The organism is Aquabacterium sp. (genome assembly GCF_030652515.1).
GTDB lineage: Bacteria > Pseudomonadota > Gammaproteobacteria > Burkholderiales > Burkholderiaceae_C > Aquabacterium.
On sequence record NZ_JAUSAR010000169.1, the window covers coordinates 1 to 114,071 of the forward strand.

General features: G+C 64.9%; 101 protein-coding genes (1 of these 101 running past the window's edge). 55 read left to right on the forward strand and 46 right to left on the reverse strand.

The window, feature by feature from the left end:
- The first annotated feature begins 345 nt into the window (after positions 1-345).
- Positions 346-3,192: a peptidoglycan-binding protein gene (locus Q7V20_RS19005; RefSeq protein WP_304794896.1), complete on the forward strand. Its 2,847-nt coding sequence runs from the start codon at positions 346-348 to the stop codon at positions 3,190-3,192.
- Positions 3,193-3,194: 2 nt separating this feature from the next.
- Here the strand turns inward: Q7V20_RS19005 and Q7V20_RS19010 are convergent, their stop codons facing one another.
- From Q7V20_RS19010 to Q7V20_RS19050, 9 genes are all read right to left on the reverse strand, one after another.
- Positions 3,195-3,662 (reverse strand): hypothetical protein, encoded by a 468-nt coding sequence (locus tag Q7V20_RS19010; RefSeq protein WP_304794898.1) that lies wholly within the window; start codon positions 3,660-3,662, stop codon positions 3,195-3,197.
- A gap of 47 nt (positions 3,663-3,709) precedes the next feature.
- A complete protein-coding gene (locus Q7V20_RS19015) occupies positions 3,710-4,795 on the reverse strand; it encodes a phospholipase A (protein ID WP_304794900.1) in 1,086 nt (361 codons plus the stop codon).
- 11 nt (positions 4,796-4,806) lie between these two features.
- Complete coding sequence (locus Q7V20_RS19020; protein ID WP_304794902.1) at positions 4,807-5,331, reverse strand: hemerythrin domain-containing protein; 525 nt, start codon at positions 5,329-5,331, stop codon at positions 4,807-4,809.
- A gap of 42 nt (positions 5,332-5,373) precedes the next feature.
- Positions 5,374-5,532 carry a DUF3309 domain-containing protein gene (locus Q7V20_RS19025; RefSeq protein ID WP_300548471.1) on the reverse strand — a complete coding sequence of 53 codons (159 nt, stop codon included), beginning with the start codon at positions 5,530-5,532 and terminating at the stop codon, positions 5,374-5,376.
- Between the two features lie 11 nt (positions 5,533-5,543).
- Positions 5,544-5,771: a glycine zipper 2TM domain-containing protein gene (locus Q7V20_RS19030; RefSeq protein ID WP_304794905.1), complete on the reverse strand. Its 228-nt coding sequence runs from the start codon at positions 5,769-5,771 to the stop codon at positions 5,544-5,546.
- 78 nt (positions 5,772-5,849) lie between these two features.
- On the reverse strand, positions 5,850-6,473 hold the full coding sequence (locus Q7V20_RS19035; protein ID WP_304794907.1) for a membrane integrity-associated transporter subunit PqiC: 624 nt from the start codon (positions 6,471-6,473) through the stop codon (positions 5,850-5,852).
- Complete coding sequence (locus tag Q7V20_RS19040) at positions 6,470-7,441, reverse strand: MlaD family protein (RefSeq protein ID WP_304794909.1); 972 nt, start codon at positions 7,439-7,441, stop codon at positions 6,470-6,472. Before Q7V20_RS19040 ends, Q7V20_RS19035 begins: the two co-directional genes overlap by 4 nt.
- Positions 7,438-8,181, reverse strand: coding sequence for an ABC transporter ATP-binding protein (locus tag Q7V20_RS19045; RefSeq protein ID WP_304794910.1), 744 nt, complete (start codon positions 8,179-8,181; stop codon positions 7,438-7,440). The genes Q7V20_RS19040 and Q7V20_RS19045 overlap by 4 nt, the downstream gene beginning before the upstream one ends.
- Positions 8,182-8,183: 2 nt before the next feature.
- Entirely contained in the window at positions 8,184-8,966 is a 783-nt protein-coding gene (locus tag Q7V20_RS19050) for an ABC transporter permease (protein WP_304794912.1), read from the reverse strand.
- Positions 8,967-9,152: 186 nt separating this feature from the next.
- Here Q7V20_RS19050 and Q7V20_RS19055 point away from each other — a divergent pair, with 186 nt between their 5' ends.
- The 7 genes from Q7V20_RS19055 (at position 9,153) to Q7V20_RS19085 (ending at position 16,602) form a co-directional block, all read left to right on the forward strand.
- Positions 9,153-9,989, forward strand: a complete 837-nt coding sequence (locus Q7V20_RS19055) for a hypothetical protein (RefSeq protein ID WP_304794914.1) — start codon at positions 9,153-9,155, stop codon at positions 9,987-9,989.
- Between the two features lie 19 nt (positions 9,990-10,008).
- Positions 10,009-10,458, forward strand: coding sequence for a CHRD domain-containing protein (locus Q7V20_RS19060; protein ID WP_304794916.1), 450 nt, complete (start codon positions 10,009-10,011; stop codon positions 10,456-10,458).
- A complete protein-coding gene (locus Q7V20_RS19065) occupies positions 10,455-12,611 on the forward strand; it encodes an acyl-CoA dehydrogenase (protein WP_304794917.1) in 2,157 nt (718 codons plus the stop codon). The genes Q7V20_RS19060 and Q7V20_RS19065 overlap by 4 nt, the downstream gene beginning before the upstream one ends.
- A 95-nt stretch (positions 12,612-12,706) precedes the next feature.
- Entirely contained in the window at positions 12,707-13,930 is a 1,224-nt protein-coding gene (locus Q7V20_RS19070) for an oxygenase MpaB family protein (protein WP_304794919.1), read from the forward strand.
- A gap of 53 nt (positions 13,931-13,983) precedes the next feature.
- Complete coding sequence (locus Q7V20_RS19075; RefSeq protein ID WP_304794921.1) at positions 13,984-14,538, forward strand: ProQ/FinO family protein; 555 nt, start codon at positions 13,984-13,986, stop codon at positions 14,536-14,538.
- 85 nt (positions 14,539-14,623) lie between these two features.
- On the forward strand, positions 14,624-15,337 hold the full coding sequence (locus Q7V20_RS19080; RefSeq protein ID WP_304794922.1) for a c-type cytochrome: 714 nt from the start codon (positions 14,624-14,626) through the stop codon (positions 15,335-15,337).
- Positions 15,334-16,602: a cytochrome c gene (locus tag Q7V20_RS19085; protein ID WP_304794924.1), complete on the forward strand. Its 1,269-nt coding sequence runs from the start codon at positions 15,334-15,336 to the stop codon at positions 16,600-16,602. The genes Q7V20_RS19080 and Q7V20_RS19085 overlap by 4 nt, the downstream gene beginning before the upstream one ends.
- A gap of 20 nt (positions 16,603-16,622) precedes the next feature.
- Here Q7V20_RS19085 and rocD read toward each other — a convergent pair whose 3' ends face one another.
- Positions 16,623-17,846, reverse strand: a complete 1,224-nt coding sequence (gene rocD, locus Q7V20_RS19090) for an ornithine--oxo-acid transaminase (RefSeq protein ID WP_304794926.1) — start codon at positions 17,844-17,846, stop codon at positions 16,623-16,625.
- Positions 17,847-17,964: 118 nt separating this feature from the next.
- Between rocD and Q7V20_RS19095 the strand changes: the two genes are divergently transcribed.
- Positions 17,965-19,959, forward strand: a complete 1,995-nt coding sequence (locus Q7V20_RS19095; protein WP_304794927.1) for a S8 family serine peptidase — start codon at positions 17,965-17,967, stop codon at positions 19,957-19,959.
- Positions 19,960-19,964: 5 nt separating this feature from the next.
- On the opposite strand, the gene Q7V20_RS19100 is transcribed toward Q7V20_RS19095, so the two are convergent.
- Positions 19,965-21,803: a thiamine pyrophosphate-binding protein gene (locus tag Q7V20_RS19100; RefSeq protein WP_304794929.1), complete on the reverse strand. Its 1,839-nt coding sequence runs from the start codon at positions 21,801-21,803 to the stop codon at positions 19,965-19,967.
- A 263-nt stretch (positions 21,804-22,066) separates the two neighbouring features.
- Between Q7V20_RS19100 and Q7V20_RS19105 the strand changes: the two genes are divergently transcribed.
- Entirely contained in the window at positions 22,067-22,990 is a 924-nt protein-coding gene (locus Q7V20_RS19105) for an ABC transporter substrate-binding protein (RefSeq protein ID WP_304794931.1), read from the forward strand.
- A 1-nt stretch (position 22,991) separates the two neighbouring features.
- The gene (locus Q7V20_RS19110; RefSeq protein ID WP_304794933.1) at positions 22,992-25,043 is read left to right on the forward strand and encodes an ATP-binding protein; all 2,052 of its coding nucleotides are present in this window, start codon (positions 22,992-22,994) and stop codon (positions 25,041-25,043) included.
- Here Q7V20_RS19110 and Q7V20_RS19115 read toward each other — a convergent pair.
- Entirely contained in the window at positions 25,034-27,196 is a 2,163-nt protein-coding gene (locus Q7V20_RS19115) for a TonB-dependent siderophore receptor (RefSeq protein ID WP_304794935.1), read from the reverse strand. The genes Q7V20_RS19110 and Q7V20_RS19115 overlap by 10 nt on opposite strands.
- A gap of 112 nt (positions 27,197-27,308) precedes the next feature.
- Here Q7V20_RS19115 and Q7V20_RS19120 point away from each other — a divergent pair, with 112 nt between their 5' ends.
- Entirely contained in the window at positions 27,309-28,919 is a 1,611-nt protein-coding gene (locus Q7V20_RS19120; protein WP_304794937.1) for a serine/threonine protein kinase, read from the forward strand.
- A complete protein-coding gene (locus tag Q7V20_RS19125; RefSeq protein WP_304794939.1) occupies positions 28,916-30,127 on the forward strand; it encodes an OmpA family protein in 1,212 nt (403 codons plus the stop codon). Before Q7V20_RS19120 ends, Q7V20_RS19125 begins: the two co-directional genes overlap by 4 nt.
- Positions 30,128-30,145: 18 nt before the next feature.
- On the opposite strand, the gene Q7V20_RS19130 is transcribed toward Q7V20_RS19125, so the two are convergent.
- The 5 genes from Q7V20_RS19130 to Q7V20_RS19150 form a co-directional block, all read right to left on the reverse strand.
- Positions 30,146-30,733, reverse strand: coding sequence for a DUF3617 domain-containing protein (locus Q7V20_RS19130; RefSeq protein WP_304794940.1), 588 nt, complete (start codon positions 30,731-30,733; stop codon positions 30,146-30,148).
- Positions 30,734-30,825: 92 nt separating this feature from the next.
- A complete protein-coding gene (locus tag Q7V20_RS19135) occupies positions 30,826-31,860 on the reverse strand; it encodes a nitronate monooxygenase family protein (RefSeq protein WP_304794942.1) in 1,035 nt (344 codons plus the stop codon).
- Position 31,861: 1 nt separating this feature from the next.
- Complete coding sequence (locus Q7V20_RS19140; RefSeq protein WP_304794944.1) at positions 31,862-32,080, reverse strand: hypothetical protein; 219 nt, start codon at positions 32,078-32,080, stop codon at positions 31,862-31,864.
- Between the two features lie 10 nt (positions 32,081-32,090).
- Positions 32,091-32,273 carry a hypothetical protein gene (locus Q7V20_RS19145; protein WP_230178604.1) on the reverse strand — a complete coding sequence of 61 codons (183 nt, stop codon included), beginning with the start codon at positions 32,271-32,273 and terminating at the stop codon, positions 32,091-32,093.
- Positions 32,274-32,385: 112 nt separating this feature from the next.
- Positions 32,386-32,814 (reverse strand): FKBP-type peptidyl-prolyl cis-trans isomerase, encoded by a 429-nt coding sequence (locus Q7V20_RS19150; protein WP_370652505.1) that lies wholly within the window; start codon positions 32,812-32,814, stop codon positions 32,386-32,388.
- Between the two features lie 130 nt (positions 32,815-32,944).
- Here Q7V20_RS19150 and Q7V20_RS19155 point away from each other — a divergent pair, with 130 nt between their 5' ends.
- Positions 32,945-33,937 (forward strand): MDR family oxidoreductase, encoded by a 993-nt coding sequence (locus tag Q7V20_RS19155; protein WP_304794947.1) that lies wholly within the window; start codon positions 32,945-32,947, stop codon positions 33,935-33,937.
- 12 nt (positions 33,938-33,949) lie between these two features.
- On the opposite strand, the gene Q7V20_RS19160 is transcribed toward Q7V20_RS19155, so the two are convergent.
- Complete coding sequence (locus tag Q7V20_RS19160; protein WP_304794949.1) at positions 33,950-35,344, reverse strand: GntP family permease; 1,395 nt, start codon at positions 35,342-35,344, stop codon at positions 33,950-33,952.
- A gap of 147 nt (positions 35,345-35,491) precedes the next feature.
- On the opposite strand from Q7V20_RS19160, the gene Q7V20_RS19165 reads away from it, so the two are divergent.
- Positions 35,492-36,712 carry a patatin-like phospholipase family protein gene (locus tag Q7V20_RS19165; protein ID WP_304794950.1) on the forward strand — a complete coding sequence of 407 codons (1,221 nt, stop codon included), beginning with the start codon at positions 35,492-35,494 and terminating at the stop codon, positions 36,710-36,712.
- On the opposite strand, the gene Q7V20_RS19170 is transcribed toward Q7V20_RS19165, so the two are convergent.
- The gene (locus Q7V20_RS19170) at positions 36,675-38,552 is read right to left on the reverse strand and encodes an AAA family ATPase (RefSeq protein WP_304794952.1); all 1,878 of its coding nucleotides are present in this window, start codon (positions 38,550-38,552) and stop codon (positions 36,675-36,677) included. The genes Q7V20_RS19165 and Q7V20_RS19170 overlap by 38 nt on opposite strands.
- 180 nt (positions 38,553-38,732) lie before the next feature.
- On the opposite strand from Q7V20_RS19170, the gene Q7V20_RS19175 reads away from it, so the two are divergent.
- From Q7V20_RS19175 to Q7V20_RS19200, 6 genes are all read left to right on the forward strand, one after another.
- Positions 38,733-39,770: a ligase-associated DNA damage response exonuclease gene (locus tag Q7V20_RS19175; RefSeq protein ID WP_304794954.1), complete on the forward strand. Its 1,038-nt coding sequence runs from the start codon at positions 38,733-38,735 to the stop codon at positions 39,768-39,770.
- Positions 39,767-41,452, forward strand: coding sequence for an ATP-dependent DNA ligase (locus tag Q7V20_RS19180; RefSeq protein ID WP_304794956.1), 1,686 nt, complete (start codon positions 39,767-39,769; stop codon positions 41,450-41,452). Before Q7V20_RS19175 ends, Q7V20_RS19180 begins: the two co-directional genes overlap by 4 nt.
- Positions 41,449-43,914, forward strand: a complete 2,466-nt coding sequence (locus Q7V20_RS19185; RefSeq protein WP_304794958.1) for a ligase-associated DNA damage response DEXH box helicase — start codon at positions 41,449-41,451, stop codon at positions 43,912-43,914. The genes Q7V20_RS19180 and Q7V20_RS19185 overlap by 4 nt, the downstream gene beginning before the upstream one ends.
- 9 nt (positions 43,915-43,923) lie before the next feature.
- Entirely contained in the window at positions 43,924-44,619 is a 696-nt protein-coding gene (gene pdeM, locus Q7V20_RS19190) for a ligase-associated DNA damage response endonuclease PdeM (protein ID WP_304794960.1), read from the forward strand.
- 185 nt (positions 44,620-44,804) lie between these two features.
- On the forward strand, positions 44,805-47,636 hold the full coding sequence (locus Q7V20_RS19195; RefSeq protein ID WP_304794962.1) for a YncE family protein: 2,832 nt from the start codon (positions 44,805-44,807) through the stop codon (positions 47,634-47,636).
- 71 nt (positions 47,637-47,707) lie between these two features.
- Entirely contained in the window at positions 47,708-48,553 is an 846-nt protein-coding gene (locus Q7V20_RS19200) for an SDR family oxidoreductase (RefSeq protein WP_304794964.1), read from the forward strand.
- On the opposite strand, the gene Q7V20_RS19205 is transcribed toward Q7V20_RS19200, so the two are convergent.
- From Q7V20_RS19205 to Q7V20_RS19215, 3 genes are all read right to left on the reverse strand, one after another.
- Positions 48,550-50,790 (reverse strand): ATP-dependent DNA helicase, encoded by a 2,241-nt coding sequence (locus Q7V20_RS19205; RefSeq protein WP_304794965.1) that lies wholly within the window; start codon positions 50,788-50,790, stop codon positions 48,550-48,552. The genes Q7V20_RS19200 and Q7V20_RS19205 overlap by 4 nt on opposite strands.
- The gene (locus tag Q7V20_RS19210; protein WP_304794967.1) at positions 50,787-51,596 is read right to left on the reverse strand and encodes a hypothetical protein; all 810 of its coding nucleotides are present in this window, start codon (positions 51,594-51,596) and stop codon (positions 50,787-50,789) included. The genes Q7V20_RS19205 and Q7V20_RS19210 overlap by 4 nt, the downstream gene beginning before the upstream one ends.
- 89 nt (positions 51,597-51,685) lie before the next feature.
- Positions 51,686-52,600 carry an SDR family oxidoreductase gene (locus Q7V20_RS19215; RefSeq protein ID WP_304794969.1) on the reverse strand — a complete coding sequence of 305 codons (915 nt, stop codon included), beginning with the start codon at positions 52,598-52,600 and terminating at the stop codon, positions 51,686-51,688.
- Positions 52,601-52,714: 114 nt separating this feature from the next.
- Between Q7V20_RS19215 and Q7V20_RS19220 the strand changes: the two genes are divergently transcribed.
- The 6 genes from Q7V20_RS19220 to Q7V20_RS19245 all read left to right on the forward strand — a co-directional run bounded on the left by Q7V20_RS19220 (position 52,715) and on the right by Q7V20_RS19245 (position 58,521).
- The gene (locus Q7V20_RS19220; protein WP_304794971.1) at positions 52,715-53,197 is read left to right on the forward strand and encodes a hypothetical protein; all 483 of its coding nucleotides are present in this window, start codon (positions 52,715-52,717) and stop codon (positions 53,195-53,197) included.
- 5 nt (positions 53,198-53,202) lie between these two features.
- On the forward strand, positions 53,203-54,939 hold the full coding sequence (gene kaiC / locus Q7V20_RS19225) for a circadian clock protein KaiC (protein WP_304794973.1): 1,737 nt from the start codon (positions 53,203-53,205) through the stop codon (positions 54,937-54,939).
- Positions 54,936-55,241, forward strand: coding sequence for a circadian clock KaiB family protein (locus Q7V20_RS19230; RefSeq protein ID WP_304794975.1), 306 nt, complete (start codon positions 54,936-54,938; stop codon positions 55,239-55,241). Before kaiC ends, Q7V20_RS19230 begins: the two co-directional genes overlap by 4 nt.
- Before the next feature lie 5 nt (positions 55,242-55,246).
- Complete coding sequence (locus Q7V20_RS19235; protein WP_304794977.1) at positions 55,247-55,564, forward strand: circadian clock KaiB family protein; 318 nt, start codon at positions 55,247-55,249, stop codon at positions 55,562-55,564.
- A gap of 16 nt (positions 55,565-55,580) precedes the next feature.
- Positions 55,581-58,019 carry a PAS domain S-box protein gene (locus Q7V20_RS19240; RefSeq protein ID WP_304794979.1) on the forward strand — a complete coding sequence of 813 codons (2,439 nt, stop codon included), beginning with the start codon at positions 55,581-55,583 and terminating at the stop codon, positions 58,017-58,019.
- Between the two features lie 100 nt (positions 58,020-58,119).
- The gene (locus tag Q7V20_RS19245; protein ID WP_304794981.1) at positions 58,120-58,521 is read left to right on the forward strand and encodes a hypothetical protein; all 402 of its coding nucleotides are present in this window, start codon (positions 58,120-58,122) and stop codon (positions 58,519-58,521) included.
- 12 nt (positions 58,522-58,533) lie between these two features.
- On the opposite strand, the gene Q7V20_RS19250 is transcribed toward Q7V20_RS19245, so the two are convergent.
- Positions 58,534-61,587: a diguanylate cyclase domain-containing protein gene (locus Q7V20_RS19250; RefSeq protein ID WP_304794983.1), complete on the reverse strand. Its 3,054-nt coding sequence runs from the start codon at positions 61,585-61,587 to the stop codon at positions 58,534-58,536.
- A gap of 123 nt (positions 61,588-61,710) precedes the next feature.
- Positions 61,711-61,929, reverse strand: a complete 219-nt coding sequence (locus Q7V20_RS19255; protein WP_304794985.1) for a SlyX family protein — start codon at positions 61,927-61,929, stop codon at positions 61,711-61,713.
- Between the two features lie 61 nt (positions 61,930-61,990).
- Here Q7V20_RS19255 and Q7V20_RS19260 point away from each other — a divergent pair, with 61 nt between their 5' ends.
- From Q7V20_RS19260 to Q7V20_RS19270, 3 genes are all read left to right on the forward strand, one after another.
- Positions 61,991-62,803, forward strand: a complete 813-nt coding sequence (locus Q7V20_RS19260; protein WP_304794987.1) for a BPSS1780 family membrane protein — start codon at positions 61,991-61,993, stop codon at positions 62,801-62,803.
- Positions 62,804-63,187: 384 nt separating this feature from the next.
- On the forward strand, positions 63,188-65,206 hold the full coding sequence (gene fusA, locus Q7V20_RS19265; protein WP_304794989.1) for an elongation factor G: 2,019 nt from the start codon (positions 63,188-63,190) through the stop codon (positions 65,204-65,206).
- Positions 65,207-65,341: 135 nt separating this feature from the next.
- Complete coding sequence (locus tag Q7V20_RS19270) at positions 65,342-65,695, forward strand: response regulator (RefSeq protein ID WP_304794990.1); 354 nt, start codon at positions 65,342-65,344, stop codon at positions 65,693-65,695.
- A gap of 22 nt (positions 65,696-65,717) precedes the next feature.
- Here the strand turns inward: Q7V20_RS19270 and Q7V20_RS19275 are convergent, their stop codons facing one another.
- Positions 65,718-66,080, reverse strand: coding sequence for an HPF/RaiA family ribosome-associated protein (locus Q7V20_RS19275; RefSeq protein ID WP_304794992.1), 363 nt, complete (start codon positions 66,078-66,080; stop codon positions 65,718-65,720).
- Positions 66,081-66,360: 280 nt separating this feature from the next.
- Between Q7V20_RS19275 and Q7V20_RS19280 the strand changes: the two genes are divergently transcribed.
- Positions 66,361-67,473: a DUF3466 family protein gene (locus tag Q7V20_RS19280; protein WP_304794994.1), complete on the forward strand. Its 1,113-nt coding sequence runs from the start codon at positions 66,361-66,363 to the stop codon at positions 67,471-67,473.
- Between the two features lie 6 nt (positions 67,474-67,479).
- Here the strand turns inward: Q7V20_RS19280 and Q7V20_RS19285 are convergent, their stop codons facing one another.
- Both Q7V20_RS19285 and Q7V20_RS19290 read right to left on the reverse strand, forming a co-directional pair.
- A complete protein-coding gene (locus tag Q7V20_RS19285) occupies positions 67,480-68,598 on the reverse strand; it encodes a flavin reductase family protein (RefSeq protein WP_304794996.1) in 1,119 nt (372 codons plus the stop codon).
- On the reverse strand, positions 68,591-69,736 hold the full coding sequence (locus Q7V20_RS19290) for an acyl-CoA desaturase (RefSeq protein ID WP_304794998.1): 1,146 nt from the start codon (positions 69,734-69,736) through the stop codon (positions 68,591-68,593). Before Q7V20_RS19290 ends, Q7V20_RS19285 begins: the two co-directional genes overlap by 8 nt.
- A gap of 167 nt (positions 69,737-69,903) precedes the next feature.
- On the opposite strand from Q7V20_RS19290, the gene Q7V20_RS19295 reads away from it, so the two are divergent.
- The 4 genes from Q7V20_RS19295 to Q7V20_RS19310 all read left to right on the forward strand — a co-directional run bounded on the left by Q7V20_RS19295 (position 69,904) and on the right by Q7V20_RS19310 (position 73,997).
- Entirely contained in the window at positions 69,904-70,818 is a 915-nt protein-coding gene (locus Q7V20_RS19295) for a response regulator (RefSeq protein WP_304795000.1), read from the forward strand.
- Between the two features lie 4 nt (positions 70,819-70,822).
- Entirely contained in the window at positions 70,823-71,269 is a 447-nt protein-coding gene (locus Q7V20_RS19300; protein WP_304795002.1) for a VOC family protein, read from the forward strand.
- 96 nt (positions 71,270-71,365) lie between these two features.
- A complete protein-coding gene (locus Q7V20_RS19305) occupies positions 71,366-71,755 on the forward strand; it encodes a response regulator (protein ID WP_304795003.1) in 390 nt (129 codons plus the stop codon).
- A gap of 37 nt (positions 71,756-71,792) precedes the next feature.
- Entirely contained in the window at positions 71,793-73,997 is a 2,205-nt protein-coding gene (locus Q7V20_RS19310) for a response regulator (protein ID WP_304795005.1), read from the forward strand.
- Between the two features lie 16 nt (positions 73,998-74,013).
- Here the strand turns inward: Q7V20_RS19310 and Q7V20_RS19315 are convergent, their stop codons facing one another.
- Genes Q7V20_RS19315 through Q7V20_RS19330 form a run of 4 tightly spaced genes read right to left on the reverse strand, consistent with a single transcriptional unit; the run spans position 74,014 to position 77,395 of the window.
- Positions 74,014-75,204, reverse strand: coding sequence for an MFS transporter (locus tag Q7V20_RS19315; protein ID WP_370652502.1), 1,191 nt, complete (start codon positions 75,202-75,204; stop codon positions 74,014-74,016).
- Entirely contained in the window at positions 75,201-76,496 is a 1,296-nt protein-coding gene (locus tag Q7V20_RS19320) for an ATP-binding protein (protein WP_304795009.1), read from the reverse strand. Before Q7V20_RS19320 ends, Q7V20_RS19315 begins: the two co-directional genes overlap by 4 nt.
- Positions 76,493-77,236, reverse strand: a complete 744-nt coding sequence (locus Q7V20_RS19325; protein ID WP_304795011.1) for a response regulator — start codon at positions 77,234-77,236, stop codon at positions 76,493-76,495. Before Q7V20_RS19325 ends, Q7V20_RS19320 begins: the two co-directional genes overlap by 4 nt.
- A 30-nt stretch (positions 77,237-77,266) precedes the next feature.
- On the reverse strand, positions 77,267-77,395 hold the full coding sequence (locus tag Q7V20_RS19330) for a hypothetical protein (protein WP_304795013.1): 129 nt from the start codon (positions 77,393-77,395) through the stop codon (positions 77,267-77,269).
- A 21-nt stretch (positions 77,396-77,416) separates the two neighbouring features.
- Here Q7V20_RS19330 and Q7V20_RS19335 point away from each other — a divergent pair, with 21 nt between their 5' ends.
- A complete protein-coding gene (locus Q7V20_RS19335; protein WP_304795015.1) occupies positions 77,417-77,851 on the forward strand; it encodes a DUF2147 domain-containing protein in 435 nt (144 codons plus the stop codon).
- The gene (locus Q7V20_RS19340; protein ID WP_304795017.1) at positions 77,848-79,035 is read left to right on the forward strand and encodes a cytochrome c biogenesis protein DipZ; all 1,188 of its coding nucleotides are present in this window, start codon (positions 77,848-77,850) and stop codon (positions 79,033-79,035) included. The genes Q7V20_RS19335 and Q7V20_RS19340 overlap by 4 nt, the downstream gene beginning before the upstream one ends.
- Positions 79,036-79,042: 7 nt before the next feature.
- Here the strand turns inward: Q7V20_RS19340 and Q7V20_RS19345 are convergent, their stop codons facing one another.
- Entirely contained in the window at positions 79,043-80,239 is a 1,197-nt protein-coding gene (locus tag Q7V20_RS19345) for an acetate/propionate family kinase (RefSeq protein ID WP_304795018.1), read from the reverse strand.
- Between the two features lie 2 nt (positions 80,240-80,241).
- Entirely contained in the window at positions 80,242-81,642 is a 1,401-nt protein-coding gene (locus Q7V20_RS19350; RefSeq protein WP_304795020.1) for a bifunctional enoyl-CoA hydratase/phosphate acetyltransferase, read from the reverse strand.
- Between the two features lie 120 nt (positions 81,643-81,762).
- On the opposite strand from Q7V20_RS19350, the gene Q7V20_RS19355 reads away from it, so the two are divergent.
- The 5 genes from Q7V20_RS19355 (at position 81,763) to Q7V20_RS19375 (ending at position 87,043) form a co-directional block, all read left to right on the forward strand.
- Positions 81,763-82,179 (forward strand): heme-binding protein, encoded by a 417-nt coding sequence (locus tag Q7V20_RS19355; protein ID WP_304795022.1) that lies wholly within the window; start codon positions 81,763-81,765, stop codon positions 82,177-82,179.
- Positions 82,180-82,249: 70 nt separating this feature from the next.
- On the forward strand, positions 82,250-82,693 hold the full coding sequence (locus Q7V20_RS19360) for a carboxypeptidase regulatory-like domain-containing protein (RefSeq protein WP_304795024.1): 444 nt from the start codon (positions 82,250-82,252) through the stop codon (positions 82,691-82,693).
- Between the two features lie 25 nt (positions 82,694-82,718).
- The gene (locus Q7V20_RS19365; protein WP_304795026.1) at positions 82,719-83,309 is read left to right on the forward strand and encodes a lipocalin family protein; all 591 of its coding nucleotides are present in this window, start codon (positions 82,719-82,721) and stop codon (positions 83,307-83,309) included.
- Positions 83,310-83,420: 111 nt separating this feature from the next.
- The gene (locus tag Q7V20_RS19370; protein WP_304795028.1) at positions 83,421-86,270 is read left to right on the forward strand and encodes an ExeM/NucH family extracellular endonuclease; all 2,850 of its coding nucleotides are present in this window, start codon (positions 83,421-83,423) and stop codon (positions 86,268-86,270) included.
- Between the two features lie 26 nt (positions 86,271-86,296).
- Complete coding sequence (locus Q7V20_RS19375) at positions 86,297-87,043, forward strand: PEP-CTERM sorting domain-containing protein (protein ID WP_304795030.1); 747 nt, start codon at positions 86,297-86,299, stop codon at positions 87,041-87,043.
- An 8-nt stretch (positions 87,044-87,051) separates the two neighbouring features.
- Here Q7V20_RS19375 and Q7V20_RS19380 read toward each other — a convergent pair whose 3' ends face one another.
- The 3 genes from Q7V20_RS19380 to Q7V20_RS19390 form a co-directional block, all read right to left on the reverse strand.
- Positions 87,052-87,384 (reverse strand): multidrug efflux SMR transporter, encoded by a 333-nt coding sequence (locus Q7V20_RS19380; RefSeq protein ID WP_304795032.1) that lies wholly within the window; start codon positions 87,382-87,384, stop codon positions 87,052-87,054.
- Between the two features lie 80 nt (positions 87,385-87,464).
- Positions 87,465-88,253, reverse strand: a complete 789-nt coding sequence (locus tag Q7V20_RS19385; protein ID WP_304795099.1) for a UDP-2,3-diacylglucosamine diphosphatase — start codon at positions 88,251-88,253, stop codon at positions 87,465-87,467.
- Positions 88,254-88,375: 122 nt separating this feature from the next.
- Positions 88,376-89,185 carry a helix-turn-helix transcriptional regulator gene (locus Q7V20_RS19390; RefSeq protein ID WP_304795034.1) on the reverse strand — a complete coding sequence of 270 codons (810 nt, stop codon included), beginning with the start codon at positions 89,183-89,185 and terminating at the stop codon, positions 88,376-88,378.
- Positions 89,186-89,295: 110 nt separating this feature from the next.
- Here Q7V20_RS19390 and Q7V20_RS19395 point away from each other — a divergent pair, with 110 nt between their 5' ends.
- Both Q7V20_RS19395 and Q7V20_RS19400 read left to right on the forward strand, forming a co-directional pair.
- Positions 89,296-90,066, forward strand: coding sequence for a class I SAM-dependent methyltransferase (locus Q7V20_RS19395; RefSeq protein WP_304795036.1), 771 nt, complete (start codon positions 89,296-89,298; stop codon positions 90,064-90,066).
- 79 nt (positions 90,067-90,145) lie between these two features.
- Positions 90,146-90,520: a ribosomal subunit interface protein gene (locus tag Q7V20_RS19400; RefSeq protein ID WP_304795038.1), complete on the forward strand. Its 375-nt coding sequence runs from the start codon at positions 90,146-90,148 to the stop codon at positions 90,518-90,520.
- Positions 90,521-90,536: 16 nt separating this feature from the next.
- On the opposite strand, the gene Q7V20_RS19405 is transcribed toward Q7V20_RS19400, so the two are convergent.
- Complete coding sequence (locus tag Q7V20_RS19405) at positions 90,537-91,415, reverse strand: pirin family protein (RefSeq protein WP_304795040.1); 879 nt, start codon at positions 91,413-91,415, stop codon at positions 90,537-90,539.
- 43 nt (positions 91,416-91,458) lie between these two features.
- Positions 91,459-92,061, reverse strand: a complete 603-nt coding sequence (locus tag Q7V20_RS19410) for an FMN-dependent NADH-azoreductase (protein ID WP_304795042.1) — start codon at positions 92,059-92,061, stop codon at positions 91,459-91,461.
- A gap of 117 nt (positions 92,062-92,178) precedes the next feature.
- Here Q7V20_RS19410 and Q7V20_RS19415 point away from each other — a divergent pair, with 117 nt between their 5' ends.
- Positions 92,179-93,162 (forward strand): LysR family transcriptional regulator, encoded by a 984-nt coding sequence (locus tag Q7V20_RS19415; RefSeq protein ID WP_304795044.1) that lies wholly within the window; start codon positions 92,179-92,181, stop codon positions 93,160-93,162.
- Here the strand turns inward: Q7V20_RS19415 and Q7V20_RS19420 are convergent.
- The 5 genes from Q7V20_RS19420 to Q7V20_RS19440 form a co-directional block, all read right to left on the reverse strand.
- Positions 93,125-94,354 carry an SGNH/GDSL hydrolase family protein gene (locus Q7V20_RS19420; RefSeq protein ID WP_304795046.1) on the reverse strand — a complete coding sequence of 410 codons (1,230 nt, stop codon included), beginning with the start codon at positions 94,352-94,354 and terminating at the stop codon, positions 93,125-93,127. The genes Q7V20_RS19415 and Q7V20_RS19420 overlap by 38 nt on opposite strands.
- 99 nt (positions 94,355-94,453) lie before the next feature.
- Positions 94,454-96,274 (reverse strand): hybrid sensor histidine kinase/response regulator, encoded by a 1,821-nt coding sequence (locus tag Q7V20_RS19425; RefSeq protein WP_304795048.1) that lies wholly within the window; start codon positions 96,272-96,274, stop codon positions 94,454-94,456.
- Positions 96,264-96,947 (reverse strand): response regulator transcription factor, encoded by a 684-nt coding sequence (locus Q7V20_RS19430; RefSeq protein ID WP_304795050.1) that lies wholly within the window; start codon positions 96,945-96,947, stop codon positions 96,264-96,266. Before Q7V20_RS19430 ends, Q7V20_RS19425 begins: the two co-directional genes overlap by 11 nt.
- Positions 96,948-97,057: 110 nt before the next feature.
- Entirely contained in the window at positions 97,058-98,317 is a 1,260-nt protein-coding gene (locus Q7V20_RS19435) for a pectin acetylesterase-family hydrolase (RefSeq protein WP_304795052.1), read from the reverse strand.
- Between the two features lie 92 nt (positions 98,318-98,409).
- Positions 98,410-98,871, reverse strand: a complete 462-nt coding sequence (locus Q7V20_RS19440) for a ribonuclease HI family protein (RefSeq protein ID WP_304795054.1) — start codon at positions 98,869-98,871, stop codon at positions 98,410-98,412.
- Positions 98,872-98,918: 47 nt separating this feature from the next.
- Between Q7V20_RS19440 and Q7V20_RS19445 the strand changes: the two genes are divergently transcribed.
- The 7 genes from Q7V20_RS19445 (at position 98,919) to Q7V20_RS19475 (ending at position 106,100) form a co-directional block, all read left to right on the forward strand.
- Positions 98,919-99,479: a pseudouridine synthase gene (locus tag Q7V20_RS19445; RefSeq protein WP_304795056.1), complete on the forward strand. Its 561-nt coding sequence runs from the start codon at positions 98,919-98,921 to the stop codon at positions 99,477-99,479.
- Between the two features lie 55 nt (positions 99,480-99,534).
- Positions 99,535-100,326 (forward strand): GNAT family N-acetyltransferase, encoded by a 792-nt coding sequence (locus tag Q7V20_RS19450; RefSeq protein ID WP_304795058.1) that lies wholly within the window; start codon positions 99,535-99,537, stop codon positions 100,324-100,326.
- On the forward strand, positions 100,326-101,630 hold the full coding sequence (locus Q7V20_RS19455; protein ID WP_304795060.1) for a DUF445 domain-containing protein: 1,305 nt from the start codon (positions 100,326-100,328) through the stop codon (positions 101,628-101,630). The genes Q7V20_RS19450 and Q7V20_RS19455 overlap by 1 nt, the downstream gene beginning before the upstream one ends.
- An 8-nt stretch (positions 101,631-101,638) precedes the next feature.
- The gene (locus Q7V20_RS19460; RefSeq protein WP_304795062.1) at positions 101,639-103,096 is read left to right on the forward strand and encodes a TldD/PmbA family protein; all 1,458 of its coding nucleotides are present in this window, start codon (positions 101,639-101,641) and stop codon (positions 103,094-103,096) included.
- Positions 103,097-103,104: 8 nt separating this feature from the next.
- Positions 103,105-104,439 carry a metallopeptidase TldD-related protein gene (locus tag Q7V20_RS19465; RefSeq protein WP_304795064.1) on the forward strand — a complete coding sequence of 445 codons (1,335 nt, stop codon included), beginning with the start codon at positions 103,105-103,107 and terminating at the stop codon, positions 104,437-104,439.
- Positions 104,440-104,465: 26 nt separating this feature from the next.
- Positions 104,466-105,362 (forward strand): dienelactone hydrolase family protein, encoded by an 897-nt coding sequence (locus Q7V20_RS19470; RefSeq protein WP_370652504.1) that lies wholly within the window; start codon positions 104,466-104,468, stop codon positions 105,360-105,362.
- A gap of 84 nt (positions 105,363-105,446) precedes the next feature.
- Positions 105,447-106,100, forward strand: a complete 654-nt coding sequence (locus Q7V20_RS19475; protein WP_304795066.1) for a peroxiredoxin — start codon at positions 105,447-105,449, stop codon at positions 106,098-106,100.
- 30 nt (positions 106,101-106,130) lie between these two features.
- Here the strand turns inward: Q7V20_RS19475 and Q7V20_RS19480 are convergent, their stop codons facing one another.
- A complete protein-coding gene (locus tag Q7V20_RS19480; protein WP_304795067.1) occupies positions 106,131-106,997 on the reverse strand; it encodes a bile acid:sodium symporter family protein in 867 nt (288 codons plus the stop codon).
- Positions 106,998-107,062: 65 nt separating this feature from the next.
- Complete coding sequence (gene tesB / locus Q7V20_RS19485; RefSeq protein WP_304795069.1) at positions 107,063-107,935, reverse strand: acyl-CoA thioesterase II; 873 nt, start codon at positions 107,933-107,935, stop codon at positions 107,063-107,065.
- Between the two features lie 152 nt (positions 107,936-108,087).
- Between tesB and Q7V20_RS19490 the strand changes: the two genes are divergently transcribed.
- The 3 genes from Q7V20_RS19490 (at position 108,088) to Q7V20_RS19500 (ending at position 111,840) form a co-directional block, all read left to right on the forward strand.
- Positions 108,088-109,725 carry a GMC oxidoreductase gene (locus tag Q7V20_RS19490; protein ID WP_304795071.1) on the forward strand — a complete coding sequence of 546 codons (1,638 nt, stop codon included), beginning with the start codon at positions 108,088-108,090 and terminating at the stop codon, positions 109,723-109,725.
- A 110-nt stretch (positions 109,726-109,835) separates the two neighbouring features.
- On the forward strand, positions 109,836-111,176 hold the full coding sequence (locus Q7V20_RS19495) for a TrkH family potassium uptake protein (RefSeq protein WP_304795073.1): 1,341 nt from the start codon (positions 109,836-109,838) through the stop codon (positions 111,174-111,176).
- Between the two features lie 10 nt (positions 111,177-111,186).
- On the forward strand, positions 111,187-111,840 hold the full coding sequence (locus Q7V20_RS19500; protein WP_304795075.1) for a TrkA family potassium uptake protein: 654 nt from the start codon (positions 111,187-111,189) through the stop codon (positions 111,838-111,840).
- A gap of 50 nt (positions 111,841-111,890) precedes the next feature.
- On the opposite strand, the gene Q7V20_RS19505 is transcribed toward Q7V20_RS19500, so the two are convergent.
- Positions 111,891-114,071, reverse strand: partial view of a type I restriction endonuclease subunit R gene (locus Q7V20_RS19505; protein WP_304795077.1) — the 3' portion only. It continues 1,254 nt past the right edge of the window; only the last 2,181 of its 3,435 coding nucleotides appear in the window; its start codon lies off the right edge, out of view; the stop codon is at positions 111,891-111,893.

The window sequence follows — 114,071 nt, forward strand, 5'->3', positions numbered from 1 at the left end:
GGGGCGATCAGGGATGAGGCGGAGGCGGGCGGGGCGACTTCGGGGGCGGCGAGGCGCACAGGCCACGGCGGGTTGCCCCTCGCGCAGCGAGGGGTCGGCGAGGACTGTTTGAGCTGGCCGTAGGCCAGCGAGTTCCGCAGCCGCCCGCCGTGGCCGAGCACCGAGCGCAGTCCGCCGCTACGCGGTGGACCGCCACCATAGGAGCCCCACCCGCCTCCGACTCATCCCCGCCCCGCGCCGCCTTGACAAAGCACACACGCCCCCCTAGCTTGAACCCCTCCCTAGGGATGCCAACCCGCACTTCCCGGCTAAAAATAGCGAACTCCATTTCACAAGGGCGGGATCATGGGCAGTTTATTGATCAGGGGCAGTCAGGGCGCAGACGTCAAGCGCTTACGCCAACAGTTGGCCAAAGAGCTGGGCCCCGACGGCGCCGACTACAGCAAGCTGGCCTCCGGCCAGGACTTCGACGCCGATCTGGAAGCCGCCGTGCGCCGCTGGCAATCCGGCACCGGCCTGATCGCCGATGGCGTGGTCGGCCCACGCTGCCAATCCCTGCTGGGCCTGGTCACGCTGCCCCCCTTGGCCATCATGCTGGACAACGACGCCGTGCGGCGCCTGTTCCCCGCCACCAAACCCTCCAACATCGCGCGCTACCTGCCCTACGTGGCCGCCGCCCTGCAGGCCATGCGCCTGAACGACCGCAGCATGATCTGCGCAGCCCTGGGCACCATCCGCGCTGAAAGCGAAGGCTTCCTGCCCATCTCCGAGTTCCCCTCGCAGTTCAACACCAAGCCCGGCATGGCGCCCTTCAGCGCCTACGACGGGCGCAAGGCCCTGGGCAACACCCAACCCGGCGATGGCGCCAAGTTCAAGGGACGCGGCTTCATCCAGCTGACCGGCCGCGCCAACTACACCCAGTACGGCACCGAGCTTGGCATCGACCTGACCAGCAACCCTGACCTGGCCAATGCCCCCGAAGTGGCCGCCATGCTGCTGGCCACCTTCCTGGCCCACCGCGCCGACGCCATGCGCGCCGCCCTGGCCGAAGGCAAGTACCTGGCCGCCCGCAAGATGGTCAACGGCGGCTCCCACGGCCTGGACCGCTTCAAGAACGTGTTCGACCTGGCCAAGCAGGTGTGGCCCATCCCCGAGCCCAAGGTGGGCGTCAGCGCCGCCGCCCGCAAACGCGCCGCTGCCCCCCTCAAGAAAAGCCGCCCCCTCACCGTCGCCAAAGACCCGGCCGACCTGCGCGACCGCTTCTACATGCCACCCCCCGTGAGCCTGCCCGGCGAGTTCCCCGATTCCAGCGACATCAAGCGCTTCCTGTCCACCTACACCAAGGCCGGACTGATCCTCGACCAGGGGCAAGAAGGCGCCTGCACCGGCTTCGGCCTGGCCTGCACCGTCAACTACCTGCGCTGGCGCAAGCAGCAGATGCCCACCAAGCTGGAATCCGTCAGCGCGGCCATGCTCTACAGCTTCGCGCGCCGCTACGACGAATACGAGGGCGAGAACTACGAAGGCTCCAGCTGCCGGGGGGCCATCAAGGGCTGGTTTCACAACGGCGTCTGCCTGGACACCGACTGGCCCCACCGCGACCACGATCCCGTTCAGCCCAAGTACGGCTACGCCAAGCGCGCCGCGCAGAACACCCTGGGCGTCTACTACCGCATCGAGGTCAAGTGCATCACCGACCTGCAGGCCGCGATCCGTGAGGTGGGCGCCATCTTCGTGTCCAGCACCACGCACGAGGGCTGGAACCAGATCACCAACCAGGCCCAGGCCCCGACGGGCCACGCCGGCCTGCCCGTGATCCCGTATGACGGCCACCCGTCTGAAGTCGATGGCCACGCCTACGCGCTGGTCGGCTTCAACGAACAGGGCTTCGTGTTGCAGAACTCCTGGGGACCGGGCTGGGGCGCCGGCGGCTTTGCCGTGCTCACCTATGCCGACTGGCTGGCCAATGGCATGGACGCCTGGGTGGTGGCCCTTGGCGTGTCGGGCGTGATGGTGGGCGGCATGACCACGGCCGCCGCCAGCCAATCACGCGCCAACGCCAGTGACCCCAGCACCTGGTGGGACGAACGCCGCGCCTACCAGCACAGCATCGTGTTAGGCAACGATGGCCGCGTGCGCCGCTACCTGACCGAAGACGAAGTCAGCCGCACCTTGCTGCACCAGGCCTCGGTGCTGCCCGACACCTGGTTCCGCAGCCAACCCGACAAGGTCAAGCGCCTGGTCATCTACGCCCACGGCGGCCTCAACAGTGAAGCCGACGCCATCAAACGAGCGCGCGCCATGGGCCGCTTTTTCACCGGCAATGGCTGCTACCCGCTGTTCCTGGCCTGGAAGACCGGCCTGATGGAAAGCATCGGGAACATCATCCAGGAAGCCTTTCGCAAGCAGCCGCCAATGGCCGCTGGCGTGGGCGAGTGGATCACCGACCGCACCGACCTGCTGATCGAAAAATCCATCGGTCGGCCCCTGGTCAAACCAGTGTGGAGCGAGATGAAGGAGAACGCGGAAGTGGCCTTCAACACCACGCGCGGCGGCGATCTGCTGATCACTGCCTTGCAAAAGCTGGTGAGCACCTGGGGTGACGACCTGGAGATCCACCTGGTGGGCCACTCGGCCGGTTCGATCATCCTGGGCCACATGCTGGACCTGGTGGCCAAGCGCGGCCTGGTCACCAAGATTTCATCCATCCAGCTGTGGGCGCCCGCCTGCACCGTGCAGTTCGCCAACCAGCACTACGCACCGCATGCCGACCTGATGAAGAAGCTGCACCTGCAAGTGCTGTCCGACCGCAATGAGCGCGACGACAATGTGGTGGCCATCTACCGCAAGTCGCTGCTGTACCTTGTCTCGAACGCGCTGGAGACCGACCTGCGCACACCCATCCTGGGCATGGAGAACGTGTTCAACGCGGGTTACCGGGGCTGGGATGGCTCGTCCAGCACGGGCGAATCCTTGAGCAACTGGCGCCAGGCGGCGGCCAATGCGGGCCTGGTGCCGGGTGAGCGCCTGGTGGTGGTGGACCAGGACAAGATCACCGTGGCCAAGCCAGACCGCCGGGCCAAGGCCGCCCATGGCACGTTCGACAACGACCTGGACGTGGTCAGCCGGGCGGTGCAGCGCATCAGCGGCGGTGCGCTGAAGACGCCGGTGGATGATTTGAGGGGGTTTTAAACCTAGGTGGAGTAAGACGCGTCATCCACCTGAACGTCATGCTCCAGGATGACCGCGCCCAGATGCCCCTCGGGCGGGCGGCCAAAGAATGGCCCGCCTGGCTCCGAGAACAAATACACGTCGGACTGCAAAGCCCCGCAATGCGGGCAATGGTTGGTCAAACGGCTGACGCCATCATCACCCGGCAAATCCACGCGCAGGTTGGGCGCCAGCAGCAAGAGCGCATCGGTCAGCTCGGTGGGGGGGTTGGAGATGCCGTACACATAGGTGCGGCTCTCGCCCGATTCACCCAGGTCGACCACATCGGCCGCGACCACGGCGTGCACCTGGGTCAGGGCATGGCACTTCCAGCACGTGGCGGTGGAAGTGCGCATGTGGATGGGGGCGACCAGGCGCAAGGCGGCGGCATCCGCAGGCTTGGGGGCCGCGCCTTGACCGGAGTTTTTCTTCAGGCTGTGGGGAGTGCTCATCCAATCGATCCCTTGAAGAGGTTAAGGCTCCACGCTAACACGTCTTCTCAGAATTTGAAGATGGTCAACCCCAGACTCAGGCTGGTCTGTTTGAAGTTGTAGTCCAGCAAGGTTTCGCCATAGCCCTGGAAGAATTGCGCATACCAGCGCAGGCCGTCGGGCCGGTCACGGAACACAGGGTAGGAGTAATCCAACTGCACCGAGCCCTTGCCCGAGAACGAAGGCCGCCAGGCCACGGCCGCCGTGGAGCGCCCTGGCGTCCACATCATCTGCAGTTCGGCCCGCTTCATGTAATCCTGGATGTCGGGGTTGTCGTCGCCCACGGCGTTGTCGGTCTCAAGCCGGTGCTCCAGCCGCAGATTGAACATCAGGTCGCGCCGCTCCAGCCCCGCCTGGGCATAGACCCGGTTCCAGCTGCGCGACAGCGGGTCGGGCTGGCCGTTGGATTGGTGGACGATGCCGGCCTGCGTCATGCGCCATTTCCAGCCCAGCGGCAAGGCTTGCCAGGAGGCGGGCGTGGGCACCACATAGATGACTTCGGGCTGGTAATCGGTGCTGCGGAAAGGCGCGGACTGGTCGCGGTTCCACAGTTGCCACATCGACTGCTGGGTGTAGGCCACCCACAGGTCGGCCCCCGGCAACAGGGCGTTTTCCAAGACCTTGCTGCGCAGCGAGACCTGAATCTTGGCCTCGCCGTTCTGGTAACGGGGCAGGTTGTTGGCCTGGGCACGGGTCGGGCTGCTGGGATTGCGGTTCACGCTCGCCATGCTGTGCAGGGGCATGAAAAAATTGGGTCGGTAGCTGGTGTAGTTGAAGGTGCCGCGCTTGTCGGCCTGGTCCAACTCCCAGTAGCGAGACATGAAGCTGTTTTCGGACTGTTGCGTGGTGGCAGGCGTTGCGGCCTGACTGACTGGCACGGCCTCGGGGGTGCCGGGCACCGCGGCGGGTGAGGCCGGCAGGGTGACCATGGCCTCGCGCCCGGCCAGCCTGTCGTAGCAGGCCAGTCGGGCACTGGCGTCGGGCAAACCCAGACACTCCTTCAGGTCAAGGGGCGCCTGGGCGAAAGCGGGGGCAGCAAGCCCCACACTCAGGGCCAGCAGGGAAGAACGAAGGGGGCGGTGTGGTGTAGGCATGCGCGATTGGATCACGCGGCCACTTCGGCACCAAGTTCCGACATCAGTTCTTCCTTGCGGCTGGCCATGGCATCGCCCAGTTGGTGCAAATCCAGGTGGGCCCGCTTGACCTTGGGGAACAACTCTTCCTCTTCTTCGGTGGCGTGGTGGTCGATGTACTCGCCTAGCACCGTCACCTTGGCGTCGTACAGGTCCTCGGAAGGCTCCATGTCCTGGATCTGGGCAATCAGGTCCTTGGCGCTGGCATGCTCCACCACCGCTTCTTTCAGCAAATCCTCGGCCTTGGCGGCCTGGCCTGCAGCGGGATAGAAGATTTCTTCTTCGATCTTGGTGTGCACGGTCAACAGCAGGCAGATGTGCTCGGCCAGGGCTTGCTTTTCCGCTTCGCCGCCATCGGCCTTGACCAACTTCTCGTAGTCCTTGAACAACTTCTTGACTTCCTTGTGATCGGCGGTCAGCAGTTGCACGGCATCGGGGGTGGTTTTGGCTTTGGCGGCCGGGGTCTTGGCGGCTGGTTTCTTGGTGGTGGTTGGCATATTTTGGTTCCTTGAATTGATGACAAAGTCAGACCGCGAAGGTCAAAGTCGGCCCATCAGCATCAGCACGATCAGCACGACCAGGATCAAACCCAGGCCGCCACTGGGGCCGTAACCCCAGCTTCGGCTGTGACCCCAGGTGGGCACGGCGCCAATGAGCATCAACAAAACAACGATCAGAAGAATGGTTCCCAAGCTCATGGTGGCTCTCCTTATTTCTTGATTTGATTGCCGATGACGCCACCGACGGCGGCACCACCGATGGTTCCACCAGCGCTGCCGCCGGTCAGCACGGCGCCTGCCGCTGCGCCCACACCCGCGCCCACGGCGGTGTTGCGGTCACGGGCCGACATGTCGCTGCAAGCGCCCAGGCCGACCAATGCCAAAGCGGTGGTGGCGGTGAAGGCCAGGCGGCCGAAATTCTGTCGAAGGTGGTTCATGGCACTTCTCCTTGTGTGGGGTAACACCTTGTTGTTGGCAAACAGGGTGCCCACCAGGGCGGTGCCGTGAAATAAATGTCAGCGCACGGCGCGGGCGACGTCTTGCGCCACCTGGTTCAGCAAGGTGCTCATGGCGGCGGCCTGGCCCACCGGGGTGTCTGGCGACACGGGCGTGCTGGCGGCGCGGTTGCCCGAGAAAACCGGGGTGGGCGTGCTGCCCGGGCCGGTGATGCGCCAGCTCACGTCCGCCCGCAATTGCCCGGCGCTGCGCACATAGTCCAGCGGTGCAATGTTGACGATCAGCACCTGCCCCGTGGGCATGGATGGGCAATGCGAGTCACACACGGTCCAACTCGGCAAAGCTTGCCGCAAAAGCAGGGCCAGGTGGTTGGTCAGCCCCACTTCCAGACGCTCGGCCCAGGCCGTGTTGGGCCATTCGACCAAGGTGCTGTCGGCCTGCCGGTAGCGCACGGCGTCGGTTTGCAGGTACTCGGGGATGTTGACGCGGCGCAGGGTGAGGAACCGGGGCGCGGAGGCCACCGAAGAAGCAGGCGGGGCGGCCTCGGTGGCCACTACCGGCTGAGACGGTGACGGCAGGGGCAGCGACAACAAGGTCGGTGGGGGGGCGGTGCTGCACGCCCCCAGGCCCAGGGCCAACAAGACCAAACCATGGGAGACGACAAGGCGGCGCAAAGTGATCATGGTGCTTTCTTCCCGAACAGGATGGAGTTGGGCTGGCGTTCCAGCTGGTCGGCGAACGAGCGCAGGCTGCGTGCGGCCAGCGACAGGTCACGCACGGCCAGCTCGGCGTCGGAGCGCAAAGGCGAGCCCACGGCGCTGAGCTCTGCGAAGTTGCCCATGGCCTGCTGCGCGGCCTGCGCCGCATCGCGGGCAGCCTGCAAGGTTTGCTGAATCTCGGGCTGGGTTTGCAGCACCACATTGCGCGATGACTCCGACAACTGCTCCACCGACGCCAAGGTGGCTTGCGCCTGGGCTTGCACGTCTTGCAAGGCCTTGGCCCCCACCACCAAGGTCTGCTTGGCTTGTGCCGCCGCCGCACCGATCTCCTTGCCGGACAAAGCCACCGCCTGTTGAGTGACCTTCAAGGTCTGGTCCAGCTGGTTGATGGTCCTGCGCACGTCTTGCACCAGGTCGGCCAAGGGCAACTCGGCAACCTGGTCCAGCAAGGCATCCAGCTTGTCACGCATGGCCGGAATCTCGGGCACGGCGCTGGAGCCACCACCCAGCAACACCACTGGGGTGTTGGGCTTGAAGTCCAGGTCGATGCTGGTCTGGCCGGTCACCACACTCTGGATGATGAGCTTGGCCCGCAGGCCACGTTGCACCAGATCAGGCAACTTGCGGAAGCTGCCACCCTGTTCACCCCCCATCTTCACCATGTCACCAGCCAGGGTCAGCCCCACAGGAATGCGCGTGACCAGGGACTTGGGGTCCACCTCGATGCCGATGCTCAGCACCTCGCCAATCTTCACGCCCCGAAAACTCACTGGCGCCCCCACGTACAGGCCCCGCACACTGCCTTGAAAGTAGACGACCGCCTTCTGCCGCTTGGAGAAGAGGTCGGCACCACCCAGCGTGACGAGCCCGGCCACGATCAGGATCAGGGCCGTGACGACGAAACCGCCGACCAGCAAGGCATTGCGTTTCATAACTTCTCCCGGTGCAGGAACGCGTGCACGGTTGGGTGGGTGGCGGTGTCCAGCAACTCGCTGGGCTTGCCATGGGCGATGGGTTTCTTGCTGTCGGCGTCCAGGAAGATGCTGTCGTCGGCGATGGCGAAGAGGCTGGGCAACTCGTGCGAGACCACCAGCACGGCCGCCCCGGTGCGATCACGGATCTCCAGGATGAGGTCGTCCAGGCGCTTGGAGCTGATCGGATCCAGGCCGGCGGAAGGCTCGTCCAGGAACAGCAAGCGAGGTTGCGCCGCGATGGCCCGGGCCAGGCCCGCGCGCTTCTTCATGCCGCCACTGAGGTCGGCCGGGCTGTAGTCGGCGAAGTCGGCCATCTCGACCCAGGACAAGGCTTCGCGCGCCCGTTCGATGCGCTCGTCCTCGGCCAGATCGGTGTGCTGCTCAAGAGGCATCAGCACGTTCTCCAGCACGGTCATGGAGGACCACAAGGCCGCACTTTGAAAGAGCACGCCAAAGCCTGACCGCAGCTTGGTGCGCTCTTCGTCCTTGCTTTGCCAGTAATCCTTGCCGTCGTACAGCACTTGCCCGTGGGCGGGCTCCAGCAGGCCGATGAGGTGTTTGAGCAATGTACTTTTGCCACAGCCACTGCCCCCCATGATCGCGAAGATGGTGCCGGGCTCGACCTCGAAAGACACGTCCTCTTGAATCAGCTTGTCGCCAAAGCGCATGGTCAGGTCTTGAACGCTGAGCAGGGCCATGGTCAGATCCCCAGCGCGTTGGCGCAGACCGAGAACACGGCATCGAGCGCGATCACGCCCACGATGCCCGCGACCACGGCACGCGTGGTGGCCTGGCCCACGCCTGCCGCGTTGCGCTCGGCATGCAGGCCGTGATAGCAGCCCGCAATGGCCACCAGGATGCCAAAGGCGATGGCCTTGGAGAAGCCCAGGCCCAGGTGCTGAAAGCTCAAGGCGTCCAGGCTGCGGTCAAAGTAAGCGGCGGGAGCCAGGCTCAGCATGCTGGCCCCCACCGTGAAGCCCCCCACCAAACCGGCCAGGCAACCAAAGACATACAGCAAGGGCATCACCAGCAGCAAGGCCAGCACACGCGGCACCACCAGGTGATCCATGGCATTCAGGCCCAGCACCTCCAGCGCGTCAACCTCTTCATTGGCCTGCATGGTGGCCAGCTCGGCCGCGAAGGCGGCACCGGTGCGCCCGGCCATCACCACGGCCGTGATCACGGCGGCCATCTCGCGCGACACGGCAATCGCCACCAGGTCGGCCACGAAGATGCCCGCGCCAAACTTCACCAGTTGCACGGCACCCACAAAGGCCAGGATGGCGCCCACCAGCACATTGACCACCAGCACGATCAGCAAGGCCCGGGCGCTGCAATCGGCCAGCACGCGGGCCATGTCCTGCGACCGGAAACGCCAATGGTTGGGCATCCCATGTGCGATCGCCAGGATCACCGATCCCAAGAAAGTGATGCCGCGAAAGGTGCCTTGCAGCGGTGCGGTCCGAGGCCAACGAATCGTCATGTTTGCCGTTCTAACACGAGGCTGAGGCCCTGCGGTGGCAAGAACAGTGCCTGTCGGCTTTGGCCGACGCCATGTCGCGCAAATGTCCTACAGGTCAACGAGACAGTGCCTACGGCCAGGGCATCGCCTGCGCTTCTAAAGTTTGAGCCATCCAAGCCATCTTTCAAAACTTTCAGGAGAACCTCCATGCCCCACCGTTTGCTGAACGCCCGCCACCTTCGCACCGCTTCCTCGTGGGCTGCGCTCACCCTGGCCACCGCCGCCGCGCCTGCCATGGCGGTCGAGAAAAGCCTGCCGGTGATCGACCGCGTCGGCGTGTGGGTCGGTGGCTACAACGTGGACGCGGAGGGCGACCTCAGCCTGTCCACGGCAGATGGCAGCCAGTCCACCGGCAAGCAACGCGTGATCGATGGCTCCGACGTGGTCAAGCGCGCCCGCGTGGACTGGCTGCTGTTTGACCGACAGGGCTTCTCGGTGGACCTGTACCACTACAGCCAGAACAAAACCCTGGGCGTGAGCGAACCCTTCACCTACAACGGCCAGAGCTACTCGGCCACGGCCCAGCTCAACACCAAAACCTCGTTCGACATCGGCAACTTCTCTTACCGCTGGTGGTTTGGTGGCGAGGACACCGTGGCTGGCGTGGGCGTGGGTGCCGCCTACTACAAGGTCAAGTTGAACTACACCGCCTCGGCCAGCCTGGGCGGCCTGTCGCAGACCATCTCCGACGGCGAGAAGAAAGACGCTTGGGCGCCTTTGGTGACCTTGGGCTTTCGCCACCGCATCAGTGACCAGGTCAGGCTTTACGCCGACCTGTCGGGATCCAAGAAGAACGGCGGCGAAACGTATGGCGACATCGTCAACGCCGGTGCTGGGGTCGAGTGGTTTCCCTGGCGCAACATCGGTGTGGGCGCCGAGTACAACCACACCCGCATCCGCGTGAACTACAGGACTGACGATACCGTGGCCAAGCTTGATCTCAAGCTGAACGGCCCAGCCTTGTACCTGCGGATGCGTTTCTAACCATCCACAGGAGCTGAGCATGAACTTCCATTCCCTGACCCTCAAGCATTCGTTGCTGGCCGGCTTGTTCGCGGCTGCCAGCCTGGCCCTGGCCCCGTCCATGTCCACGGCCGCCACCTTCGCCTCGACCCTGTCGGGTGAAGCTGAGATCCCGCCCGTGACCACCATGGGCACCGGCACCGTGGAGGCCACCTACACGCCCGCCACCAAGATCTTGAAATGGAAGGTGGTGTACTCTGGCCTGAGCGGCGCGGTGACGGCCGCGCACTTCCACGGTCCGGCCATCCCTGGCCAGAACGCGGGCGTGGCCCTGCCTTTCAATGGCAAGCTGGACAGCCCCATTGAAGGCGAAGCCACCCTCACCGAAGCGCAAGCTGCGCAAGTGACGGCGGGCCAGTGGTACGTGAACCTGCACACCGCCGCCAACCCCAAAGGCGAGGTTCGAGGCCAACTGGTCGTCAGCCCATGATGGCGTGGCTGGCATCAGCGATCGGCCGGGCCGCGATGGGCCCGTTCGCCAAAGCCCTGCCACCTTTGGGTGACACCGAACGCGCCGCTTTGGAGGCGGGCACCGTGGGCTTTGAAGGTCAGCTGTTCGCCGGCCAGCCTGACTTCAGCGCCTTGCTGAAGGTCAAGCCATTGCCTTTCACCAACGCCGAGCAAAGCTTCCTCGACAACGAAGTGCGTGAGTTGTGCAGCATGCTGGACGACCACGCCATCGATGAGGCCGGTGACATGCCGCCCGAGGTGTGGCGCTTCCTCAGAGAGAAGCGCTTCTTCGGCATGATCATCCCGCCCGAATATGGGGGCTTGGGCTTTGGCCACCTGGCCCATGCCACCGTGGTGGCACGCATCGCCACCGCCAACGTGGCTGCGGCAGTGACGGTGATGGTGCCCAACTCATTGGGCCCGGCCGAACTGCTGTTGCGCTACGGCACGCTGGCTCAGAAACAACATTACCTGCCCCGCCTGGCCGACGGCCGCGAGTTGCCCTGCTTTGGTTTGACCGCGCCTTCCGCAGGATCGGACGCTGCGTCCATCCCCGATCGGGGCACGCTGGTCGAACGCGAGATCAATGGCCAGAAGGTGCGCGGCTTTGTCGTCAACTTCGACAAGCGCTACATCACCCTGGCGCCCGTGGCCACCGTGGTCGGCCTGGCCTTCCACGCCTACGACGACAGCCTGCCCGAAGGCCAGCGCGATCTTGGCATCACCTGCGCGCTGCTGCCCGTGCCCACCGAAGGCATGGAGATCGGCCGACGCCACCTGCCCATGGGCAGCGCCTTCATGAATGGCCCCATCCATGGCCACCAGGTGTTTGTGCCGATGGACCAGATCATCGGCGGCGAAAAACAAGTGGGCCAAGGCTGGCGCATGCTGATGGAATGCCTGGCCGCAGGCCGCGCCATTTCACTGCCCGCCTTGGGCAGCGCGATGCAGCAAGGCGCACTGTTCGTGGCCAATGGCTATGGCCAGATTCGCGAACAGTTCGGACTGCCCATCGCCCGCTTCCACGCCATCGCCGGGATCATCGCCGAGATGTCGGCCGAGCTGTACGCCACCGACGCCGCGCGCCACTACACCGCCGCCGCGCTCGACGAAGGCCAACAGCCCAGCGTGGCCAGCGCCATCCTCAAGGTGCATTTGACCGAAGCCGGCCGGCGCGCCGTCAACCATGGCATGGACATCCTCGGCGGCAAGGGCATCATCGCCGGGCCGTCCAACCTGCTGGGCATCGGCTACCGCCACGCGCCTATCGCCATCACGGTGGAAGGCGCCAACCTGCTGACCCGGGCCCTGATCATCTTTGGCCAGGGCGCGGTGCGTTGCCACCCGCATGTGCTGGACGAGATGAACGCCATCGAAGCCAAGGACGCACAAGCCCTGGGGCAGGCCTTGTGGTCGCACGTGCGGCACGTGCTGCGCAACCTGCGGCGCAGCATCTTCGGTGCATCGCTCCTCGGCCTGCCGCCCGCCGACCTGAGGCCCGAAGCACAGCTCATCGCCCGGCTCAGCACCCAATACAGCTTCACCGCCGATTTGGCCATGGGATTGTTGGGCGGCCAACTCAAGCGCATGGAGTTGCTGTCAGCGCGGCTGGGCGATGTGCTGGCCCACCTGTACATCGCCAGCGCCTGCCTGTGGCGCTACCAGGTGGACGGCAACCCCGACTTGCTGCCCTTCGCCCAGGCGGGCATCCGCCAGCAGCTGAACCGGGCCCACACCATCTTGCAAGACCTGCACGCCAACCTGCCCTCCGCCCCGGCCCGCTGGCTGGGGGGATTGAGCCTGAGGGCCACCGGCGCGCTGCATCCCCTGCGCGACGAGCAACTGCTTCACCTGGCCGAGTTGCTGCGCACCCGCCGGGATCTGGTTGGCATGCTGTGTCCCGACCTGAGCCTGCCCAAACAAGGCGGCCAGTTCGACCTGGTCAAAGCCCTGACACTGAGCGCCCAGCTGGGCGAGGACACCAACGCCTTGAACAAGGTGTTGCGGCGCACCCAGTCCTTGGAAACCGCCTCGCAAAGCGCGAAAAACCCCGCCCTGGCCTTGCGCTACCTGCAAGCCGCCGACCGCGTGATCCAGGTTGACGACGTGGCCCACGACCACGAAACAGCCTGAACCCAGGGCATACCCCAAGCCCCCAAATGGGTGGACCTGGCTGAAGTCATGTGCAAGCCATCAAATGGCGGGTGGCCATGGTGCAATATCGGAGCATGACCGCCCATGCCTCCGCCCTGCCATTGCCGCCCCACCGCCATGGTGCTGATCTGGCCACCACCCGCCGAATCGCCAGCCGCCTGCGTCTGATGATCCGAGGCAATCCGGAGCCCACGCCCGATGAATGGTCGCGCCTGGGGGCGGCGCTGTGGCGCGGTGACCCGCTGGCAGACGACGTGGCCCATTGGCTTCAACAAGTGGGCATGGGGGTGGGCCGCCCCATGCTGGAGCGCGCCATCGAGCATGGCCTGGACGCTGTGCCCGATGCCCCCGAGTCACTGTGCCGCTTCATGCGGGCCGTGGTGCAAACGCCCGATTGGGTCGATGAAGCCCAACTGGCCCAAGGCGCCCGATTCATCCAGAGCACCGGCCAGCACGGCATGCTGGTCTTGCGCGATGCGGGCCTGATGGCTGGCTACCAGGCCTCGTCCATCAACAAGACCCTCGTGATGACCGGCTCGCTGCAGCGCGGTGCACAACGCCGCCTGGCCGAAACCTCATCGTGGTGGATGGACTGCACCACCGATGGCGGCATGGGCCGCCACAGCGCCGGCTTCAAGACCACCTTGCGGGTGCGGGCCATGCACGCCCTGGTGCGTCAAAACCTGCTGCGCCGCCCCGACTGGGATTCGGCCGCGCACGGTCTGCCCATCAACCAGGTCGACATGCAGGCCACCTACCTGGGCTTCAGCGCGGTGCATTTGATCGCGTTGCGCATCACCGGTGTCGTGGTCAGCAAAGCCGATGGCGCCGCCATGATGCACCTGTGGCGCTACATCGGCTGGCTCATGGGCGTCGAAGAAGCACTGCTGTCCGAAACCGAGATGCAAGGCCGCACCTCGCTTTACCAGAATGTGATCAGCCAGGCCCCGCCCGATGACAGCAGCGCCGCCCTGGGCCGAGCCTTGATGGACGAACCCCTGAACCGGCACTACCCCTGGGGCGGCGCTTTGCGGGGCCGTTTCAACCGGGCCCGCCACCTGAGCATGCTGCGGCTGTTTGTGGGCCGCGAGGGCATGCAGCACCTGGGCCTGCCGCCCGCCCTGCCCTGGCATCCGGTGCTGACCACCTTGCCGCGCCTGCTCTGGACCGGGGCTCACCACCTGCTGCCCGGTGGCCAGGCCCGTCTGGTGCGCGAAGGGCGCGCCAACCAGCTGCGCTACATGCCCATCGTGTTCGGCAAACACCCCCCCGTGGTGGCCCAACACGTGGCACCGTAGAAGCGGGCACAATTGCGCCCTCTGCCCCTTTGATCTCGATCGCCCCTGTTTCCATGTCCTCGACGCCCACCTCTCCTTCGCCGACCCCAGATGCCATGACGCCGGCCGCCTGCGCCACGCAACTTCGGCAGCTGTTCCCGGCCCTGTTTGACGGCGCGCCCAAGCCATTGAAACTGCGCATCCAGGCCGACATCCAAGAGCGCGCCCCCGGCGTGTTCACCAAGCAGGTGCTGTCCGCCTTCCTGCGCCGCCACACGGGCAGCCATGCCTACCTGGTGGCCCTCAGCAAAGCCACCCACCGCTTCGACCTGGATGGCCAGCCCGGCGACGAAATCAGCGAAGAGCACCGCAAGGTGGCCCAGGAAGAGCTGGGCCGCCGCCGCGCCAACCACGAAGCCAAGATCGAGCTGGAACACCAGCAGCGCCGCAACCGCGCCACCTTGCTGCGCGACTTCCAGGCCACCACCCTGACGCCCGCCAATTTCTGCGCGCTCAAGGGCGTGCCGGTGGAAGAACTTGACCACCTTCTGGAGTTGGCCCGCAAGGAAGCGCAAGAAGCGCCGCCTCAAGACCGCCGCCCTCGCCCACCGCCACAACGGCGTCGTTGAGTGGTCAAAGGGGCCCTCAGGGCGCCCGCCCCACTGAGACATCTTGCCCACTGTGTGCTTTGGTGAAACCGCAGTAGATTGCGGGATGCGCCCCCACCTCTTCGCCTTCATCCTGTCCGCAGGCATCACCGCATCGCTCCACGCGGCCCCCAAGGTTGAGGACAGCCTCGCCCAGCGGTTGCAAGCCTGCACCGTCTGCCATGGCCCCCAAGGCCGCGCCGCCAGCGATGGCTACTACCCGCGCATCGCCGGCAAACCGGCGGGCTACCTGTACAACCAGTTGCGCAATTTCCGCGACGGCCGCCGCCACTACGCGCTGATGGCCAATCTGCTGGACCCGCTGTCCGACGAGTACCTGCACGAGATCGCGAACTACTTTGCCGCGCTCGACCTGCCCTACCCCGCTCAGAAGCCTACCCCCCCCTCCGCCGCATCCGAACTCCAACGTGGCCAGGATCTGGTGACCCGGGGCGACGCCCAGCGCAAGATCCCCGCCTGCGTGCAATGCCATGGCGCGGCCCTGACCGGCGTTCAGCCCGCCATCCCCGGCTTGTTGGGGGTGCCACGCGACTACCTCAACGCCCAATTGGGATCCTGGCAAAACGGCAACCGCCAGGCCAAGGCACCCGACTGCATGGCCACCATCGCGCAACGCCTGCGGCCCGAAGACATCGCGGCGGTATCGCAATGGATCTCGGCCCAGCCTGTGCCTGAACATGCCAAGGCGGCGGCCAGCTTGCCGGGCCGCCTGCCCATGCCTTGCGGCGGTGTGCCGGATGGCCAAGGAGTCAAGCCATGAAGCGCGCCATCGCCCTGGTGCTGATCATCGGCCTGGCCCTGGCCGCCGCCGTCTACGCCCTCAATGTGCGCGGCGAAGACCCGATCACCTCCGGCCACGAGCCGCCCGCCAGCGCACAGCTCATCGCCAGTGGCGAGTACCTCGCCCGCACCGGCAACTGCATGGCCTGCCACACCGCGCGGGGCGGCGAGCCTTACGCGGGCGGTCTGGGCATCCAGACGCCCTTTGGCACCGTGTACACCTCCAACCTCACGCCCGATCCGCAGACCGGCATCGGCGCCTGGTCGTCCTCAGAGTTCTGGCGCGCCATGCACAACGGCCGCTCGCGCGATGGCCGCCTGCTCTACCCCGCCTTTCCTTACCCCAACTACACCCACGTCACCCGGGCTGATTCGGACGCGATCTTCGCCTACCTGCGCAGCCTGCCCGCCGTGGCCCAGACCAACCGGCCGCACGAGTTGCGCTTTCCTTACGACTCAACCCCAGCCTTGGCCGTGTGGCGCGCCCTGTTCTTCAAGCCCGGCCAGTTCGAGCCCGACACGAAGCAATCGGCCAACTGGAACCGTGGCGCCTACCTGGTGCAGGGCCTGGGCCATTGCAACGCCTGCCACGCCAGCCGCAATGCCCTGGGCGCCACCAGCGGCACCCTGGACTTGAGTGGCGGCCTGATCCCGGTGCAGAACTGGTACGCGCCCTCGCTCACCTCGTCGCACGAAGCGGGCGTGGCCGATTGGCCGCTGCCCGACATCGTTGAGCTCTTGAGAACCGGCGTGTCCCGCCAAGGCACCGTGGTCGGCCCCATGGCCGAGGTCGTGCAAAACAGCACGCAGCACTGGACCGATGGCGACCTGCTCGCCATGGCCACCTACCTGAAGGCACTGCCGCCCAGCCAAGACACCCGCAAACGCGTCACCGTGGCGCCCGCCCTGCCTGACAGCCATGGCGCCAAGCTCTACAAGGTGCATTGCGCCCAATGCCATGGCGACCAAGGCGAAGGCGCGGCCCAGGCTTACCCGGCGCTGGCAGGCAACCGCGCGGTGACCATGGACTCGCCCGCCAACCTGGTGCGCATCGTGCTGGCGGGGGGCTTCGCGCCGTCAACGAAGGGCAACCCACGCCCCTACGGCATGCCGCCCTTTGCGATGGTGTTCAGCAACGACGACACGGCGGCCGTGGTGTCCTACATCCGCAGCGCCTGGGGCAACCAGGGCCAGGCGGTCTCCACGCTGGACGTGATCCAGTTGCGCAATGGGCTTCAATACTGAGCTGAATTGATTTGAGGGCCTCACCCCGGTGGCGCCGCCGACAGCACCACGTCGATGACGGCATCCAGGGCGCGCCTGAGCTGCTTCTTGCGGATGATGAGCGGCGGCGCCAGCCGGATGACCACATCGTGGGTTTCCTTGGTCAGCACGCCCCGCTCTTTCAGCGCATCCACCAGACCGCGCGCGCCCAGTTCAGGCACGATTTCAATGCCCATCATCAGGCCCTGCCCGCGGATGTCGCGCACGATGGGGCTTTGGCCCAAGGCCGCTTGAAGGTAGGCCAGGGCCCAGTCACCCAGCCGCGCCACCCGGGCGATGAACTCGGGCTCGCTCAACAGCGTCAAGGCCGTCATGCTGACGGCGGCGGCGATGGCATTGCCGCCAAAGGTGGAGCCATGGTCACCCGGGCGCAGCACGCCCAGGACCTCGGCGCTGCCCACCACGGCTGACACCGGGTACACGCCGCCACCCAGGGCCTTGCCCAGGATCAACAGGTCGGGGTCCAGATCCTCATGCTGGAAACAGAACAATCGCCCGGTGCGCGACAGGCCACACTGGATCTCATCCACGATGAACAGCACGCGGTGCTGCCTGCACAGCTCGCGGGCGCGCTTCAGATAGCCTGGTGGCGGCAAGCGGATGCCCGCCTCGCCCTGGATCGGTTCAACGATGAAAGCGGCGGTGCGCGGCGTGATGGCCTGGGCCAGGGCATCGACATCGCCAAAGGGCACGGTCTTGAAGCCCGGCAGGTAGGGGCCGAAGTTCTCGCGGTACTGCGCCTCGGTGGACAAGCTCACCAGCGCCAGCGTGCGCCCGTGGAAGTTGCCCTCGCACCCGATGATCTCGCCGCGTTCGCGTGGGATGCCCTTGATCGTTTCGCCCCATTTGCGCGCCAGCTTCAAGGCGGTTTCCACCGCCTCGGCGCCGGTGTTCATGGGCAAGGCCTTGTCCATGCCCGCCAGGGCGGTGAGCTGGTCCAGCCACAACGGCAACTGGTCGTTGTAGAAAGCCCGGCTGGTCACGTCCAGCATCTTGGCCTGCCGGGCCAGCGCCTTCAGCACCTTGGGGTGGCTGTGCCCCAGTGAGGCGGTGGAATAGGCGCTCATCATGTCGGTGTAGCGCCGCCCGGCCACGTCCCACAGGTGGATGCCTTTGGCGCGCTGCAGCACCACGTCGATGGGGCGGTAGTTGTGCGCCCCGCGTGCCAGGTCCAGGTCGATGAGTTGCTGGCTTTTCGTGCTCAAGTTGGCCTCCTGTCATTGCAGGTTTTGTGCCCAGTGTGGCCCCTTTGGCCCAGAAATGGGCGCGGATCAACACCCGAATGCGCCCTTTGTGTGCACTCTTGATCCGTAAACTGGACTGATGATCTGCCTGCTGCGCCGCCTTGCCCTGCCCGCCGTCATCGCCCTGCTGGTGACGACGCCCGCCTCCATGGCCCTGGCCGCCGAAGATGCCGCCCGGGTGATCGTGAAATTCAAGGCCGGCTCCGCGCTCATGCGCGCGCAAGCCCAGTCCGCGACACCGCGGCGCGTGGAGCATGCCCTGTCGTTGGGCCAACGCATTGGCCGCACCTTGCACGACGGCCCTGGCCTGAGCAACCGAACCCAGGTCGTCCTGGCCAATGGCCTCAGCTCGGCCCAACTGGCCGCCCGGCTGGCGAAAGAGCCCGACGTTGAATACGCGGTGGTGGACCAGAAACGCTTTCGCCTGGCCCCGCCCAACGACCCGCTCTACGGCGACAACCTGTCTGGCTACACGCCCACGGCGGGTCAGTGGTACCTGCGCGCGCCCGCCGGCACCATCCAGTCGTCCATCGATGTGGAGTCCGCCTGGGGCATCACACAAGGCAGCACCAGCGTGGTGGTGGCCGTGCTGGACACCGGCATCCGCTACGACCACCCCGACCTGAGCGCCAACCTGCTGCCCGGCTACGACATGGTCACCAACGTGGGCATGGCCAACGACGGCAATGGCCGCGACGCCGACGCCTCCGACCCGGGCGACTGGATCACTTACGCCGAGACCTCAGGCAGCGGCCAGTTCGCTGGCTGTGGCCGCGACGCCAACAACAACCTGGCGGCCGAGAACAGCACCTGGCACGGCACACAGACCACCGGTGTCATCGGCGCGTTGACCGACAACGGCACCGGCATGGCCAGCGTGGGCCGCCAGGTGCGGATCCTGCCCGTGCGCGTGCTGGGCAAGTGCGGTGGCTACGATTCGGACATCATGGCCGGCATGCTCTGGGCCGCTGGCATCAGCGTGTCGGGCGTGCCCGCCAACCCCAACCCCGCCAAGGTCATCAACCTGAGCCTGGGCGGCAGTGGTGCCTGCAGCCAGGCTTACCGAGACACCCTCACCCAACTGACCGCCCTGGGCGTGACGGTGGTGGCCTCGGCTGGCAACAGCGGCCTGAGCGTCACGGTGCCCGCCAACTGCCCTGGCGTGATCGGGGTGGCCGGGCTGCGACACGCGGGCACCAAGGTCGGCTACTCCGACCTGGGGCCCGAGATCACCCTCAGCGCGCCCGCCGGCAATTGCGTCAACGTCCTGTCTGGCCAGCCTTGCCTGTACCCCATTTTGACGACCAGCAACGCGGGCACCACCACACCGATCGCGGCCAGCGCCATCTACACCAACAGCTACTACACCTCGCTGGGCACCAGCTTTTCCGCGCCCCTGGTGGCGGGCACGATCGGCTTGATGTTGTCGGTCGACCCCACACTCACGCCAACGGCGATCCGCGCCATCCTGATGGGTTCGGCCCGCGCCTTCCCAACCACTGGTGGTGACAACGGCGACGGCGGCAGCACCACGGTGCCGCGCTGTGTGGCACCTTCATCCGCCGAACAGGCCCAGTGCTACTGCACCACGGCCACTTGTGGCGCCGGCATGCTGGACGCGGGGGCTGCCTTGGCAGCGACCAGCGCCGGCCTTCAAGCGCAGATCGACTACTCGACAACAGGTGCGGTGCCATCCCAGGCCTTGACCATCAGTGGCGCCAGCTCTTGGGTGGCCAGTGGCCGCAGCATCGCGTCCTACCAATGGACCCTGGTCGATGGCGGCGGCATCGTCACGCCACTCACCTCGACCAATGGCAGCAGCATCTCGGTCACCCCCAGCGCCGTGGGTCGCTTCACGGTGAGCCTGACCATCACCGATGACCTGAGCGGAACCTCCACCACGGTGCAGACCATCGACGTGGTCACGCCCACCGCCGTCACCACCGCATCGTCCAGTGGTGGCGGCGGTGGCGGGGCCATGGATGGGAACGCCTTGCTTGGTCTGCTGGCAGCGCTGATGGGCGCACTCGCCATGGTCAGACGGGCCCGCCCGCAGGCTTCACCAAAGGGCTGAGCCAGTCAGGCCCCCGTGTCCAGCGTCTGCATGCGCAGGCCCATGGGGGGCACCTCTTCCGGGTCGATGCGAACGTCCAGCAAGGTGGGGCCCTGGCGATTCAGGATCTGAGCCATGTCCAGGTCATGGAAGTCTTGCGGCGATCGGATTACATGACCCGCGATGCCCATGGATTGGGCCATCAGGCTGAAATCAACTTGTGGCAACTCAAAAGCAATTTGCTCGGCACCCGCCAAACGCTGCCCATGCTTGACCATGCCCAGCGCCGCGTCATTGAGCACCACGAAGATCACGGTCAGCTGCTCTTGCGCCGCCACGGTGATTTCCTGGCCGTTCATCAGGTAGCTGCCGTCGCCCGTGATGCACACCACCGGGTAGTCGGGGTTACCGCGCGCAATGCCGACGGCCGCGCCAATGGCCCAGCCCATCGGGGCGAAATCCATCAGCACACGCAGCCAGCCAGCATGGTCCATGCGGCGCTCACCACGGCGCGAAGGCGTGTGCATGGTCGGCGAGTTGGCCGCCGGCATCGTCATGCCCGGCACCAGCCCCATGCGGCGGTTGCGCAGCTCCAGGTAGTGGATGGACCAGGCCGTGCTGTTGCCCGCATCGGCGATGAAGCGCGTGGTGGGCGGAAAGCGGTTGGACAGCTCGGTCATCAGGCGTTGCGGCTTGATGGGCGAGCTCATGTCTTCGCGCTTGTCCGGCGCCCTCACGATGACCTCGGCCACGTCGGTGTGCACCCGTGATGGCTTCCAAGGCAGGCCCAACGCGGCTTGCTCGATGTGCATCACGTCCAGCAAGCGCTCGAACACCGAGCGGATGCGGCCGCGCACGTGCTGCTGCGCCATCGGCGAGCGCATCAGGTGCTCATCGTTCGAATCGATGTGCACCAGGTGGTGGTTCAACACACTGGCGCTCCAAGCGCCACTGGTCCACTCGCCCAGGCTGGTGCCAATGGCCAGAGTCAGGCTGACCCCATCGCTCAAGGCCTGGTGTGCCGACTGGTGCCCGGCAAACCCGAACACACCCCGGTACAGGTAATGGTGCGGGTTGATCAGGCCCTTCGCATCGGGCGTGGTCACGAAGCAAGAATCCGTCAACTCGGCAAAATGCATGATCGCGTCGATGGCCTCGCCGCAACCGCCCCCCACGATGAGCACCGTCTTGTGACTGCGTTGCACCGCCTCGAACAAGGTGTGGATGGCGTCTTCATCGACCAAGGACGGCTTGACCAGCAAACGCTTGAGGTGCTGCGGCGACAGGCGCTGCTCGACCTGGCTGCGCAGCAGGTCCACCGGGATCGACAGGTGCACCGGGCCATGCGGGGGCTGCGAGGCGCGGATCAAGGCGCTCACCAGCTTGTTCTCCAACTGGTCCACGTGCGAGATCAGGGTGTTGTAGCGGGTGCAATGCTGGAGCATGCCCACGGTGTTGACCCCCGTGCAGGACGACTCCTGCAAGGCGCGTTTGCCAAACAAGGGTAACGAGGGTTGTCCCGTGATTGCCAGCATCGGCACACTGTTGTCAAAAGCACACGCGATGCCGGTCAAGAGATTCGTCGCGCCCGGGCCCGATGTCGCGCAACATACCCCCAGGCGGCCCGTCTCGCGGGCATAGCCATCGGCCATGAAAGCCGCACCGGCTTCATGCCGGGCCAACACCGGTCTGGGCCCGCCGCGTCGGCTGCTGACCGCCAGCGCGTTGTACAAAGGTTCGATGGCACCGCCCGGAACCCCGAACACATACTCCACGCCCAGGGCTTCAAGGTAAGAAACGATGAGGCTGGCCGCCTCGACGGACGTGGACGGGTCCGCACTGGATGCAACTGCTGATGAGATCACGGTGTAGGTCCAAACCACGCCAACCCGGAGTCCAACCACTGAAAGCGGCGGCGTGTAACAAAATGATACCTAGCCAGTTCCGTGCCGTCATCCCCCTCGTCGCGGGTCACACCCCGAGATAAGTGCCTCGATATCCCGATATCCACGACATGGGCGCCGCCGATCATGAAACACTGGGTAAGCTATCGCATTCGGTCAAAAACACCGAATGGAGGACATCAGTTTTGCTTGCATGCCGTGCGTTTTGGGTGGCCGTGCGTTGGATGACATTGGCAGTCATGGTGTGGCAGTGGCCTGTGGCGCATGCCGCTTCGGACGAGGCCGCGCGTGCCATTGCGGTGATCTACCCGGACATCGGCGAGCCCTACCGCAGCGTGTTCTCCACCATCATCGGCGGCATCGAAGGCCAGACCAAAAGCCGCATCGCCAGCTTCCCCGTGGGGGCCAACCCCAACACCCAGGACCTGTCCAACGAGTTGCGCCGCCGTGACATCCGCGCCGTGATCGCCCTGGGCCGCAATGGCCTCAAAGTGGCCTCCAGCCTGGACCGCAACCTGGGCATCGTCGCAGGCGGGGTGCTGTCGGTGCCCGAATCCGACGCGCAAAACCTGTCGGTGCACAGCCTGGCGCCCGACCCTGCCTTGCTCTTCGCCAAACTGAAAACGCTGGTGCCTTCGGCCAGGCGTGTGATCGTGGTCTACGACCCGCGCCAGAACGCCTGGCTGATCAAGCTGGCACGCGAGGCTGCCAAGGCGCAAGGCCTGGAGTTGCAAGCCTTTGAGGCCGAAGACCTCAAGACCGCGACCCGCCAATACCAGGACAGCTTGAGTTCGGCCGACCCCAAGCGCGACGTGCTGTGGCTGCCCCAAGACTCCACCACCGTGGACGAAACCGCCGTGCTGCCACTGGTCCTGCAAGAAGCCTGGAACCGCAACCTGGCCGTTTTTTCCAGCAGCGCCGCGCACGTCAAGCGTGGCGCGCTGTTTTCGCTTTACCCCAACAACGTCGAACTCGGCAAAGCACTGGCCGCTTGGGCGATGGGGTATGTCTCTTCCGGCACCGCCCTTCGCGGTGTGCGGCCCTTGAAGGAAGTGCTGGTGGCGGTGAACACACGAACCGCCAATCACCTGGGCATCAACCTGAATGCCCTGCAACAGCGCTTTGACATGGTCTTCCCGGAGCCCTGACATGAACAGTCACACTCAACCGTTGTTCATTGAGCGCAGACTTTCAGGTTTTCTGCGCCAGATGACCTTTCAACGCCAGCTCAGCATCGCCGTCATCATCGGCGTGATCTGCATGGCCTTGTTCTCGTCCATGGCCAGCTCGTGGCAAGGCAGCCGCCAGATCCGCGACACGCTGATGCGGCAAAGCATGAGCATCGCCACCAGCCTGGCCACGCAAAGCACGCTGGCCCTGCTGTACGCCTCGGCCGACAACGCCCATGACGCGGTCAATGCCACGCTGGCCTACCCCGATGTGCTGCGCGTGGAAATCCGCACCAGCGATGGCGGCGTGCTGCTGTCCAAGGGCAAGGCGGGCACCGAATCCCCCACCAAGGCCCTGCCCACGCCCCCCCCGCGCGAGGCCTACCTGGAAGCCGAGACCGAGGACACCTGGCAGTTCATCGCCCCGGTGTGGACCAAGCCTGCGGCCTCTCCCTTCGACGTCGAGCCTCCGGCCACCGAGTTCCTGGGGCAGGTGCGCCTGGTGCACAGCAAGGCCACGCTGACGCGCATGATGGCCAACATCTTCTTCGTGAACCTGGCCAGCTCCTTCTTCTTCGCGGCCCTGTTCCTGATTGCCATCCGCTTCCTGGCCACGCGCATCACCCGGCCCTTGAACAGCCTGTCCAAGGCCATGGCGCGCACCGAACGTGGCGAAGCCGATGTGCGCGCCGAGGTGGACGGCCCGCAAGATATCCAGGCCATGGCCCAGGCTTTCAACCGCATGAGCTCGGTGCTGCAAGAGCGCGGCGAAGAAGTGCAACGCCACCGCGAGCACCTGGAAGACCTGGTGCGCGACCGCACCGCCGAGTTGCGCATGGCCAAGGAGCGCGCCGAGATCGCCAACGACGCCAAGAGCGCCTTCCTGGCCCGCATGAGCCACGAGTTGCGCACGCCGCTCAACGCCATCATGGGCTACGCGCAGATCCTGAAGATGGACAAGACGCTCACCGACCGCCAGGTCATGGGCTTGAACACCATCCACAACAGTGGCGAGCACCTGCTGCTGCTGATCATCGACATCCTGGACCTGTCGCGCATCGAGGCGGGCAAGACCGAGCTGTACCCCACCACCGTGCATCCCCAATCCTTCCTCAGCGGGCTGGTCGACATCATCCGCATCAAGGCCGAGGAAAAGTCATTGCGCTTCGATTTCGAATGCGCCCCCGACCTGCCCGATGCCGTGGAGGTCGATGAGAAGCGCTTGCGACAAGTCCTGCTCAACCTCCTGAGCAACGCCGTCAAGTTCACCGAATCGGGCCAGGTTCGGCTGGGCGTCACCGTGGTCAACCGCGATGCCCGAGCGCAACAGATCGACCTGCGCTTCGAAGTTCAAGACACGGGCACCGGCATCCGGGGCAGTGAACTGCAGCGCATTTTTGAGCCATTCGAGCAAGCCGGTGACTCCCGCAGCCGATCCGGTGGCACAGGCCTGGGCCTGGCCATCAGCCGCCAACTGGTGCGCCTGATGGGCGGCGAGGTGCATGTCGACAGCCAGGATGGCATCGGCAGCCTGTTCTGGTTCGAGCTGAAACTGCCCTGGGTCGATCCGGCGTCCAGCGCTGCATCCGCGGCCCCGACCCTGCCAGCCGTCACCGGCTACCTGGGCCCTCGGCGCAAGCTGCTCATCGCCGACGACGTGCCCGCCAACCGCACCATGCTCATCGACCTGCTCAGGCCCCTGGGTTTTGAAACCCTGGAGGCCAACAATGGCCAGGCCGCCCTGGAACAGGTGCAAGCCGCTGCACCCGATCTGATCCTGATGGACGTGTCCATGCCGGTGATGGATGGGCTGGAGGCGATTCGGCAATTGCGCCAGTCCGCAGCCACCCGCTCATTGCCCATCATTGCGCTGTCGGCCAATGCCTCCAACGCGGACCGCACTGAGGCCCTTCAAGCAGGTGCCAATGGCTTCATGACCAAGCCCTTTGAGCGGGCCATTTTGCTGGCCCAGCTGAGCGTGCACCTGAGCCTGAGCTGGACGACCGACGCGCCCCTCGCCGATCAGAACTGACAGCTGGCCTGCACGTAGACCGAACGCCCAGGCAACGGGAAGTCATGCGGCAAGGAGATGAAGGGTTGCCCCACGTCGTAAGGCGTGGGTTCGCGTGCATCGACATCGAACAGATTGCGCACCGACATGGCCACATCCCAGCCCTTGCCTGAGCGGTCCGTGCGCAGCGTCAGGTCCAACGTGGCATACCCTTTCAGGTCGGCCCGTGGATCGCCGGGATCACGCGGCCGATCGCTCACCCAATTGACCTGCGGGTCCACCGACCAGCCCGGCGTGAAGCGCCAGTTGGTCCGCAGGTACACGTGGTGGCGCGGCGCGTTCGCCGCCGCCTGCCCCGTGGCCTCGTCCACCGAGCGCTGGTAGCTGTAGTTGCCCGTCAGTCGCACATCTTTCATCGCGTCCCAGGTGGCCTCGAACTCCAGGCCATTGCCCTGTTGCTGGCCATTGTTCTGGTAAACCAAACTGATCAGGCGGATGATGTCTTTCATTTCGTAATGGAAGAGGTTCATGCCCAGTTGTAACTTGGGCAGCGGCTGCCATGACACAGCCGCCTCCAGGGTTTGAATCTTTTCAGGCCGCAGGTTCGGGTTGCCCGTGATCACCGGGTTGTTGATGGCGTACAGCTCCGACATCGAGGGCGCCCGAAACGCCGAGCCGTACAGCAGCTTGGTGGTGACGTTGTAGGCAGCCTCCCAGACCAGCGCCAGGCGCGGATTGGTGGTGCTGCCAAAATCCGAGTAATGGTCGTGGCGCAAACCGGCCGTCAGCGTCCAGTCCTTGGCCAGGCTCCACTCATCCTGCGCATACAGGTAACGCTTGGTGCGCCCCTGTGGCCGCATGAAGGGCTCCGTGTCCGACACATCGATGATGTCCGCCCTCGATCCGGTGCCGATGCGCGAGAAATCGGCATGAAAATTCTTCGTCTCGCGCGTTTTGTAGACCTCTTCCCGCTCGGCTCCCAGCCCCACCCGAATGCGGTGCATCTTGAACCCCGCGTAAGTGGCCGAGCCGCCCACGCGCCCATGCCGCTCCCATTTGGCCGGGTTGCCGATGACGCCATCGGCGAAAACGCCCAGGCCGAAGAAATCGGTGCCTGCCGGGTACAAGGTCAGGTCCGTCAGCTCCGTGTAATGCATGAGGCTGACCTGCAAGCGCGCGGCCCAGTCTTCGGCAAAGTTGCGGTTCTCATAGGTGAGGTCGGAGGTGATGGTCTGGCTGTAGATTTGCCCCTCCGGGTCCAGGGCCGACGCCACCCCCGTGCCCGTGCCCACGTCATCGCGCTCTTTGTAGGCCAACCGAAAACGCCACTGGTCCAGACTCAAGTCCAACGCACCATCGACCGAATCACGGCCATTGTTGATGGGCCCTGGCGCGCGCGAGGCCTGGGTGCCCAAAAGGTTGTCCAAGCCGGTTTGCGCATCCGCCTGAACCGTGCGCCGCTGACCATCCGTGTGGCCCACCCGCAAGTAGCCCGACACATCCACAGCGCCCCACTTGCCGCCATGCAGCATCCAGGCGTCGCCCGTCTTGAACGAGCCGCCTCGCAAGCCCACCTCGGTGCCTTGAATGTCGTCCGACGTTTTGGTGATGACGTTGACCACCCCCGAGAAAGCGTCCGCGCCGTACAAAGCCGAGCCAGGGCCTCGGATCACCTCGACCCGGGCGATGTTCTCGACCGGCATGCCGCCCCAACCACCGCCCCGGCTGCCGGTGTACACCTTGGTCACGGGGATGCCGTTGATCAGCATCAGCACCTGCGGGTTGAAGCCCAGGTTGATGCCCCGGATCACGTAGACCGGCGCAAAGCCCTGCGTCTCACGCGCCACGTGCAAGCCCGGCACGGTTTCCAGCACCTCGTCCAGGTCGGTGGCACCAATCGAAGCGATGTCTTGTGCAGTGATCACGGTGGCCACCGCTGGTGCACGGCTGACCGGCACGCGCGACCCCGTGGCAATGCTGACAAACGACTTGTCGCCATAGGCCAGGGCCAGCTCATCTTCTTCGCTCACCGCCTGGGCGAGGGCCTGGCCGCCCAGCCCGATGACCGCGGAAACAGCCGCCACCCAGCGCACGGCCAGTGCCGCCCATGACGGGCTGAAGCGAACATCCGCGAAGTGCCTGTCCAGGGTCATGCTGTGCTGGCTGTCAACCATGGGGAAAATGGAACGATGCAATATATACCAGCGGCAGAACCGCCCTCGATGATCCATTGCCGTCGCCTAAAATGACCCCGCGCTTACCCAGGCTTGCCATGTTGGCGCAGCCATGACACGAGAAAACGCGATGACCCGGGGACCTGAAGACGACGACGACCGCACCATCATCTCCACCTCTTTTGGTGACAGTGATCTGCCCCAGTTCGTCTCCAGCTCATCGTTGTTCAACCACACCTTGCCCGATGGCACGCGCCTGGGCGAGTTCGAGATCAAGGGCCTGATCGGCGAGGGCGGCTTTGGCATCGTCTACCTGGCTTACGACGAATCCCTGCAACGGCAGGTGGCGCTCAAGGAGTACATGCCCTCCTCGCTGGCCGCGCGCTCCAACACCACCGCCACGGTCTCCGTCAAATCCGAGCGCCACCTCGAGACCTTCCAGGCCGGCCTGAAAAGCTTCGTCAACGAGGCCCGCCTGCTGGCCCAGTTCGACCACCCCTCCCTGGTCAAGGTCTACCGCTTCTGGGAAGGCCATGGCACCGCCTACATGGTGATGCCCTACTACGAAGGCCCCACGCTCAAGCGCGCCCTGGCCGAGTTGGGCCGCCCGCCCACCGAGGCCGAGTTGAAAGCCTGGTTGCGCCCCTTGCTGGACGCCCTGGAAGTGATGCACGCCGCGCACTGCTTTCACCGCGACATCGCGCCCGACAACATCCTGCTGACCGCCACCGGGCCACTGCTGCTGGACTTTGGCGCGGCCCGCCGGGTGATCGGCGACATGACGCATGCCCTGACCGTGGTGCTCAAACCGGGCTATGCGCCCATCGAGCAATACGGTGAAGAGTCATCCTCGATGCCCCAGGGTGCCTGGACTGACCTGTACGCGCTGGCCTGCGTGGTGTACTACGCAGTCACCGGCAAGGCACCCATGTCTTCGGTCGATCGCCTGATGGCCGACAAGTTGAAGCCCTTGCGAGAAGTGGCGGCAGGCCGGTACAGCGAGCACTTCTTGAACGCGATGGACGCCTGCCTGGCGGTCAGGCCCCATGAGCGGCCCCAGAGCGTGACGCAACTGCGCGCGTTGATCGACATCGCACCCACGCCTGCCGCGCCAGCAGCCGCATCCACGGTGTTGCAGGACCCACTGCCCACCGTGGCGCCAGCCCCGCCAGTCGCACCGCCACCGGCCGAGGCCCGGGCGGCGATCCCGAAGCCCCAGACGCTCGCGGCCGAAGTGCCTTCTGCCAGAAGCGGGACCAAGGCCCCCATGAGGCTGTTGGCCGTTGGCCTGCTTCTGATCGCTTTGGTCGGACTGGCCTGGTGGATTACCACAGCACGCTCTCCCACGAATCAAGCGGTGCCCGCCAGCATCACGCCCCAGGCCGCCGAGCCTGCGCCCGCAACGCCCCCCCCGGCGGCAATCACCCCCTCGGCGCCCGTCATCACGCTGCCGTCAGCCCCTGAGCCCGAGCCAGTGGCCAGCGGCGCTCCGCCCACGGGCCCCGCTCCCGAAGCACCGACACCCATGCCAAGCCGCATCACCGAGCCCGTTCCCGCCAAGGTGAAAGCCCCGAAAGAGCCGACAGCATCCCCCCAAAAGATGCAGCCTCAGCACCGCCCGGATCCAGCGGTGCACGCACGCTGCGGTGATATTCTTCAAAAAGCCTCCCTGGAAACCCTGAGCCCGGAGGAAACCGCTTTTCTGAAGAAGGAGTGCCGATGAAGTCCGCCGCCAACGTTCTGCCCAGAGGCTTGCGCGCCTGCCTGGCCACCCTGGTCACCCTGTGGCTGGCCGCGTGCGCGGCGCCTCAAGCCACGTCCGTCAGCAACGAGTTGCCCTTCGAGCAGGCCGTGGCCAAGGCCACTGACGGCCTGGTCTCGCAAACCCAAACCCTGCCCGCCTTCCTGGCCAAGGTCGAGTCCAAGCTGGCCAAGCGTGGCGTGGTGGTCGATCCCTTCCTGGACAGCAGCACCGGCCAGCAAACTGGCGCCACCAAGCTGTTTGAAAAGCGCGTCAGCGATCGGCTGGCATCCACTCACGACGTGTTCGACCTGCTGCCCTTCCAGTCGGCCAACCTCAGCAAGGCCCAGTACCTGCTGACCGGCACCATGACCCGGGCCCAAGGCGAGCACGCCCGCCATGTCTTCAAGCTGAACCTGGCCCTGACCGAATTGCGCAGCGGCAAGGTGGTGGCCCAGGCCTCCGCCCAGGCGCAAGGCGCCGGGCTGGACAACAACCCCCTGCCCTACTACCGGGACAGCCCCGTGCTGGTGAAAGACCAGGTGCTGGAAGGCTACATCCGCTCCACCGCGACCGCGCCAGGCCAAAAAGCCGATGCCTTCTACCTGGACCGCATCGCCGCCGCCACCTTGATCAACGAGGCCACCAACCTGTACAACTCCGAGCGCTACCAGGAGGCCCTGGGCCAGTACCGCAGCGCCCTGGCCACCCCAGCCGGTGAGCAACTGCGCGTGCTCAACGGCATCTACCTGGCCAACGTCAAACTGGGGCGCACCGCGGAAGCCGAGACCGCCTTTGGCAAGGTCGTGGCCATGGGCATCGCTTACAACGAACTCGGCGTGAAGTTCCTGTTCAACCCCGGCAGCACCGAGTTCTGGTCCGACGCCCGCATCAGCGGGGCCTATGGCATGTGGTTGCGTCAGATCGCCCGCGAAAGCACGGCCGCCAAGGTCTGCATGAACATCATCGGCCACACCAGCCGCACCGGCTCGGAGCAGTCCAACGACTCGCTGTCGCTGCAGCGCGCCGCCTACGTCAAGCAACGCCTGACCGCCGAAGCCGCCAACCTGGGGCCGCGTACCAAGGCCACGGGCATGGGCTTTCGCCAGAACATCGTGGGCAGCGGCTCCGACAACGCCGTCGATGCCCTGGACCGGCGTGTCGAATTCAAGATCGTGGGCTGCAACTGAGCCCACGTGATCCAGTGATCACTTCACCGGCTTGGTGACCGGTGGCGCGCTCAAGGTCTTGGTGTTGATCGGCTTGAGGTCGCCGCAATTGGCGCCCAGCCAGGTCGAGGTGTTCGTCATGTTCATGGTCTTGGACTCGCCCTTCATGGTCATGATCGTGGCCACCTTCATGGTGTAGCTCTCAGGGCTGTTGAACACAGCCTCGCCATCGGTCTCCGATTGGGGATCGATGCAGCTGGAGTGCCAGGTCCAACGGTTGCCACTGCGCGACTTGATCTCGGTCTTGCAGTTCTTGTCGCCGTTTTTCTGGGCCAGCCACTGGTTCTGGTCCAGCGACTCCTTGCTCAGGCAGATCTTGATGTCACCTGCGGCGCCACTCATGTCCACGCCCTTCTGCTTCATCATGGCTTCCATCTGCTTGCGCACTTCGGGCGGCAGGTTGCTCATCTGGGCGCCCATGGGCGGGGCTTTCACGCCATCCACGGCGCGCTCGCTGCGAACCTGCCAAAGGCCAGGTTTGATGGGGGGAGCATCAGCGGCGTGAGACGCCAGGCTGAAGGTTGAAGCACACAGCAAGGCCAGGCTGCAGCGGGTGATGGGGTGCATGTTTTCCTCCAAGGGGGTGTTGCCAGGATCGAATTCCTCGACCCCTTGCATGATGGCATGGCTGGCGCACACACCCGCCCCCTCGCGCGGCCTCAGCCTGCCAACAAAGCCCGCGTGATGTCTGCGGCAGAGGCCTCCCGGCACGCGCTCGCATTCTGGCCCGACCACAAGGGCGAGAAGTCGCCGCTGCCCAGGCTTTCGGCCTTGGCCCGCAGTGGTGCGATGGCCGCCGTGGCCAAGGGGAACTCGGGCGCCTCGGAGCTCAAGGGCCCCAAAGCCACCATCAGGCGATTGACGATGCCCCGCGCGGGTCGGCCCGTGAACACATTGGTCAGCGCGGTGTGGCGAGCCGCCTCACTTTGCAGGGCTGATCGGTGAACCTGAGACGTGGTGGCCTCGTGGGCCAACAGATAAGCCGTGCCCACCTGCACACCCGCCGCGCCCAGGGCCATGGCTGCCGCCACACCCTGGGCATCGGCGATGCCGCCAGCGGCCACCACGGGCACCTTGACCGCCCGGACCATTTGCGGCAACAGCGCGAACGTGCCCATCTGCAGCGTCAGGTCGTGCGACAGGAAATGGCCTCGGTGGCCGCCAGCCTCCAGCCCTTGGGCAATGACGACGTCGGCACCATGCCCCTCCAGCCAAAGGGCCTCTTCCACCGTGGTGGCTGAAGACAGCACGGTGGCCCCCCAGCTTTTGACCCGCGCCAGCAAGCCCGCCGAAGGCAAACCAAAATGGAAGCTGAGCACGGGTGGTTTGAACTCTTCCAGGACGTCGGCGGCTTCGGCGCTGAAGGGCGCACGGCCAGGACCGGTGCCGACGGCACTCGGATCCACTGCCAGTTCCTGGTAATGGGGGGCCAAGGCCTGCTGCCAGAGGGCAGCTCGCCGCGCATCAGGCGCGGGCGCCTCATGGCAAAAGAAATTGACGTTGTACGGCCGATCAGTGCCCGCCTTGATCCGCGCCAACTCGGTGCGCAGATCATCCAAGCTCAGCATCGCGGCAGGCAAAGACCCCAATCCGCCCGCGTTGGAGACGGCAATGGCCAGCAAGCTGCCCTGCACACCAGCCATGGGCGCCTGTATCAGGGGCAACTCAATGCCCAGGCGACTGGACAAATTCAAATCAGTGAGAACCGACAGGCTGTTGCCACTGGGCGATGGCGAACTTCAAGGCATCGTCACGAGACACGAACAGCTTGGCGAACATGCACTTGGCCGGACGGTCGCCACGGGCTTGTCCTTCGCTGATGGCCAGACCGGCCTTCCATTGGCCGTCGCCCAAAGACTCGGCAATGGGAATGGCGAGGTACTCGCCCACTGAGAAAGCGGGTGCTGTGTGCATGCTCGGCTCCTTAAACGTGCGAATGGCTGGAGGGCGCGCTGAAACGCGATTGCCCAGCCAAAGCCAATTCAGTTTCCACAATTTCATCAGCGATGCGGTCGATCTTGCTGCTGTCCCATACGTTGGCCGCATAAGCTTCTTCAAGATCGTCCCGCAGTTGCTGATACTTGCTGTTCAGGTCTGCGTATCCCATCGGAAAACTCCCGTGTTGAGTTCTGCTGTGGTCATGCTCTCAAAATACCAAGGGTTTCTGTGTAGGACAACACCCCAAATGAGGGTCGGACCGGGGCAAATCGGCTGGTGTTTTACTTGCCGGCAATGCTGATCAGCTCGACCTCGAACTGCAAAGTGGCATTGGGCGGGATCACGCCGCCTGCACCACGCTCCCCGTAGGCGATGGCCGAGGGGCAGGTCAGCTTGGCCTTGCCGCCCACCTTCAGGCGCTGCACGCCTTCGGTCCAGCAAGGGATGACGCGGTTGAGGGGGAATTCGGTGGGCTCGTTGCGCTTGTAGGAGCTGTCGAACTCCTTGCCATCGGGGAAGGTGCCACGGTAGTGCACCTTCACGGTGTCGGTCGCGGCGGGGCTGGCGCCGGTGCCGTCTTTCAACGAGAGGTAAACCAGGCCACTGGGGGTGACGACGGCACCTTTTTCCTTGGCGGCCTTGGCCAGGGCCGCATCGGGCGCCGCAATGGCAGACGAGGCGGTGGACAGGGTCAGCACGGCGGCCGTCAGCAGGGAGGATGTCAGGGCAGCAATTCGCACAGCGGGTCTCCAAGGGTGATTGAGTGAGCGGGCATCATCGCTCATCCTGGTGTAGTGTTCCGTGCCTTGACAAATGGTTTCACATCCCGAGGAGATGCACGTGTTCAACGCCCTGGTGCTCGACAAGAACCCCGACTTCAACGCCGCCGTGAAAGCGGTCGATGATGACTTTTTGCCCACGGTGGCCGAAGGCCTTGGGGTCACGGTGGCGATTGACTACTCAACGCTGAACTACAAGGATGCGCTGGCCATCACCAACACCTCGCCCGTGGTGCGCAGTTGGCCCATGGTGGCGGGGGTGGATGGCGCGGGCACGGTCATCGCCAGCGAACACCCCCATTGGCAGGCGGGCGACCGGGTCGTGCTCAACGGCTTTGGCGTGGGCGAGACGCACAAGGGGTGCCTGGCCGAAAAGGCCCACCTGAACGGAGACTGGCTGGTGAAACTGCCCGAGGCCTTCAGCTCCCGGCAGGCCATGGCCATCGGCACCGCGGGCTACACCGCCATGCTGTGCGTGATGGCCCTGGAGCGGCATGGCGCCTTGCATGGTGGCGGCGAAGTGCTGGTCACCGGCGCCACCGGTGGCGTGGGCTCGATCGCGGTGGCTTTGCTGGCCAGGCTGGGTCATGTGGTGGTGGCCGCCACGGGCAAGGCCAGTGAAGCCGACTACCTGCTCAACCTGGGGGCGAACCGCGTGATTGACCGCGCGGAGCTGTCGGCGCCCGGCAAGCCTTTGCAGAAGGAGCGCTGGGTGGCCGTGGTGGACGCCGTGGGCAGCCACACCCTGGTCAACGCCTGTGCCCAGACCAGCTACGGCGGCGCGGTGGCGGCCTGCGGACTGGCGCAGGGCTTCGACCTGCCAGGCACGGTCATGCCCTTCATCTTGCGGGGCGTGGCGCTGCTGGGGGTGGACAGCGTGATGGCCTCGCTGGCGTTGCGCGAGCAAGCCTGGCAAAGGCTGGCGCAGGATCTGGACCTCGGATTGCTGGAGCAGATCACCACCGAGGTCTCCTTGGCCGAGTCCATCGAGGCCGCCGGGCGTCTGCGGGCCGGGCGGGTGCGTGGCCGACTGTTGGTGCGCACCAAGCCTTGAGCCTCACCTCTGTCAGTAAATGCCCGTCAGCAGGTAGACCCCGATCACCACGAAGACCGCCAGGGTCTTGAGGCAAGTCACCACCACGAAGATGTCCCAATAAGACTCGCGGTGCGTCAGGCCCGTGACCGCCAGCAAAGTGATGACCGCACCGTTGTGCGGCAAGGTGTCCATGCCGCCAGCGGCCATGGAGGCCACCCGGTGCAGCACCTCCATGGGGATCCCGGCGGCCTGTGCGTTCAGGATGAAGGTGTCGGCCATGGCCGCCAGGGCGATGCTCATGCCGCCGGACGCCGAGCCGGTGATCCCCGCCAGCGTCGTCACGACGATGGCCTCATTGAGCAAGGGGTTGGGAATGCCGCTCAAAGCGACCGTGACTGCGACAAAACCAGGCAGTGCCGCGATGACCGCGCCAAATCCATACTCCGACGCGGTGTTCATGGCTGCCAGCAAGGCGCCCGAGACCGCCTCCTTGCTGCCCTCGGCAAAGCGGCTGACCACCGGCTTGAACGCGAACAGCAGGACCGTGGCGATGCCCGCCAGCAAGGCGGCCTCGACGGCCCAGATGGCCACGACCGATGAGACATCGCCCGTCACAGGGGTCTTCAAGCCCGGCAGGTCCACAACGTAGCGGGCGCCATAAACCTGGGGTATCCAGGTGGTGAACACTTTGTTGAGCACGGCCACCAGCACCAGCGGGAGCATGGCGATCCAGGGGTTGGGCAGGGCACCCAATGGCGTCTTCAGAGGCTCGTTCAGCGTGTGAAGGCCATAGCCCTCGCCCAGCTTCAAGGCCGCGCGTCGCCGCGACTCCAGGTACATCATGCCGGTCACCAGAACAAAGACCGAGCCCATGAGGCCCATCCAGGGTGCTGCCCAGGTGCTGGTGTTGAAGAACGTGGTGGGAATGATGTTCTGAATCTGCGGGGTGCCGGGCAAGGAATCCATCGTGAAGCTGAATGCGCCCAGCCCGATGGTGCCGGGAATGAGCCGCTTGGGGATCTCCAGTTGCCGGAACAACTCGGCCGCGAAGGGGTAGACCGCGAACACCACCACGAACAGCGAAACACCGCCGTAGGTGAGGATGGCACACACCAGCACGATGGCCAGCATGGCCTGGCTGCGCCCCACCAGCGCGATGACAGACGACACGATGGCCGATGAAAAGCCCGACAGCTCGATGACCTTGCCGAACACCGCGCCCAGCATGAAGACTGGAAAGTACAGCCGGATGAACTGCACCATCTTGTCCATGAACAGGCCGATGTAGACCGGCGCCACCAGCGCGGGCTCGGTCAGCAGCACCGCCAGCAAGGCGGCCACGGGGGCGAAGAGGATGACGCTGTGGCCTTTGTAGGCCACGAAGATCAACAGCCCCAGCGCCAGAAGGATGATCAGAAAGTCCATGCCGCGCCCTTTCGTCTGTCAGGAATGGCAACAGTAGACCATCGGCGGATGACCTTTCGCCCGCCAGGCCCTGAATGATCGTTGGCCACACGGGGTCGGCCTGGCTGCTAGGCTTGAAAGAGATTCACATCCATCGGACGCATGCCCATGATTTTGAAGCAGCCCCTCAGCAGCACGCCCACACCACCTTCGGACAACGCCCTGCCCTACGAAGTCGTCGCACTGGTGTTGCAGGGTGGAGGGGCGCTGGGCTCGTACCAGGCTGGCGTGGTCGAGGGCTTGCACGAGGCGGGCATCCATCCCAACTGGGTGGCGGGCATCTCGATCGGGGCATTGAACGCCGCCATCATCGCGGGCAACCCGCCCGAGTTGCGCATCCCGCGATTGAGAGAGTTCTGGGACACCATCTGCCAACCGGCCTACTTCCAGCCCACTGCCGATGCCCTGCAAACCTGGGTGGAGCAACTGGGTGGCAACGCGCGCAAGGCCTTCAACGGCTTCTCGGCCTGGCGGGCCATGATCGAGGGGCAAAAGGATTTCTTCGTGCCGCGCGTGCCGCCCACCTGGCAGTCCATGAACACCACGCCCGATCTGGCCAGCTTCTACGACACCTCGCGCTTGAAGTCGACCCTGGAGCGTCTGGTGGATTTCGACCGCCTCAACGCGGGCGAGATCCGCGTGTCGGTGGGCGCGGTCAATGCACGCACCGGCAATTTCGAGTTCTTCGAGAACACCTGTGGGCCGACCCAGGGCCGGATGCGGCCGGAGCATTTCATGGCGTCAGGTGCGTTGCCGCCCAGCTTTCCGGCGGTCGAGATCGAAGGTGAGTTCTACTGGGATGGCGGGCTGGTGTCCAACACGCCGTTGGCGCACATCCTGTCGGCCACGCCGCGTCGCAATACCATCGCCTTCCAGGTGGACCTGTGGAGTTCGGTCGGCGTCTTGCCCACCAACATCTTCGATGTGCAGGAGCGCATCAAGGACATCCAATATTCAAGCCGCACGCGGGCCATCACCGACATGATGGAGCGTGAGCAGAAGTACCGGCGCTTGCTGCGCGACCTGCTCAAGCACGTGCCACCCGAAGCCATCAAGGCCGATGCCCAGCATTGCCAGACGGCGCAGGAGTTGGCCTGCAGCCGCCAGACCAATGTGATCCACCTGATCTACCGCGACAAGGAGTGGGATGGCCTGTCGAAGGACTACGAGTTTGGGCCGATCACCATGCGGGACCACTGGACGACCGGGCTGGACGACATCCGCCACACCCTGACGCACAAGGAGTGGCTTGAACTCCCGCCTGAAGGCAAGGAGTTCATCACGCACGACCTCAGGCGTTCAGAACGGCCTGCAGCGGCTGGCCGCTGACGGTTTCCTGATCCAGCAGCAAAGCGGTCAAGGCCTCCAGGCGAGCGCGGTGCGTGGTGAGCACAGTCTGGCATTCGGCCTGGGCCTGCTCCAGCAGCAGGCGGGCCTCGTCCAGCAGGTTCTTCTGGATGTCAGGGCCGATGAGCTCCTTGGGCACCCCCGCCATGCTGAGCAGGCCAAAGGTTTTGCCAAAACCAAAGCTGCCGATCATCGAGGTGGCCAACTCGGACGCGCGCTTGAGATCATCCGCCGCGCCCGACGAGGTGTTGCCGAACATCATCATTTCGGCTTCGCGGCCAGCCAGCAGCATGGCCAGGCGCGACTTGAGTTCACGCTCGCCATACAAGGGCTCCTCGGTGTGGCGGGCCACGTAGGTCACGCCCAGGGCGCCACCACGGGGTTCAATGCTGACGCGCTCCACACTGCCCGCATCCAGCACGTGGGCGACCAGGCCGTGGCCACCCTCGTGCACGGCCAGTCGGCGCAAGGTCTCGGCGCACAGGGTGCCCTTGGCGGACGACACTTCGCCGCCCAGCTGGAAGGTTTCGATGGAGCGGTACAGCAGTTCGGCCGTGACCTCGGGCGCACCACCTTCGGCCGCGTAGGAGGCCGCACGGTTGACGCAGTTGGCGATGTCGGCGGGCGACATGCCGGTGGCGGTTCGGGCCAGCGAGGTCAGGTCGATTTTTTCAGCGGCCTTGACCTTGTCCAGGTAGAGCGCAAACAGCGCCTCACGCTCCGTGGTGGTGGGCAATTCAGTGCGCACGATCATGTCGAAGCGGCCGGGTCGGCGCATGGCCTTGTCGATGTTATCGACGTGGTTGGTGGCACCCACCACGACCACGTTCTCCAACGGAGAAAAGCCATCGAGTTCAACCAGGATGCGGTTGATGATGCGGTTCTGCTCCTGGTCCCCGGCACCACCATCACCACCGCGCGATCGCTTGCCCACGCCGTCCAGTTCGTCGATGAAGATGATGCAAGGTGCGTTCTTGCGGGCACGTTCGAACAACTCCTTGACCTTGCCGATGCCGGCGCCATAGAACATGGCGCTGAAGTGCGATCCGTCCACGCTGATGAAGTTGGCGCCGCATTCCTTGGCCAGGGCCCGGGCCAGCAGGGTCTTGCCGGTGCCCGGAGGGCCGTCGATCAGCACACCACGTGGTGCATGCGCGCCCACGCGAACGTATTCGGCCGGATCGGTCATGAAAGCAACCACGCGGCGCAGGGCCTTCTTGGCCTCGTCTGCGCCGATCACATCCTTGAACTCGGTGTCGGGCCGCTCGGCCAGCTTGGTGCCGCCAAAGGGCAAGGCGCCCCCGCGCATCTGGTAGAACATCAGGCCAGCGATCAGGAAGACGGGCAGCAGGGCCAGGCACAGGCGGCCCAGGCCTTCCAGGGTTTCGTTGAACTTCTGGCTGGGTGTGCGAGGATCGATGTCGGTGCGGGTCAGCACAAAACCTTTTTGCAGGCTCAATTCGCCCAGGCGGCCCAGCAGGTTGGTGCTGCAACCGGGGCCGCAATCGACCAGACGGGTGCTGTGGTGCTTGCCAGCCTTGTCGGTGTAGAGCACGAGCGAACCGCTGGTGGCCACCGAGGTGACTTGTCCACTGGACACGGCTTTTTCAAAGGCCGATGCTTCTGTGGGGTTGTTCAACCAGGCATCCGGTTTCTTCTCGAAAGCCAGGGCCGTCACATCCTTGCGGGCATCGGCCTCGCGCACCGCGGTGTCTTGCAGCACCGAGATGCCGGTCCAGGCCAGCGCCACCAGCAACACCAGCCCCACACCCGCGAGTTTGCGGCGTTGAGACGGCGATAAAACGATCTTGAACTTGGGCATGGCAGGACTTGCAAAGACGGACAAAAAAAGGGGGCAACGCTCAGTGTCGGCCAAGCGCCTGAAGGCGAAGCCCCGAGTTGCGCCAACAAATGCCTGTTGATGCGCATGACGGTGGCGCGCACACCGTTTGCTACCCTCTCAGTCGAGCACTTTTACCGCCCTGAGCAACAACCCCGACCGATGGCCGATACGAAGAACGATCTGGTGGTGGCCCGACCCCAAGGCCTGTATTGCCCCCCTGGGGATTTCTACATCGACCCCTGGAAGCCGGTGTCGCATGCCTTGATCACCCACGCCCACGGCGACCATGCCCGGGTGGGGCACGACCACTATCTGGCGCCCGAGGAAGGTCGCCTCGTGCTGCAGGCTCGCTTGGGCGACATCCCATTGCAGACCCTGCCCTATGGCCAGGCGATCACGCACCGGGGCGTGCGCGTGTCCTTTCACCCGGCGGGCCATGTGCTGGGGTCCGCCCAGGTTCGGCTGGAGCACGAAGGCCACGTCTGGGTCGCCTCCGGCGACTACAAAACCGGGCCCGACGCCACCTGCGCGCCGTTCGAGGCGGTTCGCTGCGATGTCTTCATCACCGAATCCACCTTTGGCTTGCCGGTGTTCCGCTGGCAAGCTCAGCAGCAGGTGTTCGACGACATCAATGCCTGGTGGCAGGCCAATGCGCGGGCGGGTCGGCCTTCGGTGCTCTACGCCTACTCCTTCGGCAAGGCGCAGCGCGTGCTGGCGGGCATCGACCCGTCGATCGGCCCCATCGTGGCGCACGGCGCCATGACGCTGATGAACGACGCCTACCGGGCCAGCGGCGTGCCCTTGCCTTCGACGCAGTCGGTGCTGGACACCACGCCCGCCGATCTGAAAACCTCCTTGGTGCTGGCCCCGCCCTCCGCGCAAGGCAGCGGCTGGACCAAGCGCTTTGGCGAGCACAGCGACGCCTTCGCCTCCGGCTGGATGCAATTGCGCGGCACACGTCGGCGCCGAGGGCTGGACCGGGGCTTCGTGCTGTCCGACCATGCCGACTGGCCCGGCCTGCTGGAAGCCGTGAGCGCCACACAGGCGCCGCGCGTGATCGTGACGCACGGGTACGTGGAGCCGCTGGTCCGTTACTTCAGCGAGCAAGGCCTGCAGGCCGGCGCCTTCAAGACCGAGTATGGCGACGAGGCCGAGGATGGCGAAGCAGCCGCGCCCACGGCGGAGACCCCGCCATGAAGCGCTTCGCACAACTGTATGAAGCGCTGGACAGCACCACTTCCACCACGGCCAAGACCCAAGCCCTGGTCGCGTATTTTCAAAGCGCCCCCGCCGCCGACGCAGCATGGGCCTTGTACTTCCTGGCTGGCGGCAAGCCCCGCCAGACCGTGCCCACCGGCGTGATCCGCGCCGCCGCGCGCGAACATGCCCGCATCCCCGAATGGCTGTTCGATGAAAGCTACGACGTGGTCGGCGACCTGGCCGAGACCATCGCCCACATCCTGCCCCCCGCCGAGCGGCTGACCGACGTGCCCTTGCACCGCTGGATCGAAGAACGCCTGCTGTCACTGCGTGGCCAAAGCCCGGAATCGACCATGGCCGCCCTGCAAGGCTACTGGTCTGAGCTGGACACCCCCGGCCGCTTCCTGCTCACCAAGCTCATCGGCGGCGGCTTTCGCGTGGGGGTGGCGCGCAACCTGGTGCTGCGCGCGCTGGCCCAGGTGACGGGGCTGGACGCCAAGCACCTGGCCCAGCGCCTGATGGGTTACACCGACAAGCAGCATGTGCCCACGGCCGCGCGCTACGAGGCCTTGTCCGACCCCGAGTCGCCCTCACAGGCTTCGGGCCAGCCTTACCCCTTCTTCCTGGCCCACCCGCTGCAAGCCCCAGTCGACACCCTGGGGCCCATCGGCGATTGGCTGGTCGAGTGGAAGTGGGATGGCATCCGCGCGCAGTTCATCAAGCGAGGTACCGAGTCCTGGCTTTGGTCGCGAGGCGAGGACCTGCTCAATGGCCGCTTCCCGGAGCTGGACACCCTGGCCCAGGTCTTGCCCGACAACACCGTGATCGACGGCGAGATCGTGGTCTGGAAAAACGGCCACGTGCAGCCCTTCGCGGCCCTGCAAAAGCGCATTGGCCGCAAGACCTTGAGCAAGGCGATTTTGGCCGAATGCCCCGTGGCCTTCCTGGCCTACGACCTGCTGGAACACCAGGGTGAAGACTGCCGCGCCTGGCCTCAGTGGCAACGGCGCGAGCAACTGGACGCCCTGATCACCACCCCCACCTTGCCGCAAACCGACCTGCCGCTGGACGCCCCCATCGAACCGCACATCCTGCCCGCACCCCTGGCACCACTGCAGCTCTCGCCCCTGGTCACGGCCCCCGACTGGGCCACCCTGGCCGAGTGGCGTGAAGAGTCACGCAGCCGTGGCGTGGAAGGCTTCATGCTCAAGCGCCGCGACAGCCTGTACGGCACCGGCCGCACCAAGGACGTCGGCCTGTGGTGGAAGTGGAAGGTCGATCCCTTCACCATCGACGCCGTGCTGATCTACGCGCAAAGCGGCCATGGCCGGCGCGCCAACCTCTACACCGACTACACCTTCGCGGTGTGGGACGAAGACCGCCTGGTGCCTTTCGCCAAAGCCTATTCGGGCCTGACCGACGAAGAAATGAAGCAGGTGGACCAGCGCATCCGCCAGACCACCCTCGAGAAGTTCGGCCCGGTGCGCAGCGTCACGCCCACCTTGGTGGTGGAGCTGGGCTTTGAAGGCATCCAGGCATCCAGCCGCCACAAGTGCGGACTGGCCGTGCGCTTTCCGCGCATGCTGCGGCTGCGCTGGGACAAGCCCGTGAAAGAGGCCGACACCCTGACCAGCTTGCGCAGCCTGATCCCCGCACCGGCCACCTCGAAGTCCTCATGAGCCCAGTCGCCATGCCCAAAGCCGGACCAGACCCGGCCAGTGTCTGGCTGAAAGACCAAGGCTGGTCACCCTTCCCGTTTCAGACCGAGGTGTGGCAAGCCATGGCCCAAGGTGACAGCGGCCTGTTGCACGCCACCACCGGCTCGGGCAAGACCTACGCGGTGTGGTTGGGCGCCTTGCAGGCCTTGGGCCAAGCGCCCACCGAAACGCGCGGCGCGCCGCCGCTGACCGCGCTGTGGATCACCCCGATGCGCGCCTTGGCCTCCGACACCTTGACTGCCTTGCAAGCGCCCCTGCCCGCACTGGCACCCCGGTGGACATTGGAGATGCGCACCGGCGACACCAGCAGCGCCGCCCGGGCCCGCCAGGCCAAGCGCCTGCCCACCGCCCTGGTCACCACGCCCGAAAGCCTGAGCCTTTTGCTCACCCAGCCCCAGGCTGCGCAGCAACTCGGCAGCGTGCAACTGGTCGTGGTCGACGAATGGCACGAGCTCATCGCCAACAAGCGCGGCGTGCAGGTGCAACTCGCTCTGGCGCGCTTGAGGCAGTGGAACCCCCAGCTGATGGTGTGGGGCTTGTCGGCCACCCTGGGCAACCTGCCCGAGGCCCGAGACACCCTCACCGGCCCCTCAGGCCGCATCGTGCAAGGCCAGCTGCCCAAGGCCTTGACCATCGACACGCTCTTGCCCGACGAGGTGCAGCGCTTTCCCTGGGCCGGCCACCTGGGCCTGCGCATGGTGCCTGCCGTGGTCCGCGAGATCGAGGGTAGCCGCAACAGCCTGCTCTTCACCAACACCCGATCGCAGGCCGAGCTTTGGTACCAGGCCTTGTTGGAAGCACGGCCCGATTGGTCCGGCCTGATCGCACTGCACCACGGATCGCTGGACAAGGGCGTGCGCGAATGGGTGGAAGCCGGGCTCAAGGCGGGCACCTTGAAGGCCGTGGTGGCCACCTCCAGCCTGGACCTGGGTGTGGACTTCTCGCCGGTGGAGCGCGTGCTGCAGATCGGCTCGGCCAAAGGTGTGGCCCGGCTGCTGCAACGCGCGGGCCGCTCAGGGCACGCGCCGGGGCAGCCTTCGCGCATCACGCTGGTCCCCACGCACAGCATCGAGTTGCTGGAGGCCGCCGCCGCCCGGCGCGCCGTGCAGCAAGGCCACATCGAAGCGCGCACCAGCCCCGACAAGCCTTTCGATGTGCTCATCCAGCACGTGGTCACCGTGGCCTTGGGCGGCGGCTTCGACGGCCAGGCCTTGTTCGAGGAAGTGCGCACCACCCACGCCTACCAACACCTGACACCCGCCGAATGGACCTGGGTGCTGGACTTCGCCGGGCGCGGTGGCGACTCGCTGCAGGCCTACCCGGACTACCGCCGCATCGAAGCCGACGAGCACGGCCGCTACCACCTGGTCAACGCCCAACTGGCGCGCCGACACCGCATGTCGGTGGGCACGATCGTGAGCGATGCCAACCTCAAGGTGTCTTACCTGCGAGGGCCCGTGCTGGGTACCGTGGAAGAGAGCTTCATCGCCCGCCTGCGCCCGCGCGATTGCTTTCTGTTCGCGGGCCGCTTGCTGGAGCTGGTCAAGGTGCACGACATGACCGCCTACGTCCGCCTGGCCAAGGGGCAACGCGCCGCCGTGCCGCGCTGGAACGGCGGCAAGATGCCGATGTCTTCCGAGCTGGCACACGCCATGCTGGAAGAGTTGGCCAGCTTCGCGTCCAAGCCGGAAGGTGGCCCGCACCCGCCCGAGGTCCAGGCCCTGCGGCCCTTGCTGGCCGTGCAGCAAAGCTGGTCAGCCCTGCCCACACCCGACACCGTGCTGGTTGAAAGCCTGAAGTCGCGCGAAGGCCACCACCTGTACATCTACCCCTTTGCCGGTCGGCAGGTGAACCTGGCTTTGGCCACGCTGTGGGCCTACCGCTTTGGCCAGACCGCACCGCGCACTTTTTCAATCTCGTTCAATGACTACGGCATCGAACTGTTGAGCAATGAGCCGGTGGACGCGCACCTGCTGCCGTCCCTGCTCAGCACGGAGAACTTGCTGCACGATGTGCTGGGCAGCCTGAACGCGGCCGAGCTGTCGCAGCGGCGATTTCGCGAGATCGCCCGCGTGTCCGGTCTGGTCTTTCCCGGCTTTCCGGGCGCGCCCAAAAGCACCAAGCAGATCCAGGCTTCCAGCAGCCTGTTCTTTGAAGTGTTCCGCCAATACGACCCTGCCAATCTGTTGCTGACCCAAGCTGAACGCGAGGTGCTCAAGCAGGAATACGAACTCGACAAGCTGGACGGCGTGCTTCGGTCACTGCAAGCCAAGCACTGGGAAGTAAAGACCTTGAAGCGCTGGACGCCGTTCTCCTTCCCACTGCTGGTCGAGCGCTTGCGCGAACGCCTGAGCACGCACAAGCTGCAGGACCGCATCCAGCAATTGCTCACCGAGTTGAACGACAAGGCCAGCCAGATCTGAATGAACCCCATGGACCCACGCCTTGACCACACGCTGGATTGGCCACGCGATTCGCCAACTCAGCTCAGGCTTCAACTGATGCCCGAGCGTGCTGCCTTTGAGCCCGAGTCCCGCACCCTCTTCGTCGCCGACGTGCACCTGGGCAGGGCCGCCGTGTTCCGCGCGCGGGGCTTGCCCGTGCCACAAGGCACCACCACCGGCACGCTGGCCCGGTTGTCTCAGGCGCTGGACCGCTGCCAGGCCCGACACCTGGTGGTGCTGGGCGATTTCCTGCATGCCAAAGAGAGCCACGCCAGCAGCACCCTGGCGGCCCTGTCCAACTGGCGCCAGCGTCATCCGCACCTGCATTGCCTGGTGATCGAAGGCAACCATGATCTGCACGCCGGCCAAGTGCAGGCCTCTTTCAGCATCCAGTCGATCACCGGGCCCTACGTTCATGGCTGCTTGCGCGGCGTCCACCACCCGCCTGAACAGCAAGGCGACCAAGCCAAAGACACCCTGACCCTGGCCGGCCACGTGCACCCCGTGGTCCACCTGCGAAGCCGCACCGACCGACTGCGTTTGCCCATCTTCTGGCTGCACCAAGGCGTGCTCACCCTGCCCGCCTTTGGAGAATTCACCGGCGGCTTCGCGATCAACCCGGCGGCACAGCGCGATGGTGAGGTGTTCGTGGTCGGCGAACAGGTGCTGCCCCTGGCCGGATAACAGAACACTAGGGATTGCCCGCGTCGCGTTATATGACATGGCGGAAATTCCCCCTACTCAAATGAGGGGGGTCGGGTGCTCACAGGCCAGCAACCCCTCGCTTCCCGCCTTACGCCCCCCTTGGCGCTTGCCTAAAGTCAAAGCACCCCATGGCTGCTTTGCCGTACAAGCTCTAGGACTTATCCATGCCCACCCCCCTTCGCCAAGCGCTGCGCAAGACCTTCCTGTTCTCCGTCCTGTCGACCGCGCTCTTGTGGTCCGGTGCGCAAGCAGCGGCCCCCTCCTTCCTGGCCTTTGAGAGCGGCCACGTGCGCCCCCTGGCCCAGTCGCCCGACGGCACGCGCCTGTTCGCCGTCAACACACCCAACAACACGCTGGATGTGTTCAACATCACCAGCAACGGCCTGCAACTGTTCGCCCGCATCCCCGTGGGGCTGGAACCCGTGGCCGTGGCCGCACGCAGCAACAACGAAGTCTGGGTGGTCAACCACCTGTCGGACAGCGTCAGCATCGTCAAGCTGGATGGCGCGCCCCGGGTCACACAGACCCTCTTGGTGGGTGATGAGCCCCGCGACATCGTCTTCGCTGGCTCACCCGCCCGCGCCTTCATCACGACGGCGCACCGGGGCCAGCAACGCATGGACCCTTCATTGAAGAACGTGCCCGGCGCGGGTGACCCCAAGCTGACCACCGCCGGCATCGGCCGTGCCGACGTCTGGGTGTTCAACCCCGCCAGCGTGGGCAGTTACGCCGTGGGCGGCGTGCCCCTGCGCATCATGAGTTTCTTCGCCGACACGCCGCGCGCCCTGGCCGTCAGCCCGGACCGCAACACCGTCTACGTGGCCGCCTTCAAGTCGGGCAACGAAACCTCCTCGCTCAATGAAGAGGTGATCTGCGACAGCTTCAACCTGAAGATGCCCTGCTTTGTCAAAGGCAAGCTCATGCCTGGCGGCCGCCTGGGCCCGCAGACCAACGCCGAAGGCAAGCCCGCCCCCAAGACCGGGATGCTGGTGAAGTACAACCGCGCCACCAAGCGCTGGGAGGACGAGGTGGGCCGCAACTGGAACAACGCGGTCGAATTCACCCTGCCCGACAAGGACGTGTTCGCCGTTGATGCCAATGCACTGACCGAGAAAGTGGCCTTCCCGCACGTGGGCACGGTGCTGTTCAACATGGTGGCCAACCCCGTCACCGGTGCGCTGTACGTGACCAACACCGAATCCAACAACATGACCCGGTTCGAAGGCTCGGGCAAGTTCGGTGGCTCCACGGTGCAAGGCAAGCTGGCCCTGGCGCGCGTCACGGTGATCTCCGGATCAACCGTGCTGCCCCGCCACCTCAACAAGCACATCGACTACAGCAAGCTGGTCACCAACCCCGGCTTTGACCCCACCACCAAGAACCACAGCCTGGCCAGCCCGCTGGAGATGGCCGTGACCAAGGATGGCCGCACCCTGTACGTGGCCGCCTATGGCTCCAGCCGCATCGGCGTGTTCGACACGGCCGAGCTGGAGGCCAACACCTTCAACCCGCGCACGGCCAGCGCCAACTACATCAACGTGAGCGGTGGCGGCCCCAGCGGCGTGGTGCTCGATGAAGCACGCGGCCGCATGTACGTGATGACCCGCTTCGACAACGCCGTGAAGGTGGTGAACCTGGCCACGCGCACCGAGGTGGCCCAAGCCCCCCTGGTCAACCCCGAGCCCGCGAACATCATCGCCGGTCGCCCCTTCCTGTATGACGCCCAGCGCTCGTCGGCCAATGGCGAAGCTTCTTGCGCCAGCTGCCACACCTTTGGCGACACCGACGACCTGGCCTGGGACCTGGGTGACCCGGATGGCCTGGTCACGAAGAGCCCGATCCCCGGCAGGTTCACCTCGGACCTCGCCTTCCCGATCGCCAAGCTCATCTTCGGCGTGAAGAACAAGATCAACGGCAGCGACGATCCCAAGGACTTCCACCCCATCAAGGGCCCCATGACCACGCAAACCCTGCGCGGCATGGTCAACGCAGGCGCCATGCACTGGCGTGGCGACCGAGCCACGGGTGCCTTCGGCACCTCGGCCACGGACACGAACCTGTCGTTCAAGAACTTCTCGGTGGCGTTTGAAGGCCTGCTGGGCAACCCGGCCCCGATGAGCGAGGCGGAGATGCAGACCTTCGCGGACTTCCAGCTCGCGGTGCAACTGCCGCCCAACCCGATCCGCAACCTGGACAACTCACTGACCCCGGCCCAGAAGCGCGGCTTTGACTTCTACTTCGGCGACCGCCCTTCGGACGGCTTCAAGATCCTGCGGGCCGATGGCACCTCCATCACGCCCAGCAACAACTGCAATGGCTGCCACACCGTGGATCCGGCCAAGGGCATGTATGGCACGGGTGGCGACCAGAGCTTCGAGGGCAACTCGCAAATCTTCAAGATCCCGCACCTGCGCAACATGTACACCAAGGTGGGCCGCTTCGGCACGCCTGCGGTGCCCTTCTCCAGCGCGCCGGGTTCGGGCTTCATGGGCCCGCAAGTCCGTGGCTATGGCTTCATCAACGATGGCACGGTGGACCTGTTGGCGCACTTCTTCACGGTGCGCGTGTTCCAGCCCACCTTGAACTCGGGCTTCCCGCTCATCAACCCCGACGCCACGCGCCGTGATGTGGCCGACTACATGCACGCCTTCGACAGCGACCTGGCCCCGATCGTGGGCCAGCAAGTCACACTCGCGTCGTACAACACCACCGCCGTGTACCCCCGCATCGATCTGCTCATCCAGCGCGCCCGCACACCCTTCGTGTCCAAAGAGTTGGGCGGCAACGTGACCGAATGCGACCTGGTGGCCCAGGTGGTTGAATCTGGCGCCAAACGCGGCTATTTCTATGACGTGGCGAGCGCAGCCTTCGTGGCAGCCGACGGTGCGCGTCGCAGCGACGCGGCCTTGCGCTCCCTGGCCGGCATCCCCGGCCAGGAAGTGACCTACACCTGCACACCACCAGGATCGGGCAAGCGCATCGCTTTCAACAGTTGATGATCACCGGGTTGAGCGCTCAATTGCGCGCATGATGCGGATCACATCAGCTGCAAGAGAAGGTCGATTCGATGAAGCGTTTGAAGGACAAGGTCGCCGCCATCACAGGTGCGGCGTCCGGCATGGGCCGCACCTTGGCATTGGAACTGGCCCGACGAGGCTGCCATCTGGCGCTGAGCGACATCAACGAGCCGGGGCTGCTGGAGACCGCCAATCTGGCTCGCCACTTTGGCGTGAAAGTCACGACCACTCGGTTGGACGTGGGCAGTCGCGAAGCGGTGTTCGGCTGGGCCGATCAGGTCGTGGCTGACCATGGCCGGGTCAACCTGATCTTCAACAACGCCGGTGTGGCCATTGGCGCATTTGTTGAAACAGTGTCGGAGAAGGACTTCCACTGGATCATGGACATCAACTTCTGGGGCGTCGTGTGGGGCACGCAGGCTTTCCTGCCGCATCTCAAAAGGGCCGGCGAAGGGCATGTGATCAACGTGTCCAGCCTGGCGGGGCTGATGGCCGCACCCAGCCAAGCCCCCTACAACGCCAGCAAGTTTGCGGTGCGAGGTTTCACCGAGTCCTTGCGACAGGAACTCGACCTGGAAGCTTGCGGCGTCAGCGCCACGTGCATTCACCCAGGTGGCATTCGCACGAACATCGCCCACACGGCCCACATTGACGAGAGCGTGACCTCTCGCTGCGGAGGTGATGTCGAGGAAGCGCGCGCCCGTTTCAACAAAGCATTGGGCGGCACCTCGGCCGAGAGCGCGGCCTTGCAGATTTTGCGCGCAGTCGAGCGCGACGAACGCCGAGCACTGATCGGTGCCGACGCGAAGTTCATGGATTTGCTGGTGCGCATCGCGGGCTCGTGGTACCAGCCGGTGACGGTCTTCATGGCCCGCAGGATGTTGGCCAAGGCTTAGCCAAGCCGCCACCAGGCGGGTAGCAAGCCGCGCACCTCAGGTCGGCCAAAGCGGTCGTCCATGAGGTGCACCACGCCACGGTCGGTCTGCGTGCGGATCACGCGGCCCGCCGCCTGCACCACCTTCTGCAAACCGGGATACAGGTAGGTGTAGGCGTAGCCATCGCCAAACAGATCGGCCATGCGCAGGCGGATCTGCTCGTTGACCGGGTTGACCTGGGGCAGGCCCAAGGTGGCGATGAACGCCCCGATCAGCCGTTGCCCGGCCAGGTCGATGCCCTCGGCGAACGAGCCACCCAGCACCGCGAAACCCATGCCTTGGCCGTCTTCCGTGAAGCGCGCCAGGAACTGCGCCTGGTCGCCCTCGCTCATGCGGCGCGACTGCTTCCAGGTGGTGACCTGTGGCATGCGCGCCGCCCACAAGGCGGCCACCTCGTCCAGGTAATCAAAGCTGCTGAAAAAGGCCAGGTAGTTGCCGGGCTGCTGTTCATACTGCCGGGCCATCACGTCCACCACGGGGGCCAAGGATGCTTGCCGATGCTGGTAGCGGGTCGAGATGTGGGTGGCCACCTGCACACTCAGTTGCTCGTGGCTGAACGGCGAGTCCACATCGATCCAGGCGGTGTTGTCGGGCAAGCCCAGCAAGTCGCCATAGAACTGCTGGGGCCGCAAGGTGGCCGAGAACAAGGTGACCGAGTGCGCGTTGGCAAAGCGCGGCTTCAGGAAGCTGGCGGGCACCACGTTGCGGATGCACAAGGTGGACGGCTTGCCGGACTTGGTGATGTCGAACAGAGAATGCTCGCCAAAGGATTCGCTCAGGCGCGTGAAGTGCAAGGCCTCGAAGTAAAAGCTCTGCAAGGCTTCGTCGACCAGGGTCGGGTGCTCGCTCAGGTGTTCGGTGATGGCGTTGGTGGCCTGCTGCAGCTTGAACATGAAGGCTTCGGGCAACTGGGCATGAACCTGGTAATCATCCAGCTGTCCTTGGTGCGCCGCCTTCCAGCCCTTGTGCAAACGGTCGAGGGCTTTCTTGACCGGTGCCGGTGCCGAGCGTCGTGCCGCGCTCAAGCTGGCCTGGTCCAGCGCCGCCGTGTACATCTTGCGGGCCCGCTCGACCAGGTTGTGCGCCTCGTCCACCAGCACGCTAACGCGCCAGGGCTGGCCCACCGCCTGGCCATGCAGCATCGCGTTCAGGTCGAAATAATGGTTGTAGTCGCCCACCACGGCATCGCTCCACTTCACCATTTCCTGGCCCAGGTAATAGGGGCAGACCTGGTGGGCCAGGGCCACGGTGCGCAAGGTGGCTTTGTCCAGGGTGCCCGTGGCCGCTGCCGCGCTGCGGGCCTGCGGCAGCCGGTCGTAAAAGCCCTGCGCCAAAGGGCATGAGGCGCCATGGCAGGCCTTGTCAGGGTGCTCGCAGGCCTTGTCCTTGGCCACCAGCTCGATGACACGCAGGGGCAAGGCGGGCGCGCTGCGCTTGATCAGCGCCAGCGCGTTCAAGGCCACGCCGCGCCCCGAGGTCTTGGCCGTGAGGAAAAACACTTTGTCCAGCTTTTGCGCTGGGCAGGCCTTGAGCAGCGGAAAGACCGTGCCAATGGTTTTGCCGATGCCGGTGGGGGCCTGCACCATCAGGCAACGGCCCGCGCTGTTGGCCTTGTAGACGGCCTCGGCCAAAGCCCGCTGGCCGGTGCGGAACTCGGCATGCGGGAATGGCAAGGCGGTGAGCGCCCAGTCGCGCGCGGCGCGGTGCGCCAGTTCCTGATCGGCCCAGTCCACGAAGCGCTCGCATTGCGTTTCAAAGTGCTGTTGCAGCATCGCAGCGGTGCAATGCTGGCGCAGCACGGTTTCATCTTGCGAACCAATGTCGAAATAGACCAGGGCCAGCTCCACCTCGCTCAGGCCGCGCGCCTGGCACAGCAGCCAGCCATAGACCATGAGCTGCGCCCAATGCAGGTGGCGGTGGTTGTCAGTTTGGCGGTCCAGACGGCCTCGGAAGGTCTTGACCTCTTCAAGGCGGTTCAAAGCTGCGTCGTAGCCATCGGCGCGGCCGCGCACCAGCAGGTGCTGGTGCTCGCCACTCAAGGTGATCTCGGATTCATAAGACGCGCCCCGCCGCGAGGCCACCAGCAGGTGCCCGGCCATGCCCTCTTGCGCTGTGGGCGAAGGCGTGAAGCGCAAATCCAGGTCGCCTTGCTTGGCGGTGAACTCGCACAAGGCACGGACGGCGACCGTGTACTTCAATCGCTGGCCTCGTCCAGGCTGGCTTGCGCCGGTTCATCCACCTCCAGGCGCCACGGCGTGGCTTTGGCCAGCGCCAGCCACACCGCGAAAGGCAGCTCGCAAGGCGCATGCCGCGCCGGACGAGCGAGCTCGAACTGCCCGTGCTCGATGTCGCCGTGCAACAGCCAGACCCCGAACTCCGGCGGCACCTCGTCAGGCCGAGCCACGCCCGCCGGGAACACGTAGTGGCACTCGCAGCACAGCCATTGGTATGACTGCCGTTTGGCCTCGTGCCGCAGGTCGGACAACAGGTCCGCGCGGGTGGCCTTGACCTCGTGAACCACCGGCTGCAAGTAGGCCTGCACCGAGGTGTTGCGCACCGAAAAAACATCCGGGCGGGCCATGCGCCACGAGGCTTGGCGCTCGATGGCGGCCTCTTCGTCAGCCCACAAGGCGGTGGGGGGTGCCGAGACGCACTCGGCGCCCCGCTCGTCGGCATGGCCCGTCACCCTCGCACGCAAGGACAGCTCGCGCCAGACGATCCGACCGGCGGCCATCAACTGCAGCGCCACCCGCTCAGCCAATCGATCATGGGCGCTCAAGGCTCGGCGATTTTGTTGGCGGGCCAAGGCCAGCCACTGGATCCCGGCCTCGGTCAGGTGCAAGGTTTCATGCCCATCGGGCGTTGCCCGCAAGGACACCAGACCCGCGGCCAGCAGGTCGATCTCGATGGCATCGCGGCAGGGCCAACCGGCCGAGCGCCAGATCTGCATCAGGCGCGTTCGGTGAGCGCGCTGAAGGGCGGAGTGGGCAGGAATCGAAGGCATGCATGACTGTATACCCATACAGCCCTGACAACGCACTGGCACGCCGGGCATGTTTTTCAGAAAAACTTACCCGCGCTGGCGCGCCAACCTCAAATCGCCCCGACGCTGCCCGTGATTGGCAACACGATGCCGGTGATGTAGCCCGAGCACACCGGCGAGGCCAGGAACACGTAAGCGGGCGAGATTTCCTCGGGCTGCGCGGCCCGCTTCATCTGGGTCTTCTCGCCGAAATCCGCCACCTTGTCGGCGGGCAGATCGGCCGGGTTCAGGGGTGTCCACACCGGGCCGGGGGCCACGGCGTTCACGCGGATGCCCTTGTCCAGCAGGTTTTGCGCGAGCGACTTGGTGAAGGCGTGGATGGCCCCTTTGGTCGTCGAATAGTCCAACAGGTCGGCGCTGCCGTTCAAGCCGGTCACCGAGCCCGTGTTGATGATGGAGGCCCCTTCCTGCAGGTAAGGCACCGCCGCCTTGGCCATGTGGAAGTAGCCATACACATTGGTGCGCAAGGTTTCGTCAAAGCGCTCTTCGCTGAGCAACTCGATCGAGTGCGTGTGCTGCTGGAAGGCGGCGTTGTTGACCAGCACGTCCAGCTTGCCAAAGGTGTCTACCGTGTCCTCCACGGCGCGAACGCAAAAATCCGGGTCTTTCACATCGCCAGCGATCAGCAGGCTGGCCTGGCCTTCGCGCTCGATCAGGCGCGCGGTCTCCTGGGCATCTTCATGCTCGTTCAGGTAGATGATGGCGACACTAGCGCCCTCTCGCGCGAACAACACGGCCACCGCGCGGCCAATGCCCGAATCACCGCCGGTGATCAGGGCCGTCTTGCCGGCCAGTTTGTTGCTTCCCTCATAACCGGGCGCCAGAAACTGCGGCTTCAACTGCAACTGCGCCTCCAGGCCAGGCTGGTCATTCAGGTGCTGCGCGGGCATGTGGCTGGGGTGCGGGCGCTCGCCAGCCTGCACGGCGTCGTCGTCTTCCAGGGCTTGGGTGTGGTCGGTGGACATGTGGGGACTCCTTCGTGGCGTGAAGAATTCGGGGCAATCCTCATGCCCATGGACATCGGGCACACCAATTGCCACAGAGGGGCATCCAAACGATTCATGCCTCGGGAGGCCAGCATGCACAACGATCTGATACCCGTCCTGAAAGAGGACCACGCTGTTTTACAGGAACTGGTGCACGCTGTGCAATCCACCGGGGACTTCCGCCAGAAACAGCAGCTGACCAACGACCTGTACCTGTCCTTGAACGGGCACATGGCCATCGTCGAGAAAACGGTGCTGCCCATGCTGCGCACTTTCACCGGCCACACCTTGCCCGACACATTTTCCCGCCAATACGAGCAAATGCGCGAGCAGTTGTCAGACCTGATGGCGCACCGGGTGGACCTGCCCGCACTGGATGCGGCACTGGACTTGTTGTGTCAAACCTGGACCTTGCAGAACGAGCGAGAACGCCTGTTCCTGTTGCCCGCCATCGAGCGCGCCCTGGACACCGACGAGCGCGCCTACTTTGCCCTGCGATCCTGCGATCGGTTGACACGCGAGATGCGCAAAGGCCTGTTCAGCATGCCGTCGATGCTCGCACCCTCCATGGCTTGACGCCCATGCGAGTCACCCCTCACGCGACTGGCCTTCAAAAGGCCCCCACCGGCATCCAAGGCCTGGATGAAATCACGCACGGAGGCCTGCCACGAGGCCGCCCGACCCTGGTGTGTGGCGGCGCCGGTTGCGGCAAGACCATGCTCGCGGCCGAGTTCCTGGTGCGAGGCGCCACCGAGCACCAGGAACCCGGTGTTTTCATGATGTTCGAAGAGAACGTCGAAGAGCTCACCACCAACATGCGCTCCTTGGGTTTTGACCTGGACAAGTTGCGGCGTCAAAAAAAAATCGCCCTTGATTTCGTCCGCATCGAGCGCAGCGAGATTGAAGAGACTGGCGAGTACGACCTGGAAGGCCTGTTCATCCGCCTGGCCCACGCGATCGAGACCGTGGGTGCCAAGCGGGTGGTGCTGGACACGATCGAAGCCCTGTTTGCCGGACTGCCCAACCATGCCATCCTGCGCGCCGAGTTGCGCCGCCTGTTCCGCTGGCTGAAGGACCGAGGCATGACCGCCATCATCACCGGCGAACGGGGTGACAACGCCTTGACCCGCTATGGCCTGGAAGAGTACGTGGCCGATTGTGTGATCCTGCTGGATCACCGCATCATCGACCAGGTCTCGACCCGCCGTTTGCGTGTGGTGAAGTACCGAGGCTCGGCGCACGGCACCAACGAATACCCCTTCCTGATCGGCGAACATGGCTTGTCGGTGCTGCCCATCACCTCCATGCGCCTGGACCACCGCACGACCTCGGAACGCGTGCCCACCGGCATCCGCAAGCTGGACGCCATGCTGGATGGCCAAGGCATCTACCGCGGCAGCAGCGTGCTGGTGTCGGGCTCGCCAGGCACGGGCAAAAGCAGCGTGGGCGCCAGCTTCGCGCACGCCGCCTGCGCACGGGGCGAGCGGGCCCTGCTGTTCGCCTACGAAGAATCCCCCAGCCAACTGATGCGCAACATGCGCTCCATCGGCATCGACCTGAACCCCTGGGTGAAGAAGGGCCTGCTGGAGATCCACGCCTCGCGGCCCACATTGCAAGGCCTGGAGCAGCACCTGGCCCTGATGCACGACATCGTGCGCCGCACCAGCCCCGATCTGGTCGTGGTCGATCCGATCAGCAACCTCACCTTGCACACCGACGACGTCTCGCTCAAGCCCACGCTGATGCGCCTGATCGACTTTTTGAAACAGCAAAGCATCACGGCGGTCTTCACCGCGCTGACCAGGGATGGCTCGGTCTCCTTGGCCGAGACCCAGGTCGGAGTGTCATCGCTGATGGACACCTGGCTGATGCTGTCCAACCTGGAGTTCAACGGCGAGCGCACGCGCACCATCCAGGTCATCAAATCGCGCGGCATGTCGCACTCCAACCAGGTGCGCGAGTTCATCCTCAGCGACCAGGGCGTCGATCTGGTGGACGTGTACCTGCTGGCCGACCGTGTGCTGACCGGCTCTGCCCGCATCGTGCAAGAGCAACAGGAAGAAGCCAGCTCCGAGCTGCGCCAACGCGACCAGCAAAGGCGCCTGCGCGAACTCGCCAGCCGCCGCAAGGCGATTGATGCGCAGATTGCCGCGCTGCAGGCCGAGGCGCAAGAGCGCACGGGCGAGGTCCAGTCCGCCATCGAGCGCGAGAACCTGGAAGCCGAAGGCAGCCTGCAACGCTCCAAAGCCATTGCCCAACGCCGAGAGGGCACCACGGCCAAAAAATCGACGGCCAGAAAGACCAAGGCCCAGGCATGAACGCTGCCGTCAACCCCAAGGCCGAATGGCAACTTCGCTTGTACGTGGCAGGCCAGACCGCCAAGTCCGCCACCGCACTGGAAAACCTCAAGCGCCTTTGCGAAACCCACCTGGCTGGCCGCTATCAAATCGAGGTGATCGACTTGCTGGTCAATCCCAAGCTGGCCGCTGGCGACCAGATCCTGGCCGTGCCCACGCTGGTGCGCAAGTTCCCCGAACCCATGCGCAAGATCATTGGCGACCTGTCCAACGAGGACCGCGTGCTGGTGGGCCTGGACGTTCAGCCCCTGCGCCAGGCCTGACGACGATGCAACAAGATGAGCCCCCCGTCGCCCCGCCCCCCTATGTGCTCAGCCTGTACATCTCGGGCACCACACCCCATTCAACACGGGCGCTGGTGAGCATCCGCAGCATCTGCGAGACCCACCTTCAGGGGCGCTATCAGCTGGAGATCATCGACATCCTGGTGCACCCCCGCAAGGTGGCCGAGGACCAGGTCATCGCCACCCCCACCTTGATCAGGAAGTCGCCACTGCCGGTCAGGCGTTTCATCGGCGACATGTCCCAGAAGGACCGCATCCTGCGGGGCCTGGGCCTGCCAATTGCCCCAGCAGGTGGCAAGTAGTCAAGAGGACCCTGCTTTGATCGACCCGAAGGAAAAATTGCTCGCCGAGAATGCCGAACTGCGGCTGCGACTGGAAGAGGCCGAAGAGACCCTGGACGCCATCCGCAGCGGCAGCGTCGATGCCCTGGTGGTGGGTGAGGACATCTACACCCTGGACCGCGCACACGCCTCGTCCAACAAGTTGCGCAGCGATGTGCTGGCCCAAATGGACGATGCCGTGGTGGGCCTGGACCGCGACGAACGCATCATCTACCTCAACCCGGCTGCTGAACGCCAATATGGCTTGACCTCGTCACAAGCACTGGGCAACGAACGCCATGTGCTGTACCAGGAGATCTGGCTGAGCCAGGCCGATCAGGTGCATGCCATGGCCAGCTTGAATCAAGCCGGGGCTTACCGGGCACGCACCATCCAGCTCAAACGCAGTGGCGACGAGGTGCACGTTGAATCGGCGGTGAGCGTTTTGCGGGACAACGAGGGTGAAGTCACTGGCCGACTGGAGGTCATCCGCGATGTCAGCGAACGGCACCGCGCCGAGGCCGAGATCCGCGGTGCTCAGTTGAAGATCGCTCAACGCGAGCGGCAGTTTTCCACCCTGGTGGAAAACTCGCCCGACATCTTCGCGCGCATGGACCGGCAGTTTCGCCACCTCTATGTCAGCCCGGTCATCGAGCGCTACGTGGGCTTGCCGGCCGAGCACCACCTTGGCAAGACCCACCTGGAGCTGGGCATGCCGCCCGAGCTGTGTGCCAGCATGGACACCGCGTTGGCGCAGGTGTTCAACACCGGGCGCGGCAGCAGCATCAGCTTCAAGTTCATCACCCCCGCCAACGATGTGCGCTTCCTGGAGTCCCGACTGATCCCGGAGTTTGCCGAAGATGGCAGCGTTGAATCGGTGCTGTCCATCACCACCGACCTGACCGAGCGCGAGCGCATGGACTCGGCCTTGCGTGAAAGCCAGGCCCGCCTGCAATTGACCATTGAGGCCGCCAGGATCGGCGATTGGGACTTGGACCTGAGAACCGGAGAGGCTCGCCACTCCCTGCGCCATGACCAATGCTTTGGCTACCAGCAGCCCCGTGCCGACTGGAACTTCAACGCCTTCATGTCCCACGTGCACCCGGACGACCGCGAGTTCGTCGAGCGCCTTTTCAAGGAGGCCGTGGCCACCAGTGGCGACTGGCACTTCGAATGCCGCGTCATCTGGCCGGACGGCAGCGTGCACTGGATCGAAGCCCATGGCAGCCTCTACAAAGAAGGTGGCCAGGCCACCCGCATGCTGGGCATCGTGGCCAACACCACCGACCGCAAGCTGGCCGAGCACGCCTTGCTGGACGCCGACCGCCGCAAGGACGAGTTCCTGGCCACACTGGCCCACGAGTTGCGCAACCCCCTGGCCCCGATCCGCAATGCGCTGGAGATCATGCGCCTGTCCAAGGAGCCTCAGGCCCAGGAGAAGGCACGCAACATGATCGAGCGCCAACTTTGGCAGATGGTGCACCTGGTGGACGACCTCATGGACGTCAGCCGCATCACGCAAGGCAAGGTCGAGTTGCGGCGTGAACGCATCGACATCGCCACGGCCGTGCAGAACGCCATCGACACCAGCCGCCCGCTCATCGACGCCCGCCACCATGCGATGGACGTGCGCCTGCCCCCGTCGCAAACCGTCTTCGTCTACGCCGACGTGACCCGGCTCATCCAGATCGTGGCCAACCTGCTCAACAACGCCGCCAAGTACACCCCCGAAGGCGGCCGCATCACCCTCACCGCGATGGAGAAAGATCGCCAGGCGGTGATCACCATCCAGGACACCGGCACCGGCATCCCGGGCGAGATGCTGCCGCGCGTGTTTGACATGTTCACCCAGGTGGACCGCGCGCTGGAGCGCTCGCAAGGCGGCCTGGGCATCGGCCTGGCGCTGGTCAAGAAGCTGGTCGAGATGCATGGCGGCTCGGTGCTGGCGCGCAGCCCGGGCCTGGGTGGCGGCTCGACGTTTGAAGTGCACCTGCCAGCCTTGTCGTCGTTGCCATTCTTGGCGGAGTCAGGGCTCACCGAAGCCAGTCGCCCGACACCCGCGCCGCGCACCGGCCCCCACGTGCTGGTGGTCGATGACAACCTGGACAGTGCTGAAAGCCTCGCCACCATGTTGGCCCTGATGGGTTGCGAAACCCACACCGTGCACGATGGCGTCGAAGCGGTGAAAGCCGCTCAGACCTTCCAGCCCGACCTGGTGATGCTGGACATCGGACTGCCTCGCTTGACCGGCCACGAGGTGGCACGCCACATCCGCGCCCAACCCTGGGGCCAGTTGATGACGCTGGTGGCCCTGACCGGCTGGGGGCAGGATGAAGACCGGCGCAAATCCCGCGATGCCGGTTTCAACCACCACATGGTCAAGCCGGTGGACCTGGACGCCCTCAGCGCACTGCTGACCGAGCGCAAGCTGCATTGAATGGCAGAATGAATGTCACCCGCCGCCCAGAAGCGGCACCGGAGCCCAGATGACCTTTTGCCGCGCCAGACCCACCATGGCTTGCTTGCTGAGCAGCCTCTTGGCGACCACGGCCCTTGCTGCCGAGCCCACCCCATCCCACGAGCACCGAGCCGCCTGCGTCGCTGCCTTGACCACCCAGGCCGAACCCCTGGCAGCCAGGCTGAAGAACGGCGATCGCAGCGTTGAAGCCGAGTTGCTCAAGCTCACGCAAAGCGGTTTTGCCATCATCGGCATCGCCTACCAGGATGGCCTGCGCAAGCCCGAAGCCGACCAGTTGCTGGAGACCGCCAAAAAGGCACAGAAATCCATGCCAGCCCCTGCCCTGAGCCAATTGCAAGCCAGTTGCCAACTCGAAGGTGCCCAGGTGCTGGCCGACGCCAATGCACTGGAACGGTTTCTGGTGACCAGTGCCGCCGAACGCCGCGTCAAGCGCATCGCCGATGGCCCCAAGAAGCGCTGACCGCCAGGCCACTCAAACCATTTCGGCCAGCTGGTAGTTGTTGCGCCCGGCCGCCTTGGCCGCGTAGAGGGTCTGATCGGCCAGCTTGATCAGGCTGGCTGGCGTCTCGTCGGTGGGATGCCCCAGGTAGGCCACCCCCACGCTGGTCGTCACCCGCAATGTCTGCCCCGTGTGGCCGAAGTCCGGCAACATCGCCGCCACCACTTTGGCCGCGATCATCTCGGCCTCGCCGACCGAATGCAGCTCTTCCAGGATGATGGTGAACTCGTCACCGCCCAGCCGCGCCACGGTGTCGGTCAGGCGCACGGTCTCCAGCAGTCGGCGACCGAATTCCTGCAACACCGCGTCGCCCGCATCGTGGCCCAGGCTGTCGTTGATCTGCTTGAAGTAGTCGATGTCCAACAGCAGCAAGGCCACGGGCGATGCATGGCGACGGCCGCGAGCCAGCGCGCTGTGGAGCCGATCGTTGAACAAGGCGCGGTTGGGCAAACCCGTCAGGATGTCCAGCTCCGCCATGCGCTGCAGCTGCGCCTCGAGGGCTTTCTGTTCGGTGATGTCCGCATTGGTGCCAGACAAGCGGATGGCCCGCCCACGGGCATCCCGCTCCACCACCCGGCCGCGGCTCAAGATCCACAACCATTGGCCCGTGCTGGTGCGAACTCGGTGCTCGGCGCTGTAGAAAGGGACAAGGCCCTTGACCGTGTCCGACACCTTGGCCATCACCATGGGCAAGTCGTCCGGGTGCACCAGCTTGCTCAGGATCGCCAGGCTGATGGTGGACTCCTCCGCCGGGCCACCCAACATGCTCGACCAGTGGGCGCTGTGAAAAACCTGCTGCTGGTTCAGATCCCAGTCGAACAAGGCCAGGTGCGAGCCTTCCAGGGCCAAGGTCAGCCGCTCTTCGCTGCGGGCCGATTGCTTCTCGGCCTGCTTGAGTGCGCTGATGTCGTTCATCAGCACATACAGGCCCACGATCTTGTCATCGTGGTTGCGGTGCGGGCTCATGGTGACCTGGACCTGGCGCACACCGCCCGGGCAGGGCAGATCGCGCTCGTAAAGAACCACCTCGCCCGCCAGCGCACGCTCCAGGAAGTGGCGGATGCCCGCGTAGGCCGCGTCACCGTACAGATCCGGCAGGCTGCGTCCGATCAGACTTGTCGGATCCACCCCCAGCCACTCCTGATAAGCCAGGTTGGCGAAGCGGAAGCGGTGCTCGGTGTCGATGTAGGAGATCAGCGCCGGCACGTTGTCGGTCACCTCTTTCAGGCGCGCCTGGCTCACCGCCAAGGCCTCCTCCATCTGCTTGCGGGCGGTGATGTCGTGCGTCAGCACGCACACATGGATGTCTCCATGCTCGTCCACCCTTGGAAAGTAGCTGCTTTGCAGATGGCGCACGCCGTCGGCCCGCTTCAGCTTACGCTCATAGGTAACGGCCTGCCCGGCTCGCACCTTGGCGATGTGTGGCTGCATGGCCGCGTAGTTGTCCGGCCCCACCACCTCCAGCACCGTCTTGCCAACGATCTCTTGCGCAGGCAATCCATACAGCTCGGCGCCGCCCCGGTTGATGAACAGGAAGCGCTCATCCCCGGCCAGGTAGGCGATCAGCGCGGGCACGTTGTCGGTGACCAGGCGCAACAGCTCCTCGCTTTGGCGGATGGCCTCCTGCGCGTGCTTGCGCTCGGAGACATTGCGCGAGGTGATGGCGATGCTGTCATCGCCCAGCTTGACCACCTGGTGGCTGATCCAGCTGGCCACCACGCCCGGCTGGTCAATGGGGAACTCCTCGGCCAGCGGAATGCCGGTCTCCACCACAGCCTTGAACTTGTCGAAGAAACCATGGGTGCGGTTGATGGGCAGCAACTCGCACAGCAACTGGCCTTCGACCTGCGCAGGTTCGAGCGAGATCAAGGCGGCGCCCCGGGCGGTCACGTAGGTGAACCTGAAATCAACGACGGCCCCTTGCGGATTGCGCTCGGCGCGCAGGATGTAGAAGCCATCCAGGCTGCTTTCCATGGCAGCGATGAAGCGTGCCTCGTTGGCCTGGGCGGTTTGGCGCGTCTGGACCAAGGCCTGGACCATGGGCCGCAACCGCAGCCGCAAAGCCCACAAGCCCGCCAACACGGTCAGCACGATCACCGGCAGCGCGATCAGGAACTGCTGGCGCGCTGGCGCGTACAACTCGTCCGAATCCACCTTGAGCACCATGCCCAGGCCAGAGCTGCCCACTGGCGCATAAGCGGCCACCACCTGGTGCTGGCGGAAGTCCAGCCTGGCCGTCACGCCAGTTTGACCAGACAAGGCCAGGGTCATGGGCAAAGGCTGATCCTTCACCACCTTGGGCACGCTGAACCCATCTCGCCTCACCCGCTGAGGAAAGCAGTGGAGGCGGTCTGGGCCCCCGTCTGCGCACAAACCCATGTCGAAAGTGGCGCCCCAGTTCTCAACCTCGGTGGACAACAGTGCCAGCACCTTCAAGGGTTGTTCGGTGAGCAGGTAGGCCACCTCGCCTTGAGGGCCTTGGATGGCTTGCCGATGGCGAACGACGTAGCCATCTCGCCAGGCCAGGCTGCCAGCCAGTCGCCCCTGGATCGGCACCTCCAGCGATGGCCCTCCCATGGGGTGGCCCGCCAAAAACAAGGCCCCTGTCGGGCTTTCGAACGCCACGTGCGAGAAGCCCTGCGGCAATAGGCTTTCCGCGATGAGCCTGAGGTCGGCCCCCGAGGCGTCTTTCAGCAAGGCATTGGTCACCAGGGGGTTGGACCCCACCAGCAAGGCCTTGTCAGCCGCGTTGTTCAAGGCCTCTTGCAGCACCAGACGACGGTCGCTCAAGGCCCGGGACAAGTGCTCGTGGGCCTTCTGCGTGACGCTGTTGAGCTGCAAGGCAAACCCCGCCACGCCGGTGATCACCGCCACCACGGTCAGGGCCAGGGCCGCGGTGTTGAAAATGCGACGGCGGTGCCCCTGCGGCGTGTCCACTTGGGCAGGATCCGGCCGCCAGCGGGCCATGAAACGCGCGAAGGCACCACGGGCACTGGACAAATTGAAAAGGCCACGAGGCAGGGACATGGGCGAAAGCGGGGCAAAAGTCGGACGGATTCAAGGCCCACTTTAAACAAACAGCCCACCCGATGAAGCCCGGAACAAGGCACCATTTCATCCCTCGTGGCCCGGCTTCAGCTTGCCCAGCTGTCAGTAATGCGGTGGTAATTCGTCACGCAGGCTGCTAAATCCGCCGGCACCGCCGTCGGGCTCCTGGCGCCTCAGGTGGCTCACCTCCGCCATCAACAGGTCGATTTGCTGCTGCTGTCGAGCCACGATCTGGTTCAGGCTGTCCACCAGGTCCTCGGTGAAGCTCGCCTTGATTTCCAGGTCCGTCAAGCGCTGTTCGGTGTTGTTGGGGTGTTCCATGTCTCCATTGGACACGAAGTAGAGAGATGATCCGGATCGTCACACCACAGGGAACCCCAAAATGACCGAACACAACCACTACGCGCCACCCCGCACCGAAGTGCGCGACATCCCGGTCGGCGATCCGCTGGACAGCGAGCACTTCAACCCCGAGGGCCGCACTTGCCCAGCCGGGTCAGGTTGGCGCTGGTTTGGTGTGGCCTGGCGTCTGTTCAAAGCCCAGCCCTTGGCCTGGTGGGGTGTGTTGCTGCTGAGCTTTGTCCTGCTCGTGGTCGTGTCCATGATCCCCTTGCTGAACCTGCTGACCTCGGTCATCTTCCCCGTGGCCATGGCCGGACTGGGTTCCTGCGCCCACAGCCTCATGCGCGACGGGCGCTTTGAAATCACCCAGGTGTTCGATGGCTTCAAGCGCCGCCCCGGCGCACTGCTGATGGCCGGTTTGCTCTACCTGCTCATCATGATGCTGAGCATGGGCGTGGTCTTCCTGTTCAGCGCTGCCAGCGTGACGGCGATGTTCCTGGGCAGCGTGGCTGAACGGCAAATGGCCATGCAGCAGGTGTTCTCTGCCGGTGGCCTGATGGTGCTGGGCTACTTCGCGGCCATGGCCCTGGCCATGAGCACCATCGTGTTCTCGCCCTACCTGATCCACGAACGGAATGTGCCCGTGCCGCAAGCATTGCTCATGAGCTTCAAGGCCAGCTTCAAGAACGTACCAGCCTCCATCGTCTGGATCCTGAGCTACCTCCTGTGGGCGGTGGTCGCGACCATTCCCCTCGGCCTGGGCTGGTTGGTGCTGCTGCCCGTCGTGGTCATCACCGGCTATGTCGGCTACCGCGACATCTTCTACGGATCAGACCAGGGACGCGGCTTCTGAGCCCATGAAGGCAGCACTGTTGCCAACAAGGGCATTTCAAAAGGACCACAATCTCGCCATGACTTCCAAAGTGCTCACCTTCAACCGCCTGCGTGATCTCACGATCCACGCTGCCCCCGCCTAGCCTTTCGAATCGTCATTCATTCGGAAGGCTGCGGCCTTCCGGCATCAACCCCGGTCGGCCAAAGCCTCCGGGGTTTTTTCATGCGCACCTACGACAAGCTGATCGCCACGATTTCAACCGCCAAGGCATGCGGCTGCTTGCGCTCGTGCCTTGGTGACGCGTCCCTGCAAGTCCAGGGCTAGCCTCCGGCCGCGCGGATCTTTCATCTCCGCCTGGAGGCTGGCACCAGTCTTCACGCATTGAATGAATGAAAGATCGATATGAACAAGCTCGTCCCCACCAAAACCGGCACCCTGCGCAACATCGGCGTCATCGCGCACGTCGACGCGGGCAAGACCACCACCACCGAACGCATCCTGTTCTACACGGGCGAAAACCACCGCGTGGGTGAAGTGCATGACGGCACCACCACCATGGACTTTGATCCGCAAGAGCGCCAGCGCGGCATCACCATCAACAGCGCGGCCACCACCGTGTTCTGGAGGGGTGCGCAGATCAACCTCATCGACACGCCCGGGCACATCGACTTCAACATCGAGGTCAACCGCTCCCTGCGCGTGCTCGATGGCGCGGTCGTCGTCTTTGACGGCGTGGCGGGTGTGGAGCCGCAGACCGAGACCAACTGGCGCCTGGCCGACAAGTACCACGTGCCCCGGCTCGCCTTCGTCAACAAGCTCGACCGCATCGGGGCCGACTTCGACCGCGTCGTGCAGATGATCGAAGAGCGCCTGGGTGTCAAGACCGCCGTGCTGCACCTGCCGATCGGCAGCGAACACGATTTCAAAGGCGTGGTCGATCTGCTGAACATGCGCGCCCTGCTTTGGCTGGGTGAACGCGCGGGCGACCCGGTGCAGATCACCGAGGTGCCCGAGGAGTTGCTGACGCTTGCGCTGGCGGCCCGCGCTCGCCTGATTGAGGCCGTGGTCGAGCAGGACGAACAAGCCCTGGCCGCCTACGTGCGGGGTGAAGACGTCCTGGTCGAGGTGCTGCAAGCCTGCATTCGCCGAGGGACGCTGAGTGGCGCCTTCGTGCCGGTGCTGGCCGGCTCGGCCTTCAAGAACAAGGGCGTCGAGCCCTTGCTGGACGCGGTCGTCGACTACCTGCCCTCGCCTTCCGAGCGGCAGGGCGCCAGTGTGGGCGACCACTTGTCGGCCCTGGCCTTCAAGCTGGTCGAAGGCGAGCATGGCTCGATGGTGTTCGTGCGCGTGTACGCAGGCCGCCTGCGCGCTGGCGACACTGTGCTCAACGCCAACACGGGCAAGAAGGAAAGGGTTGCCAGGTTGTATGAAGTGCATGCCGACAAACGCATCGAACGCGGCGAGATTGGCGCGGGTGACATTGCCGCGATCGTGGGCCTCAAGGACACGCTCACGGGCCACACGCTCTGTGATCCAGCCCACCCCGTGGTGCTAGAGAACATCGTGGTGCCCGAGCCCGTCATCGACATCGCGGTCGAGCCCAAGTCGCAGGCAGACCAGCAGGGCCTGAGCAAGGCGCTGCAGATGCTGGCGCGCGAAGACCCGAGCTTGCGTGTGCGGCAAGACCTTGAATCCGGCCAGGTCATCCTGTCCGGCATGGGCGAGCTGCAACTGGAAGTGACGCTGGAGAACCTGCGCAGCCGCCACGGCGTGAACGTCAGCACTGGCCGCCCGCAAGTGGCCTACCGCGAAACCATCACGAAGGAGATTGAAGTGACCCACGTGCACAAGAAGCAAAGCGGCGGCCCCGGCCAGTTCGCGGAAGTCAAGCTGAAGCTGGCGCCCTTGCCTCGCGGTGAAGGCATCCAGTTCGAGAACCTGGTGACGGGTGGCGCGATCCCACGCGAGTTCATCCCGGCGGTGGAAGCTGGGGTGCGACGTGCCGCGCTCTCGGGCGTGGTGGCTGGCCATGCCAGCGTGGACTTCAAGGCCACGCTGCTGGACGGCAGTTTCCACGAGAAGGACTCGTCCTCGATGGCCTTCGAGCTGGCGGCGGCCGCGGCCTTCCGCGAGGCAGCGGCCCAGGCTGGCCCCATCGTGCTGGAGCCCATGATGGCCGTCGAGGTGCTGACCCCGGCCGACCACCTGGGCGATGTCATCGGCGATCTGTCACGCCGGCGTGGTCATGTGCGTTCGCAAGACGCGCGGGGCAACGCCTCGGTCATCGATGCGCACGTGCCATTGAGCGAGATGTTCGGCTACATCGGCCAGCTGCGCGCCCTGTCCTCAGGCCGCGCGCAGTATTCGATGCAGTTCGATCACTACGACGCAGTGCCCGCCCGCCGGGTGTCCCTCAGCTGACGGCTCGGGGAGGAAGCGGTGGTGGCGCCCGGTGGGTCCACCACCCAGTCGATCGAATACAGCGGCACCGGGTTAAGATCCGGCCATGTTTTCTGGCGGGTCGAGGTGGTAAAAATGGGCAGGCGCGTGTTGGTTGTGGATGATCATTCGGACACCGTCGATGCCCTGGTCGATCTGCTGGAGCTGGAAGGCCACGAGGTGCGTTCCGCCGTGACGGCAGAGCACGCGCTGGCCCTGGCCGAACAGTTCGAGCCCCATGTGGTGGTGCTCGACATCGGCCTGCCCAACATGGACGGCTACGAACTGGCCGCCCACTTGCGCTTCAAGGTCGAACCCAGCTGCGTGTTCATTGCTGCCACCGGCAGCGGCGCACACGCGGACATCCTGCGCAGCAAGAAGGCGGGCTTCGCGGCCCACCTCACCAAGCCGATCAACATCCCCGAGTTGCTGGCCCTGGTGGCCCCCGACGACCTGATGATCGGCCAATGACAGGTCTACATACCCTGGCTTTTCAAACCTCGGGCGTGGTCGGCACGTGGCCCAAGTCCCCACCGGTGCGCAGCTTGGCAAGATGCCGCCCAATGGCACTGTCCAAGGCACGCGCCATCTTGCCGGATGCCCCGTTGGTCGCCTGCGTCACATTGGCGGCATGACCCGTCACGGCAATGGGCTGCTGACCGACCAATCGAGCCTCGATCGTGCAACGGATGTCATCGTCGCCACCCTTGGCGCCGTTCTCGTCGTCCAGGTGCACTTCAATGGTGGTCACGTGATCCGAGAAGCGGTTCAAGGTGCGCTCAACCATGTCGGCCACCTCCGCCTTCAGGGATTCCTGGCTGGTGATCTGGTGGGTGGTGTTGACTTCAATGTGCATGGGTGTCTCCTGTTGAACAACGGTTGATCACCTTTGGTGGCAATTGATGTACCCGTTTAAAACGGGAAAATCAACTTGTTACCAATAGAAGCAAACAAGAAACAATGCGTCACAAAGACCGGGATGATCCCCCCCCTCATGTATGGGGAAATCGTCACAGTTGTGAAGATGATCAAAACGCACTGGCCACCCTTGGTTAGACTGGGCCCACCTACTCATACAGTGCAGGGTCCATCAAGTGAACACCAGGGTCAGCAAAAGCGCGCAGTTGATCGGCGCAATGGCAATTTTAATTGCCTCGTCGTCAGTTTCGGCAGCATTGCCCACGTATCGAATTGTCGATCTCGGCGTGGTGAATGGCCAATTCAGCCCAAACGGGGCCAGTGCAGCCGCCAGCATCAACAACGCCAGCCAAGTGGTGGGCTGGAGCCAGGTCACCCCCGGCACAGCACGACAGGCCTCGGTCTGGCAAAACGGCGCCCCCTCTGAACTTGGCTTGCCAAATTTCGACTACAACCGGTTTGCCACTGGCGTCAATGACTCGGGCGTCGTCGTCGGCTACAGCGATTTCAGCCCTGCAGGCAACGGCAGCCAGATGGAGTCTTTCCACGCCCGGACCTGGCACCAGGGCCAGGTCACCGACCTGGGGCAGGGCGTCGCCAAGGGCATCAACAACGCCGGGCAGGTCGTGGGCAACAGTTATTCGGCCAGTGCTCAGGCCCCCAAAGCCACGATCTGGCAAAACGGCACGGCCACGCATTTGCCCCCCATCGGCGCCGCACCCAACGCTTTCGCCTACAGCTATGCCAACGCCATCAACGACGCGGGCCAAGTGGTGGGCTACAGCGCCGGCCCAGACTTCTCTGACCACGCCACCCTCTGGCAGAACGGCCAGGCCATCGACCTGGTGGACCCCACCGACACGGGTTACAGCTACGCCAATGACATCAACAACCAAGGCACCGTGGTTGGATCGAAGGATGACCAGGCCATCATCTGGCGTGATGGTCTTCAGTTCAACCTGGGAACCTTGGCGGGTGTTGCACCCGATGCCCTGAGTTCGGCCAACGCGATCAATGATTTCGGCCAGGTCGTGGGCTGGATCGGTGGCAACGGGCTGGAGCGGCAACCCTTCCTGTGGACCGCCGAGTCAGGCATGGTCGCCATCGCCAGCCTCATCGACCCCAACGATCCCCTGAGGTCACTGGTGAGTTTCGATTCGGTGCTGGACATCAACAACAAAGGCGAGATCGTCGGCGGCGCCTTGTTCCAGCGCAATGGCGCCGAGTGGCATGCCTACATGCTCACGCCCGTGCCCGAGCCCACCACCTGGGGCCTGATCTTCGCCGGACTGCTGACCTTGGGCATCGCGACACGCCGCAAGGCGGGATGAGCCAGGTCAGGCGTCCAGCACCAGGTTGCGCGATGCCGGGTAAGCGGTGCACAGGTACACCGCCTTGCCCAGAGAGTTGCCACTGACCTGACCTTCGTGCACGGTCAGCTTGCAGGTGCCGCACATGCCCTGGCAGCAGCCTGATTCCAGCATCACGCCGTGGTCCAGGCCCAATTGCAGCAGCGTCTTGCCCTGGTCCGCCTCGGTCAAGGTGATGCGGGCGTTCAGGTGCTGGAAGAAAACTTCCGCCCCGGCGGTCTCGAACGCCGCGTCAGAAGATGATGGCGGCTCGGCCAACACAAAGCGCTCGGTGTGCACGCGGCCCAGGTCCACATTCAGGCTGCGCAGGTGCTCGATGATCTGATTCATGAAGCCCGTGGGGCCGCACAGGTAGATGTCGCGGTCGAGCAGGTCGGGGCAATGCCGTTGAAGCTGCGCCGCGTCAAGCCTGGGCGCCAGGTTGGGCAGGCACACCTGCTCTGCCGTCAAACCGCTGAGGGCGGTGGTGACCTTCACGCCATCCTGGGCCCACTGCTGCAGGGTCTCCCAGAAGATCACCTCGGAGGCCTGGCGGAACTGGGCCATCACCTGGATGTCAGGGCGCTCGGACTCGGGCTGCGCGAGCAAGGCGCTCACCATGGAATGGCAGGGCGTGATGCCCGAACCCGCGCACAAGAACAGCACCTTGGCCTGGCCCTGGTGACAAAAACGGCCCTGGGGGTGGCCGATCTTCAGGCTCATACCAGCGCGCAGTGCCTGGTGCATCCACCGGGAGGCCTGGCCGTGCTCGGTCTGCTTGACGGTGATGCTGAAGCGGCCCTTGGGCAGCGCCGACAGGCTGTAGTAGCGGCGAACCGTTTCAGCGCCGATGGGCAGGAACACCTCCACGTGCTGGCCAGGCTGGAAACCACGCCAATGCTGGTTGGGCCGCAGCACAAAGGTCTTCACACCGGGGGCTTCATCGATGACCCGCTCCACCAGCGCCTTGAGCTCGTAGGTCCACAGGAACCCATTGAACCAGCGGTTGAAGTCGGTCATGGTGTTGCTGACCACGTAGTCCACCCACTGGGGTTGAACCGTGTCCAGCGCCCAGCCATTGACGCGGGCCAGGGCGCGGTCAAGCATGGCGCGTCCCTTCAGCGGGTGCAGGATTCGCATCGCCCTTGGGCGGGAAGGAGAACTTCCACATCACCGCCATGTAGTTGCGGATGGCGTGGAACCAGGTCGGGTTGCACTTGTAGGGCAGGCCGTGGCGCTTGCAGACTTCCTGCACTTCCAAAGCGATGTCCGGATAGTGGCTCGAGGGGATGTCGGGGAACAGGTGGTGCTCGATCTGGTAGTTCAGGTGGCCCCACAGGATGCTCATGGTGCGCCCACCCTTGAAGTTCACGCTCGAATCAAGCTGGGTGAGGTACCAGTGGCCCTTGTGCTTGAGGGCGTCCTCGGGCTGCAGGGGCTCGGTCAGATGCGTGGCCTGGATGGTCAGGCTGATCCAATAGTTGTTGATGCCATCGACGAGCATGTTGCCCAACATCACCTTCCAGAAGGAATAGCCGGTGGCCAGCGCCAGCACGGGGAACAGCAGGTATTCCTTGAACATCACGCGGCCGATCGACAACCAGTGGCGGCGTTTGAGCTGCGCTTCGGTCACGCCCGGGTGGTGGACCGGCGCGTAGCCTTCATTGCCCAAGGGAAACTTTTCTTCGCGGTAGGCCTGGCGAAAACCCAGGTTCTGCGCATTGAAGCCGTACAACACGATGGGGTAGGCGATGAACAGATACATCGGCACCTGCCAACGGTGCATGCTGTTCCACGGCTGCTTGTCGTTCATGCGCAGGATGCCGTGGTTCAGGTCGGGGTCCATTTCGTACACATTGGTGTGCACGTGGTGCAGGCCATTGTGTTCGCGGCGCCAGCCCTCTTCATCAACCGGGGCCTTCCACTTGAAGTTGTGCGAGTGGAACTGCGGGATCTCGGCAAAGCTGTCGTACTGCCCGTGCAGCACGTTGTGCCCGATCTCGATCGATTCCAGGTTGCGGTGCAGCAAAGTGAAAGCCACCCCCAAGCTGAAGGTGATGGGCTCGGGGCTGATCCAGATGAGGCCACGGCCCACCAGTTCCGCCAGGCGGGATTTCAGGCGCAAGCCTTTGATGTAGGCGACATCGGCGGGGCCCAGCTTGGCGCGGTAGCGCTGCTTGATGGCTTCAAATTCGGCTTCGATCTGATCGTACAACGCGAGGCGTTCGGCGCAAGTGGGATTCATGGATGACAGGTAATGCGTGGCTTGCGGGGATGGTAACGATTTGCGTTCATCGATCGATGGGCACTTTCCCCACAAAAAGAGACCAAATGCTCGGAACAGGCATGCCGATTGCCACCGAATTTTAATTCGGCACCGCTTCAACCAGCCCCAATCATGGAGTCGCGATTTTGAGCCCTAATCCCCCGCCGCTCGATCACGACCACCACGACATTTTTGTCGGCGAGGGTGAAATGGCGCACCTGATGCGGGCGCGCGATTGGTCTGCCACCTCCTTGGGGCCGCCTGAGCACTGGCCCAATGCCCTGAAAGTGGCCGTTCGCCTGCTGCTCACCTCGCGCTTCGAGATGTGGCTGGGTTGGGGCACGGACATCGCGTTCCTGTACAACGCCAAGGCCCGCGACGCGCAGAGCGCACTCAGCGTCATCGACAGCGGCGTGTCCATTGATGTGCTGTTCACCGATGTGGTCATGCCCGGCCCCTTGCGCAGCCCGGAGCTGGCCCGCAAAGCGCGCGAGCGACTGCCGCACATTGCAGTGCTGTTCACCTCCGGCTACACCGAGAACGCCATCGTGCACGGCGGCCGCCTGGACCCGGGAGTGGAATTGCTGTCCAAGCCCTACACGCGCGAAGCGCTGGCCCGCAAGATCCGGCATGTGATCGGCAACCAGGCGCAGCAAAAGATCGCATCGGCACAGCGGCTGTCTGCAGGCGGCGTGCATTCGCCCAACGCGTCGCCCTTGCGGATCCTGGTGGTGGAAGATGACGAGGCCATCCGGTCGAGCACCGCCGAGATCCTCTCAGAACAAGGCCACCTGGTGATCGAAGCCTCGGATGCGCCTTCGGCACTGCGTTCGCTGGCCGCTGCGCAGATCGACGTGCTGTTGACCGACCACGGCTTGCCGGGCTTGTCCGGCGCAGCACTGGCCAGGCAGGCCTTAGGACGCTGGCCGACATTGCGCCTCATCTTCGTCACCGGAGACCGGGCCGGCCCAGCCTCGGCCGAGTGGCCTGAAGCGGTGATCCTGGAGAAGCCTTACCAACCCCAGGATCTGTGCAAGGCGCTGGCCAACATCCTGAGGTGAATCCATGAAACTCCTTGAAGTCTTTCCCTACCTGCGCGTGAAAAACGCCGCACGGGCCATCACCTTCTATGTGCAGGCCTTTGGCGCGGTCGAGCGTTTCCGTCTGGTGGAACCGTCGGGCCGCATCGGCCACGCCGAGCTGGACATGGGCCCGACGGTGTTGATGCTGAGCGATGCCTTTCCCGAATTCAACCTGCCGGCACCGGATGGCCAGGCCGTGCTGGGCGCCACTGTGCACCTGCACGTGGACGACTGCGACCAATGGGTGGCACGTGCCGTGGCCGCTGGCGCGACCATTGACATGCCACCGACCGACCAGTTCTACGGCGAACGCAGCAGCCGCCTGCGCGATCCCTTCGGCCACACCTGGCTGATTGGGCACGAACTTGAAAAGATGAGCCCCCAAGAGATGCAGCGCCGCTACACCGCGGTGTTCAGCGAAGACGGCTAACGCAGCTGCCCCCCCATGTCCAGCCATGACCATTCTGGCTGGAAGGTCGGTCCGAAAAGAGAAGATCTGCCGGGTCTTTGTGGGCAGACTGGCACCATGCCGCGCATCCTCATCATCGAAGACACGCCTGCCAACCTGCAGCTCACGATGGCCATCCTGGAGGGCGCCGGGCACGTCCCGCTGAGCGCCCCGAACGCCGAGCATGGCCTGCGCATCGCGAGCACCGAACCCGTCGACCTGATCCTGATGGACATCCGCCTGCCAGGCATTGATGGCCTGACCGCCACCCGCCTGCTCAAGGAAGACCCCCGCACCGCCAGGATCCCCATCATCGCGCTCACCGCCTCCGCCATGAAGGGCGATGAACAGCGCATGCGCGAAGGCGGTTGCGTGGGCTATGTCGCCAAACCGATCCGCTACCGGGAACTGCTGGACGCGGTTGATGAGGCCCTGGTGCAAGGCAAAACCGCCACGCGCCAGAACTGAACAACAACGGTTCACAAGCCCCCGGGGAGGAGCGCCCATGCCCACCAACACGCTGGACTTTCGCCTGCTGTTCGAATCGGCGCCTGGCCTGTACCTGGTGCTGGCCCCCGACTTGACCATCGTCGCCGTGAGTGATGCCTACCTTGAGGCCACGATGACCGCGCGCGATCAGATCATGGGCCGGGGCTTGTTCGAGGTTTTTCCCGATAACCCGAATGACAACGAGGCCACCGGCACGCACAACCTGCGAGCCTCGCTGTTGCGCGTACTGGCATCGGGCCAGGGCGATGCGATGCCGCTTCAGAAATACGACATCCGACGCCCCGACTCGGAAGGTGGTGGTTTTGAAGAGCGCTACTGGAGCCCTTTCAACTCGCCCGTGCTGGATGCACAAGGTCAGGTGGCCTTCATCATTCACCGCGCCGAAGACGTGACTGATTTCGTGCACCTTCGCCATCGGGGTGCCGAGCAGGACAAGATTGCCCAAGAGTTGCGTGGGGCGGTCGAGCGCGCCGAGAGCGAAGTCTTTGCACGGGCTCAGCAGGTGGCCAAGGTCAATGAACAACTGCAGGCCCGCAACACCGCCTTGCACGACAGCGAGACCCGCTTGCGTCGATTGGCCAGCGAGCTGGAAGTCGTCAACGCCGAAGTGACCGAGAAGAACCAGATGCTCGAAGAGTCGAGCCGCATGAAGTCCGAGTTCCTGTCGAACATGTCGCACGAGTTGCGCACTCCCCTGAACGCCATCATTGGCTTTTCCGAGTTACTGAAAGATGGGCTGGTTGGCCCGCTCACGACACGCCAGCGCGACTACATGGGCCACATCTTCGAAGGCGGTCAGCACCTGCTGGCGCTGATCAACGACATTCTGGACATGTCCAAGGTCGACGCCGGCAAGGTCGAGCTTCAGTTCGAAGCCGTCGATGTGCAGGTGATGCTGGCCGATGGCCTGCGTGTGGTCGAAGACAAAGCGCACACCAAGCACCTGCGAATGAACAGCCATGTTCTCCTGCCCTTGGGCGAGGTGGTGGTCGACGTGCGGCGCTTCAAGCAAATCCTCTACAACCTGCTGTCCAACGCCGTGAAATTCACGCCAGATGGCGGCCAGGTCAGCCTGCATGCCCAGAGGGTGAACCGTGAGACCGCCGCCGCCGCCGTGCCCGGCTTCGCCACCGGACGACGAACCACCTTGGCCCCGGGTGATGGCGATGACTTCCTGGAGATCTCGGTGAGCGACAGTGGGATCGGCATGCGCCCTGAAGACCTCAAGCAGCTGTTCACCCCCTTCACCCAGATCAACCACCCGGCCAACCGTGGCATTGAAGGCACCGGTCTGGGCCTGGCCATGGTGCTGCGTCTGGCCGAACTGCACGGCGGCGCCGTCGCGGTGAGCAGCGAGCCTGAGCGCGGCACCTGCTTCAGCGTCTGGTTGCCTTGGCGGCAAGTCACTGCCCAGGCCGAGGCACTGGACACCGTCAAGCCAACGCCATCACACGGCATCGCGCTGGTGATCGAGGACGATGACCGTGCCGCCACCCTGATGGGCCTGCAACTGGAAGCGCAGGGCTTCACCACCAAGCGCGTGGCGTCGGCCGAAGCCGCACTGGCGCTCAGCGACGAGCTGCTGCCCGAGCTCATCACCCTGGACATCATGCTGCCAGGCATGGACGGCTGGGCCTTCCTGCGCCAGGTGAAGACCTTGCCGCGATGGGCTCAGGTGCCGGTGGTGGTGGTCTCGATCCAGCCGGATGGCAGCTTGGCCCACTCACTGGGCGCATCGCTCGCCTTGCAGAAACCCATCCACTTTGATGACCTGACGCAAGGCCTGCAGCGCCTGGGCCTGAACCCTCACCCCGATCACCCCGTGACGGCGCTGGTCGTTGATGACAATCAGCAGGCGGTCGAAGTGCTGGCGCAACCGCTGCAAAAGCTGGGGTGTGTGGTTTTGCGCGCCTATGGTGGCGCGGAAGGCGTGGCCCTGGCCCGCCGCTTCAGGCCCGACCTGATCATGCTGGACCTGGAAATGCCCGAGTTCAGTGGCTTCCAGGTGGTCGATGAGTTGAAGTCAGACCCGGCCAGCGCCAACATCCCGATCATGATCGTCACCGGCCGCGATCTGAGCTTGCGCGAACGCGAAAAACTGATGGGACAGGGGTCTCACCTCATGGGCAAGACTGATTTCGACACCGGCCGCTTCATTGGTGAAGTGCGGCGGGCGCTCACGCACGTCACCACGCACTGAGCACGCACCGCGCGCCTCACCACGCTCTAAGCCGCCTGGCTATCACGAAGGCCAGGGCGAACAAGGCGCCGGCAAAGGCCACGACGGCAGGCCATCCGCCTTCGGCCCAGAACCAGCCGCCCGCCGACCCCATCACGCTGGAGCCCAGGTAGTAGGCCAGCAGGTACAGCGAGGCTGCGTGGCCCTTGTGGCCTTGCGCCAGCCGCCCCACCCAGCCACTGGCCACCGCATGCGCGATGAAAAACCCGATCGTCAGGGCCACGATGCCCGCGATCACGGCCCACAGCGAGTGCGACAAGGTCAGGGCCAAACCCAAGGCCGCGATCACGATGCCTGCCGTCATGACCGGGCTTCGCCCCAAGCTGTCGGCCAGCGCACCAGCGGTGGAAGAAGCCACGATGCCAAACAGGTAAGCGGTGAAGACCAGGCTGATGGCCGCCTGGCTCAAGCCATAGGGTGCCGCCATCAGGCGAAAGCCCACGTAGTTGTAGACCGTGACGAAGGCCCCCATCATCAGAAAGCCGATGCAGAACAACAGCGGCAAGCCCGGGTGGCTCAAGTGCCTGGACCAGGCCCTGAGGTGGTGGCCCGCGTCAAAACCGGGGCGGCGCACAAAGTGCCGAGACGGTGGCAGCAGCGCGATGAAGCCCAACGCGGCCAACAGCCCGATCACGCCCACGGTGCCCAACGCCACGCGCCAGGAGGCCCACTCGGTGAGCAAGCCCATGCCCACGCGGCCGATCATGCCGCCAAAAGCGGTGCCGCTGACGTACAGGCCCATCGCCAGGCCCAGGCCCTTGGGGTGCATCTCTTCGGCCAGGTAGGCCATGGCCACGGCCGGCACACCGCCCAGCAACAACCCTTCCAAAGCGCGGGCCGCCAGCAAGGCGTGCCAATCGGGCACCAGGGCGGCCACGATGTTCAGGCAAGCCGCTGCACACATGGACGCGAACATCAGGCCCCGGCGCCCCAGCACTTCGGACACCGCACCCGCCCCCAGGATGGCCACCGCCAGAAAGCCGGTGGACAGGGACAAGGCCAAAGAACTTTCCGCCGGGCTCACCCCGAAATCCTGGGCAAAGGCCGGCAGCAAAGGCTGCACGCAGTAAAGCAGCGAGAAGGTCGCGAAGCCCGCCAGGAAAAGCGCCAGGCTGATCTGGCGGTAGGCGAGCGAGCCGCGCTGGGCGCGCGTGTCCACGCCGCTCACCCTTGCACCGCCAAGGCCAGGCGGGCCTGCAAACCACCGCCTGGTCGGTTGTGCAAACTCAAGGTCGCGCCCAGTGCGCCGCTCAAACGGTGCGCGATGGCCAGGCCCAAGCCGCTGCCACCCGTCTCTCGGTTGCGGGATCCTTCCACACGGTAAAAAGGCTGCAGGACGGCCAGCAACTGGTCCTCCGCCATGCCCGGCCCTTTGTCCAGGACTTCGATGACCCAGCCCGCATCGGCCTGGCTCACCACCACCTGCGCTTCACCCGCGAACTTCAAGGCGTTGTCCACCAGGTTCATGGCGATGCGCTTGAGGGCTTGGGGGCGCGTGGTCACGGTGATGTCGGTGGAGCCGATCAGTTCAACCTGGCGACCCGCATCCCGGTAGTCGCACACCAGGCCATCCAGCAAAGCATGCAGGTCAATGGCTTGCATTTTCTCCATCGAGGCATGGGCGGTGCGGGCATAGGCCAGCCCTTCTTCGACCAAGTGCTGCATGTCGATCAGATCGGCCTGCAGCTTATCGCGCAGGGCTTCGTCGGCCAGCAGATCGGTGCGCACCCGCATGCGCGTGATGGGGGTCTGCAAGTCGTGCGAGACGGCCGCGAGGATCTGCAGGCGCTCGGCCAGGTGGGCCGAGATGCGCCGCTGCATGGTGTTGAAGGCGGCGATGGCGCGGCGCACTTCAGCGGGACCATGCTCGGGCAACTCGGCCGCCTGGGGATCGTCGCCCAGGCGGGTCGCGGCACTGGCCAGGTCGCTCAAGGGCCGCGTGGCCACGCGCACGCCCCACCAGATGCATGCCCCCACCACGGCCAGTTGAAGTGCCAGCAGCAGGGCGGTGCCCGTGCTCACCATCTTGCGGGGCGTCATCAGCTGCAAGGTCAAAGGCGCACCATCGGCCAGGCGCAGGCTGAACACGGTGCGCGAAGGGTCTTCCACGCCCACGCCCAGCAGTCGCCCTGGGCCCAGTTCAGCGTTCAGGCTGGCGGCCAGCCTGCGCGCCACGCCGACGGCATCGGTCTGTGGGGGCAGGGGCTGGCCATCAAGCGTGAAACGGTAGTTGGGCCGCTGCAGCTTGCGCAGCCAGGCCGCGCGCTCCGACGCGGGCAGGCGGTCGAGCATGGCCACGGACGAGACCACATCGCGGCCCACATACGCCAGCATCATGGATTCGGCCAGGTCGGCACGCTCGCGCATCACGGACCAGTACGACAAGGCATAGGCCGCCGTCAAACCGGCCAGCAAGATGGCCGCCACCCGGCCAAACAAGGAGCTGGGCCACAGGCTCATGGCGCGCCTCCTGCGTGATCGCGCACCTCGGCGCAGAACACATAACCTTCGCTGCGCACCGTCTTGATGTAGCGGGGCTCGCGTGAGCCATCGCGCAAGCGCTGGCGCAGGCGGCTGATGAGCAGGTCGATGGAGCGGTCAAACGGGTCGGCATCGCGGCCCTGGGTGAGGTTCAGCAGTTGGTCACGGGTGAGCACGCGCTGGGCATGCTCCATCAACACGCGCAGCAGACGGTACTCACCGCCGGTCAGCAAGACCAGGGTGCCCTGATCGTCGACCAGGTGGCGGGCGGTGGTGTCGAGCAGCCAGTCGCCAAAGGCCAGCCACCGGGCCTGCTGCACCGGCCGCAAATTGGGCGGCAACATGCGGGTTCGGCGCAGCACCGAGCGGATGCGGGCCAGCAACTCGCGCGTGGCAAACGGCTTGGTCAGGTAGTCGTCCGCGCCCATCTCCAGGCCCAGCACGCGGTCGGCTTCTTCGCTGCGGGCCGTCAGCATCAACACGGGGATCTGCACGGCATCGCGAGAGCGCAGGTCGCGGCACAAGGACAGGCCGTCTTCGCCGGGCAGCATCACATCCAGCACGATCAAATCGATGCGCGAACCAGCCAGCACCTGGCGCATTTCGTGGGCATTGCCCGCCGTGCTGACGCGGTAACCGCTGCCTTGCAGGTAGTCGCTCAGCAGCAGCAGCAACTGGCGGTCGTCGTCCACCAGGAGCAAGTGATCTTGTTCTTCCATGGGCCACACCATAAGGGCATTTCAAATGGTTCAGCCCGCCAGGCCGCCCAGAGTTTTGTATCGCAGTTTGTCTGCCAGGGGGCTGGACAAGTCGGCTTGCAAATCGACCGGGTTCAGACATGCCCCGGCCGCTTGGCCGACCTGTAATGAGGGCGTCATTCAAACCACCGGAGCCACTCCATGCCCTCATTCTCCTTTCGGATCGCCACCGCGGCACTGTGCCTGAGCACCTGGGCCGCCCACGCCACCACCACCGACCCGCGCGGCCGCTGGATCACGGCCAGCGGCAACCTGGAGGTGGATGTCGCGCCCTGCGGCGAGGGGGCCTTGTGCGGCACCGCCACCCGCGTGCTGGCCAACCGCTCGATGAGCCCCGGCGTTGACGCGATGGACCCAGTGGACAAGCGGCCCGCGCTGGGCATGACCATCCTGATCGACTTCCGGCCCGATGACGACGACGCCTCGCAATGGCACGGCCAGATCTACAACCGCGAGAACGGCAAGACCTACCGCTGCCAGATGTCGCTGGGTCCGCAAGGCGAACTGGTGCTGCGCCCCTACATTGGCCTGCCGCTTTTCGGCAAGACCCAAGTCTGGCAACGGGTGCAACCATGATGGACGCTTCGTCATGGCCGCTGGCCTTCGCGGGGCTGGCCGGGGTGGCCACCGTCGCCAGCCCGTGCGTGCTGCCGGTGCTGCCCCTGCTGCTGGGCGTGTCCGCTGACCGCTCGGACCGGGCACGCCCTGTGTTCATCATCATCGGCTTCGTGCTGAGCTTTGTCGCGGTGGCCTTGCTCTTTGGCGCTTCCACCCGTGTGCTGGGGCTCACGCCCGAGTCGGTGCGGGTGGCTGCCGCCTGCGGCATGCTGCTGGCCGGCGTGCTGATGATCTGGCCATCGCTGGGCGAGCGCGTCATGGCCCCGCTGGGCCGCATCTCCGACCTGGCGCAAGGCTGGGGCGGGCAGGCCACGCACACGCCCCTGGGCGGCCTGCTGCTGGGCGCCTCGCTGGGCGCCTTGTGGACACCGTGCGCAGGGCCAGTGCTGGCGTCTGTCCTGGCCCTGGTGGCCAGCCAGGCCTCGACCCAGCAGACCGCGCCCTTGCTGCTGTCCTATGCCGCTGGCGCTGGGCTGCCGATGCTGGCCATCGCGTATGGTGGGCAAGCGATGACGGGCAAGGTGCGCGGCCTCAGTCGCCACGCGGCCCGCTTCAGGCAGGGCTGCGGTGTGCTCGTGGTGTTATCGGCCATCGCCATGGCCAAGCAGTTGGACGCACAAGCCAGTGCCTGGGTCAGCCAGGCGTGGTCAAGCCCGATCAACAAGGTCGGCGCAAGCACGCTCACCGCCAACACCCAACGCGCCAACCCGACCGCGCCCGAGTTCGCCGGCATCCACCAGTGGCTCAACAGCCCCCCGCTCACCATGAAAGCGCTGCGCGGGCAGGTGGTGTTGATCGACTTCTGGACCTTCGCTTGCGTCAACTGCGTGCGCACCTTGCCGCACATCCAGCGCTGGCACGAGCGCTACGCCGCGCAAGGGCTGGTGGTGGTGGGCGTGCACACGCCGGAGTTCGCGTTCGAGCGCTCCACCGACAACGTGCGCCAGGCCATCCGCCGCCATGGCCTGAGCTACCCCGTGGCGCAAGACAACCGCTACCAGACCTGGAACGCCTACGCCAACCAGTACTGGCCCGCCGTCTACCTGGTGGACCGGCAAGGCCGCATCGTGTTCACCCATTTTGGCGAAGGCGACGAGGCCGCCATTGAACAGCGCATCCAGCAACTGTTGGCGGCCCCATGAAAAAGCATCAAGGCCTCCATGCTTGCTGGTGGTGGATGCCCACGGTGTCGTTGGCGATGACCTGCTCTTCGTCGGTGGGCAGGACCAGCACGGTGACACCACTGCCGGGCGCGCTGATCACCGAAGCATGGGCCGCATTGGCCTGAGGATCCAGCTGCACGCCCAACCAGGTCAGGCGCTCACCCACGGCCGCCCGGACCTGGGGCTGGTGTTCGCCAATGCCCGCCGTGAACACCAGGGCGTCCAGCCCGCCCAGCGTGGTGGCCAGCCGGGCCACCTCACCGGCGATGCGACCGGCGAACAGGTCCAGCGCCTCACGCGCTTCGGGCCGGTCACTGGCCTGCAGCTCGCGGGCGTCGGCACTCAGGCCCGACACGCCCAACAGGCCTGACTGGTGGTAAAGCAAATCCTCCACCTCATCCACACTCAGGCCCAATGGGCCCATCAGGTGCAGCACCACGCCTGGGTCGAGCGCCCCACAACGCGTCGCCATGGGGATGCCATCCAGCGTGGAGAAGCCCATGCTGGTGTCCTGACTGACCCCATCTTGCAGCGCACACAGGCTGGCCCCGCTGCCCAGGTGAGCCACCACCACTTTGCCGCCCTTCAAGGCCGGAAAGCGACGGGCCAACTCGCCCGCCACATACTGGTACGACAAGCCATGGAAGCCATAGCGTTTCACACCGCGGTCAAAAAAGGCACGCGGTATCGCAAAGCGGCGCACCAGGTTGGATTGCGAACGGTGAAACGCCGTGTCGAACGAAGCCGTCTGCAGCAGGCCCGGCCGCAGGTGCCGGATGGCCTGGATCAGGCGCACGCCCTGCGGCTGGTGCAAAGGCGCCAGCGGCACCAGCTCGGTGATGGCGGCGAGCGTGTCGTCGTCGATGGCCACGGGCCCATCGAAGCGATCCCCGCCATGCACCACGCGGTGGCCCACCGACATCACATCATCCAGCTTGAAATGCGAGGCGAACCAACCCAGGGTTTCATCGAGCACCTCGTGCAAATCTTCGGTGAGCTTGGCGTTCAGGGTGATGTCCTGCGACTGGCCGTGGTCGGACACCCGAAGCCGCAGGGGTTGCGCGCGCAAGTCGATCACGCCCTTGCCAACCTGGGTGGCTTGCCCGTTCACGACACTGAACAAGCCCACCTTGATGGACGACGAACCAGCGTTGAAGGTGAGCACCAAGGGTGTGCTGCCCATGCTCAAACCACCTTGGCCTGCTTGCGCTCGGACACCAGCTTGGCCAGCGCCGCCGAGGCCAGGCGCACACGCAGGCTGTCGGAGCGGCTGGTCAGGATGATGGGCAAGCGCGCGCCCAGTACCAACCCTGCAGCGTCGGCCCCTGCGAAGTACATCAACTGCTTGGCCAGCATGTTGCCAGCCTCCAGGTCGGGCACCAGCAGGATGTCGGCCTGCCCGGCCACCGGCGAGCTGATGCCTTTGGTGCGGGCTGCCGCCAGGCTGATGGCGTTGTCGAAAGCCAGCGGGCCATCCACCAAGGCCCCCGTGATCTGCCCGCGCGAGGCCATCACGGTCAACGCGGCGGCGTCCAACGTGGCCGGCATCTTGGCGTTGACGGTTTCCACCGCCGCCAGCACCGCCACGAGTGGTTGCTCGATGCCCAGCAAGCGCAACAGGTCGATGGCGTTCTGGCAGATGTCGCGCTTTTGTTCCAGCGTGGGCGCGATGTTGATGGCCGCGTCGGTCACGATCAGGGGCTTGTCGTAGGCGGGCACGTCCATGGCGTAGACGTGGCTGATGCGCCGGTCGGTGCGCAGGTTCGAGTTGGCGCCCACGACCGCGCCCAACAGTTCATCGGTGTGCAGGCTGCCCTTCATCAGCGCCGCCACCTTGCCGGCCGCGCCCCACTCCACCGCCAAGGCCGCGGCGGCATGGCTGTGCTCGACCGACTGGATCTCGATGCCTTCCAGGCTGAGCTGGGCCGCCTCGGCCACCGCACGGATCCTGGCCTCTGGGCCGAACAGCACCGGGTCCAGCAAACCTTCGTCGCGCGCCTCGATCGCCGCCTGGAGGGCGTCGGGCGAACAGGGGTGAACGATGGCCGTGCGCAGGGCCGGAAACGCTTGCGCCTGTTTGATGAAGGCCTCGTAGCGGTCATGGCGGCGCACCGAGACCTCGGGCGGCACCATGGCTGGCCAGACGATGGGCGCGGCGGGCGCGATCACCGTGGCCGTGCCCAACAGCACCACCTCACCGTTCTGGTTGACGCAGCGGGTGTCCAGCAGCACCACGCGCTTGGCCTCGTGCTTTTCCTTGACGGTGACCGAGGCCGTGATGGTGTCGCCCGGCACCACCGGGTGGCGAAACTGCAGGTCCTGGCCCAGGTAGATGGTGCCGGGTCCCGGCAGGCGGGTGCCCAGCAGGGCGGAGATCAAAGACCCGGTCCACATGCCATGGACGACCACGTGCCCGAAGGGGGCGCTGGAGGCAAACGCCGCGTCCAGGTGTGCCGGATTGACATCGCCCGACATCGCCGCGAACAGGTCGATGTCGTTTTGCCCTGCGATGCGCACCAGCGAAGCTGTCTCGCCGATGCTCAGCTCTTCGAAAGTCCGGTTGCGCAAAACAACGCCATCAGTCATGGATCCGCCTTATGCTTGAAACACGGGCCAGTGTAAACACAGGCACACCACCCGGCATGGCCTTTGCACGCAGTCTCGCCTGTGACCCGATCTGGGGCTCAATCATCGAGAGGTGCAACCGTGATCAGTAAACAGGTGATGACCAGCGAAGACGCGCTCAAGGCCTTGCAGGCGGCGCAACAGGAGGCCCTGACCCACCAATGGGCCGTGTCGATCGCCGTGTGCGACGACGGCGGGCACCTGCTGGGTTTTGTGCGCATGCCCGGGGCCAACATCGCCTCGGCCACCATTTCCCAGTCCAAAGCAGCCACGGCCGCGCAAATGAAACGTGAAACCAAGGGCATCGAAGAGATGATCAATGGTGGTCGTTTCGCGTTCCTGTCTGCCCCAAAGCTGGAAGGCCTGCTGGAGGGCGGTGTGCCGGTGCTGGTGAATGGGCAGTGCGTGGGCGCCGTGGGGGTCAGCGGCGTCAAACCGGGTGAAGATGCCCAGATTGCCAAGGCGGCGGTTGAAGCCGTGACCGCAGGCATGACCTGACCATGGGCGGTGGCAGGCATGCCGATTGCCCTTCATGGTGATTCATCGCCACGATTCACAGGAGCATTCCATGAACGCACACACGCCAAACCGCTGGATCGCCGGGCTTTCAGCCTGGGCCTTGTTGTTTTCCATCGCCCAAGCCTGCGAAGGGCCGCGCGCCGCCTTGCCTGCCGAGAAGACCAGCCAAGGCATCAGCTACGTGAGTGGCGGCGTCGGCCTGGACGAGTCTGGCGCCTTGAAAGGGGCCAGGAAAGATTACTCGCTCGACATTGAAACTTTTCAATCGGCCAACGGCAAGAACGAGTACATCGCCGCCGTGCCATTGACCATCACGCGCCCCAATGGCGAGGTGGTGTTCCAGGCGCCCAGCGACGGGCCATTCACCCTGCTGCGGATGCCGCCTGGCACCTACATCGTCAAGGCCAGCCACCAGGGCCAAACTCAGCAGCGTCAGGTGCTGGTGGGCACCGGGCTGGGGGCCAAGGCCTCCTTCGTGTTCAAACCCAGCTGAAAATTATTTGCATGGAGGACTCCGCATGATGCTTCGCCCCCACCACTGGGCCTTGACCTTGGCCATCGCCTTGGGCGCTACCACGGCGCAGGCCACCGATCCCGCACCACTGCAAGCGGTTGAATCCGTCAATCTGACACGCTACCTGGGTCGCTGGTACCAGATCGCCCACTACCCCAACAAGTTCCAGGCGCAATGCGTGAGCGACACGACCGCCGACTACCGCTTGCTGCCCCACGGGCGGATCGAAGTGATCAACCGGTGCACGACCGCCACCGGTGCGACCGACGAGGCCGTGGGCGAAGCGCGCCTGGCCCAACCACGCTGGCTGGGCATCCCAGTGGGCAAGGTGGTCAGCACGGCCAAGCTGCAGGTGCGTTTTGCGCCTGCCGTGCTAGGCTGGGTGCCGGGGGTTTGGGCGCCTTATTGGGTCGTTCAACTGGCCCCCGACTACCGCTACGCGGTGGTGAGCGAACCGAGCCGTGAATACCTGTGGATCCTGTCGCGCACGCCCACACTGGCCCCGCCAGACCGGGCCGCCATCAACAGCGCGCTTCAACAGCAAGGGTTCGATCTGGCCAGATTGCAGGAAGACCCTCACACCGCCAGGCCCTGATCAGACTTCTGGGTGATCCGTTCGACCCACGGTCGGCGAGCAAGGCACGAGGACGGCTGACACACCGGGACCCAACACTCCCGGTTGTTGCCACCGATCGAGGTCTCGTCCATGTCCGCTGCCGTCTCTACCCGCCGTGCTGTTCATTTGCTGAGCGCGGTCGCGCTCGCCACCATCAGCCTGATGGCACAGGCCTCCACCAGCGGGGTGGTGATCAGCCAGATTTACGGCGGGGGCGGCAACACCGGCGCCACCTACACCCACGACTTCATCGAGCTGTTCAACGCTGGCAGCGCCCCGGTTAGCCTGAACGGCTGGTCGGTGCAATACGCCTCGGCCACTGGCACCAGTTGGCAGAAAACCGTGCTGGGCAATGTGCTGCTGCAACCTGGCCAGTACTACCTGGTGCAGCAAGCCCAAGGTGCGGGTGGCACCACGCCCCTGCCTGCGCCGGATGTGAGCACGGGCACGATTGCCATGTCCGGCACCGCTGGCAAGGTGGCTTTGGTCAGCGCGAACACCACGCTCACCAGCACCTCGCCCACCGGGGCCACCATCGTTGACTATGTGGGCTTTGGCACCACGGCCACGCCTTCGGAAGGCAGCGGCCCCACACCCGCCGCATCGAACACCCTGGCCGTGATCCGACTCCAGGCCGGGTGCACCGACACCGACAACAACAGCGGCGACTTTGTGGCCGGTGCCCCCACGCCACGCAGCACGGTCACTGCCTTGAACGTCTGCACCGGCAATGGCGGCGGTGGATCAACGGGCAGCGCCGCCAAGGTCTACGAGATCCAGGGCACAGGCAGCACCAGCCCCATGGTCAATGCTTCGGTCATCACCAGCGGCGTGGTCACCAAGGTCAACAACAATGGCTTCTACCTGCAAGACCCGGTGGGCGACGGCAATGCCTTGACCTCGGATGGCATCTTCGTGTTCACCAGCACCCCACCCACCGTGGTGGCGGGCGATCTGGTGCAAGTCAGTGGCAAGGTGACCGAGTTCAACGTGGGCTCGGCCAGCAACGCGCTGTCGCTGGCCCACACCGTGACCGAAATCACCGCACCCACCGTCACCGTGCAGGGCAGCGGCCACAGCATCGCCCCCACGCCCATCACCCTGCCGGTGTCCACCGATGCGGAACTGGAGCGGGTTGAAGGCATGCTGGTCACCATCAACAGCCAGTTGACCGTCTCGCAGAACTACTTCCAGGGCCGCTTTGGCCAGGTCACCCTGTCGGCCAATGGCCGGATGGAAACGCCCACCAACCGCTTCCGCCCAGGCACCAGCGCCCAAGCCCTGGCCGAACAAAATGCGCTCAGCCGCATCCTGCTGGACGATGGCACCACGCAGCAAAACCCCAACCCCACGCCTTACTTCGGCGCCAACAACACCTTGCGCGCTGGCGACACCGTCGATGCCATCACTGGCGTGATCGACTATGGCCTGTCCACGACCACCACCGATGGCCTGGCTGACTACAAGATCCACCCCACCCAGCCGGTGAGCTTCACACGCGTCAACGCCCGCACTTCAGAGCCTGAAGCCGTGGGCGGCAACGTGAAGGTGGCGAGCGCCAATGTGCTGAACTTCTTCACCACCTTCACCAATGGCAGCACGGCCGCCGGTGCCACCGGCCAAGGCTGCACCCTGGGTGGCGCGGTGTCGGCGTCCAACTGCCGTGGTGCCAACAACCTGGCCGAGTTCAACCGCCAACGGGCCAAGATCGTGGAGTCCATTTCGGCCATCAACGCCGATGTGGTGGGCCTGATGGAAATCCAGAACAACGTGCCCAACGTGGGCGCCTCCGGCACCCATGCCGACACCGCCGTCTTGAACCTGGTGGCCGCTTTGAATGCCAAGGTCGGCGCGGGCACGTACGCCGTGGTGCCCGCCCCCACGGGCAGCACCGGCACCGATGCCATCCGCGTGGCGCTGATCTACAAGCCCGGCCAACTGAGCTTGTCGGGCGCAGCCCTGTCGGACACCGATGCCATCAACAACCGGCCTCCGCTGGCACAAACCTTTGCCGCGCCCAATGGCGAGAAGTTCTCGGTGATCGTCAACCACCTCAAGTCCAAGGGCAGTTGCCCCGGCAGCGCCTCGGACCCCGATGCCGACCAAGGCGACCTGCAAGGCTGCTGGAACGAACAGCGCAAGCAGCAAGCCCAGCGCCTGCGCACTTTCGCATCGACCGTGCAAGCCCAGAGCGGCAGCACCGACCTGATCATCATCGGTGACCTCAACGCTTACGCGAAAGAAGATCCGATCGAGGAGCTGACCGGCCACGGCTACGTGGACCAGATCGCGCGCTTCAACAGCTTGGGCTACTCGTATGTGTTCGATGGGGCCGCTGGCCGCCTGGACCACGCGATCACCACGCCTTCACTGTCCACCAAGGTGACCCGCGCCATCGAATGGCACATCAACGCGGACGAGCCCTCGGTCATCGACTACAACACCGAGTTCAAGCAACCGGCTTGCGCCGCGTGCGGGCCGGACTACTACAGCACCTCGCCTTACCGCTCCTCGGACCACGACCCCGTCATCGTGGGCCTGAACCTGCTCAAGCCCGTCAACGGCACGCCGGGACGCGACAGCCTCAGCGGCACTGCGGGCGACGATGTGATCAACGGCGGCGAAGGCAGCGACACCATCACCACGGGCGCGGGCCGGGATCTGCTGGTCTACACCAGCCTGCGCGATGGTCTGGACACCGTCATCGACTTTGCCCCGGGCTCTGACCGCATCGACCTGAGCGCCCTGCTGGCTTCGCTGGGCCTGGCGCCCACCCAGGCCATGGCAGCGGGCCATGTGCGCCTGGTGAACAGCAGCGCTGGCGTGCAAGTGCAACTGGACACCGACGGCAGCGCCGGCCCTGCCGTGCCCCGCGCCCTGATCGTGCTGCGCGGTGTGTCCGCCAGCCAACTGCAGGCCGCCCGAGACCTCGGCCTGTGAACCCCCGAAGTACCCAAGGAAACGACATGCACCACCGCCAACTCACCCGCCTCGGCGCCTTGCTGGGCAGCCTCATGATCAGCAGCCTGGCGCAAGCCGACATCACCAATGGCGACTTCGCCAACGGCCTGTCAGGCTGGCAAACCTTTGGCGACGTGGCCGCGCCCAGCGGCACGCTGGTGCTGAGCACCGCCACATTGGGTTCTGACGACTACCCGTTCGCCGATGGTCACCACAACGTCTCGGGCCAGGACGCTGGCGTCATCGGCCTCCCAGGCGGCCTGGAAGATTTTGTGGGCGTGGCCTTGGGCTCGCTCGACCCCGACCCCATCAATCACACCAGCGTCTTGTGGGAAGGCTCGGCCGCCCGGCAAAGTTTCGCGGTGCAGGCTGGCGACACCCTGAGTTTCGACTGGAACCTGCTGAGCGCCGACCGGGATTTCGCCGACCAGGCTTTTGTCGTGATCAACACCACCTTCGGCAACGGCCTGCAGGTGCTGGCGCTGGCCAACGCCAGCCTCGCCACCAACGCCGTGCCCGGCAGCACTGATCTGCTGCAAACCGGCGTGAACCAGTTCAGCCACACCTTCACCGGGGCTGGCCTGGTGACGATGTCCTGGGTCGTGGCCGACCTGGACGACAGCGCCAAAACTTCACTCTTGACGGTGGACAACGTGGCCCTGACCAGCGCGGTGCCCGAACCCACGATGGCCCTGCTGGCTTTGCTTGGCGTGGGCGCCTTGGGTGTGATTCGAGTCAACCGCAGGGGCTGATCCCAAGGCTATGGCGCGCTCAGATTGAGCGCAATCACGCCCAGCACGATGCAGCCCAACCCAGCGAGCCTGAGAGGCTGGGTCGGCTCGCCAAACCAGATCATGCCCACGATCGCGATGAGGGCGGTTCCGCTGGCGGCCCACACCGCATAGGTCAAACCCACCCCCAGTTGTTTGACCGACAGCGACATCAACCAGATGGCCACCGCGTAGCACAGACCACAGGCCAATGACGGCAGGAGGCGGGTGAAGCCTTCAGCGTACCGAAGGGCGATGGTGCCGACAACCTCGGCCAGCACGCTGGCCGCCAACAGCAACCATGCCTGAACAGATGAACCCATGAGATACCTCTCTCTCTTGGCCTGGCGCTTGTACCGAGCGCAGCCGCGAGACAAGGAGCGGTACCCCTGATAACAAAAGCTCAGTGCTCCACCGCCCGAGCCATCGACGCCCTGGATCGCCGGACCTGCCGGTGGCTCCAGTCCAGGATCTCCAGTGTGCCATCAGGCCGCTCGACCAGCGCCGTCAGGCTTTCCACCCAGTCACCGTCATTGCAATACAGCATGCCGTCGATGCTGCGGATCTCGGCATGGTGGATGTGCCCACACACCACGCCATGCACCTCGCGACGCCGGGCTTCGCGTGCCAAGGCTTCTTCGAAATCGCCCACATAGCTGACGGCCAGCTTGACCTTCAGCTTCAGGTACTTGGACAAGGACCAATAGGGCAGGCCCATGCGCGCCCGCACGGTGTTGAACCAGCGGTTGACCTTCAGGGTGAACTCGTACGCCCAGTCCCCCACGTGCGCCAGCCATTGGGCGCACTGGATCACGCCGTCGTACAGGTCGCCGTGGGTGATCCACAAGCGCCGCCCGTCGGCGGTCAGGTGCGTCCACTCCGACGCCACCTCGATGCCGCCAAAGTTGTGACCGATGTACTTGCGGGCGAACTCGTCGTGGTTGCCCGGGATGAAAATGATGCGCGTGCCCTTGCGCGCCTTGCGCAGCAGCTTCTGGACCACGTCGTTGTGCGACTGAGGCCAGTACCAGTGGCGCCTGAGTTGCCAGCCGTCGATCACGTCACCCACCAGGTACAGGGTTTCGCACTCGACCTGCTTGAGGAAATCAAGCAAGGCCTCGGCCTGGCAACCTTGCGTGCCCAGGTGGATGTCGGAGATCCACACCGTTCGCACCTTGATGGCACCGGGCATGCCCTGCACCGACTCCTTCGGAGCCTTCAGCAACTCTCGCAGCAAACCGGCATTCAGATCAGGGCGCATGGGCCGAATGCTGCACCCCGATCGTGACAGTATTGTGTGAAGGCGTGCCGCGGTCAGCCAGGCCCTTCGCCCGGCACCAGCACGGTGAGCTTCAGATCGGGATGCTGCGCCACCCGCAAGGTGAACTGCTCGTACTCGCGCCGCCCTGACCGGGCCTGCTCGAAAGCGCGCCGCCCGCCTTCGCGGCTCAGTACTTTCTGAGATCGCCAGGCCACGTCAAAAGCCCGGCTGGCAGAGCGCAACTCATCGACCAAGGCCTGGCGCACCGGATCGTCGCGCCAGGCGGCCGTGTCAGAGCGGTACTCTGCCACCAGGCGCTGCGCCCGCTCCGGCCAATCCACAATGAAGCTGGGCGCACGCGGGTGCAGGAACACGTAACGCAGCAGATTGCGCGTCCCTCGCCCCTTGAGCCAATCTTCAAACAACAGGGTTGCCGGCCTGTTCCAGGCGATGGCATCCCAATGGCGGTCCAGGATGTAGGCGGGTGTGCGAATGACCTTGACCAGCTCGGCCAGTTGATGCGGCGCCGAGTGCTCCGCCGACGGGTGCTCGGGATCGGCCCGCGCCGCCAACTCGAACAGGTAGGCGCGCTCGGCATTCGACAGGTGCAGCCCGGTCGCGATCGCGCTCAAGGTCTCGGTGGACACGGCCTGCGTGCGGCCCTGCTCGATCCAGGTGTACCAGGTGGGGCTGATGTGGCACAGCGTGGCCACCTCTTCGCGGCGCAGGCCGGGCGCGCGCCGCCTGAAGCCCGGCGGCAAGCCCACGTCCTCGGGACGCAGTTGGTCCCGCTTGGCACGCAAGAACTCGCCCAACTGGTTCTGGGAGGCGGGTGTGGCGGCTGAAAGTGGGCGATTCCGCATGTTCTGAAGTCCCTCAGCCTGTTGATTCCAGTAATAGGATAACTGCCTATCTTGTACCAGGATAACGAAACACCTAAGGTCGAGCCTCCCACCATCAAAACGGAGCCGCGATGCGAACCCACCTCCAGACCAACCTCGACCAGTACAGCACCCAGGCCCAGGCTTACCTGGACAGCCCGGTCCACGCGCAAGGTCCTGACCTGGCCAGGGCGCAAGCCTTGGTCGCGCAGGCCATCCCAGCGAGCGGCCAGGCGCTGGACGTGGGCTGTGGCGCCGGTCACCTCAGCTTCGCGCTGGCACCGCACCTGTCCCACGTCGTGGCACTCGACCCCTCACCCCCGATGCTGGCCACCGTGCAGCAAGCGGCCCGGGCGCGAGGCATGCACCACATCGAGGCCGTGCCATCCAGCGCAGAGCGCCTGCCCTTCCCCGATGCCAGCTTTGAACTCGTGTGCTCGCGTTACAGCGCCCACCACTGGACGGGGCTGGCACAAGCATTGAAAGAAATGCGCCGCGTGCTCAAGCCCGGTGGCCACTTGCTCATGATCGACGTGCAAGGCGAAGAAGACGCCTTGGTCGACAGCCATTTGCAAGCCATCGAGCTGCTCAGGGACCGCTCGCATGTGCGCAATCGCACCGTCTCGCAATGGCGCGCCTTGCTGGCCGATGCGGGCTTCGCCAACGTGGTGCATGAAAGCTGGCCCGTGCACATCGATTTCTCGTCTTGGGTGACCCGCATGCGAACACCCGCGTCGCGCGTGGCCATGATCCGCGAGGTGCAGTCCGATGCGCCACGGGAAGTGCAGGAAGCGCTGGCCATCGAGGCCGATGGCTCATTCACATTCACGACAGGCTTGTTCTGGGCACAGGCCAATGTTTGATGCCAATCAAGGCGGCCCAGCAAGGATGGACAAGGCAGGACTACACTGGGTCAAACCAAGCTGAGGAAAGAAGGCACCCATGCAAGTCCTGCTGAACACCGATACCCACGTTGATGGCCGCCACGGCATGGCCGAGTTCCTCGAGTCCGAGGTCAAAGAAGCCTTGAGCCGCTTTGGCGATCACGTCACCCGCGTCGAAGCCCATGTGGCCGACGCGGTCAGCCATGCCAAGGCCCACCCGGACGACATCCATTGCACGCTGGAGGCTCGGCTGATCGGGCTGGAGCCCGTGATCGTCAAGGACCACGCGGCCTCGGCCCACCAGGCCATCCAAGGCGCGGTGGGCAAGCTCAAGCGCGCCGTGGGCACGGCCGTTGAAAAGCATGCGCCAAGGCGTGGCCCAAGTTTGTCGGACATCGCCGCCTCCAACACGGCGAGCCCCGACCAGGACTGAGCCTGCCCAGCCGGGTTCAAACAGCCAGGCGACCCGCCTTGAAATCTTCCACCGCCTGGAAGATTTCTTCGTTGCTGTTCATCACAAAGGGCCCGTACTGCGCGATAGGCTCCCTGAGCGGCTGGCCCGCGATCAGCAAGGCACGTGTGGCGGCCTTCGCCGTCACCACCACGCCATCGCGGTCGGCCTCGTTTTTCAGGATGGCCATGCGTTGCGCCGCCACGGGCGTGTCCCCCACTCGCAGCTCGCCACGGTAAACGTAGATGAAGGCGTTGTGCGCGGCCGCCAATGGCTGCTCGAAGCGGGCGCCTTCGGGCAGGTGCAGATCCAGGTAAAGCGGCTGCGTGGCCTCGCGCTGCACCGCCCCGGCCACGCCATGGCTGCTGCCTGCGATCACACGCACGGTCACGCCCTCGTCCGTGGTGAACTCAGGAATGTCCGAGCTCTGGATGTCGCGGTACCAGGGCGCCGTCATCTTGTCCTTGGCGGGCAGGTTCAACCACAGCTGGAAGCCTTCCATGCGCCCTTCGTCCTGCTCAGGCAACTCGGAGTGGATCACGCCGCGACCAGCGGTCATCCACTGCACGCCGCCGTTTTGCAGCAGGCCTTCGTGGCCGGCGCTGTCGCGGTGGCGCATGCGGCCCGCGATCATGTAGGTCACCGTTTCAAAGCCGCGGTGCGGGTGATCGGGGAAGCCGCCGATGTAGTCATCAGGGTTGTCGGTGCCAAAGGCATCGAGCATCAGGAATGGATCAAGCCGCCGCTGCAAGGGCTGCGTGAGCACTCGGGTCAGCTTGACGCCATCGCCATCGGAGGTGGCTTGGCCTGCGATCAGGCGCTCCACCTCGCGCGGATGGGAAACGGTGGACACAGTGTTCGTCAGGGTGGTGCTCATGCGGGGCTCCTTGCGTGGCGGATGAACCATTGAAACTCGCCCATCAGGCGGGGATCACTTCCTCGATCTGGGCCTGGGCCGAGGCCAAGGCGTCCTGCTCGGCCTGCGGTCCCATGGCGATGCCCTCGGCGTATACGAACTGCACATCGGTCATGCCCAGGAAGGCCAGCACGGTCTTCAGATAAGGCACTTGCGTGTCGGCCGGAGTATTGCGGTACAGGCCGCCACGGGTCAGCGCCACGTAGACCTTCTTGCCGGTCAGCAAACCCACGGGGCCCTTCTCGGTGTAGGTGAAGGTGACCTTGGCGCGGGCGATGGCGTCGATCCAGTTCTTGAGCTGGGCGGGCACGCCAAAGTTGTACATGGGCACGCCCAGCACCAGCACATCGGCGGCCTGGATTTCGGCGATCACGGCGTCGTCCACGGCCACGCGGGCGGCTTGCTCGGCGGTGCGTTGCTCAGCAGGGGTGAACAGGGCTTGCAGGGCGGGTTCGTCCAATTCAGCCAGCGGCGCGCGGCCCAGGTCACGCACGGTGACGGTGGCATCCCGCTGCTGGGTGCGCAGGCGCTCGACGATGGTGGCGGCCAGGCGGCTGGAGTGCGAAGCGTCAGGGCGCGAGCTGGAATTGATTTGCAGGATGTTCATGGTGAGTCCTTGGCAGAAAGTGTTGAAGCGATGGACTCACTGTAATTATCCCTACAGGGTTGCGGAAGACCTCGAATTGGATAACATTGTTCCACCAATAGAACAATGGTGGCGATGATGAACGTGGAAGCGAACGACCTCTTGCTCTTTGCCCGGGTGGTGGACGAGCACAGTTTCAGCCGCGCAGCCGAGCGCCTGGGCCTGCCCAAATCCACTGTGTCACGCCGCGTGTCGGCCCTGGAAGCCCAGTTGGGCGAGCGCCTGCTGCTGCGCACCACCCGCCAGTTGACCCTCACGGATTTTGGCCACAGCGTGCTGGAGCACGCGCACCAGATCGCCTCCGAGGTAGACGCCGCTTCCTTGCTGGCGCAGCACCGCCAGGTCCAACCCAGCGGGCGCCTGCGCGTGTCGATGCCGGCAGACTTCGCCACCAATGTGCTGGCCCCGATGCTGGCCACCTTCGTGCAGAAGTACCCCGCCATCTCGCTGGAGCTGGACCTCACGCCACGCCGCGTGGACCTGATCGGTGAGAACTTTGACGTGGCCATCCGCATGGGCGACCTGCCCGACGACAGCACCCTGGCAGCCCGGCGCCTCGCCACGTTCACCGCAGGTCTGTATGCATCACCCCGCTACCTGGCGCGGCGCGGCCAGCCACCCGAGCCCGAAGCCTTGATGGAGCACGACGCCCTGCGCCTGCTGGGCCGCAGCGGCGACCCCGTGCCCTGGGTACTGCACCGCGATCAGGCGCGCTGGGAGGGCATCCCACCCGGCCGCGCCACCGCCAACTCGCCCGAGGTGCTGATGCGCATGGCCCTGTCGGACGCGGGCATTGCGCTGGTCGGCGATCACTTCGTCGAGCCGCATCTGCGCAGTGGCGCCCTGGCCCCCGTGTTGCCCGACTGGCGCCCGCCCTCCACCGATGCCTGGGCCGTGTTCCCTGGCCGCCGCCTCATGCCAGCGCGCACACGGGTGCTGCTGGACGACATGCAAGCCGTCTTGTCGGGCCCCCAGTGCCAGGCCGAGGAAGCACGGATCGAAAAAACCCTGCGTCTTGCCAAGCTCACTGCACCGGGTAGTTGGCCCTCACAAAAGGAATGACCTGGTTGGCGATGATCTGGGCGGCCTTGGTCGTGGGGTGCAGCAAATCCCAGAACAGGTAGGTGTCGGCATTGGTGCAGCCTGGGCGGATGCCTTGCGTCTGCGCGTAGTTCAGCGAGTTGTCATCGTTGATGTCCAGGCAGGACTGGGTGGTGTTGGTGACACCGTAAGCCGCCGGGTTGTTGAGCATGTCATCGACCAAAGTTCGGGTGTCGAACAGGCGGATGTTCACCGTCGGGTTCTGCGACTTCAGCGTGGCCACCACGGACGCCACATCGGTGTTCAGCTGATTCACGTTGGCGAACAGCGCATCGCGTTCAGCCTGCGTCTTGAAGCCCATCGCGGCCGACATCTTGGGCGATTTGGACAGGTCGGGCACGTTCAGCACCAGGATGTTCTTGGCACCCGACGTGATCAGGCTTTGCAGGGCCGATCGCTCATTGGCCACGATCGACTCCACCGTGCGGCCATAGTTGATCAGATCGTTGGCGCCGATCAGCATGGTGAACAGGGTGTTGGCGGGCTTGTAGTTGCGCGCGCCTACCATGTAGTCCCGGTAGGACTGGACCTGCGACACCACGCCGGGGATCACGTAATAGTCATCAGCGGCCGCGCCACCCACGGCCCAGTTGTAGTTGGGCACGCCCAGGTTGTCGGTGAGGTACTCGTTCCAGACCTTGCCATTGGTGAAGCGGCCCGACAGGTAGCTGTGCGGGCTGGGCACTTCCCAGTGGGTGGCGTTGTACACGTTCTGGTTGTCCGAGACGCTGTCGCCGAACACGACGACCTTGCTGATCTTCGCGGGCTGCGTGACCGGGTCATGGGTCCAGATGGTGTAGTTCAGGCCGACCGGCGTGTCGGCCGCGGCGATCATCAACAAAGGCTGGCTCACGCCCATCAAGGTGAAGGTGTTCTGGCACACCGACTTCAAGGTGGTTTGCGAGGTGCTGGTGTAGAACATGTTCTTGATGCTGGTGACCCCGTCCTTGAACCAGTTGCCGCTGATTTTGTAGACCGACAGGATCGAGCCGTTGCGGGCCCACACGTAGTTGGACTCGGGGTCGGTGGTGGTGGAGTTGGCCTTGTAGAAGCACTTCATCTGGGTCGTGGTGTTCACGCCCAGGGCCATGGCCTGGCCAGCGGCCAGCAAGGCCAGTGCGCCCAGCACTGGGCGCAAGGTTGATGTGTTCATGGAGTGGTCCTTGGTTGAATGGGTTGGTGGCGCCATTGTTCAAGGCCACCCCCCAATCAACCACCCCGCGTTCAAGGCTGCCCTCGCGGGGTATGTGAACTAACCCGAGCGGGTAGCTTCGTGCACGGCGAGCAGCAGTTGCTCGCGGTCCACTGGCTTGTGCATCACACGAATACCCTGTTCCGCGGCTCGGGTCTGGATCTGAGGATCGAGGTCGCCGGTCACCAGGATCGCGGGGAACTCGTCACCCAATTCATGGCGCAGCTCGGCGATCGCATCGAAGCCGTTGTAGGAATGGCCCAGGCGGTAATCGCAGATGATGGCGCAAGGCCAAAGCTCCTGCTCGGCGGCTTGCCGCACCAAGGCCATGGCACTTTCGCCACCCAGGGCTCGGTAACCGCTGTGGTTGAGGACCGTCACCACGGCGTCCAGCACATTGGCTTGGTCTTCGATGACGAGCACGCAGTCGTGGTCACCCAGCGTCATGGGCGCATCGGTGGGTAAAGCGGTGGCCAGTGGCAAGGATGGTTGGGCCTGCCCTGGTTCAAACGCGATGTCAAAGCAGGAGCCCTGGCCCAGCCGGGAATGCAGCGCAACGCGGGTGCCCGTCAAGGCCACGAGCCTGCGCACCACACCCAGGCCCAAACCCAGGCCATCCTGGGCGCGCCGCGCTGTGTTCTGCACCTGGAAGTAATCGTTGAACACCTTGGGCCGATCGGCCCGCGAGATGCCCATGCCGGTGTCCCACACCTGGCAGTGAACCAGGCCACCCCGGCGGCGCGCCCGCAAGCGCACCTCGCCTTGTTGGGTGTAGCGCACCGCGTTCTCCAGCAGGTTGCGCAGCATGCGCTGGGCCAGCACGGCGTCGGTCCAGAGCCAGTCGTCGGTGGGGTGCACGGACCAGCGCAGGCCTTTCTCGCTGCAGGCCAGCGCGAACTCCTGGTCCAGCGAGGTGAACAGGTCGCGCACCGACACGTGCTGCGGCTGGCAGGCCACCTTCTGCGCCTCGATGCGGGCCACGTCGAACATGCGCTCGAACAGGTGCCGCATGGAGGTCAGCGCGCCGCCCAGCTTGTCGGCCACCTCGATCTGGTAGAGCGAGGTGAGCTGCTTGCGCAGGTGGTCGCTCAACAATTGCAGGCTGTAAAGGGGTTGGCGCAGGTCATGGCTGGCGGCGGCGAAGAACTCGCTCTTCTCTCGGTTGGCCTGATCGGCCTGGGCCTTGGCGCGTGTCACCTCGTCCACCTCGCGGGCCAGCTCTTCAACCAGCACGGCGTTGCGCTGGCGGGTGCGCGCGGCCTCGAACAAGCGGCGCGAGATGGCGCGGCCAGCCAACCAGCCATTGATGCAGGCCGCCACCAGCAGCACGGCGATGTAGTGATCGGCCGAGCTGCCATGCAGCATCAAGGCCACCAGCAAGCTGAGAACGACGGGCGCGGTGCCCACCATGGCCAGCCCGAAGTCTTCAATCGCATAAAAGGTGAGGCCGTAGGTGAACACCACCACGGTGATCAACAAGGGCAGTTGCCACTCGGGTGTCAAGCCACCGTACAACAGCGCACACAGCACGCCGCCGGACACGCCATGCACAGCTCGCCATCCCAACAACAAGGCACGCCAGGCCTGGTAGTTGCCAGCGTTCAGTTGAATCCGCCTGAAACGAAAGGCCAGCAGGGTCACCGCCGCACACACCAGGATCATGCAAGCCCAGGGCAGCAGCCACTGCGCCATGGGCAGGTTCGACTTGGTGATGAGCAAGCCCATCAGCAGCAGGCCCACGATCTGCATGGGCAAGGCTTTGGGGTGATTGCGCCAGCCATTGCCCACGATGTCGATCCAGATGGCAGCCTCTTGCTCGGGCAGCCCACGCAACGACAGGCACAGCAGCCTGCCATCGGGGCGCGAAGGCTTATGCGGCATGCGGACTTGGGTTCGCGCAGGCCAGGATCAAATGCACCCGGCTGCGGACCTTGTGGGCCCGCAACAAGGCGCTGACGTGCAGCTTGACCGTTTCCGAGCTGATGCCCAGCTCGTTGGAAATCACCTGGTTGGAAAAACCCTTGAGCAACAGGCGCAGCACTTCGCTTTGACGCTGCGTCAAGCGCACCGACGCCGGGCTGGCAGCGGCGGGCTGATCCAACACCGACAAGCGGCCGGTGACCTGCCAGAGCAGTTCGCGTGGGAAGTAGATGCCGCCGCTGGCCATGGCCGAGATGCCCTGCACGAATTGATCAAGCTCACCATGCTTGGGCACGAAGGCGGCGGCGCCCTGCTGCAGGCATTGCATGGCCAGGTGGTCGTCGTCGGTGCCCGAGACCACGCCCACCACCACATTGGGTGCCACGGCCTTGATCCTTTGCAAGGTCTCCAGGCCACGGCTGTCGGGCAGGTGCAGATCCAGCAACACGGTGTCGATGGATGGCCCGTGCTCGCCTTGCAAGGTCTGAACGGCCTGCTGCAGGTTGCAGGCCTCGAACAGGCGCGCGTTGGGGCGGGTGTCGCTGAAGACGCGGACGATGCCTTCGCGGATCAAGGCGTGGTCGTCCACGATCAGATAGGCGTCGCCGCGAGCAGCGGGGGGCTGCGTGCTCATGATGTCCCAATTTCCATGGGCTCAAGTGTACGGGCGCAGGACCGTCGGCCAGCGGCTTGCTGGCATGATGCCCGGCAAATCCACCCCCTCATTCGAGTAGAACCGGAACGTCAATACCCCAGCGAGCCCAGGATGGGATTGATCAGGGTGCCCCAGAAGCCGGGGAAGGCCACTTGCTTGACCTGCGCGGCCTCCACCACGCGCAAAGGCGTGCCGGTGCCATCGAGCAGGTTGTCGATGAAGCTGCTCACGTTCTTCAGGTTGGCCTCCTTGATCGCCGTGCCACCGAAGGTGACCGTCGTCAGGCAGTGCGAGTTGATGATGTCGCGGGCGTAGGGCACGTAGTAACCCACGTTCTGGTGCGGCTGGATGGCACCCAGCCAGTGGCCGATGTCCTGGCGCCACTTGACGTTCAGCAACTGGGCCTTGGCCTCGCCCGTGGCCGCGGCAATCTCGGGGTTGAACTTGGTGTACGAGAAGTCCGAGTACACGCCATCCTGCTGGAACACCGCATAGCCCAGGCGGTCCTGCGGGAAGATCTTGGCCAGGCCTGTGGTCATCGAGCCCAGGTTGTTCGCATCGCCCGCGTTGGGGTACTGCGTCAGCAGCTTGGTGACCAAACCATGGGGGCCGTCCAGGCCCCAGGCCACGCGGATCTTGTTCTGCAATGGCAGCGAGGGATATTGCGTGGCCGTGCCAGCGCGGGGGGCGGGGTAAAGCGGGCCCGAGTCGGCCAGCAAGGCAGACTTCTTCGGGTTCAGCGCATTGCGGATCACGCCATAGTTGGCCGTGGCCCCAGCGCCGCCCGCTGAAAACCCGGCCACCAGCAGTTGGTCAGGGCGCGGCAGGTTGGCCTTGAGCCAGGCGGCCACGCCTTCACTGTTGATCGAGCCGCGATGCAGGTAGGCCAGGGGTTTGGTCGGGTCGGCATCGGCGTACACCGCCGTGGCATTGCCGGTGTGGACGTCGCCAGTGCAATAGGGCACGAACACGATGTTCCAGCCTTGCGTGCGCACCGTTTGCAGCGGGTTCAAACGCGAGGTGAAGGGCGTGGACAACTGGTGCGGCAGCTCCGCCATGTAGTTGGTGGCCACACCGTTGGGGTTGGAGGCTGACAGCAGATCGCCGCCCAGGCAGGATTTCTGATCCCAGCACGCGCCGCCGCCCTCATAGACCACGATGGTGCGGTTGGTGAACGGAGTGCGGTTGACGAAGAAGCGGTAAGGGGTGCCATTGCCACACGAAGCGCCCGAGGCCACCGGCAGCTCGACGGTCTGCCAGGAAAAATAGCTGACCGCGTGGGCGGCAAAGGCCGTGCCGGCCAAAGCCAGGGTGGTCAGGCCCCGCGCCACTGACTGCTTGCTGATCATGGGTGTGCTCCGTTGTGACAAGTTCGCTGATTGGATCAGGAACCCCGGTGCAGGCGTCTGCGGGTTTCTGCGCAATGGCGGCGATCCGACCCTCAGCGCTTGCGCTTGGACGGCTTGGCCAGCGGCTTGAGCGGCAGCCCCATGGCCGCACGCGCCAAGGCATCTGCTTCCACATTGCGGTGCCTGGGGATCCAACGCAGGCTGGCCTGCTCAAACGACGACAGCAGAGCGCGGGCCTCGTCAAACAGGGCGGCCAGCCGCGCGATGGGTTGACTGCGCGCATCGGTGAGCTGCGCCACCAACACGCTGTTGTCGCTGTAGGCGCAGAGCCTGGTCACCCCGCGCGACTTCAACGCTTCAAGCCCCGCCATCAAGGCCCGCAGTTCCGCCTCGTTGTTGCAACCAATGGCGTGGGTGGCGTGAGAAAAGGCATGGCGCTGACCGGCAGGGTCGGTCATCACCACGCCGAAGCCCATGCGGCCGGGATTGGGCACCGCGCTGCCATCGCAGTGAACGGTCCAGAAGTCGGGGGCAAGCAAGGCAAGGTCGGTCATGCGGGCACGCTATCAGAAAAAAAAACGATCGCCGCTAGGATGTCGCCATGAACCCAGCCCCCGCTTCGCGCCTGATCCGCTTCAACAAGCCTTACGGTGTCCTCAGCCAGTTCACCGCCGAGGGCCGCTGGCAGGGCTTGAAAGACTTCATCGATGTGCCGGGCGTGTACGTGGCCGGGCGGCTGGACGCCGACAGCGAAGGCCTGCTGCTGCTCACCAACGATGGCCAGTTGCAGGCGCACATTGCCGACCCGCGCTTCAAGATGGAGAAGACCTATTGGGTCCAGGTCGAAGGCGTGCCCGATGAGGCCGCCCTGGCGGCGCTGCGTCAGGGCGTGTCGCTGAACGACGGCATCACGCGCCCGGCCCGGGCCCGGCTGCTGAACGAGCCGCCCGCCATCTGGGAGCGAGACCCACCCATCCGCGTGCGCCAGGCCATCCCCACCGCCTGGGTCGAGCTGGTGATCAAAGAGGGCCGCAACCGCCAGGTGCGGCGCATGACGGCCGCGGTGGGCTTCCCCACCCTGCGGCTGATCCGCGCGGCCATCGGCCCCTATGCACTGGAGGGCCTGGCGCCCGGCACCTGGCAAGACGCCTCACCCGGGTGACCCCTGACGACCCCAGGTATCCTCCTTGCTCACACCAAAATCAAGGAGAGCCCCCATGCCCGAGCTTGCCGCTTCCCTGGAAGACCTGGCCGATCGCAACCTGGCCGAGGTCGCCCGCATTCACCACCGCTGGCAACCCGCCGCCCGCCTCGTCGAGCAAGGCGGCCTGCTGTGCCACCAAGGCACGGTGCCCATCCCCGCGCCTTTCCAGAACTGCGTGCTGCGCACCGACACCGCCTTGCCTGCAGGCGAAGCCATGGACCGCGCAGACGCCTTCTTTGGCGGCGCCCGCAACCCCTACGCCGTTCACACCTTTGGCCGCCAGGATGCCGACCTGGAAGAGGTCTTGTCACAACGCGGCTTCACCCGCCAGGCCGAGATGCCCGCCATGCTGGCCGACCAACCCGTGGCCGCGCCCACCATCGATGCATCCTGGCGTCTGGCGCTGGCCGCCTCGGCAGACGACATCGCCGCCTTCATCCATGTCAGCGCGCAAGCCTATGAATCGCTCGGGCTGCCCAGCTTCCTGACACCGTCCTTCTTCGTCAAGCCAGAGGCCTTGCTGGACCCGCAGGTGTCGATCGTGATCGCACGGGGGCCAGAGGGTGCGCCCACGGCCGCCGCCATGGCCTTGCACACCGGTGAGATGGCTGGGCTGTACTGGGTGGGCACGCTGCCCGAGGGCCGAGGCACCGGCCTGGCCGCCGCCTGCACGGCCATGGCCACCAACCTGGCCTTCGAACGCGGCGCGCGCGCCGTCACCTTGCAGGCCTCGCACATGGGTGAAGCCATCTACCGGCGGTTGGGCTACCGTGAGTACGGGCGAACCGCCCGGTGGAGCCGCTGATGCAGCCAGCCCACCCCACCGCCGAAGATCCGCGTGCCCAGCCACTCAGGCGCATGCAGGCCTTGGCGCTGGGTTTGCTGCTGCTGGCCATCGCGGGCCTGGTGCTCAGCCAGTGGATGGGCGGTCAGGGCCCCTGGGCCTGGACCAAGGCCTTTTGCGAAGCCGCAGCCGTGGGCGCGCTGGCCGACTGGTTCGCGGTGGTTGCGCTGTTCAGGCGGCCCTTGGGCCTGCCCATTCCCCACACAGCCATCATCCCCGCCAGCAAAGGCCGCATCGCCGACAGCCTGGCCGCGTTCGTGCGCGACCATTTCCTCGATCCCAAAACCCTGCTGTCCAAGCTGTCGGTGTTCGATCCCGCCGCACGCCTGGGCCAGTGGATCAGCCAGCCAGACAACGCCCGCCAGCTCAGCGGATCGGCCCGCGCCATCGCGCTGGAGGCGCTCGAGCTGCTGGACGAAACCGCCGTGCGGCAAGCCATCCACCAGTTCGTGGTGGCCAAGGTCCGCACCTGGAACGCGGCCTCCCTGGGCGGCGATGTGCTGGGCCTGCTCACCAAGGATGGTCGTCACCACGAGATGCTGGACGCCGCCTTGCTGAACCTGGGCAACTACCTGGACAACCCGGAGACGCGGCAAAAGCTCTCCGGCCTGATGGTCAAGCACGCCCGCAGCGAGTGGCCAAAAATCATCAAGACGGTGAACCTCATCAAGTCGGTCGACGACCTGGGGGACAACCTGGCCGACCGGCTGGCAGTGGCCATCATCAGCGAGATGCGCGAGGTGATGTCCGAGCCTCAGCACCCGGTTCGCCTTCAGTATGAAGACTGGTTGCAAGGCTTCATCGAGCGCCTGCGAAGCGACCCTTCGCTGATCGACCGCGTCAACGAGATCAAGATGAAGATCATCGACCACCCGGCCGTGCACGATTACGTCAACGGGCTGTGGGCCGAGATCCACGCTGCGCTCAAAAGGGACTTGTCCAAAGAAACATCGTCACTGGCACGGTACGTGGAAAAGGGCCTGCTGCTCATGGGCCAAAAGCTGGCCGATGACCAGGACTTGCGCGGCGCCATCAACACGCATGTGCTGTCCGCCGCCGACAAACTGGCGGGCACCTTGCGCACCACCTTGACCACGCACATCGCCACCACCGTCAAAGGCTGGGATGAGCGCCAGCTGGTGGACCAGATCGAGCTGAGCGTGGGCCGCGATCTGCAGTTCATCCGCATCAATGGCACCATCGTGGGCGGCCTGGTGGGGCTGGCCCTGCACGCACTGATGCTGTTCATGCCACCTTTGACCTGAAGGACAACATGCTGGACCAACTTTCCACCCACGCCCTTCAGGCCGCGCCAGCAGGCGTCGATCATTGGGCCGTGCGGGGCGTGAGCGAACGCAGCCAGCGCCTGCTGGTCAGGCAGGACATCGCGCAATCGCCCGCCGTTCTGCGCGACGACGGCGCCATGGTGACCGTGATCGCAGGCGGCGGTCTGGGCTACGCCGCCACCAGCGACACCTCGGTGGCCGGGCTGAGAGCCGCCTTTGCAAGCGCCAAAGACCTGGCCAAAGCCACCTCTGGCAGAACCGCCTTCGCCCCGGGCCAGTTGCGCATGCCTCAGCCGCAAGGTCGCTACGACAGCATGGTGGCCAAAGACAGCGCACAGATGAGCTTGGCCGACAAGGTCGACCTGCTGCGCGCCGTCAGCACCGCCACGCGCGTGGACGATCGCATCGTCGATTGGCAAGCCAGCCTGTGGACGGTTCAGGTTGACCAGCTTCACCTGACCAGCGATGGCGGCCATGCCGAGCAGCAATGGCAGATGCTGACCCCGTCCATCCAGGCCACGGCGCAGTTCAAGGGCGTGACGCAAACGCGATCCTCGGCCGGGCAGTACAACGGCTTCTGCCAGCAAGGCGGCCTGGAAGTGATCGACCGGTCAGGCTTTCGCACCGACGGCCCCCGCGTAGCGCAACAAGCCATCGCGCTGACCATGGCCCCCACCTGCCCCAGTGGCCAGATGGACCTGGTCCTCATGCCCGACCAGATGATGCTGCAGATCCACGAATCCATCGGCCACCCGCTGGAGCTGGACCGCATCCTGGGCGACGAGCGCAACTTCGCGGGCACCAGCTTCGTCACGCTCGACATGTTCGGCCACTACCGCTATGGCAGCGAACTGCTCAACGTGTCGCACGATCCGCAGCAGGCGCACGAGTTCGCGGGCTTCGCCTTTGACGACGATGGCACGGGCGCGCAAGGCCAGCGCATCATCGAGCGCGGCATCCTGAAGCAAGCGTTGGGTGGGGCCATCTCACAATCACGCGCACGGGCCTTGGGCTTTGACCTGGGCGGCCTGGCCACCACGCGCGCTTCGTCGTGGAACCGCGCGCCGATTGACCGCATGAGCAACCTGAACGTCGAACCGGGTGATGCCAGCCTGGCGCAGATCATCGCCTCGGTCGACCACGGCGTGCTGATGCACACCAACTGCTCGTGGAGCATCGACGACTCGCGCAACAAGTTCCAGTTCGGCTGCGAATACGGGCAAATGATCCGCCACGGCCAACTGGCCGAGGTGGTGCGCAACCCCAACTACCGGGGCGTGTCGGCCACCTTCTGGCGATCCCTGGCCATGGTGGGCGATGCCAGCACATTCCAGGTCATGGGCACGCCGTTCTGCGGCAAGGGCGAACCATCACAGATCATCCGCGTGGGGCACGCCGCCCCGGTGTGCAAGTTCTCCGACGTGTCGGTTTTTGGCGGCGCCTGAACATGACCATGAACCTCACCGACCGCCACCACATCAACGCGCTGTCCGATGCCGTGCTCAATGGCACACCGTCCGGCGTGCACTGCAGCCTGCACATCGCCGCTGAAGACAGCACCTTCATCCGCTTCAACCACGCCAAGGTGCGTCAAGCCACCCAGGTCAGCCAGGCCTATGCCACCTTGACCTTGACGCAAGGCATGCGCTGCGCCGAAAGCACCTTGAGCTTGACCGGTGATCTGAGAGGCGACACGGCGCGTCTGGTGGCCGCGCAAGCCGAGCTCAGCCACGACCTGCCCTTCCTGCCGGAAGACCCCTACCTGCTGCGGCCCGACGTGATCGCCAACACCACCCGCGATGAACCAGGCACCCTGCCCGGCGCCAGCGCCGTGATCGACGCGGTCGCCACGCATGCCCAAGGCCTGGACCTGGTGGGCTTCATGGCCAGTGGCCCCCTGGTGCGCGCCCATGCCGACAGCCGTGGGCAGCGCAACTGGCACCGCGTGGACACCTTCAGCTTCGACTGGTGCCTCTACCATGCGACCGACAAGGCCGTCAAAGCCTTGCACGCTGGACAACACTGGTCCAGCGATGCGTGGGCCCGCCAGCTCCAGCAAGGCGCCACTCAATTGCCACTGCTCGGCCTGCCCCCCAAGACCTTGCAGCCCGGCCGCTACCGCGCCTACTTCGCCCCCTCGGCCGTGTCCGATCTGCTGGGCACGCTGGCCTGGGGCGGCTTCAGCCAGAAGGAACAAGCCGTGGGCACCTCACCGCTGATGCGCCTGGTGCGGGGCGAAGCCGCCCTGCATGCCAGCGTGCAACTGACGGAAGACACCGGCCGCAGCATCGCCCCCGCCTTCACACCCGAGGGCTTCACCGCCCCCGGGCAAGTGCCGCTGGTGATCAACGGCCGGCACGCCCACAGCCTGTGTTCACCCCGCTCGGCCCGCGAGTTCGGCTTGCCCACCAACGGCGCGCTGGCCGGCGAGAACCCGCAAGCCCTGAGCCTGGCCGCAGGCACCCTGCCCGAGGCCGAGGTGCTCCAGGCCCTGGGCACCGGCCTGTACATCAGCAATCTTCACTACCTGAACTACAGCGACCGCCAGCACTGCCGCGTCACCGGCATGACCCGTTTCGCCTGCTTCTGGGTCGAGAACGGCGAGCTGGTAGCACCACTGCAGGTGATGCGCTTTGACGACGACCTGCTGGACCTGCTCGGCCCCCGCCTGATCGCGCTGACGGATCGGGCCGAATTGCACCAGGACACCGGCACCTATGGGCAACGACAGTTGGCATCCATCACCACACCAGGGGTGCTGGTTGATGGGTTTCAGCTAACCTTGTGATTCATCCACCACCTGATGGGACCCTTATGAAACTCATGGACTACGGCCGCAAGGCCATCGACTTCCAGAACCCACCGGCCGCCACGCCTGAATCCAGCGGCGTCTCGCGCCGTGGTTTTGTGGTGACCTCCCTGGCCACCGGTTTCGCCTTGGCGTCTGAACCGCTGCTGGCCCAGGCCATCAGCACCGACACCAAAGGCCTGGTCGTCGCTGAAGTGCAAGTGCCCACCGCCGATGGCAAGATCCCGGCCTACGTGGCCCGCCCGGCCAAGGCTGGCAAGCACCCCGTGATCCTGGTGGTTCAGGAAATCTTCGGCGTGCACGAGCACATCAAGGACGTGTGCCGCCGCTATGCCAAGCTGGGTTACTTCGCGATCGCCCCCGAGATGTTCGCGCGCCAGGGCGACGTCTCGAAGATGACCGACATCGGCGCCATCCTGAGCGAGGTCGTCTCCAAGGTGCCTGACGCACAGGTGTGCGCCGACCTGGACGCCGCGGTGGCTTTCGCGAAGGCCAGCGGCCACGCCAATGCCGACAAGGTGGGCTTGGTGGGCTACTGCTGGGGCGGCCGCACGGCCTGGGTCTATGCACTGCACAACCCCAAGCTCAAGGCGGCGGTGGCCTATTACGGTTTGCTTGAAGGCATGAAATCACCCATCAAGCCGCGTGATCCCATCGAGTTCGGTGCCGAGATCAAGGTGCCCGTGCTGGGCTTGTACGCGGGCAAGGACGCCTACGTGAAACCCGAGGCCATTGCCAAGATGCGGGAAGGGGTAGCCAAGTCTGGCAGTGGCTCCGAGATCGTGGTGTTTCCCAACGTGGATCACGGCTTCAACGCCGACTACCGCCCCACCTACGACAAGGCGGCAGCCACGTATGCCTGGAAGCTGACGCGAGACTGGCTGAAAGACCACGGCGTTTGAGCCTCACCCGCGCACCTGCACCATCGCCATCTGTCTGTCACACTGACTGACCATACCCTGCCCGACAACCTGGAGGTACATCCCATGGCACTTCGCATCAACGACCTGGTCCCCAATTTCTCGGCCGAGACCGATCAAGGGCCCATCAGCTTTCACGACTGGATCGGCTCCGGCTGGGCCATCCTGTTTTCTCACCCCAAAGATTTCACGCCCGTGTGCACCACCGAGTTTGGCGCCGTGGCCCAACTGGCCGCCGAATGGGCCAAGCGCAACACCAAGGTGATCGGCGTGTCCGTCGATGGCGTGGAAGCGCACAAGAAGTGGAAGGGCGACATCGAAGCCGTTGCAGGTTGCCCCGCAGGCTTCCCCATCATTGCCGACGAAGGCCTGGCCGTGTCCAAGGCTTTCGACATGCTGCCCGCCGAGGCCTACCTGCCCGATGGCCGCACCGCCAATGACACCGCCACCGTGCGCTCGGTGTTCATCATCGGCCCGGACAAGAAGCTCAAGCTGTCCATGACCTACCCGATGTCGGTGGGCCGCAACTTCGCCGAAGTGCTGCGCGCGCTGGATGCCCTGCAGCTGACCTTCAACGTGCCGCTGGCCACGCCCGCCAACTGGACGGTGGGCCAAGACGTGGTGGTCGCCCTCTCGCTGAACGACGACCAGGCCCGCGAGAAGTACGGCAGCATCGATGTGAAGCTGCCTTACCTGCGCACCACCAAAGCGCCGAAGTAAGCAGGGCACGCATCCGGCGGCAGCGCCACCTCATGCCTGCGGCGTGAACCGCCGCATGGCCAAGGCAAACAGCAAGCCACCGCCGTACATGACGGCGCCATAAACCGCCCCTGGCACGGCCATCGCATCATTGTTCAGAACCGTTGCGGCAATCACCAGCGCGAGCGTGGCATTCTGGACCGCCGTCTCGATGCCCAAGGTGACCGCTTGCTGGCGAGGCAACCGCGCCAGCCAGGCCACGAAGAAACCGCCTGCCAACATGCTCAGATTGAGCACCAGGGCCACGGGCGCCAAGGTCGTGAAGTGATCCTGGACCAATGCCCAGTTCTTGACCACGGCCACCGCCACCACCACCACGAACAGCAAGGTGGAGATCTTGGTCAACACCGGCTCCAGCTTCTTGGCCAGGGCGCCACGCCAGGCGCGAAGGGCCATGCCCAGGCTGACCGGCAGCCCCATCATCGCGAAGACATTCACCATCATCAAGCCCACCGGCACCGCCACCTCCTGGGAGGCTCCCGCGAAGTGCGCCAGGGACCAGGACACGATGAGGGGCAAGGTGAAAATCGTCATCACGCTGGCCACGGCCGTGAAGCTCAAGGCCAGGGCCACATCGCCACGCGCCAGGTAGGTCAGCAGATTGGACGTGGTGCCTGTGGGGCAGGACGCCAGGATCATGAAGCCCACCGCAAAGGCACCGGTGATGCCAGCAGCCTGCACCAGGGCATAGCAGACCAGTGGCAACAGAATGAAGTGGCACAGCACACCCACCAGCAATGCCCTGGGTTGCCGCAAGATGCGAACGAAGTCTGCCCCCGTGAGGCCCAGCCCCAACGAGAACATGATGAACGCCAGACTGGCAGGCAGCAACAAGGTGGAGGCAAGGTCAGGGCGCATTCGTTTCCCAAGTCAAGGGGCCGCAATCAAAGTAGAGCATGCCCACAGCGGGCAGGCTCCATCCATCAATACTTCTCAGGCACTTCCCGCAGGCGCATCAGCCCCTCTTGCGCCACGGTGGCCACCAGCGCACCGACCTGCGTGAAGATGCGCCCGAAGTTCATGCCCCGCGATGCCGATGCGTTGGGTGCGTCCATGTCATAAAGCAGCCACTCGTCGACCCGGAAATCGCGGTGGAACCACATGGCGTGGTCCAAGCTGGCCGACTGCATGTTCGACTGAACATACGAGACACCATGGGGCAACATGGCCGTGCTCATCAATACAAAATCCGAGGCGAAAGCCAGGATGCACATGTGCAGCAAAGGATCGTCTGGCAGGCGGCTCTGCGCTTTCATCCAATGGCGGCGCTGCGGCTCCTTCTTCACGGGCGCGAAGGGATTGACCGGGTCAATCGGCCGGATCTCGATGGGCCGCTCGCGCTCGAACACCCCGCGGATCTTCTCCGGGATCATGGGCGCGATCAGCTGGCGGAGTTCGTGCTCGCTGGGGATGCCATCGGGCCCCTCCACTTGCGGCATGGGCGTCTGGTGCTCCAGCCCATCTTCGTGCACGGCGAAAGACGCCGACATCAGGAAGATGTTCTCGCCGTGCTGGATGCCTTTCACATTGCGGGTGCAAAAGCTTTTGCCATCCCGGATGTTTTCCACCTGGTAAACGATGGGTGCGGTGACATCGCCCGCGCGCAGGAAGTAGCCATGCATGGAATGGGGCAACCTGCCTTCCACGGTGCGCCCGGCGGCCATCAGGGCTTGCCCCAGCACCTGGCCACCGAACACATTCTTGCCAAAGAAGTTGCGGCTGGTGCCACGGTAAATGCCCCGCTCGATGGTTTCCAGATCGAGGAGATCCAGCACTTCCTGCATCACGTTGCTCATGTCATTCCTCCAGCGAATTCGCTTGATTATCGGGGAACGGAAGCCTGGGTTTCCCTAATCGCCCAAGCCAACACTTGGCCGCCCCGGCCATTGTGGCTGGCGCCTCGATCTCCAAGAATCCAGGGTAGTGCATAGACATTGAAGGATTGAGCATGGACCGATTGAATCGACGGAAATTCCTGGGTGGCGCGGCGGCCGCGGTGGCCGGGGCCTCCTTGCCAGGCACGGCCAGCGCGAGCATTCCCGTGACAACCTCGCAAGAACGCGTCGTGGTGATCGGCTCGGGCTTCGGTGGCGGCGTCTCCGCACTGCGCCTAGGCCAGGCGGGCATCAAGGTCCTCGTGCTGGAGCGCGGGCGTTGGTGGAAAACAGGCCCCAATGCCGAAACCTTCCCGCATGCCACCACGCTGGACAAGCGCGACCTGTTCTACACCGCGTGGCCCGAGGTGAATGGCAAGCGCATCGGCTGGAACCCTTACGCGGGCCTGCTGGAGCCCTTTGTCGGCCAGGGCATCATCGCGGTCACCCCGGCTGGCGTAGGCGGCGGCTCGCTGATGTACCAGGGCATGACGCTGCAGCCGTCGGAGGCCTTGTTCAAGGCCTGCTTCCCATCGATCGACTACGCGGAGATGGCCTCCGTCTTCTACCCGCGCGTGGCTCAGATGCTGCAACTGCAGACGGCGCCCGATGCCCTGGTCAACAGCCCCAACTACCAGGCCGCACGCCTCTTCGCCACCAAGGTACAAGCCGCAGGCTACGACCTGCAGAAGATCCCGATGCCGATCGACTGGAACTACGCGCTGGCCGAACTGCGGGGAGAGATGAAGCCCTCGTACACCAATGGCGACTGTGCGCTCGGCGTCAACAACGGCGGCAAGCATTCGGTCGATGTCACCTACATCGAGCAGGCCATCGCCACGGGCAACGTCACCGTTTCGGCACTGCACCACGTGACCAGCATTGCCCGTGCGCGCAACGGCTCGTGGGTGATCAAGGTGGACCGCACGGATGAGACGGGCACCGTGCTGGAGCGCAAGGTCATCACGGCCAAGAGTCTGTTCCTGTCCGCGGGCACCATCAACACGTCGAAGCTGCTGGTGCGTGCCAAAGCCCGTGGTGACATCACCGGCCTGCCAGACGGCGTGGGCCAGGGCTACGGCACCAACGCGGATCAGATCTACGTCTGGGCGAACGAGAATGAAGACTTCGGCCCTGTGCAAGGTGGCCCGGTGGTCTTTGGCAGCAAGGAGTGGAACAACCCCCACCAGCCCGCGAACACGGTGATCCAGGCCTCCTTGCCACCGCCCAGCAAGAGCAGCAGTTCAACAAGCGCCATGCCCTCGGCGCTGCTGCCTTCTGCTGCGGCCGTGTCCAGCACCACGTCGTCGACCAAGGCGACGATGCTGGTGGGCTACGGCATGAGCGACAGCCGGGGCAAGTTCGTCTACAACTGGTTGACCGACAAGGTGGAATTGAAGTGGCCCTCGGGCGGCGATGCCGCGGTGAACAAGCGCATCAAGGATCGGCTCACCGCCATCGCCGGCCCCGGTGCCAAGTTGACCAACACCAATGACTTGATCAACACCACCTGGCACTCGCTGGGGGGCGCCTGCATCGGCGTTGTGTGTGATCTGGAAGGCCGGGTGAAGGGGCAGCGCGGGTTGTATGTGCTGGATGGGGCCTTGATGCCAGGGGCCACGTGTGCTTGCAACCCGTCGATGACGATTGCTGCGATTGTGGAGCGGGCGCTTGACCGGATTGTGCAGAACGACATCGGCACGATCATTTGAGGATCGCCAGCTTGGCGTGAAAAAGCAGTTGGTTTCGACCCAAAGTGGAACTCCGGTCGATGAGAGACAATGCCCGGGCCGCTGGTGCACCGCGGCCTGCGCTCCTACCCATGAATAACCACCTGCCCACCCACCCAGCCGCCGTGCTGGCATTGGCCTTTATGGCCACCATCCTGCTGGGCACGGCGCTGCTGATGCTGCCCTGGGCCAGCGCCAGCGGCGAGAGCGCGCCGTGGTTGACGGCGCTGTTCACCGCCACCTCGGCGGTGTGTGTGACCGGGCTGGTGGTGGTGGACACGGGAACCTACTGGAGCCCGCTGGGCCAGGGGCTGGTGATGGCGCTGTTCCAGCTGGGCGGTTTCGGGATGATGACCTCGGCCACGCTGATGGGGCTGTTGATCGGTGGCCACATGAAGCTGCGCACGCGAATGTTGCTGCAATCGGAGACGCATGCCCTGTCGCTGGGCGATGTGCGCTCGGTGGCGCGCATGGTGCTGGTGGTGACGGTGGTGTGCGAGGCGACGGTGGCGCTGTGGCTGACGGTGCGCTTTGCCATGAAGATGGACCTGAGCTGGTCGCAGGCGCTGTGGCACGGCACTTTCCATGCGGTGTCTGCCTACAACAATGCGGGATTTTCCACCTGGCCCGACAGCGTGATTCGCCACCTGACCGACGGCTGGGTGCTGGCGCCGCTGATGCTGGCGATCGTGGTGGGCGGCCTGGGGTTTCCGGTGATCACCGAGCTCTGGGCAAACCGCCGCAAGCGGCAAGCGCGCTGGTCGGTGCACACCACGCTGACGGTGTGGGGCTCGGCGGCGCTGGTGTTTCTGGGCACGCTTGGACTGTGGCTGGTAGAGCGCAACAACCCCAAAACGCTCGGCATGCTGGGGTTCTTCGACCAATGGCTGGCGGCGTTGTTCACCTCGGTGTCGGCGCGCACGGCGGGCTTCAACGCGGTGGACATCGGCGCGCTGGGGCTCGAATCGCTGGTGCTGCACTATGTGTTGATGTTCATCGGTGGCGGCAGCGCGGGCACGGCCGGCGGTGTGAAGGTGACCACGGTGTTTTTGCTGCTATTGGTGGTGTGGAGCGAGATCCGCGGCCGGGCCGATGTGGAGTTTCGCGGGCGGCGCATTTCCACGCCGGTGCAGCGCCAGGCGCTGTCCATCCTGGTGCTCAGCGGCACGGCGGTGTCGCTGGGGCTGCTGGCCATCATTCCCTTGGCGAACCACCTGCCGCTGGACAAGCTGCTGTTTGAAGTGGTGTCGGCTTTCGCCACGGTGGGTCTGTCCACCGGCATCACGGCCGACCTGCCGCCCGCCGCGCAGGGCGTGATCATTGCGCTGATGTACGCTGGGCGCGTGGGCGTTGTGACGCTGGCGCTGGCGCTGGCGATCAACCAGGTACCCAGGGCGTACCGCTATCCCGAGGAAAAACCGATTGTTGGCTAAATCAAACTCAATGCGGGGCGACAGCGTGGTCGTCATCGGACTGGGGCGCTTTGGCGCCAGCGTGGCGCGGTCGCTGGTGGCCGCAGGGCACGAGGTGCTGGCCATGGACGCCAGCGCGGAGGTGGTACAGGACCTGGCGCACGAACTGCCGCATGTCGTCCAGGCGGATTCAACCGAACTGCAGGCGCTGCAACAGCTGTCAGTGACGGACTTCTCGCATGCGGTGGTGAGCATCGGCACCAACCTTGAGGCGAGCGTGTTGACGGTGCTGAACCTGGCGCAGATGGGCGTGAAAGACATCTGGGCCAAGGCCAACAGCCCGCAGCACGGGCGCATTGCCGAGCGCGTGGGCGCGCACCACGTGATCTACCCCGAGGCCGACATGGGCGAACGTGTGGCACACCTGGTGACGGGCAAGATGATCGACTTCATCGAGTTCGACGACGGTTTCGCCATCGCCAAGACCCGCGCACCGATGGAAACGCACAACAAGACACTGGCCGTGTCGAATGTGCGCAAGAAATACGGCATCACGGTGGTGGGCATCAAGCGCCGCAGCCAGGACTTCATCTACGCCAAGCCCGACACGGAGATCAAGCCGGGCGACCACCTGATCCTGGCCGGGCCGACACCGCTGATCAAGAAGTTCGCGGCACTGTACTGAATCGAAGAGGCACCTTCGGTCAGAGTCGAAGGGACTCCCCTTGTCAAAGCTCATCGCTGTGCGCTCTGATCATTGACGCTCTGCTGCCAAATGTGCCGATAGACCAAGGCCGCCAATGCTTGCTTATCCTCCGATGTGTAAGGCGGATCGGGCAGTTCTTGATAGACGCTGTCCAGGATGAAGGTCTCAACTTCAGCCTGGGTCTGCTCCTTCTCGGTCCAGTGGTCCAAGGGCGCGATCACCTTCAACACCCCAGCCAATAACTCACGGCTGGCTTGTTTGATCCGATCTCGCTCGGCCTTGGTCAGGTTGTCACGCAATAGCAGATCGAACAATGCCAACTGCGCTTCGCTCAGGCCCTCTTCCAAGGCGCGGCGTTGCTCGGCATCAATGCCATTGGCCAAATCCATCAGCTTGGCAAAGGTGTCTTCAATGGTGGCCCGGTCCTTATCCTGGTTGTAGGCGGCGATGATCTCCTGGTATTTCTTCTCATAGTTCATGCGCAGAGGATTAAGCGCCAGCATTTGCGCCAACTTGTCCTCGACGATCTGGCGGATGTCTTCAATCGCCGTCGCTTTGCGCTTGACCTTCCTGGCGAACTCATCGCGCAGCTTTTCCATGTTGATCTGCGTCAGGTCGATGGTCAGGCCTTCGGCCTGATCGACACCTGGCCCCTGCGTCGCAATGGCCTGATTGACAATGCGGTGCAGCACCTTGAGCAACTCGGTCACGTCCGCCGTGTCACGGCGTTCAGAGAGCTTCTTGTAAATGGCTTCAAGGTTGTCGTGCCGCTCGGCATACGCCAGTGCGGAAGGCTCGGCCAGTAGGGCCTTGAAACGGCCGAACACCACCCGGGACAGGATCTCGAATCGCCTCTTGGATTCATCATCGGTGTAGACCGCTTCAACGGCATCGGCCAGCCCCTGGATGCGGCCAAAGCCCTTGGCGCGTAGCAAGGTAGCCGGGTCAAAGCCCAGCCCCTGCAAATGCGCTTCGGCCACGGCAATGGCATCTTGCAAGGCGGCCACGCGCTCCTCAATCGGGACCACGATGTCGGCCTCACCCCCATCGTCACCCAAGGCGTATTGCGCCAAGGCTTCGCGCAAGCTCTTGAGCATGCCGTTGTAGTCCACGATCAGCCCAAAATCCTTGCCGGGGTAGACGCGGTTGGCGCGCGCAATGGCCTGCATCAGCGTGTGGGCGCGCATGGGCTTGTCAATGTAGAGCGTTGACAGGCATTCCACATCAAACCCGGTCAGCCACATGGCGCAAACGATGGCCACCCTGAAGGGATGCTTGGGATTTTTGAACGCTGTTTCAACATCCACCCGCTTGCCATCGGCCGTCTCAAAGCCCAGCTTCATGCGGGCGCGGTGAGGAATGATGTCGCAGCCCCACTTCTTGAAGTCGGCCACTTCGTTCTGGGCTTCGCTGATGATGATTTCCAGGATGGTTTCATCCATCCAGTCGGCCTTGGCCAGCAAGCGGTCACGTTGTGCGTGAAGCACTTGCCTGTTCTCGTCGTCCGTGGCTGCGGCAATGTCCACCAACTTGGCATCGGCCAAAGCGCGAACCATGGCCGCCTTGGCCTTCCACGCAGGTTCGATCAACATCAACATGCGCGCACAGGTGATCTTGTCGATGCACACCAGCATGGCCTTGCCAGCCTCCCAACGTGTGCTGCAATGCTCGACAAAATCAGCCGCCACCTTGGCCAGCCGAGGGTCGGCGGTGATGACTTCATAGTCCTTGCCCAGCAGCTTTTCCAGCAGGGCGTTCTGATCGGGATCCAGGTCAGCCGCATCAACGGCGGCGGCAATTTTCTCGTTCAAGTCCAGGCGCGCCAAGCCCAGCTTTTCACCCCGGTTTTCATAGACCAGCTTGACGGTGGCGCCATCTTCCTCGCTGCGCTTGAAATCGTAGCGCGACACGTAGCCACCGAAAATGCGCTTGGTCAGTTCATCGTGCTTGAACAGCGGCGTGCCGGTAAAACCGATGAACGCCGCATTGGGCAGGGCCAGCCTCATGTTGCGAGCCAGCTTGCCCGACTGGGTGCGGTGGGCCTCGTCCGAGATCACGATGATGTCGTCCCGGTCGCTGTAAGGCGCGTCGGGCTTGACGGCCTGGTTGAACTTGTGGATCAGGCTGAACACATAGCGGTGGTTCTGCTTGAGCAGTTGCTCCAACTCTTTGCCATTGCCCGCACGCGGCGTTTGGTCGCCCGCCACGCT

What these genes read in the sequence shown, in the direction of transcription:
- Q7V20_RS19005 (WP_304794896.1), top strand. Translation starts at nt 346, where the DNA reads ATGGGCAGTTTATTGATCAGGGGCAGTCAGGGCGCAGACGTCAAGCGC.
- Q7V20_RS19010 (WP_304794898.1), bottom strand. Translation starts at nt 3,662, where the DNA reads ATGAGCACTCCCCACAGCCTGAAGAAAAACTCCGGTCAAGGCGCGGCC.
- Q7V20_RS19015 (WP_304794900.1), bottom strand. Translation starts at nt 4,795, where the DNA reads ATGCCTACACCACACCGCCCCCTTCGTTCTTCCCTGCTGGCCCTGAGT.
- Q7V20_RS19020 (WP_304794902.1), bottom strand. Translation starts at nt 5,331, where the DNA reads ATGCCAACCACCACCAAGAAACCAGCCGCCAAGACCCCGGCCGCCAAA.
- Q7V20_RS19025 (WP_300548471.1), bottom strand. Translation starts at nt 5,532, where the DNA reads ATGAGCTTGGGAACCATTCTTCTGATCGTTGTTTTGTTGATGCTCATT.
- Q7V20_RS19030 (WP_304794905.1), bottom strand. Translation starts at nt 5,771, where the DNA reads ATGAACCACCTTCGACAGAATTTCGGCCGCCTGGCCTTCACCGCCACC.
- Q7V20_RS19035 (WP_304794907.1), bottom strand. Translation starts at nt 6,473, where the DNA reads ATGATCACTTTGCGCCGCCTTGTCGTCTCCCATGGTTTGGTCTTGTTG.
- Q7V20_RS19040 (WP_304794909.1), bottom strand. Translation starts at nt 7,441, where the DNA reads ATGAAACGCAATGCCTTGCTGGTCGGCGGTTTCGTCGTCACGGCCCTG.
- Q7V20_RS19045 (WP_304794910.1), bottom strand. Translation starts at nt 8,181, where the DNA reads ATGGCCCTGCTCAGCGTTCAAGACCTGACCATGCGCTTTGGCGACAAG.
- Q7V20_RS19050 (WP_304794912.1), bottom strand. Translation starts at nt 8,966, where the DNA reads ATGACGATTCGTTGGCCTCGGACCGCACCGCTGCAAGGCACCTTTCGC.
- Q7V20_RS19055 (WP_304794914.1), top strand. Translation starts at nt 9,153, where the DNA reads ATGCCCCACCGTTTGCTGAACGCCCGCCACCTTCGCACCGCTTCCTCG.
- Q7V20_RS19060 (WP_304794916.1), top strand. Translation starts at nt 10,009, where the DNA reads ATGAACTTCCATTCCCTGACCCTCAAGCATTCGTTGCTGGCCGGCTTG.
- Q7V20_RS19065 (WP_304794917.1), top strand. Translation starts at nt 10,455, where the DNA reads ATGATGGCGTGGCTGGCATCAGCGATCGGCCGGGCCGCGATGGGCCCG.
- Q7V20_RS19070 (WP_304794919.1), top strand. Translation starts at nt 12,707, where the DNA reads ATGACCGCCCATGCCTCCGCCCTGCCATTGCCGCCCCACCGCCATGGT.
- Q7V20_RS19075 (WP_304794921.1), top strand. Translation starts at nt 13,984, where the DNA reads ATGTCCTCGACGCCCACCTCTCCTTCGCCGACCCCAGATGCCATGACG.
- Q7V20_RS19080 (WP_304794922.1), top strand. Translation starts at nt 14,624, where the DNA reads ATGCGCCCCCACCTCTTCGCCTTCATCCTGTCCGCAGGCATCACCGCA.
- Q7V20_RS19085 (WP_304794924.1), top strand. Translation starts at nt 15,334, where the DNA reads ATGAAGCGCGCCATCGCCCTGGTGCTGATCATCGGCCTGGCCCTGGCC.
- Q7V20_RS19095 (WP_304794927.1), top strand. Translation starts at nt 17,965, where the DNA reads ATGATCTGCCTGCTGCGCCGCCTTGCCCTGCCCGCCGTCATCGCCCTG.
- Q7V20_RS19105 (WP_304794931.1), top strand. Translation starts at nt 22,067, where the DNA reads ATGACATTGGCAGTCATGGTGTGGCAGTGGCCTGTGGCGCATGCCGCT.
- Q7V20_RS19110 (WP_304794933.1), top strand. Translation starts at nt 22,992, where the DNA reads ATGAACAGTCACACTCAACCGTTGTTCATTGAGCGCAGACTTTCAGGT.
- Q7V20_RS19115 (WP_304794935.1), bottom strand. Translation starts at nt 27,196, where the DNA reads ATGGTTGACAGCCAGCACAGCATGACCCTGGACAGGCACTTCGCGGAT.
- Q7V20_RS19120 (WP_304794937.1), top strand. Translation starts at nt 27,309, where the DNA reads ATGACACGAGAAAACGCGATGACCCGGGGACCTGAAGACGACGACGAC.
- Q7V20_RS19125 (WP_304794939.1), top strand. Translation starts at nt 28,916, where the DNA reads ATGAAGTCCGCCGCCAACGTTCTGCCCAGAGGCTTGCGCGCCTGCCTG.
- Q7V20_RS19130 (WP_304794940.1), bottom strand. Translation starts at nt 30,733, where the DNA reads ATGCACCCCATCACCCGCTGCAGCCTGGCCTTGCTGTGTGCTTCAACC.
- Q7V20_RS19140 (WP_304794944.1), bottom strand. Translation starts at nt 32,080, where the DNA reads ATGCACACAGCACCCGCTTTCTCAGTGGGCGAGTACCTCGCCATTCCC.
- Q7V20_RS19145 (WP_230178604.1), bottom strand. Translation starts at nt 32,273, where the DNA reads ATGGGATACGCAGACCTGAACAGCAAGTATCAGCAACTGCGGGACGAT.
- Q7V20_RS19160 (WP_304794949.1), bottom strand. Translation starts at nt 35,344, where the DNA reads ATGGACTTTCTGATCATCCTTCTGGCGCTGGGGCTGTTGATCTTCGTG.
- Q7V20_RS19165 (WP_304794950.1), top strand. Translation starts at nt 35,492, where the DNA reads ATGATTTTGAAGCAGCCCCTCAGCAGCACGCCCACACCACCTTCGGAC.
- Q7V20_RS19170 (WP_304794952.1), bottom strand. Translation starts at nt 38,552, where the DNA reads ATGCCCAAGTTCAAGATCGTTTTATCGCCGTCTCAACGCCGCAAACTC.
- Q7V20_RS19175 (WP_304794954.1), top strand. Translation starts at nt 38,733, where the DNA reads ATGGCCGATACGAAGAACGATCTGGTGGTGGCCCGACCCCAAGGCCTG.
- Q7V20_RS19180 (WP_304794956.1), top strand. Translation starts at nt 39,767, where the DNA reads ATGAAGCGCTTCGCACAACTGTATGAAGCGCTGGACAGCACCACTTCC.
- Q7V20_RS19185 (WP_304794958.1), top strand. Translation starts at nt 41,449, where the DNA reads ATGAGCCCAGTCGCCATGCCCAAAGCCGGACCAGACCCGGCCAGTGTC.
- pdeM (WP_304794960.1), top strand. Translation starts at nt 43,924, where the DNA reads ATGGACCCACGCCTTGACCACACGCTGGATTGGCCACGCGATTCGCCA.
- Q7V20_RS19195 (WP_304794962.1), top strand. Translation starts at nt 44,805, where the DNA reads ATGCCCACCCCCCTTCGCCAAGCGCTGCGCAAGACCTTCCTGTTCTCC.
- Q7V20_RS19200 (WP_304794964.1), top strand. Translation starts at nt 47,708, where the DNA reads ATGAAGCGTTTGAAGGACAAGGTCGCCGCCATCACAGGTGCGGCGTCC.
- Q7V20_RS19210 (WP_304794967.1), bottom strand. Translation starts at nt 51,596, where the DNA reads ATGCCTTCGATTCCTGCCCACTCCGCCCTTCAGCGCGCTCACCGAACG.
- Q7V20_RS19215 (WP_304794969.1), bottom strand. Translation starts at nt 52,600, where the DNA reads ATGTCCACCGACCACACCCAAGCCCTGGAAGACGACGACGCCGTGCAG.
- Q7V20_RS19220 (WP_304794971.1), top strand. Translation starts at nt 52,715, where the DNA reads ATGCACAACGATCTGATACCCGTCCTGAAAGAGGACCACGCTGTTTTA.
- kaiC (WP_304794973.1), top strand. Translation starts at nt 53,203, where the DNA reads ATGCGAGTCACCCCTCACGCGACTGGCCTTCAAAAGGCCCCCACCGGC.
- Q7V20_RS19230 (WP_304794975.1), top strand. Translation starts at nt 54,936, where the DNA reads ATGAACGCTGCCGTCAACCCCAAGGCCGAATGGCAACTTCGCTTGTAC.
- Q7V20_RS19235 (WP_304794977.1), top strand. Translation starts at nt 55,247, where the DNA reads ATGCAACAAGATGAGCCCCCCGTCGCCCCGCCCCCCTATGTGCTCAGC.
- Q7V20_RS19250 (WP_304794983.1), bottom strand. Translation starts at nt 61,587, where the DNA reads ATGTCCCTGCCTCGTGGCCTTTTCAATTTGTCCAGTGCCCGTGGTGCC.
- Q7V20_RS19255 (WP_304794985.1), bottom strand. Translation starts at nt 61,929, where the DNA reads ATGGAACACCCCAACAACACCGAACAGCGCTTGACGGACCTGGAAATC.
- Q7V20_RS19260 (WP_304794987.1), top strand. Translation starts at nt 61,991, where the DNA reads ATGACCGAACACAACCACTACGCGCCACCCCGCACCGAAGTGCGCGAC.
- fusA (WP_304794989.1), top strand. Translation starts at nt 63,188, where the DNA reads ATGAACAAGCTCGTCCCCACCAAAACCGGCACCCTGCGCAACATCGGC.
- Q7V20_RS19275 (WP_304794992.1), bottom strand. Translation starts at nt 66,080, where the DNA reads ATGCACATTGAAGTCAACACCACCCACCAGATCACCAGCCAGGAATCC.
- Q7V20_RS19280 (WP_304794994.1), top strand. Translation starts at nt 66,361, where the DNA reads ATGGCAATTTTAATTGCCTCGTCGTCAGTTTCGGCAGCATTGCCCACG.
- Q7V20_RS19285 (WP_304794996.1), bottom strand. Translation starts at nt 68,598, where the DNA reads ATGCTTGACCGCGCCCTGGCCCGCGTCAATGGCTGGGCGCTGGACACG.
- Q7V20_RS19290 (WP_304794998.1), bottom strand. Translation starts at nt 69,736, where the DNA reads ATGAATCCCACTTGCGCCGAACGCCTCGCGTTGTACGATCAGATCGAA.
- Q7V20_RS19300 (WP_304795002.1), top strand. Translation starts at nt 70,823, where the DNA reads ATGAAACTCCTTGAAGTCTTTCCCTACCTGCGCGTGAAAAACGCCGCA.
- Q7V20_RS19305 (WP_304795003.1), top strand. Translation starts at nt 71,366, where the DNA reads ATGCCGCGCATCCTCATCATCGAAGACACGCCTGCCAACCTGCAGCTC.
- Q7V20_RS19310 (WP_304795005.1), top strand. Translation starts at nt 71,793, where the DNA reads ATGCCCACCAACACGCTGGACTTTCGCCTGCTGTTCGAATCGGCGCCT.
- Q7V20_RS19320 (WP_304795009.1), bottom strand. Translation starts at nt 76,496, where the DNA reads ATGAGCCTGTGGCCCAGCTCCTTGTTTGGCCGGGTGGCGGCCATCTTG.
- Q7V20_RS19325 (WP_304795011.1), bottom strand. Translation starts at nt 77,236, where the DNA reads ATGGAAGAACAAGATCACTTGCTCCTGGTGGACGACGACCGCCAGTTG.
- Q7V20_RS19330 (WP_304795013.1), bottom strand. Translation starts at nt 77,395, where the DNA reads ATGACGCCCTCATTACAGGTCGGCCAAGCGGCCGGGGCATGTCTGAAC.
- Q7V20_RS19335 (WP_304795015.1), top strand. Translation starts at nt 77,417, where the DNA reads ATGCCCTCATTCTCCTTTCGGATCGCCACCGCGGCACTGTGCCTGAGC.
- Q7V20_RS19340 (WP_304795017.1), top strand. Translation starts at nt 77,848, where the DNA reads ATGATGGACGCTTCGTCATGGCCGCTGGCCTTCGCGGGGCTGGCCGGG.
- Q7V20_RS19345 (WP_304795018.1), bottom strand. Translation starts at nt 80,239, where the DNA reads ATGGGCAGCACACCCTTGGTGCTCACCTTCAACGCTGGTTCGTCGTCC.
- Q7V20_RS19350 (WP_304795020.1), bottom strand. Translation starts at nt 81,642, where the DNA reads ATGACTGATGGCGTTGTTTTGCGCAACCGGACTTTCGAAGAGCTGAGC.
- Q7V20_RS19360 (WP_304795024.1), top strand. Translation starts at nt 82,250, where the DNA reads ATGAACGCACACACGCCAAACCGCTGGATCGCCGGGCTTTCAGCCTGG.
- Q7V20_RS19365 (WP_304795026.1), top strand. Translation starts at nt 82,719, where the DNA reads ATGATGCTTCGCCCCCACCACTGGGCCTTGACCTTGGCCATCGCCTTG.
- Q7V20_RS19370 (WP_304795028.1), top strand. Translation starts at nt 83,421, where the DNA reads ATGTCCGCTGCCGTCTCTACCCGCCGTGCTGTTCATTTGCTGAGCGCG.
- Q7V20_RS19375 (WP_304795030.1), top strand. Translation starts at nt 86,297, where the DNA reads ATGCACCACCGCCAACTCACCCGCCTCGGCGCCTTGCTGGGCAGCCTC.
- Q7V20_RS19380 (WP_304795032.1), bottom strand. Translation starts at nt 87,384, where the DNA reads ATGGGTTCATCTGTTCAGGCATGGTTGCTGTTGGCGGCCAGCGTGCTG.
- Q7V20_RS19385 (WP_304795099.1), bottom strand. Translation starts at nt 88,253, where the DNA reads ATGCCCGGTGCCATCAAGGTGCGAACGGTGTGGATCTCCGACATCCAC.
- Q7V20_RS19390 (WP_304795034.1), bottom strand. Translation starts at nt 89,185, where the DNA reads ATGCGGAATCGCCCACTTTCAGCCGCCACACCCGCCTCCCAGAACCAG.
- Q7V20_RS19395 (WP_304795036.1), top strand. Translation starts at nt 89,296, where the DNA reads ATGCGAACCCACCTCCAGACCAACCTCGACCAGTACAGCACCCAGGCC.
- Q7V20_RS19400 (WP_304795038.1), top strand. Translation starts at nt 90,146, where the DNA reads ATGCAAGTCCTGCTGAACACCGATACCCACGTTGATGGCCGCCACGGC.
- Q7V20_RS19405 (WP_304795040.1), bottom strand. Translation starts at nt 91,415, where the DNA reads ATGAGCACCACCCTGACGAACACTGTGTCCACCGTTTCCCATCCGCGC.
- Q7V20_RS19410 (WP_304795042.1), bottom strand. Translation starts at nt 92,061, where the DNA reads ATGAACATCCTGCAAATCAATTCCAGCTCGCGCCCTGACGCTTCGCAC.
- Q7V20_RS19415 (WP_304795044.1), top strand. Translation starts at nt 92,179, where the DNA reads ATGAACGTGGAAGCGAACGACCTCTTGCTCTTTGCCCGGGTGGTGGAC.
- Q7V20_RS19420 (WP_304795046.1), bottom strand. Translation starts at nt 94,354, where the DNA reads ATGAACACATCAACCTTGCGCCCAGTGCTGGGCGCACTGGCCTTGCTG.
- Q7V20_RS19425 (WP_304795048.1), bottom strand. Translation starts at nt 96,274, where the DNA reads ATGCCGCATAAGCCTTCGCGCCCCGATGGCAGGCTGCTGTGCCTGTCG.
- Q7V20_RS19430 (WP_304795050.1), bottom strand. Translation starts at nt 96,947, where the DNA reads ATGAGCACGCAGCCCCCCGCTGCTCGCGGCGACGCCTATCTGATCGTG.
- Q7V20_RS19435 (WP_304795052.1), bottom strand. Translation starts at nt 98,317, where the DNA reads ATGATCAGCAAGCAGTCAGTGGCGCGGGGCCTGACCACCCTGGCTTTG.
- Q7V20_RS19440 (WP_304795054.1), bottom strand. Translation starts at nt 98,871, where the DNA reads ATGACCGACCTTGCCTTGCTTGCCCCCGACTTCTGGACCGTTCACTGC.
- Q7V20_RS19445 (WP_304795056.1), top strand. Translation starts at nt 98,919, where the DNA reads ATGAACCCAGCCCCCGCTTCGCGCCTGATCCGCTTCAACAAGCCTTAC.
- Q7V20_RS19450 (WP_304795058.1), top strand. Translation starts at nt 99,535, where the DNA reads ATGCCCGAGCTTGCCGCTTCCCTGGAAGACCTGGCCGATCGCAACCTG.
- Q7V20_RS19455 (WP_304795060.1), top strand. Translation starts at nt 100,326, where the DNA reads ATGCAGCCAGCCCACCCCACCGCCGAAGATCCGCGTGCCCAGCCACTC.
- Q7V20_RS19460 (WP_304795062.1), top strand. Translation starts at nt 101,639, where the DNA reads ATGCTGGACCAACTTTCCACCCACGCCCTTCAGGCCGCGCCAGCAGGC.
- Q7V20_RS19465 (WP_304795064.1), top strand. Translation starts at nt 103,105, where the DNA reads ATGAACCTCACCGACCGCCACCACATCAACGCGCTGTCCGATGCCGTG.
- Q7V20_RS19470 (WP_370652504.1), top strand. Translation starts at nt 104,466, where the DNA reads ATGAAACTCATGGACTACGGCCGCAAGGCCATCGACTTCCAGAACCCA.
- Q7V20_RS19475 (WP_304795066.1), top strand. Translation starts at nt 105,447, where the DNA reads ATGGCACTTCGCATCAACGACCTGGTCCCCAATTTCTCGGCCGAGACC.
- Q7V20_RS19480 (WP_304795067.1), bottom strand. Translation starts at nt 106,997, where the DNA reads ATGCGCCCTGACCTTGCCTCCACCTTGTTGCTGCCTGCCAGTCTGGCG.
- tesB (WP_304795069.1), bottom strand. Translation starts at nt 107,935, where the DNA reads ATGAGCAACGTGATGCAGGAAGTGCTGGATCTCCTCGATCTGGAAACC.
- Q7V20_RS19490 (WP_304795071.1), top strand. Translation starts at nt 108,088, where the DNA reads ATGGACCGATTGAATCGACGGAAATTCCTGGGTGGCGCGGCGGCCGCG.
- Q7V20_RS19495 (WP_304795073.1), top strand. Translation starts at nt 109,836, where the DNA reads ATGAATAACCACCTGCCCACCCACCCAGCCGCCGTGCTGGCATTGGCC.
- Q7V20_RS19500 (WP_304795075.1), top strand. Translation starts at nt 111,187, where the DNA reads ATGCGGGGCGACAGCGTGGTCGTCATCGGACTGGGGCGCTTTGGCGCC.